Below are 111,274 nucleotides of genomic sequence, written 5' to 3' on the forward strand. Positions count from 1 at the left end.
ACAGCGTATGAACCTGCCTCAATCCTTGGATGGCTTGCGCTTTGCGTCTTGCGCCGCCTGCTCTTCCCGGATCAAGGCATCGAGTTTTTTTAGGTAGTCGGTCTCCGCACGCAGATAGGCGACTTCCTTGAGCAGCTCATCCCGGCTCATTTCCTCAGGTGGCTTGGACGAACGGGTCTTTTTCATCGGCTTTCGGGGCAGCGGCGGAGGCGGTGCCAACGCTTGGGCACCGCCTTGAGCATACAGGCGCCGCCATCGCCCCACTGCGCCGGCATCACCAATCTGGAAGTAGGTGGTGGCCTCCCGCCCGGACATGCCGTCCTGGCTCATCTTTTCTAGGACAGCCAGCTTGAACGGGAGGTCATAGAACTGGGCCTGGCGATGAAATCCGCGCCAACCATGCAGCCGATAGGTCGCCACCCAGCGCCTGACCGTGGAGAACTCAAGGCCGTGGCGACGGGCAATGGCTTTGACCGATGTGGAGGTCTTGCAGGCCTCTTTGGCGACCTGCAGTTTGAAACGTGCGTCATATCTGTTCATGTATCCCTCGGGGTTGGATCTGACGTCCAACTCCCGGGGGTCACTTCACCATGGGGGCTTGGCCGCGGCATCCATGCCGCGGACACTCCCGCAACCGGACCCACCCCGCCTTCGACAATCTCCCGCGATCTGTTGGAATTGCTCTCGGGGTCAGATCCGTTTTCCGGAGGAAAACGGATCTGACCCGATCTTGATTTTCGATATCTGACAGAGTGTGTCGACCAAGGTCGACACCTACCGACAGCCGCAGGAACTGTCAGAGGTGGGGCGGTGTCGGAGTGCGGGGTGTCAGCCGCATGGATGCGGCTGCCAAGCCTCCAGGGACGGATTTACGGCGTCCCCGCACTCCGACACCGCCCCGCCAAACCACGGAATGCCCGCTGTTGCCGTTGCTGTTGCTCTTGCTTCGGCCGTTGCTTCGGCGGGTGCAGGGCGCAGCCCTGCAAAGAGCCCTACCCCCGCGGTCGGCCGCGCGAGGGCACCAGTGCGAACGTATCCACCGCCAGCTTCTCGGCATGGTTCAACCACGCGCGGATCTCCAGATCATCCACCTCGTGGTCCAGCCCGAACGAGAGGTTGATCTTGCCGTTGGCGTCGGGCTGCACCCACTGCTGGGCCAGCACCACCTTGCGCTGCGATGACACCGCCTCGATCCAGAAGCCGCGATCCGGGCGCGTGCTCGCCACCAGCTGCAGCATGTACTGGCCGGCACGGGTGCGGCGGCCTTTCTGCGTGATCATGTGCGCCTGGCGCACGCTCGGGCGCGGGCCCTGGAAGGCGTCCAACGGCGCATCCACGGCAATGCCGCCACGCAGGTCGTTGTCGCGGTACAGCTTGATGCCGTTGTCACGGTTGACCAGCAGGGCGCACCAGTCCCCGTCGGCCGAGCCATCCTCGAACGCGGTGCAGCGATCGACATAGGCCAGGGTGTTGTCCGGGTCGGCATCATCGAACTGGCGCGAGGTGTTCTCCAGATACACCGACTTCAGGCCCCAGTCCTTGTCGTACTCCAGCAGCACCGGCGGTTGCACGTGCTGCAGGCCCACCACCACCTGGTCATCGCCATCGATCTTCAGCTCGCGGGTCGGCTCACCCAGCCACAGCGAGCGGGCGAAGGCGAGGTACTGCGGGTAATCTCGGCCGCCATCACGCTGGGTGGCCACGCTGGCGCTGGGCGCGCGCTGGGTATCGATCAGTGAACGGCCAAAGCCCATCGTCTTCAGGTTCGGGTCCAACAGGCTGAGCAGGGTCGCACCCGAATCCAGGGTGGTGCCGGCGTCGGTGCTGAGCTGCTGCGGCGCAATGCCATCGCCGAGGAACAGCAGCAGGTTCTCGCGCTTCTGCCGGGTCAGGATGTGGGTCAGATCGTTGGGCATCGCCAGGTGGTCGGAGGCGATCACGATCAGCGTGTCCTTGCCGTACGGGCTGGCCTGGATGCGTTCGACCAGCTGCGAGATCAACCGGTCACTGCACTTGAGCGCGTTGAGCATGTTGATGTTGCCGTACTGGCTCTGGTAGCGCTCGCCCTTGCACGACACCGGCAGGTGGCCCGCCGGGTGGTGGGTGTCCATGGTGAGCGTGGTGAGCATGAACGGCGAGCCGGCGCGCGAGAGCTGTTCGAAGCGCTGGTAGGCGGTATCCAGCAGCACGTCGTCGTGCACGCCCCAGGCGGAGTAGTGGATGCGCCCGATCTTTTTCTGCTGCTTGAACCAGGCGAGGTCATGCACTTCGTCAAAGCCGTGGCTGGCGAGGAACTGGCCCTTGCCGGCGAACTGGCCGTTGGCCCCGCCCAGGTAATGGTTGGTATAGCCCTGCTGCTTCAGGTAGTCGCCCAGGCACACCGCCTTGGGCAGGAAGCTGCCCATCCGGTCCATGCTGTTCTCATCGCCCTGCGAGGTGGTCAGCGGCACGCCGCACATCGACGACACCAGGCCGGCGATGGTCCAGCCGCTGCCCTCGGCCGAGGCCAGGTTGCGCACGTCCAGCGACTCGGACGCCAGCCGGTTGAGATTGGGCATCAGGCCCGGGAATACGTTTTCGTCCAGGTAGGTGCGCTCCAGGCTCTCGCCGTAGATCCAGACGATGTTGCGCGGGCGCTGCAGCGGCTGCGTCGGCACCTGGTATTCGGGGGCGATGCGGGCGAAGTCGACCGGGCGCAGCTGCTGGTACAGGCGTTGGCCGTCGCGGGCCAGCGGGCTGATCATGATCGTGGCCACCCACACGGTCGCGAAGCCCGCGAACAGCGCGCCACCGTGGCCGGGCCGGCGCCAGCGCTTCACCCGCGTGGCGAACAGCGGCAGCAGCGAGACCAGCGCCAGCACGATGAAGCCGGCGATGTAGCCCTTGAAGTCGGAGACTCCGGCGCCTTCCATGTCGGCGCCGAGGTGGTACAGCGTGGCGGCGTTGAGCCCATCACCGGACAGCTTGTCGATCAGCCACCATGCGCTGAGCGTGAGCAGCAGCAGCGAGAACGCACTGGCCTTCCACCACACCCATTTGCCGGATGCGAGGAACAACCAGCACAGCAGCAACAACGACAGCAGCAGTATCCAGAGCATAGGCAGCTTCGGCAGTGACGGGGTGGTGGTGATGGACGTCGTACCGACGCGTGTCCATCCGACCGGCGCTGCCGCACGCACATGCATGTGACAGACCGATGACCCGATAGTGCATGCACGAACCTGACTGAAATGTTTGTTGAAATGACGCGCGCGAAATCGCGCTCAGAAGGTAAAACGAGCGTGAAAGGCTTCGTTGGATTGCATTAAAAGTCGCATGAATACGGGTGTTTTCGTAGATTCGCTAGCGATGCCCGCGCTCTTCGCGTGCCCGCGCGCGACGATCGAACAGCAATGCACTGGTCACGATGCCAAGGCCGAGCACTACGCCGATGAACAACAGAATCAGGGCGATGAGCGGGTAGCCGAACAGATGCCAGCCGGTGTCGATCTTCATCATCATCGCGGCGGCCATGATCAATGCCGCGCTGATGATGCCGGCCGCCACGCGGTTGGCGATCTTCTGCAGGTTCTCCATCAGCCGCGATTCTTCCAGGCCCGTCACCTTCATCTGCAGACGGTTCTCGGCCAGCAGCGCCATGATGTCCGACAGCTTGCGCGGCCCATCGCGCAGCAGCTGCTGCAGCTCCATCGCCTCGCTGGCGATGTTGGCTGCCGACAGGGACTTCTTCAGGCGCGCACGCATCACGTGCTGCAGCTGGCGTTCGACGATACGGCGGGTATCCAGGTCCGGTGCCAGCAAGCGGCATACGGTTTCCAGGTTGAGCAGCGCCTTGCCGAGCAGGCTCAGTTCCGGCGGGGTGCGCAGGCCGCAGGCGGTGGCGATGCGCACCATGTCCAGCACCACGCGGCCTTCGGAGAAACTGCCGCTGGCGGCGTAGCGCGCGATCAGCTGGCCGGTCTCGCGCAGGTAGCGCTCTTCGTCGAAGGCCTCCAGCCGCGTGCTGATGCTGATCAGATCGTCGGCTACTTCCTCGCCACGGCCATCGACTGCGGCGAACAGGATCTTCAGCAGCCGTTCGCGCAGGCGCGGCGGCATGTGCGCGACCATGCCCAGGTCGAAGATCGCCAGCCGTCCATCGGGCATCACCCGCAGGTTGCCGGGGTGCGGGTCGGCGTGGATCTCGCCGTGCACGAAGATCTGGTCCAGGTAGCCGCGGATCAGCGCCGCCGCCAGCGGGTCCATCGATTGTTCGGTACGGCGCACATCGGGAATCGCATCCACGCGCACGCCGGTGGCCAGTTCCATGGTCAGCACGCGCTGGCTGCTGTAGTCCCACAGCGGCTGCGGAATCCACAGGCGGCGGAACGGCTTCAGGTGTCGGCCGAAACGGGCCAGGTTCTCGGCCTCGGCGTGGTAGTCCAGCTCCTGCATCAGGGTCTTTGCGAACTCGTTGAGCCAGTCGCGCAGGCGCACGCGGCGGCCCACCTGGGTCAGGTGGTCGGCGGCCAGCGCGAAGCTGCGCAGCGCCTCCAGGTCCGAGCGAAGTTGTGCAGCCACTTCAGGCTTCTGCACTTTCACTGCCACCTGGCGTCCGTCGTGCAGCACCGCGCGATGCACCTGCGCGATCGAGGCACAGCCCAGCGGCTCGGGATCGAATGAGGCGAACAGCTTGTTCACCGGTGCGCCCAGCTCCTGCTCGACGATCGCATGGATGCGCTCGACCGGAATCTCGGCCACCTTTTCCTGCATGCGCTCCAGGGCTGTGGCGAACTCCACCGGCACCATGTCCGGGCGCGTGGACAGCATCTGGCCCAGCTTGACGAAGGTCGGGCCCAGCGCTTCCAGGTCGCTGACGAACTGTTCCGGGTTGCCGTCCGCGGGAACGTCGGCTGGATTGCCTGCGGCATCCAGGTTCATGCCCGAGAACACCCCTGAATGGCGATAGCGCATCAGCAGGCGCAGGATCTGGCTGCGCCGGTTCATGCCTTTGACCAGCGGAGGATTGCCATTGGCGGTGGGCGGATTGCTCAAGCGGAACTCCCATGCGACGAAGACAGGTAGCGCCGGCCACGGGCCGGCGATGTCCGGATTCCGCAGTGTCGCCGGGGGGCGGTGGGCACGCGGTGAATCCGACGTCTTCCGCAGTCCACACCGGATCGGTCAGAATCCGCTCATTCCCTCTCTGGACTTCCCATGGCCGGTGCCAGCCTGTTCGCCCTGCTCGACGATATCGCCACCCTCCTCGACGATGTCTCGGTCCTGACCAAGGTCGCGGCGAAGAAAACCGCCGGCGTGCTGGGCGACGACCTGGCGCTGAACGCGCAGCAGGTCACCGGGGTCAACGCCAACCGCGAACTGCCGGTGGTGTGGGCGGTGGCCAAGGGCTCGCTGGTCAACAAGGTGATCCTGGTGCCGGCAGCATTGGCGATCAGTGCGCTGGAGGCCTGGCTGCACAGCCGCGGCTGGAACGTGCCGCTGATCGTGCCGCTGATGATGATCGGCGGCGCGTTCCTGTGCTTTGAGGGCGTTGAGAAGCTGGCGCACCGGTTCCTGCACTCAGCCGAGGACGACGCCGAGCATCAGGCCGAGCGGCGCAAGGCGCTGGCCGACGCGCAGGTGGACATGGTGGCGTGGGAGAAGGACAAGGTGAAAGGCGCGATCCGCACCGACTTCATCCTGTCGGCCGAGATCATCGTACTGACCCTGGGCGTGGTCGCCACCGCATCGTTCACCAACCAGCTGGTCACGCTGGCCGTGGTTGCACTGGCGATGACGGTCTTCGTCTATGGGCTGGTGGCGGGCATCGTGAAGCTTGATGACGTCGGCCTGTACCTGTCGCGCAAGGGTGGGGCCGTGGCCGCCTTCGGTCGCGGCCTGGTGGCCTCGGCGCCGTGGCTGATGAAGTTCCTGTCGGTGGCCGGCACCATTGCCATGTTCCTGGTGGGCGGAGGCATCCTGGTGCACAACGTGCCGGCGCTGCACCACGCAGTACAGGCGATGGGCGGCGAGGGGCAGTGGGGCTGGCTGGTCAGCGCGGTGGGTAACATGGTGGTCGGCATCATCGCCGGCGCCATCGTGCTGGCGGCCGTGACCGGGTTCCAGAAGCTGCGCGGCAAGTAATCACCGGCGGGTCGCAAGGTAGAGGCCGACCTTGGTCGGCGCTTTGTTTGGCGCTCGTGCCAACCAAGGTTGGCACCTACCAAAGCGGTTCGCGACGGGCCGGACGGTCAGCCCGCCTGCACGCGGTTCTTGCCCTGTCGCTTGGCCGCATACAACGCGTCATCCGCACGGCGCAGCAGGGCCTCGGTATCGTCGCCCGGCTGCCATTGCGCCAGCCCGGCGCTGAAGTGCACCGGCACGCGGCGGTCCTGCACGGTCAGCACACGGTGCGCCAGTGAGCGTTGCAGGCGCTGCACGGTGGCCATGCTGTCGGCACCCTGGGTTTCCGGCAGCACCAGCACGAACTCGTCGCCACCCAGCCGTGCGATGCCGTCGGTAGCGCGCAGCAGCAGCCTGCAAACGGCCACCAGGTGCTGCAGCAACGCATCGCCGCCGGCGTGGCCGTGCGCCTCGTTGGTCAGGTGGAAATCATCCAGGTCGATCACCGCCACGCCCAGCGGTGAGTTGTTGCGCGCAGCACGCGCCAGTTCACGCTGCAGCAGTTCGTCCAGGCCGCGGCGGTTCAGCGCCTGGGTCAGCGGATCGATACGCGCCAGGTCACCGGCGGCACGCAGTTCCTGCTCCAGCTCGGCAATGCGCTGTTCGGCGCGTTCCACTTCCTGCCGCGCATTGGCCAGGTGATCGCGGGCCTGCGCGGCCTGTTGCTGCACCTTGCCGGTGTCGCGCATCACGTCCTGCAGCAGCTGGTTGAGGTCGGCGATGCTACGCGCCTCGCGCAGCTGCAGTGCGTAGCTGCCGATGCGGTCGTGGTATTCGCCGGTGCTGGTGGCCATGCCATCCATGCGCTCGATGAACTCGCCCATCAACCCGCGCATCGCCGCCTTCGAATCGTCGATGCCCTGGCGCAGCAGGCCCTGCTTGTAGATCACTTCGCGCAGTTCGGCACGGGTGCGCTCGACTGCCTCGGCTTCCAGCGGCCCGTCCAGCAGCTGGCGCACCGCCGCGATCTGGCCCTGCAGCCAGCTGCGGTCGTCCAGCAGCTCGCTCACGTTTTCCAACAGCAGCGCGAACAGTTCCAGCAGCAGCGCCTGCTGCTCCTGCCAGCTCTCGGCACGCACGCCGACCTGGTGCCCGAGTTCGCGCACGCCCTGCTCGATCGGCTCCAGTGCGGTACCCGGCTGCCACTGGCGCAGGCGCGTGGCCAGGGCCTGCGCTTGTTCGCGCAGATCCGGGTCGTGCTGCAGCAGGGCCACCACGGCGCCACCCAGCAGCAGCCGCAGCTGCTCGGACAGGCGCAGGCTTTCCGGCTGACCGTCCGGCGAATGCTGTTCGATGGTGCGGATGTACTTGTCGATCAGCTGCCGCATCGCGCGCCCGTAGCGCGGCCAATCGGCACTGGCCTGCGCCGACTGCAGGCGGTCGCCCATGTCACCCAGTTCGCCGGGCAGGGTGGCCATGCCGTTGGCGAAGGCGGCCAGCAGCGGTTCCGGCGCGTCGGCGCCGGCGAACAGCTGCTGCAGCGCCATGCCACCACCGCCCTGCAGTACCACGCGGTCGCCCAGCCCATCGTCCACCACCGCGCGCACGCGTGCCGGCGGCCCAAGGGCGGTACCGGGGGCAGGGCGGTGGTCGGGCTGGTCCGTCATGGAGCGAATCCTGGGGCTGGCAGGGACTGGTTCCAGCATATCGGCGCGGTCGCCGACGGCTTGAACGGCTAGGATGGGCGACAGGATGCCGCAGTGGAGGTGGTGATGCGCGTGATGTTGCTGGGGGCGACCGGCCTGGTCGGCGGGCTGGCCCTGCCCCGGCTGCTGGACGACCCGCGCTGCAGTGGCGTGGTGGCGCCCACCCGCCGCCCGTTGGGCATGACCCACCGGAAGCTGGAGAACCCGGTACTGGCCTTCGACGCGTTGCCCACTTCGCCAGCATGGGCGCGCGTGGACGCGGTCATCTGCGCGCTGGGCAGCACCATTGCCCAGGCCGGCAGCCGCGAGGCTTTCCACCGCATCGATCATGACTACCCGCTGGCGTTCGCGCGGCTCGCACAGGCACAAGGTGCGCAGACTTATGTGCTGAATTCCGCGGCCGGTGCCGACCCGCAGTCGTCGATCTTCTACAGCCGGGTGAAGGGCGAGCTGGAGCGTGACCTGCGCGCGCTGGGCTTCAACGCGTTGACCCTGGTTCGCCCAGGGCTGATCGGGGGCGAGCGCAACGAGGTGCGTCGTGGCGAGCGCCTGGCGCTGATGGTGCTGGGTGCTTTGGGGCCGATGTTGCCACGGGCGTGGCGGATCAACCCGGCGAGCGAGATCGCCAAGGCACTGGTCGAGTCCGCGCTGGCCCCGCAGCCGGGTGAGCACGTGGTTGCATCGAGCGCACTGGTCGGCTGATGTCGCGTGCGCTGCGCCTGACCCAGTTGCTGCAGCTGCTGCGCCGCCATCGGCGGCCGGTGGCCGGGCAGACGCTGGCCGAAGCGTTGGGCATCAGCCTGCGCACGCTGTACCGCGATATCGAGACCCTGCGTGAGCAGGGCGCTGACCTGCGTGGCGAGGCCGGCGTTGGCTACCAGCTGGCGCCGAGCGACACCCTGCCACCGATGACCCTGCCGCCGGCCGAGATCGATGCGCTGGTGCTCGGCCTGCGCTGGGTCGCCGCGCGCACCGAGCCGGCGCTGGCCGAGGCGGCGCGTGATGCACTGGCGCGCATCGCGCATGTGTTGCCTGCAGCGCGACGCGAGGCCTTGCGTGACAGCGGCCTGCGCGTTGGCCCTTCGCGCGCCGCGGCCAAGGTGCCGGCTGGGCGCTTGCAGGCCGTGCGAGAGGCTGTCGGTTCACAGCAGCGCCTGAAGTTCGGCTACGAGGACGCGCACGGTCAGCGCAGCGAGCGGATCGTCTGGCCGTTCGCACTGGGCTACTTCGATGAGGTGCCGATGCTGGCGGCGTGGTGTGAGCGCCGCGAGGACTTCCGGCATTTCAGGCTGGACCGCATCCGCCAGGTGCGCGTGCTGGAGGATCACTACCTCGTGCCACGCGCCACCCTGCTGCGACGCTGGCAGAAGGCGCAGGGCATCGCGCCGGACTGGCTGGATCGTTCATAACCACAGCAACAGCCGGGAACGGGGCGTGTAGAGTCGACTGTTAGTCGACTATCGCGCGCAGCGCGGAGTTTTAGGCAGATTGAGGGAAGAGCAGTCGACTAACAGTCGACTCTACCAACAATCGACTCTACTGACAGAATCTGTCAGCAGGGCCGTACCACCATGAGCGCTCCCAACAACGGAGCTTCCCCATGTTCACGCCCAGCACCCTGCTGCAGTACGTGCGCGACGTCGCCGCCAGCGCCACCTTCTACAGCGGCATCCTCGGCAAGCCGCCGGTCGAGCAGTCGCCCGGCTTTGCCCTGTTCCTGCTCGGCGATGGCGCCGCACTGGGCCTGTGGCAGCGCGATGACGTGCAGCCGCCGGTGTCCGCGCAGGCCGGTGCCGCGGAGCTGGCGATGGTGGTGGCCAACCCGGAGGCTGTGCAGCAGATGCACGATGCGTGGCGCGCTCTTGGTGTGGAGATCCTGCAGGCGCCGGTGACGCTGGAGTTCGGCCATACTTTTGTCGGGGCAGATCCTGATGGCCACCGCCTGCGTGTGTACAGCCGCGCCGAGGGCCTGGTCGCGCGCGATTGATCGCCCGCATTGTGTAGATCCACGCCATGCGTGGATGGAGCGCGACGGAGCAGGCACAAAAAAACGCCGGGCAATGCCCGGCGTTTTCTCCAAGTCATGTGCCAACCAACGGTTGGCACCCACCGATCAGGTGGCCGATCAGCTGGCCAGCGCCAGGTCGTCCATCATTGCGCGCAGGAAGCGCGCCGCTTCGCCGCCGGTGGCCGCGCGGTGGTCGAAGGTGACCGACAGCGGGATCACCTTGTGCGCTTCCACGCCGCCCATCACCGGGGTCATCTGGTGGCGGGCACGGCCGGCACCGACGATGGCCACGCACGGCGGCACCACGACCGGGGTCGCGTAGCGGCCGGCGAACATGCCGAAGTTGGACAGCGAGATGGTGTAGCCGCTCAGTTCCGAGGCGGCGATCGAACGCGATTCCACCTGCTCGCGCAGGCGGTTGACGCCTTCGCGGATGCCACGTGCATCCAGCATGTCGGCATTGCGCAGGGCCGGCACGAACAGGCCGTCGTCGGTGTCCACGGCGATGCCGATGTCCACCTGTGCGTGCAGGGTGCGGGTCAGCGCTTCACCGTCGAACCAGGCGTTCATCGCCGGCACCTTCTGCGCGGCGACCACGATCGAACGCACCAGGCGCGCGGTGACGTCGTTGCCCGGCACCCAGGCGTGGATGTCGGCGTCGTCGTTCAGCGTAGTCGGCACGACCTTGCTGTGCGCATCGGCCATCACGCGGGCCATGTTGCGGCGCACGCCCTTCAGCGGTTCCGGCTGGCCCTTGGCGACCACGCCCGGCGGCTGGGTACGCATCGGCTTGCCGGCGGCGGACAGCGGGGTGCGGGCTTCGCTCTGCACCGGGGCAGACACCTGCGCCGGGGCCGGCGCGGCATAGGCAGCAGCGGCAACCGGTGCCGGAGCAGCGCCGAGCTTGGCGGTGCCGTTGGCGGCGGCCTGCTTGACGTCGGCCATGGTGACCGCGCCATCGGTGCCGGTAGCGGCCACGCGGCTCAGGTCCACGCCCAGCTTGCGCGCCATCGCACGCACGGCCGGCACGGCCTTGACGCCACCGACGGCCAGCGCCTGCTCGGCGTGCACGGCGTTGGAGCTCTGCATGGCGCCGACCACGGTGCCGGCATCATCGCGCTCGGCAGCGGCGGGCTTGGCTTCTTCTGCGGCCACCGGTGCGGCAGCAGTGGGAAGCGGCGGCGGGGTCGGTGCGGCAGCCGGCGCGGCCGGTGCGGCATGACCATGGCTGTGGCCGGTGTCCTGGCCATCGGCACGCTGCGGCAGGTTCGGGTCCAGTTCGAAGCTGGCCAGCACCGAGCCGGTCGGGATGATGTCGCCGGCACCGCCGGACAGCTTCAGCACCTTGCCGGAGAACGGCGAGGGCACTTCCACCACGGCCTTGGCGGTCTCCATCGACACCAGCGGCTCGTCCAGCTTGATCACATCGCCTTCCTTGACGAACCACTCGACGATGGTCGCGTCCGGCAGGCCTTCGCCCAGGTCGGGCAGGTTGAAGTTCTTGGTCTGGCTCATTTGCAGTTCTCTTCCAGCAGTTCCAGTTCGCGGGCCGGCAGCCAACCCGTCGCGCCATTGGCGCGCTCGGACCACCACCACCCGCCGTGTTCGTGATGAAGCTTCACCATCTCGCCGCTTTCCACATCCAGCTCGCGGGCGTCGTAGTCGCACAGCGCTTCGGCGCGACCCTCGTCCAGCAGCTGCAACCAGGCGATGGGCGCCCATCCAGCGCGCCCATCGTTGGTGCGTACCCAGGCAAACGCCGGCCATTCCTCGTCACGTACACCTACTTCGACGATCTGGCCGGTGTGGAACCGGAGCGGGTTGGGATACTGGCTGCGGTAAGCCCCCAGAAGGCGGGCCCGCATGTCAGCCGGCCGCCACCGCGCGCTTGGCCGCAGCCACGATCCGCTCAACGCTCGGCAGGTACTTCATTTCCAGGCGGAACAGCGGGATGTGGGTGTCGTAGCCAGTGACGCGCTCGACCGGGGCCAGCAGGTCGTAGATCGATTCCTCGGCCAGGCGCGCGGCGATCTCGGCGCCGAAGCCCGCGGTCTTCGGGGCCTCCTGCACGATCACGCAGCGGCCGGTCTTGGCCACCGATTCGGCGATGGTGGCAAAGTCCAGCGGACGCAGCGTGGCCACGTCGATGACTTCGGCGCTGATGCCTTCGCCGGCCAGCTTGTCGGCCGCTTCCAGCGCTTCCTTCACCTGCGCGCCCCAGGTCACCAGGGTCACGTCGGTGCCGTCGCGCAGCACGAAGCAGACGTCCAGCGGCAAGGCTTCGCCGTCGTTGACGACCACTTCCTTGTACTGGCGGTAGATGCGCTTGGGCTCCATGTAGATCACCGGATCCGGTTCGCGGATCGCGGCCAGCAGCAGGCCGTAGGCACGCTGCGGCGACGACGGCAGCACCACGCGCAGGCCCGGCACGTTGGTGAAGATCGCCTCGTTGGCTTCGCTGTGGTGTTCCGGCGCGCGGATGCCACCGCCCCACGGCACGCGCAGCACCATCGGGCAGTGCAGGCGGCCACGCGTGCGATAACGCAGGCGGGCGGCGTGGCAGACGATATGGTCGACCATCGGGTACATGAAGCCATCGAACTGGGCTTCGGCGACCGGCTTCATGCCCTGCGCGGCAAGACCAATCGTCAGGCCGGCGATGGTGGTTTCATCCAGCGGGGTGTCGAGGATGCGGTCCGAGCCGAAGCGCTGCTGCAGACCGGCAGTGGCGCGGAACACGCCGCCGTTGACGCCCACGTCTTCGCCCAGCACCAGCACCGACGGGTCGTGTTCCAGCTCCCAGGCCAGCGCCTGGGTGATGGCTTCGATGAGGGTGATCGGGGTGGTGGTCATGCTCTCTTCTCCGCGCGCGACCGCAGCGCTGTCGGCGGCGTTGGTGTGCGCGCCGGGCGCGCCGTTCTTGATCTCATCCATGGCGCTTCTCCAGGGCGATCGCCTGGGCACGCTGGGCCAGCAGGTCCGGCGGCGGATCGGCATACAGGAAGTCGAACATCGCCTCGACCGGCTGCACCGGCGTGTTGAGGTACAGGTTCACTTCCTCGTCCACGCGCGTGCCGCACTCGGCGACCCAGGCGGTTTCCTCTTCTTCGCTCCACACACCGGCATTGATCAGGTACTTGCGCAGGCGCAGCATCGGCTCGCGCTGCCAGGCATCCTTCACTTCGGCGTCGTCGCGGTAGCGGCGCGCGTCATCGGCGGTGGTGTGGTCGGACAGGCGGTAGGTCATCAGTTCCAGCACGCTGCCGCCGTCGCCGGCCAGCGCACGTTCGCGCGCCTGCTCCATGGCCGCCAGCACCGCGATCAGGTCGTTGCCGTCCACCTGCAGGCAGTGCAGGCCACCGGCCAGGCCCTTCTGCGCCAGTGTTTCGGCACCGGTCTGGGCCGAACGCGGAACCGAGATGGCCCAACCGTTGTTGACGATGCACAGGATCAGCGGGAGCTTGTAGGCGCCGGCCGAATTCAGTGCTGCGTAGAAGTCGGTCTTGGAGCTGCCGCCGTCGCCGCACACCGCCACCGCGATCTGCGGTTCCTTGTTGAGCTTGAACTTCAGCGCCGCGCCTGCGGCATGCAGGCACTGGGTGGAAATTGGCACGCAGAACGGGAAGTCCTTGGCCGCGTTGCCGCCGTAATCGTTGCCGCGTTCGTCGCCGCCCCAGTACATCAGCACGTCGTGCGGGCGCACGCCACGCATGAACATCGCGCCATACTCGCGGTACGAAGGCGCGAACACGTCGTCCTTCTGCATCGCCGCGCCGATACCCACGTGTGCGGCTTCGTGGCCCAGGCAGGCGGCATAGGTGCCGAGCTTGCCGGTGCGCTGCAGTGCGATGGATTTGCTGTCGAACGTACGTACGAACAGCATCTGCTTGAACAGCGGTACCAGGACCTTGGGGTCGCGCAGCGACGCAGGCAGGTCATCGCGGACGAGTTTGCCGTCCGTATCCAGGTACTGCAGGTATTCGATCTTGAATTCAGCGGCAACCGTCATTGCGTACTGCACCTTCGACAGAGAAGTTACAAATGATATGAATCGCCATGTTAAGGAACGCGTACGGAATAGCCTTCCTGCGCCGCAACACGGGAATTCCCCGTTTTACCCCTGCCGGCGGGTGGGGGGCCAATAACAACAACGTATTCAGTCGTTGCTGCAAAGCATCAGAATACGCCTCTGGCTGACCGCCAGTACAACGGCCTGGACGGTTCCACGCGCAGGCCCGGGATCGGCCGATGCTCCACGGCCAACCGCACGCCCGGGTATGGACCCGGCGGCTGCCAGCGCGGCGGCAACGCGCTACCCTTGCCGCCCCCGATCTGGTCCCGCCCATGTCCGTCGACAACAACCAACGCGATCTCGAAGCCGGCATCCACACCGACCTGCAGGGACGCCTCACCTACGGCGGCTACCTGCGGCTGGACCAGCTGCTCAGCGCGCAGCAGCCGCTGTCCAGCCCGCCGCACCATGACGAGATGCTCTTCATCATCCAGCACCAGACCTCGGAGCTGTGGCTGAAGCTGCTGGGCCATGAGCTGCGTGCCGCAATCGGCTTCCTGCAGCGCGATGAAGTCTGGCAGTGCCGCAAGGTGCTGGCGCGCAGCAAGCAGGTGCTGCGCCAGCTGACCGAGCAGTGGTCGGTGCTGGAAACACTGACCCCGTCCGAATACATGGGCTTCCGCGACGTGCTGGGCCCGTCGTCGGGCTTCCAGTCGCTGCAGTACCGCTACATCGAGTTCCTGCTGGGCAACAAGAACGCGCAGATGCTGCAGGTGTTCGAGCACGACCCGGCCGGGCAGGCGCAGCTGCGCACCGTGCTGGAGGCGCCCAGCCTGTACGAGGAATTCCTGAAGTACCTGGCCCGCTTCGGCCATGCCGTGCCGGCGGTCTACGAGGCCCACGACTGGACCCAGCCGCACGTAGCCGACGACGCCCTGCAGCCGGTCTTCGAACGCATCTACCAGGACACCGACCGCTACTGGCGCGAGTACGCGCTGTGCGAGGACCTGGTGGATCTGGAGACCGCCTTCCAGCTGTGGCGCTTCCGCCACATGCGCACGGTGATGCGGGTGATCGGCTTCAAGCGCGGCACCGGTGGCTCGTCCGGCGTGGGCTTCCTGGCCAAGGCACTGGAGCTGACCTTCTTCCCCGAGCTGTTCCAGGTGCGCACCAGCCTGCAGGCCGCGCCCCCGGCCGAACAGGCCTGATCCGTATTCAGCTTGGATCCCGGCCGGCGGCTGGATCGTTTCAGATGCAAGTTCAGCGAGCAGGCTGGCACCTGCCTCAAACGGCGTGTATTTGACGTGAACGCCAGAAGTCGGTGATCCTCGCGCGTTGCTCCAACTGCACACCGGACGTGCTCGTCATCCACCGAACCAGGAAATCCGCATGAGCGTAAACGCCACTGCGAACACCCCAGAGCCGGCGCTGCCGGACTTCAAGACCACGCTGGGCCACCCGCGCCCGTTGTGGATGCTGTTCATGACCGAGTTCTGGGAGCGCTTTGCGTTCTATGGCATCCGCTGGGCCTTGGTGCTGTACATCGTCGCCCAGTTCTACAACGGCAGCGCTGCCGGTGAAGGCGACGCCAGCCGCATCTACGGCGCCTACCTGGCCCTGGTGTACGCCGCGGCGATCTTCGGTGGCTACGTGGCCGACCGGGTACTGGGCTACCAGCGCTCGATCCTGACCGGCGCGATCATCATGGCCGCCGGCCTGTTCATGATCTCGCTGCCGCAGGAGCACATCTTCAAGCTCGGCCTGGCCACGATCATCGTCGGCAACGGCCTGTTCAAGCCCAACATCTCGACCATGGTCGGCAAGCTGTATGGCCTGAAGGACGAGCGCCGTGATTCGGGCTTCACCATCTTCTACATGGGCATCAACATCGGCGCGATGATCGCCCCGGTGCTGACCGAGTACCTGGCCCGCAAGGTCTTCGGTACCGACGCGATGCCGTCCTACAAGGTCGTGTTCATTGCCTCCGGCGTGGGCATGCTGATCTCGCTGGTGTGGTTCTACATCGGTCGCGCCGGCCTGAAGGGCATCGGTGCACCGCCGGCCGGCGCTGAAGGTTTCGGCCGCATCATCATGGTGCTGGTCGGTGCCGTGGTCGCCATCCCGGTTGCGTACTTCCTGCTGGCCACCGGCGCCACCGCGCTGGCCTGGATCCTGGGCGCGATGTTCACCGCGCTGGCCATCCTGCTGCTGGTCGAGGGCATCCGCGAGGGCAAGGTGCAGCGCGACCGCGTGATCGCGATGCTGATCATCTTCGCCTTCAACGTGATGTTCTGGATGTTCTTCGAACAGGCCGGCAGCTCGTTCACCTTCCTGGCCGAGAACATCGTCAACCGCCAGTTCGGTGACTGGACCTTCCCGACCGCGTGGTTCCAGTCGGTCAACTCGGTGGCGATCATCACCCTGGCCCCGGTGATCGCCTGGATCTGGGTGGCCATGGGCCGCGCCAATCCGTCCATCCCGCGCAAGTTCGGCCTGGGCCTGCTGTTCAACGGCGCCGCCTTCGCGCTGCTGATGTTCGCCCTGTCGCAGATGGTCGTGGACGGCAAGATCCCGTTCTGGACCCTGTTCATGGTCTACGTCATCCAGTCGGTGGGTGAGCTGTGCCTGTCGCCGATCGGCCTGTCGATGGTGACCAAGCTGGCCCCGGTGCGCTTGGTCGGCTTCGGCATGGGCGGCTGGTTCCTGTCCACCGGCATCGGCAACAACCTGTCGGGCATCTTCGCTGGCGTGGTCAGTGGTGAAGGCGGCATGACGGTCGAGTCGGCCCTGAAGGGGTATACCTTCGGGTTCTGGGCCCTGATCGGCTCCGGCGTGGTGCTGTTCCTGATCGCCCCGCTGATCAACAAGCTGATGCACGGCGTCAAGTAATGATGAGAGGGTAGAAGGCATGCGTAGCAAGCTCGGTACTGCGGCAGTGGTGGTCTGTGCGGCGCTGATCGGCGCCTGTTCCCAACCGCAACCGCCTGCCACCGCCGAGCCCACGCAGCCCCTGGATACCCGACCCACCGAGCCACCGGTCGCCGACCCCAGCGAACCGGTGGCCTCGGGCAACACCCCGGTGGCGGCAGACATTGCCGCCATCGCCGGGCTCGGTGCGCAGTTCGACCCGGCCCGCAACCCCGCCGATGATCTGGCCACCGCCAAGGTGGAAGCCCAGCGGGGCAAGAAGCGCATCCTGCTGGAGGTCGGCAACGCCGCCTGTGAGCGCTGCCGCGCGCTGGACGATGTCGTGGAAGGCAACGGCGACCTGCGTCGCTTCCGCGATGCCCACTACGTGTGGGTGAAGGTCAACGCCAGCGACGAGCAGCCCAACACCGCCTTCTTCGCTCAGTTCCCGGTGATGGAGCGCGACTACCCGCACCTGCTGGTGCTCGATGCCGATGGCGGACTGCTGGTGTCGCAGGCCACCGGCGAACTGCGCAGGGGCGAAGCCTTCCAGCCGGCACGGGTGAGCGCCTTCCTAAAACAATGGGCGCCTGACAAACCGGAATAGGGGTAGTGCCGGCCGCTGGCCGGCAGGGGTGGTGGTGGGTGGGTGCCGACCGCTGACCGCCAACCCCGGTGGACGCCGACCGCTGACCGCCATCCCCGGTGGGTGCCGACCGTTGGTCGGCACAGAAGTGCATCCACGCATCACGTGGATCTACTGTGGTTGCGGTCACATTCCCGGAATCGGCATCTCAATATCGCAACGCGCTCGCCGTTACCGGCAAGGACCTCAGTCGACATCCCGTCGACGCAACCTTCCGGAACGCCCATGCACAGCGACCACGCCGAACGACTGCCCGAACCCGCCAGTGAGTTGGCCGAGGGTGGAGCAGGCGAGGGCGTAACCCTGCCGCCGCAGGAGGCGCTTCTGGATGACACCGGAACCGGCGAGGCCACCGTCGACCTGGCGCCGCCGCGCCATCGCCTGCCGCAGATCGCGCTGCCCGACAACGTGGTGCTGAAGGGGGCGGTGCAGAAGCTGGTCGAGCAGAAGTCCCGGCTTGATGCGCTGGCCGCCGACGGTCAGCTGGCCGGGCTGCTGCCACCGGAGTGGCAGGGGCACGGCGTGCGTGCGATCGAGCTGTCCACCTTCATCCAGGGCGTGCTGCCGTTCCTGCAACCCGGCGAACGTGGCGAAACCGCGCCCGCGCGCCTGCCGGTGCGCCATGTGCTGGGAGACGACAGCCGCTGGGGCCTGGAGGATGTCGCCGAACCGAAATCGCTGGCCTGGTACCTGGCCAGTGACGAACGCGCCACCGCTGGCAGCAAGGACGTGGCCGAGGCCTATCTGGTGGGTGCGCTGGGACTGGCGTGGATGCAGGAAGGGCGCAGCCGCCCCGGCTTCCTGCGCGCGATGGGGCAGGACAGCCTGGCCGCGCGGGTGACCATGCTCGGCTACCCGCCGGCCAACGAACTGGCGCTGTACAGCGTCACCGCGCATGGGCAGCAACAGATCTGGTGCGTGCATGGCCGCCGTCGCATGCGCCCGCTGGTGGCGCCTTGGCTGAGCGTGCCGGTGCTGACCGCGTATGGCGTGCCGGCGCCGGTCGCGTGGCCGTCCAGTTTCCCGCCGGTGGAGGCCGTGGCCGAGCTGCTGGCGACCGCACGGCAGGGGCGCGCGCTGCCGGAAGTGGACCTGGCCAAGGCGGTGGCGAAGATCGCCGAGGACGCTGCCTCGGAAGCCTGGCAACCGGTCAGCCTGCTGCAGCTCAATACCTGGTCACCGCGTTGGCATTTCTTCCTGGGCACCTTCGTCGGCCTGCCGTCGCTGCTGCTGGTGGCGGCAGCGCTGGCGCTGCCAGGGGCGGTCGAAGCAGCCACGGTTGCGGCTTCCCTCGGCTTCGCCGGTGGTGCCATCGCGGCGCTCGCGGTGCCGTGGATCCATGCACGGCGCAAGCATCTGAGCTGAAGCATGGACGCCATCCGCGCGTGGCGTAGATCTACGGGAGGCCGGGCGCCGCGGTCTGCAGCTGCTGCCGCGCCCGCTCCATGGCAGTCTGCAATCTTTGCTTGAGGACCTCCCGGGAGGGCAGCGTGGTCAGGTACTCCGCAACATGGATGCCTGAGCGGTCCAGCTCCAGCAATTCAATCTGGCCCGCCTTCTTCCCTGTGCAGAGGATGATGCCCAACGGCGCCTGCTCGCCGTCCTCACGTTCGTACCGGTCCAGCCAGCGCAGATAGAGTTCCATCTGTCCCTTGTAGGCCGGCTTGAACTCGCCGATCTTCAACTCGATGGCAATTAGTCTGCGCAGGCGCCGGTTGTAGAACAGCAGGTCCAGGTGGAAGTCATCGCCGTCGATCTGGATGCGCTTCTGGCGGGCGACGAAACTGAAGCCCGTGCCAAGTTCAAGCAGGAAGCCCTGCATCTCGCGAAGGATCGCGGTTTCAAGGTCCTGCTCGTCCCAGCTGTCCTTGAGGCCAAGAAAGTCCAGCACGTAGGGATCACGCAGTACCAGCCCTGGAGACAGCTGCTGGTTGCCGCGCAGTGCCGCCAACTCTTCGGCGATGGTCTGCTCTGGCTGACTGGAGAGTGCCGTGCGCTCATACAGCATCGAATCGACGCGCTGGCGCAGCGTACGTACACTCCAGCCCTCGGTGGCGGCCATCTGTGCATAGAAGTCGCGCTTGAGTGGGTCCGCCAGTGGGATCAGCGCGATGAAATGGGTCCAGCTCAATTGTCGTATCAGCGATACGACAATCTGCTCGTCTGCAAATGCGATGGAGAACTGCACCATCCGGCGCAGGCTCTTCTCACCGAAGGATGTGCCGAACTCGGCAGACAACGCCTTGGCGATCCGGGTGAAGAGAACCTCGCCGTAACGCGCACGTGCCCCGCCATCTGGTCAACATGGATGCGACGACCGATTCGCCAGTACAGCAGCGTCAACTCGGCGTTGATGGACCTGTGCATCCTGCTGCGCGCTGCGCAGATCAGCTCTCTGAGATCGGCCAGCAATTCCTGGCCATGCGGCGACGTTGAACGCGAGTCATCCATGAGGGAGCCCGTTCGATGTGGATGGCCGGGCTGTACCCGTTGAACGTGTACCATCCGGCCGCACACGTGAGCAGTCCAATAGGAGAATTCACTGGATCAGCCCGTTTCGATACACCAGCCTGGCGGAAACGGGCCGTATCGGGCCAATGCGGAAATGCCGCTGGGCGAGGGCGACACTTCAGGGCGGGATCTGCGGAAGGTGAATGCGTCCGATGGCATCGTTTGCGGTCGGTCCGCAGTCCGCCAAAGAGCGGGTCCCGTCAGATCAAAGGGAGCGGACGACAATCGCCCAGCCACTGTTCCGCTACCGGCCGGGGTCGGCATCCGCGACTTGGGGCCCCAAAACGACTTAATCCCCTCCGTCCCCTTTTTCTTTCAGACCCCTTCGCCCATCCGTTCCAGACCTTCGCCGGCCAGGCGCAGGATCAGCTTCTCCAGCACCTGCTCTTCCTCTTCGCTCAGCACCGACATCAGCTTGCGGGTGATCTCGATCACCATCGGCGCGATGGTCTCGTACACCTCGAAGCCGGCTGCCGACAGCGCCAGCACCGAGCGGCGGCGGTCGTCGCCGTGGGTCTCGCGCTTGATGAAGCCGCGCTCCAGCAGGCGGGCCACGGCGCGGCTGACCGCCACCTTGTCCATCGCCGTGCGGTCGGAGACCTCGCTGGCCGAGGAGCCCGGGTACAGCGCCAGGATGGTGATCACCCGCCATTCGGGAATCGCCAGACCGTAACGATCGCCGTATAGCTTGGCGATGTTGCCGCTGACCCGGTTGGACAGCACGCTCAGCCGGTACGGCAGGAACTGTTCCAGGTCGAGCAGGACGTGCGAGGAACGCAGGCGGGTCGAAACGGGATCGGCGGGGCTCATGTTGCGGTGCACCTTGCTGGTGGTTTCAAGTGTAACTATAAGGGGTAGGTCCAGACCCTGCATTCTCGCCGGGTCCCTACCTGCCCGCACCTGGTTTGTACCGATGCGGTACCGATTCGGAGCCACGCCATGAATACCGCAGTCCCGACCGCCTCGCATCCCAACCCCGGCATGCAGGTCACCACCTTCGAGAACCCGATGGGCATCGACGGCTTCGAGTTCGTCGAATTCGCCGCCCCGGCCGGCCGTGGCCAGGAGCTGCACGAGTACTTCCGGAAGATGGGCTTCAGCGCGGTGCTCAAGCACAAGCAGCGTCCGATTACCGTCTATCGCCAGGGCGACGTCAACTTCCTGGTCAATGAGGACCCCGATTCGTTCGCCGCCGACTTCGCCGAGAAGCACGGTCCGTGCGCCTGCGGCTTCGCCATCCGCTTCAAGAAGCCGGGCCAGGAGGTCTACCAGACCGCGCTGGGCAACGGCGCCGAAGCCATCGCCTTCAAGCCGGACAGCAAGGCGGTCAGCGCGCCGGTCATCAAGGGCATCGGCGACTGCATGCTGTACCTGGTCGATCGCTACGGCAGCGCCGGCAGCATCTATGACGGCGACTACGAGCCGATCGCCGGTGCCGACCTGCACCCGGTGGGCTTCGGCCTGACCTTCATCGACCACCTGACCCACAACCTGTATTTCGGCAACATGCAGCAGTGGTCGGACTACTACGAGCGCCTGTTCAACTTCCGCGAGATCCGCTACTTCGACATCAAGGGCCTGAAGACCGGCCTGGTGTCCAAGGCGATGACCGCGCCGGATGGCATCGTGCGCATCCCGCTGAACGAATCGTCCGATCCGAAGAGCCAGATCAACGAGTACCTGGACGCGTACAAGGGCGAGGGCATCCAGCACATCGCCTGCTTCACTGAGAACATCTACGAGACCGTCGAAGCGATGCGCGCGCAGGGCGTGGACTTCCTCGATACGCCGGAGACCTACTTCGACGTGATCGACCAGCGCGTGCCGAACCACGGTGAAGACGTGCCGCGCCTGGCGAAGAACAAGATCCTGATCGATGCCGATCCGGAAACCCACCAGCGCAAGCTGCTGCAGATCTTCACCCAGAACTGCATCGGCCCGATCTTCTTCGAGATCATCCAGCGCAAGGGCAACGAAGGCTTCGGCGAAGGCAACTTCACCGCACTGTTCGAGAGCATCGAGCGCGACCAGATCCGCCGCGGCGTGCTGTAAGGTCTGCAGGCAATGTCGGCGTCCCGCCGGCATTGCCTGTCCGAATGGTCGTGCCGGCCGCTGGCCGGCAATCTCTGGAGTTCCCATGTCCCCCGCCATCACCGCCCGCGGCTACCAGTCCGGCTTCGGCAACGAATTCGCCACCGAGGCCGTTGCCGGCGCGCTGCCGGTCGGGCAGAACTCACCGCAGAAGGTGGCCCACGGCCTGTACGCCGAACAGTTGACCGGCACCGCCTTCACCGCGCCGCGTGGCAGCAACCGCCGCAGCTGGCTGTACCGGATCCGCCCGGCGGTGACCCATGGCGAGTTCACCCCGTTCGCGCAGTCGCAGCTGCAGTGTGATTTCGGCGCACAGCCGGCTTCACCGAACCAGCTGCGCTGGAGCCCGCTGCCGCTGCCGGAGCTGCCGACCGATTTTGTCGAAGGCCTGTACACGATGGGTGGCAACGGCTCGCCCGATGCGCATGCCGGCGTGGGCATCCACTTATACGCTGCCAACCGCGACATGGTCGGCCGCTACTTCTACGACGCCGACGGCGAGCTGCTGATCGTGCCGCAGCTGGGCGCGCTGCGCCTGCTGACCGAGCTGGGCGTGATCGAGATCGAGCCGCAGCAGATCGCGGTGATCCCGCGCGGCGTGCGCTTCCGCGTTGAACTGCCCGATGGCCCGAGCCGTGGCTATATCTGCGAGAACTACGGCGCGCTGCTGAAGCTGCCCGACCTCGGCCCGATCGGTTCCAACGGCCTGGCCAATCCGCGCGACTTCGAAACCCCGCACGCGGCGTTCGAGGATGTGGATGGCGATTTCGAGCTTATCGCGAAGTTTGAGGGCCGCCTGTGGCGTGCGCCGATCGACCATTCGCCGCTGGACGTGGTGGCCTGGCACGGCAACTACGCGCCGTACCGCTACGATCTGCGCCGCTTCAACACCATCGGTTCGATCAGCTACGACCACCCGGATCCGTCGATCTTCCTGGTGCTGCATTCGCCCAGCGACACCCCGGGCACCAGCAACATGGACTTTGCGATCTTCCCGCCGCGCTGGCTGGTGGCGCAGAACACGTTCCGTCCGCCGTGGTTCCACCGCAACATCGCCAGCGAGTTCATGGGCCTGGTGCATGGCGCCTACGATGCCAAGGCCGAAGGCTTCGTCCCGGGTGGCGCCTCGCTGCACAACTGCATGAGTGGTCACGGCCCGGACGCGCCGACCTTCGACAAGGCGTCCAATGCCGATCTGTCCAAGGCCGATGTGATCAAGGACACGATGGCCTTCATGTTCGAGACCCGCGCAGTGATCCGCCCGACCGCACAGGCGCTGGCCGCCGGCCACCGCCAGGGCGATTACCAGCAGTGCTGGAACGGCCTGCGCAATAACTTCCGCTGACCCTAAAAAGGGGACGGAGGGGATTAAGCCGCAATCAGCACACGTGTGCCTGAAACGACTTAATCCCCTCCGTCCCCTTTTTCTTCAGGCGACCTCGGCGAACGCGTCGCAATGTTCCAATGGCAACGCCTCCAGCAGGCGCTGCCGTACGCGCTGGCAATAGCCATCCGAAGTGAGCGTGGGCAGCAGCTGCATTGCCGACTGCAGTCGCTGCAGCACCTCGTCCTCCGCACGCGCCTGCTGCAGGTCGCGGAACAGCGCCGCCGCCTGTGGATGCCGCTGCATTTCCAGGATGCCCAGCACGTAGATGCGCGCTGCCACCAGTGAGCGCCGGCGTTCGACCGCGGGTGCAGCAGGTGTCGCTGCCGGCGGCGCGGGCACCGGCGCTACCGCGGCTGCGGTCGACGGTGCTGGGGTCGTGGCGCCCGTGCCGGTGCTCAGGTACCCCGCCTGTACCAGCTGGATGACCATCGCCGGTGCTTCCTGGCCGAGCAGACCGGTCAGGTCGGCGACGGTACGCTGGCCGTCGCACAGGATCAGCAGCCGGCGCTGGCGCATGTCCAGCGGCGCGCGGTGGGCCTGCAGCGCGGTTCGGGCGAGATCGGTCTTGCGCGGTTGCATGGAAGGGACGGCCAGGTCGGTGCTCGCCGAGCCTGAACGAAGGCGATGAAACCGCGATGACAATGCAGCGCCTGCACACCGGATGGGCTAGCGTGCAGCCATCCTTGTGCCAGGGAACCGCACCGATGAAGCACCTTCCGCTTGCTGGTCTGTTGCTCCTTTCGCTCACCGCCTGCAGTGCTGGCCCCGACAAGCAGGGGGCGGCCGGCAGCGGCAGCGACACCCCGGCGGAAACCGCCTCGGCGACCGGACCCGCGCAGTCGACGGATCCCGACCTGGCCGCCCGTCCAGCCAATGACCGTCGCGAGGACAGTCCCGCGCGCCTGGATGGCTTCGCTGGGGCGAAGCTGGGTGCCGGCATAGCCGAGGTCCGTGCCGGCTTCGGCACGCCGCTGCAGGGTCTGGGCACCGATGCGGCCGGCAAGCCGCTGCCGGCTGACGACAGCAACGACGGCTGCTACTTCCTGCGCCCGCAGGATGCCGAAGATCCGCGCCTGATGATCGAGGGCCGCAAGCTGGTGCGCTACGACGTGCGCAGCGCCGCCATCACCGCACCGGGCGGTGGAAAGGTCGGCATGACCCTGGGTGAGCTGCAGGTGCTGTATCCCGAGCGCGCGGACGTCGGCCCCGACAAGTATGACGAGAAGGCCCAGCACCTGCGCGTGCGCCCGGCGCAGGAGGGCGGGGCGGTGATCGACTTCGCACTCGGTGCTGATGGCCGGGTGGGTGCTTGGCGCGTCGGACAGACCCCGCAGATCGATTATGCGGAAGGCTGTGGCTGATCCTTGATCCACGGCCCAGCCGCGCGTACGGGCCAAGCGTAGAATCGCGCCACGACCGCTGGGGGAGTGCTCGATGATCGCCATTGCCATTGCCTGGTTCCTGCTCGGCCTGCTGCTGCTGGCGTTGGGCGGGGACTCCATCGTCAAGGCCGTGTCCGGCCTGGCCCAGCGTTTCGGCGCCAGCCCATTCACTGCCGGGCTGTTGCTGCTCGGAGTGACCACCTCGTTGCCGGAACTGGCAGTCAACGCGCGCGCCCTGGCGGTGGGCCAACCGGAGCTGGCACTGGGCAACGCGGTGGGCAGCAGCATCGTCAACCTGGGCTTGACCCTGGCCGTGGCGGCCATGGCTGCGCCCCTGCTGCTGCGCGCGCGCCTGCAGACGGTGCTGTGGTGGTCGCTGCTGGCGGCGGGTGTGCTGCTGATCCTGTTCGGGCTTGATGGCGGCCTGGCACGTTGGGAAGGCGGCATACTGCTGGCCGGTTTCATCGTGGTGCAGGTGCTGCTGCTGCGCCGTGGTCGCAGCGAGAGCGCGGAGGTGCAGGTGGCCATCGCCGAGTCCGCACTGAGCCGCACCAGCCTGCCGTTGAACGTGCTGCGCGTGCTGATTGCCGCGTTGACGCTGTACTGGGGCGCGCGCCTGGTGGTGGGCGCCGCCGCCGACTTCGGCGCCGCCCTGGGTTGGACGCCGCTGCTGGTCGGCCTGCTGCCGGTGGCGATCGGTACCGCACTGCCGGAGGTGGCCACCGCCATCGCCGCCGCGCGTCGCGGGCATGGCGACATGGTACTGGGCCACGTGCTGGGTTCCAGCGTGGTCAACCTGCTGCTGGTGATCGGTGCGATGGCCGTGCTGCAGCCGCTGGCGCTGCCGGCCTCGTTCGTGCGCCTGGAACTGCCGGCGCTGCTGGCGTTCGCGCTGGTGCTGTACCCGATGCTGCGTGGCGACCTGAAGATCAGCCGCGGCGAAGGTGTGATCCTGCTGGTCGCGTTTGTCGGCTGGTTCGTGCTGGAACTGCTGCTGGTCGGCGCGGCATGAGGTAGTGCCGGCCGCTGGCCGGCAACCTCACTGCCTCTGACGGAACCCTTGCCACTGCCGGCCAGCGGCCGGCACTACCGGTTCTGCGTGGTTTCTTCTTCCCGCACCGGCTCCGGCGGTGGCAGCTGCTCCTCGGCGGCACGTTCGTTGCCCGGCAGGGTGGGGCGGGTCTCCATCAGCAGCGACAGCGCGGCCTTGGCCATCATGTGCGCGCTGATCGGTGCGGTGATGAACAGGAACACGGTGATCAGCAGCTCGCGCGGCTGCGGGTCCTGGCCGAGGAAGATGTGGTAGCAGACCGAGCACACCAGCACGCAGCCCACGCCCAGCGTGCTGGCCTTGGTCGGCGCGTGCAGGCGCTTGAAGAAGGTCGACAGCTTCACCAGGCCCAGTGCGCCGACCAGGATGAAGAAGCAGCCGAACAGCAGCAGGATCGACAGGCCGATCTGGATCGCGGTGATCATTCGACGATGTCCCGGCGCAGCACGAACTTGCTCAGCACCACGGTGCTGCCGAAGCCGAGCATGGCGATGATCAGCGCCGCCTCGAAGTAGATCGGCGAATTGAGGTACATGCCGAACAGCATCAGCTCGGCGATCGCGGTCACCGACAGGGTGTCCAGCGCAAGGATGCGGTCGGGCACGGTCGGCCCGCGCAGCAGACGCCAGGTGGCCAGCAGCATGGCCAGGCCGACCACGTGCATGCACACCACCAGGGTGGTCTGGATGACTTCAAAACCGGTCATGGGAAGATCTCCATCAACGGCGCCTCGTAACGGCGCTTGATCGTATCGATCAGGTCCTGTGGGTCCTCCAGGTGCAGCACATGCACCAGCAGGAACTTGCGGTCGTCGCTGAGCGCGGCCGAGACCGTGCCCGGGGTCAGGGTGATCATGCTGGTCAGCGCGGCGATGCCGTGGATGTTGGCGATGTCCAGCGGCAGCCAGATGAAACCCGGGTGGATGTTCTTTTCCGGGCCCAGCACCTGCAGGGCGACGCGGATGTTGGACATCAGGATGTCCCACAGGGTCACGCACACCAGCCTGGGCAGTGGCCGCAGGGTGCCGATGCGGGCGAACTCGCGGTCCAGGCGCGCGGCGAACAACGGCACCACCACGCCCAGCAGCAGCCCCAGCACGATCTGGCCGAGGGTGAAGCTGTCGGACATCAGCAGCCAAAACGCCACCACCATGATGCTGAGCATCGGCGAGGGAATCAGGCGACGGAACAGGGAGCGCTGAGCGGTCATGGCTGGCGGATCTCCGGCGTGGTCGCACGCAGTTGCTGCACGTACTCGCTGGGTTGCAGTAGCTGTGCGGCGGTGGCGTCGGTGTAGCGCATCAACGGTGCCGCAGCCAGGGTCATGCCGATGCCGTAGGCCAGCAGCAGGCAGGCGGCGTAGAGTTCTACCCGGCGCAGGGGAGCCTTGCGCGGCTTCGGTGCCTCCGGATCGACCGGCGGCACGCGCCAGAACAGGCGGATGCCGCCGCGGGTCAGGCCCATGATCACCAGCAGGCTGCTGACCAGCACGGCGGTCCAGACCGGGCCGGTGTACTGCGCCGGCATGCCGGCCAGCAGCGCGGCCTTGGCCAGGAAGCCGGACAGAGGCGGCAGGCCGGCCACCGACACTGCCCCGATCAGGAACAGCACCGCCGGCGTTTCCTTGCCCGGCATCGGCGCCACCACCTCCTTGCGGTCGCTGGCGCCACCACGGCGGCGGCGGATCAGGTCGGCAACCAGGAACAGCGCAGCGGCCACGAAGCTGCTGTGCGGCAGGTAGTACAGGCCGGCCGAGAGCACCTGCGGCGTGCCCACCGAGAAGGCGATGAACAGCGTGGCTGCCGACACGATGACCAGGTAGGAAATCAGTACGCGCAGGCGGGTCGCGGCCAGGGCGCCGAGCCCGCCCAGCACCAGCGTCGCCACGCCGGCCCACAGCAGCCAGTCGCGGCCATAGCCGGCCATCGCGCCGGCATCGTCGCCGAACCACAGCATCTGGATGCGCAGCACCGAATACAGGCCGACCTTGGTCATGATCGCGAACAGGGCCGCTACTGCAGCCGGCGCGCGCGAATAGGCTTCCGGCAGCCACAGGTACAACGGCATCAGCGCGGCCTTGGCGCAGAACACCAGCAGCAACAGGCCCATCGTGGCCTTCACCAGGGTCAGCTGCGTCGGCGGCACCGCAGCGATGCGCTGCGACAGCTCGGCCATGTTCAGCGAACCCAGCGTGGCGTACAGCAGGCCCAGCGCGATCAGGAACAGGGTCGAGGCGGTGACGTTGAACACCACGTAGTGCAGGCCGATGCGCATGCGCAGGCCGCGGCCACCGCTGAGCAGCAGGCCGTAGGAGGCGATCAGCATCACCTCGAAGAACACGAACAGGTTGAAGATGTCGCCGGTCAGGAACGCACCGTTGAGGCCGACCAGCTGGAACTGGAACAGTGCATGGAAGTGCGGTGCGCGGCGGTCCCAACCCGAGCAGGCGTGCAGCAGGCAGGGAATGGCCAGCAGCAGGGTGGTCAGCAGCATCCATGCCGACAGCCGGTCGGCCACCAGCGCGATGCCCAGCCGCGACGGCCAGTCGCCCAGCAGGTAGACGTTGATGTCACCGCCCGCGGTCGACGCGAACAGCAGGCCCACCGCAAGCGCCAGCGCCGACAGTGCAGTCCAGGCCACCGCGCGCTGCACCCTGGGGCCGTAGCGGCGGTGTTCGACGAACAGCGACAGCGCGGCGCCGAGCAGCGGAATCAGGATCGGCAGGATCACCAGATGGTTCATGCGCGATCCTCGCCCTGGCGCGCCGATGCGCTCTCATCCTGCAGGTCGTCGTCGGGCTCGTGGGCGTCCACATGGTCGCTGTGGTTGTCGCTGCGGCTGCGCATGGCCAGCACGATGCTCACTGCGGTCATCGCGAAGGCGATCACGATCGCGGTCAGCACCAGTGCCTGCGGCAGTGGGTCGGTGTAGTTGCCCAGGTGGCTGTCCACGCCCTCCTGCAGCACCGGCGCCTTGCCCAGCACCACGCGGCCACCGGCGAAGATCAGCAAGTTGGTGGCGTAGGACAGGAAGGTCATGCCGAGGATCACGTCGAAGCTGCGCGCACGCAGCAGCAGGTAGATGCCGATGGCGGTCAGCACGCCGATCGCGGTAGCCAGGGCCAGTTCCATCAGTGCATCTCCCCGGTGCGGGCCGAACGGCGTTGCAGGTCGATCTCACCCTTGCGGGCAGCGCGGGTACGCGAGGGCTTGATCGTGCCCATCATCGACAGCATCAGCATGGCGCCGCCGAACACCACCAGATAGACGCCGATGTCAAAACCGATCGCGCTGGCCAGCGGCACGTCGCCGATCAATGGCAGATGCAGGTCGAGGTGGCCACTGGTCAGGAACGGCACGCCGAACAGCATCGAGGCGCTGCCGCTGAGCAGGGCGATCAGCAGCCCCATGCCGATGCAGCGGATGTAGTCGAAGCCGAAGCGCGATTCCACCGACGCGGTGCCCTGGATCACGTACTGGATCAGCAGCGGCACCGCCAGCACCAGGCCGGCGATGAAGCCACCACCGGGCGCGTTGTGGCCGCGCAGGAACAGGAAGATCGACACGGTCAGCGTCAGCGGGAACATGATCTGCGCCAGGTCGGCCGGCACCGGCAGCTTGATCGGCGGGCCGGGCATGATCTGTTCCGGTGCCATCCGCGTGCGCCGCAGCAGTGCGTGCACCACCAGCGCGGCGATGCCGAACACGGTGATCTCGCCGAAGGTATCGAAGCCGCGGAAGTCGACCAGGATCACGTTGACCACGTTCTGGCCGTAGGCCTCGGGCAACGCACGGGCGAGCAGTTCGCCGGCCATGGTGTTCGGCGGCAGGGTCATCGCCGAATAGGCCAGCGCACCCAGGCCGGCGCCGGCGATGATCGCGATCACCGCATCGCGGCGCTTGCGCCAGCGCGGACGTTCCGGCCCGGACTGCGCGGGCAGGTAGTTCATGCCCAGCAGCATCAGCACCAGGGTCACCATCTCCACGAGCAGCTGGGTCAGGGCCAGGTCGGGTGCGGACAGGAACACGAAGGTCAGCGCCACCATCAGGCCGACGCCGCCGACCAGCAGCACCGCCAGCAGGCGCTGCTTGTAGATGCGCAGGGTGGCCACCGCGCAGGCCATCATCACCAGCCACAGCGCCCAGCCCAGCAGCGGCATCGGCTGCGGCGCGGTCCAGTTTGGCGACGCCGGATTTGCCACGAATGGCGCGGCGGCAACTGCGATCGCCACCAGCACCAGGCCCAGCAGCATGCGCTGCAGGCTGCCGTTGGCGATGCCGTTGGTCAGGCGCATGGCCAGTGCGGACACGGCATCCAGCTGTGCATGGAACACATTGCGGCCAGTGCTGACGTTGGTCACGGCATGCAGGTTGATCAGCTTGCGCAGGCCGAAGTACAGCGCCACGCCGCCGATCACGCCGATCGCGCTCATCGCCAGCGGCAGGTTGAAGCCGTGCCATACCGCCAGGCTGTACTCGGGCATGGCGCTGCCGAGGATCGACGCCGCAGCGGCATGCAGCACCGGTGCCACGGTCAGTGCCGGGGCGATGCCCACTGCCACGCAGATCACCACCAGCAGTTCCACCGGTACCTTCATCCAGCGCGGCGGCTCATGCGGCACGCGATCCAGGTCGTGCGGGCCGGGGCCAAAGAAGGTGTCGTGCACGAAGCGCAGGCTGTAGGCCACCCCGAACACGCCAGCCAGCAATGCGGCGATCGACACCGCCGTGCGCATGATTCCCGGGCCTCCGGCCGTGATCGCCTCGGCAAACAGCATTTCCTTGGACAGGAAGCCGTTGAGCAGCGGGATGCCGGCCATCGCCAGCGAGGCGATGATCGCCAGCGCGCTGGTGAACGGCATCAGCCTGCGCAGGCCGCCCAGCTTGCGCATGTCGCGGGTGCCGGTCTCATGGTCGATGATGCCGGCGGCCATGAACAGCGAGGCCTTGAAGGTGGCGTGGTTGAGGATGTGGAATACACCGGCCACCACCGCCATCGGCGTGGACAGGCCGAACAGCAGGGTGATCAGGCCCAGATGGGAAATGGTCGAATAAGCCAGCAGGCCTTTCAGATCGTGCTGGAAGATCGCGTTCCAGGCGCCGATCAACAGCGTGATCGCACCGATGCCGCTGACCGTGTAGAAGAACAGGTCGCTGCCGGCCAGCGCTGGATGCAGGCGCGCCAGCAGGAATACACCGGCCTTCACCATGGTGGCCGAGTGCAGGTAGGCAGAGACCGGAGTGGGCGCGGCCATCGCGTGCGGCAGCCAGAAATGGAACGGGAACTGCGCGCTCTTGGTGAAGATGCCCGCCAGCACCAGGAACAGCGCGTACGGGTACAGCGCGCTGGCGCGGATCTGCTCGCCGGCGGCCAGCACCACGTCCAGGTCGAAGCTGCCGACGATGCGCCCGATCAGCAGTACGCCACCGAGCAGCGCAAGGCCGCCGCCGCCGGTGATCACCAGCGCCATCCGCGCGCCCTCGCGGGCGTCCTGGCGGTGCGACCAGAAACCGATCAGCAGGAACGAGCTGATGCTGGTCATTTCCCAGAAGATCATCAGCAACAGCAGGTTGCCCGACAGCACCATGCCCAGCATGGCGCCCATGAACAGCAGCAGGTAGCAGTAGAAGCGGTGCGCGTTGTCCTGCTGGCTCAGGTAGTAGCGCGCGTACAGCACCACCAGCGCGCCGATGCCCAGCACCAGCCCGGCGAACATCCACGCCAGCCCGTCCAGGCGCAGGGTGAAGTCCAGGCCGATCTGCGGCAGCCAAGGGACCATCGTCCGCACCACCTGGCCGTCGAGTACGGACGGGGTCAGCCAGCCGAGGATGGCCAGTCCGCCCAACGGCGCCAGCGCCGCCAGCCAGGCAGCAGTCGAGCGCGAACTACGGGGGAAGGCCGCAACAGCCGCTGCCATCAGGAACGGCAGGGCCAGCAGCAGGGGCAGGCTGGAGAGCATGCAGGGAATCCATGATTCACGAGCAGGTCAGGGAGGATAACAGGCTGCGAAATGTCGCTGAAACCCATCGAACAGCGATCAATTGCATGTAACGTCCGCTGATTCATATTTTCTGCGACGCAACATCGCGTTCCTGCAGTCCCTCCCCGGTTGCCCTCGGGGGACGCCCTACGCCCACGCAGGGAGACCGCAGGCCCTGTCGCACAGGGGCTGCCGTCGACGGGCGGGAAGTGGGGAGCGGATCACCGGCGCAGGCTGGCAGGGCCGTCGTGGAGTGCGGGTGATGGAATCTGCCCGTTCAGGAAACGAGGGGCGCCGTCGGCCCTGGGCAGGTCAGTAGCGCCAGTCGAGCTTGCGGTAGAACTTGGCCATCACCCAGGCCGGGCCGATCAGCAGGTAGGTCAGGTCGGTCAGGAAGCTGGGCTTGCGGCCCTCGAACTTGTGGCCGACGAACTGCGCGATCCAGGCCACCACGAACACGCCCACCGCCAGCCAGAACAGGTTGTGCAGGCCGATTTCGGCCTCCAGCAGGCGGCACAGGCAGCCGAACACGAAGAACTGGATGAGCATGCCGATGCCCAGCGGGCGCGACAGTTTGTTGTAGAAGCACCAGGCGCTGAACATCGCGAACGCCGACCAGATGCCGTACTGGAACCAGGTGATCAGCGGCGGCAGGCACCAGAGCAGGGCCACCACCGACCACAGGATCGCCGGGACCGCCACCACGTGGATGCGCTGGTTGATCACATTGCGGTGGTCGTCGGAGTAGCTGGCGAAATAGCGGTCGATCGGCCGCGCAAGCTCGGTGGATGTCTGCATGCTGCGTTGCTTCCTCGGACAACGGTAGTGCCGGCCGCTGGCCGGCACTCCAGAGCATAGCCGAGTTCATGAGGTTGCCGGCCAGCGGCCGGCACTACCAGAGCCAGGCCATGCCTGGCTGCAGGTGTTCGCGAGGTTGCCGGCCAGCGGCCGGCACTACCGAACGGGCCCCCCGCCTTTCCGGCCGGGGGCGCAGGCGCATCAGTCGACGCTGATCCCGGCCAGGCGCTGCAGTGCCTCGGCATACTTGGCGCGGGTGCGCTCGATGATCTCGGCCGGGATGGTCGGGCCCGGGGCGGTCTTGCCCCAGTCCAGCGTCTCCAGGTAATCGCGCACGAACTGCTTGTCGTAGCTCGGCGGGCTGGTGCCCACTTCGTACTCGTCGGCCGGCCAGTAACGCGAGGAATCCGGCGTCAGCATCTCGTCCATGATGTACAGGCGGCCATCGGCGTCGGTACCGAACTCGAACTTGGTATCGGCCAGGATGATGCCGCGCTCGCGGGCGTAATCGGCCGCGAACTTGTAGATGCGCAGGGTGGCGTCGCGCACGCGCTCGGCCAGTTCCGCACCGACCTGCTTCACCATCGCATCGAAATCGATGTTCTCGTCGTGATCGCCCACGGCGGCCTTGGTCGAGGGGGTGAAGATCGGCTCGGGCAGCTGCTCGGCCTGGCGCAGGCCGTCGGGCAGGTCGATGCCGCTGACCTTGCCGGTGCGCTGGTAATCCTTCCAGCCGCTGCCGATCAGGTAGCCGCGGGCGATCGCTTCCACCGGCACCGGCTTCAGCTTGCGGGTGACCACCGCGCGCCTGGCATACAGGGCCGGGTCCACGCCTTCGGGCAGCACGCTGGCCACGTCGATGCCGGTCAGGTGGTTGGGCATCAGGTGCGCGGTCTTGGCGAACCAGAAGTTGGAGACCTGACAGAGCATCTCGCCCTTGCCCGGAATCGGGTCGGGCAGGACCACGTCGAACGCCGACAGGCGATCGGTGGCCACCATCAGCAGGTACTCGCCCGGCGGGGTTCCGGCTGGCAGCCGTTCGCGCGGGATATCGAACACATCACGCACCTTGCCGCGATGGCGCAAGGGCAGGCCGGGGAGATCGGATTGCAACAGCGTGGTTGGCACGGGCACTCCTGGGGCGTTGTCGATACGGCTGCTGCCCAACGGACCCGGCGGGCCCGCTGACCAGCGGGCGGCCTAGTGTAAAGCCGTCCGGGCCCGCTGTGACGTAAAATGAGCGTCCATTTCGTCGGTCGACCCCGGAGCGCCATGCGCTGGTACGGAAAACTGCTCGGATTCATCGCCGGCGCCCTGCTGTTCCGGCCCAATCCGCTGTTCGGGGCGGTGGTCGGCCTGCTGATCGGCCATGCCTTTGATTCGGACTGGTTCCGCCTGAACAAGGAGAACCCGTACCGGGAGCTGGGGCTGACCTCCGAGGCCACCGATGCCGAGGTCGAGCGCGCCTACCGCAAGCTGATCTCGCAGTACCACCCCGACAAGCTTGGCGGCGCCGCCCCCGAGCTGCAGCAGCAGGCCGAGCAGAAGTCGCGGCGCATCAACGCCGCCTACGACCGCATCAAGACCCTGCGCAAGCGCTGACCCCTTTCCCCTCGTTGCAAGGCCCGGCCATGTCCCACTGCCTCATCGCCCCCTCCATCCTGTCCGCCAACTTCGCCCGCCTCGGCGAGGAAGTCGACAACGTCCTCGCCGCTGGCGCGGACTGGGTCCACTTCGACGTGATGGACAACCACTACGTGCCGAACCTGACCATCGGCCCGATGGTCTGCCAGGCGCTGCGCAAGCACGGCGTGACCGCGCCGATCGACGTGCACCTGATGGTCGAGCCGGTGGACCGCATCATCCCGGACTTCGCCGAGGCCGGTGCCACCTACATCAGCTTCCACCCGGAGGCGAGCCGCCACGTGCACCGCACCATCCAGCTGATCCGCTCGCTGGGCTGCAAGCCGGGCATCGTGCTGAACCCGGCCACGCCGGTGGACATCCTCGACTGGGTGTTGGAGGACCTGGACCTGGTGCTGCTGATGTCGGTCAACCCGGGCTTTGGTGGCCAGGCCTTCATCCCCTCGGCGCTGGACAAGCTGAAGGTGGTGCGCAAGATGATCGATGCCAGCGGCAAGGACATCCGCTTGGAGATCGACGGCGGCGTGAAGGCCGACAACATCGGCGAGATCGCGGCTGCCGGTGCCGACACCTTTGTCGCCGGCTCGGCCATCTTCAACGCCAAGACCAGCTACCAGGACGTGATCGCGCAGATGCGCGCCAACGTCGCCGCCGCCCGCTGACAAAAAGGGGACGGAGGGGATTAATCTCGTTTAATTCCCTCCGTCCCCTTTATCTGCGCATGGCACTGTTGAACATCCGTCCGGCCACCGTGGCCGATGCTGGCCTGATCCTGCATTTCATCCACGAACTGGCCATCTACGAGAAGGCCGAGCATTCGGTACAGACCGATGAGATCGGCATCGCCGAGAGCCTGTTCGGCGCCGATGCCACGGCGCGCGCGTTGATCTGCGAAGCCGACGGCGAGGCCATCGGCTATGCGGTGTACTTCTACAACTACTCCACCTGGCTGGGCCGCAAGGGCATCTACCTGGAAGACCTCTACGTCAGCCAGGAAAAGCGCGGCGTGGGCGCCGGCAAGGCACTGCTGAAGTACATCGCACGCCAGGCCGTAGCCGAGGGCTGCGGTCGCTTCGAATGGTCGGTGCTGGACTGGAACACCCCGGCCATCGAGTTCTACACCGCTGCCGGTGCGAAGCCGCAGGACGAGTGGACCGTGTACCGGCTGCAGGGCCAGGCGCTGCACGATTTCGCCAACGGGTGAAGCGAAGTGCATCCACGCATGGTGTGGATCTACCAACCGGGTGGGTGCGAACCGCAACCCGGGGGGGGAGCGAACCGCAACTTGGGGGGGGGGGGAGCGAACCGCAACCTGGTGGGTGCGAACCTTGGTTCGCACTCCCTGCACATCCCAAAAAAAAGCCACGCCAATTACTGGCGTGGCCTCGCTGCATGCGTGGGAGGCTGATCCTGCCTCCATCCGTCGTCCCTGCTATGGACTCCCATTCTCCGGTAGCTGAATGACATCTGCGTGACATTCACCGCAGGCAAACAGCGCATTGCTAGCCTGTGCCACCGCATCCCTGGAAGCTCTGCATGACCACCCCGCGCTGGCGCCTGATCCTCAACGGCAAATCCGCCGGCAATGATGAGTTGCGCGACGCCGTCGGCCATTGGCGCGGACAGGGCGTGCAGCTGGAAGTGCGGGTGACCTGGGAGGACGGTGACGCCGAGCGCTATGTCGCCGAGGCGATCGACCATGGCGTGGATGTGATCGTGGCCGCCGGTGGCGATGGCACGCTCAGTGCAGTGGCCGAGACACTGGCGCATCGTGAGGAGCTGGCAGATGCGCTGCCCTCGCTGGCGCTGATCCCGATGGGGACCGCCAACGATTTCGCGACTGCGGCCGGCATACCGACCGAACCGAAGGAGGCCTTCGCCTTGATCGGGCAGGCGACGCCGCACGCCATTGACCTGTTGCGCGTGGACGCCGATGGCACCCAATGGTGGTGCGCCAATCTCGCCAGCGGTGGCTTCGGCACGCAGGTGACGGTGGAGACTGATGCGGGCTTGAAGAAGATGCTGGGCGGGCTGGCCTATGTGATCACCGGCATCGCCAAGCTGGGCCGCATCGAGCCGATCACCGCGCGCCTGTCCGGCCCGGATTTCGCGTGGGAAGGCGACTTCATTGCGCTCGGCATCGGCAATGGTCGCCAGGCCGGTGGCGGCCAGCAGTTGTGCACGCAGGCACTGATCGATGATGGGTTGCTGGATGTGACGGTGCTTCCGGAGCTGGAAGGGGAGGTCACCGCCACCCTTGGCCAGATGCTGAAGTCAGGCACCCAGGCTGCGCTGGAACAGCTGGCCACGCGTGCGCGGCTGCCGTGGCTGGAGGTCGCATCCGAGCGCCCGCTGACCCTCAATCTGGATGGCGAGCCGGTACAGGCCCGCCAGTTCCGCATCGAGTGCGTGCCGGGCAGGGTACGGATGCATCTTCCGGCCGGCTGCCCGTTGCTGGGTGGGTAGGGAGGTAGAGTCGACTGTTAGTCGACTGCTCTTCGTTCCGACGGCGTAAAACCCCGCGCTACGCGCGCAAGTCGACCAACAGTCGACTCTACCGGTCCGCGTCGTCGGTTCCCGTGGCTGGCCCCGCCCGTCCCGTGGTTCAGTTTTCCAGGGTTCCCCTGCCGTCCAAGCTGCGATACAGTCAAGGGGTGTCCAGCCTGACGACCCCGCATACCCTTTCTTCCGCACGCCGTTGGTGGCGATGGTGGCCCGTTGCCGTCGTCCGCCCCCATAACGCTGTGTCCCGGAAGGAAAGTCGTCTTGAACTCGCACGCTCAGTTTCAGCAGCAGGCCGCTGAAGGCCACACCCATATTCCCGTCGTCCGCGAAGTGCTGTCCGACCTGGACACACCGCTTTCGGTCTATCTGAAGCTCGCCGACGGCCCCAATACCTACCTGTTTGAATCCGTCGAAGGCGGCGAGCGCTTTGGTCGTTACTCGATCATCGGCCTGCCGGCGCGCCGCGTGTACGCCTTCCACGGCCACACGCTGACCGTGCGCGAAGACGGCCAGGTGGTGGACACCCGCGAGGTGGCCGACCCGTTCGCCGAAGTCGAGGCGCTGCGCAGCGCCCACTCGGTGCCGAAGCTGGAAGGCCTGCCGGGCTTCACCGGTGGCCTGGTCGGCTGGTTCGGCTTCGAGTGCATCGGCTACATCGAACCACGCCTGGCCCCGCCGGCCGGCCGCGATGAGCTGGGCACGCCGGACATCCTGCTGCTGGATTCCAACGAGCTGGCCGTGTTCGACAACCTCAAGGGCCGCCTGTACCTGATCGTGCACGCCGACCCCCGGGTCGAGGGCGCCTTCGAGCAGGCCCAGGCGCGCCTGGATGCGCTGACTGCCAAGCTGCGTGCACCGGGCGCCGGTTATCCCGCACCGCTCAACAGCGATGTGCTGGACGAATCCGATTTCGTTTCCGGGTTCACACGCGAAGGGTTCGTCGATGCGGTCCAGCGCAGCAAGGAATACATCCGCGCCGGTGACATCTTCCAGGTGGTGCTGAGCCAGCGCCTGAGCGTGCCGTTCAAGGCGCGGCCGGTGGATGTGTACCGCGCGCTGCGTGCACTGAACCCGTCGCCGTACATGTATTTCCTGGATGTCGGCGACCTGCAGGTGGTCGGCTCCTCGCCGGAAATCCTGGTGCGCCTTCAGGATGGCGAAGTCACCGTGCGCCCGATCGCCGGCACCCGCCCGCGTGGCGCCACGCCCGAGCAGGACCTGGCGCTGGAAGCCGAGCTGCTGGCCGACCCGAAGGAACGCGCCGAGCACCTGATGCTGATCGACCTCGGCCGCAACGATGCCGGTCGTGTGTCCAAGGCCGGCACCGTGGAAGTGGGCGAGCAGTTCGTGATCGAGCGCTACAGCCACGTCATGCACATCGTCAGCGAAGTGACCGGGCAGCTGCAGCCGGGCCTGAGCTATGCCGACGTGCTGCGTGCCACGTTCCCGGCCGGCACGGTCAGCGGTGCGCCGAAGATCCGCGCGCTGGAAGTGATCCGCGAGCTGGAACCGATCAAGCGCAACGTCTACGCCGGCAGCATCGGCTACATCGGCTGGCACGGCGATGCCGATACCGCGATCGCGATCCGCACCGCGGTGATCAAGGATGGCCGCCTGTACGTGCAGGCTGGCGCCGGCATCGTCTACGACTCGGACCCGGACAAGGAATGGGACGAGACGATGAACAAGGGCCGCGCGCTGTTCCGCGCCGTTGCCCAGGCTGCCAAGGGCCTGTAAGCCTGCCTCGCCACGGCCGCCGCGCCGTGGTCGTTCCGCTGTTCCCTTTCAAGACAAGGAGTACCGCATGAAGCTGCTGAGCGCATTGCTGTGGTCGTCACTGCTGGCCACGATGGCCCCGTCTGCGTGGGCGCAGGCCAATACCATTCCGTCGCAGCCGCACCTGCTGGTGAAGGGCGAGGCGCGTCGCGTGGTGATGCCGGACCGGTTCGGCCTGCAGTTGAACATCGAAGAGACCGACATGGACGCCGACGCCGCGCGCCGCCGCGTGCAGGACAACGTTGCCCGCGTGCTGGCACTGTTCAAGCAGCACAAGGCGGTGGAAGGCAGCGTGCGCGCGGACAACCTGCGGATTGGTCCTGCGACGCGCTATGAGCAGAATCGGCAGGTTTTCATCGGCACCCGCGTGTCACGCCAACTGCGCGCCAGCTTCGCCAGCGTCCAGCAGATGCAGGACGTGCTGGGGGCGCTGAAGGCCAACGAGAACGTGCAGGTCAGCAGCGTGGCCCCGACCTACTCGGGCGAAGTGGCGCTGCGCCGCGAACTCAAGGGCGAGGCGGCGGCCCAGACCCGCGAGTCTGCGCAGGGCCTGGCCAAGGCCTACGGCACCCAGCTGCGCGGGCTGTACAGCATCTCCGATGTGGCGCCGAACTTCGCCTATGGCGTGCAGGCGGGCAATTGGCCCAGCAGTGGGGATCTGGTGACGCCGCCCTCGCCGCCCGCGCCCGAGGCACCGATGAACAGCATCGAGACCACGGGCTCGCGCCTGCGCGAGTCGGTGGAAGCCGGCCCCATCACCTACACCGAAAACGTGTACGCCATTTTCCTGATAAGCGACGGAACCTGACCATGTTGTGGATGATCGACAACTACGACAGCTTCACCTACAACCTCGTGCAGTACCTGCAGACACTGGGCGCCGAGGTGAAGGTGGTGCGCAACGATGCAATGAGCGTGGACGAGATCGCCGCGCAGAAGCCGGAGCGCATCGTCATCTCGCCCGGCCCGTGCACGCCCAACGAAGCGGGCGTGTCGCTGGAACTGATCGAGCGCCTGGGCCCGACCACGCCGATCCTCGGCGTGTGCCTGGGCCACCAGGGCATCGGCCAGGTCTACGGCGGCACGGTCATCCGTGCCGGCAACATCATGCACGGCAAGACCTCGCCGATCCGCCATGAAGGCAAGGGCGTGTTCGCTGGCCTGCCGGACCGCTACCAGGCCACCCGCTACCACTCGCTGGTGGTGGACAAGAACAGCCTGCCCGATGTGCTGGAAGTGACTGCCTGGACCGAGAACGACGACGGCTCGATCGAAGAGATCATGGGCCTGCGCCACCGCCAGTTCCCGGTGGAAGGCGTGCAGTTCCATCCCGAATCCATCCTCACCGAACACGGCCACGCCCTGCTGCGCAATTTCCTGCAGCGCCCGGCGGCCTGATCCAAGGAGCATTCCCATGAGCTTCTCCCCCCAGGAAGCCCTGCATCGCACCATCGAACACCGCGAAATCTTCTTCGACGAAATGGTCGACCTGATGCGGCAGATCATGCGCGGCGATGTCTCGCCGATGATGACCGCCGCCATCCTCACCGGGCTGCGCGTGAAGAAGGAGACCGTGGACGAAATCGCCGCGGCGGCCACCGTGATGCGTGAATTCGCCCGGCCAGTGCCGGTGGCCGATACCTCCAACCTGGTTGACATCGTTGGCACCGGTGGCGATGGCTCGCACACCTTCAACATCTCCACCTGCGCGATGTTCGTCGCTGCTGCTGCAGGCGCGCGCGTGGCCAAGCATGGCAACCGCAGCGTGTCGTCCAAGTCCGGCAGTGCCGATGCGCTGGAAGCGCTGGGCGCGGTGATCGAGCTGCAGCCTGACCAGGTGGCCGCGGCCATCGACCGGACCGGCATCGGCTTCATGTTCGCGCCGATCCATCACCCGTCGATGAAGGTCGTCGCGCCGGTGCGCCGCGAGATGGGCGTGCGCACCATCTTCAACATCCTCGGTCCGCTGACCAACCCGGCCAGCGCACCGTCGGTACTGATGGGCGTGTTCCATCCCGATCTGGTCGGCATCCAGGCGCGCGTGCTGCGCGAACTGGGTACCGAGCGCGCGATGGTGGTCTGGGGCCGCGACAACATGGACGAGATCTCGCTGGGCGCCGGCACTCTGGTCGGCGAACTGCGCGATGGCAAGGTGCGCGAGTACGAGATCCACCCGGAGGACTTCGGCATCGCCATGTCGGCCAGCCGCAACCTGCGCGTGGACGGCCCGGAACAGTCCATCCAGATGCTGCGCGCCGTGCTCGACAACGAGCCGGGCCCGGCGCTGGACATCGTTGCGCTGAATGCCGGTGCCGCCCTGTACGTGGCCGGTGTGGCCAGCGACATCGGCGATGGCCTGGCCCGCGCCCGTGCCGCCATCGCCAACGGCAGCGCCCGCCAGCGCCTGCAGCAGTATGTGGAGACCACCCGCGCGCTGGTTGCCTGAGCGCGCGGTTCAGCCTGACCCTCTCGATGGCCGATAATGGCCGTCCTCACCGCCCCCCGCACCGACCCGAAGACGATGAGCGACATCCTGCAGACGATCCTGGCCCGCAAGGCCGAAGAAGTGGCCCAGCGCCGCGCCCAGCGCCCGCTTGAGGAGCTGCAGGCCGCCGTGGCCAGCGCCCCGCCGGTACGTGGCTTCGTGCGCGCGCTGCAGGCGGCGGTGGCCAATGGCGACCCGGCGGTGATTGCCGAGGTGAAGAAGGCCAGCCCTTCCAAGGGCGTGATCCGCCCGGATTTCCGCCCGGCCGACATCGCCGTCAGCTACGAGTTCGGTGGCGCCAGCTGCCTGTCGGTGCTGACCGACGTGGACTTCTTCCAGGGCGCCGACGCCTATCTGCAGCAGGCCCGCGAAGCCTGCACGCTGCCGGTGCTGCGCAAGGATTTCGTCATCGACGCCTACCAGGTGTACGAGGCGCGCGTGCTGGGCGCCGACTGCATCCTGCTGATCGTCGCCGCGCTGGACGATACCCAGCTGGCCACGTTGTCCGAGCTGGCGCTGTCGCTGGGCATGGACGTGCTGGTGGAAGTGCATGACATCGACGAACTGGAGCGTGCGCTGCAGGTGCCGGCGCCGATGATCGGCATCAACAACCGCAACCTGCGCACCTTCGAGGTGTCGCTGCAGACCACGCTGGACATGCAGCAGGCGGTGCCGCGTGACCGCCTGCTGGTCACCGAGAGTGGCATCCTCGGCCCGCAGGACGTCGCGCTGATGCGCGATGCCGGCATCCATGCATTCCTGGTCGGCGAGGCCTTCATGCGCGTGGAAGAGCCGGGCGAGGGCCTGCGTCAGCTATTCTTCGCGGCATGACAACGCACTATCCGACGCCGCGCGACGATGCGCCGCTGGTGGTCTTCGATTTCGACCACACCCTCTACGACGGCGATTCGGGCACCCATCTGTTCGCCTCGCTGATCAAGCGCAACCCGCTGCGCATGCTGGCCGCGCTGCTGGTCACGCCGATCGCCGGGCCGTTGGTGGCGATGCTGCCGACCCGCCGAACGGGTATTTCGGTCTACGTGTGGATCGGCAGCTTCGGCCTGCACCGTGCGCGCGATTTCAACAAGGTGATCGATGCCTACGTGCTGCGCAACGAGGCGCAGATGCGCGCCAAGCTGCTGCCGCAGGCGCTGGAGGTGTTCGCCGCGCACCGCGCCAAGGGCGACCGTGTAGTGGTCGCCACCGGCGCGCCGCCGGAACTGGCCCGCGCCATCCTGGCGTTCGTTGCCCACCAGGACGTGCCGGTGATCGGCACCGAGGTCGGCCCGCGACTGGGCGGCGTCGGCCCGACCCGCCACTGCCACAACGAAGAAAAGATGCGCATGCTGCGCGAGCGCGGCTACGGCAATATCGACATCGCCTACTCCGACAGCACCGCCGACCTGCCGTTGCTGCTGGCCGCCAAGGCGCCGGTGGTGGTGAACCCGAAGCGATCCAGGGTGGACTTCTTCCGCCGCGTGCTGCCGGCCGGCACCCGCATCCTCAACTGGGGCTGCGTGGACCGCGGCGGCGACAAGGCGTAGCCCGGGGCCGGATCCCGTCCGGGGCCTGACCCCATCGCACGATGACGGATCTGCCGGCCAGCGGCCGGCACTACCCTCCTCCGTCCCGGTAGTGCCGGCCGCTGGCCGGCAAACGCTCAATGCCCCAGGTACCCGTACACCGCATGGCCGATCTGGAACAGGCTGATCCCCAGCACCAGCACGCCAACGGCCACCAGCACCCAGCGCTCCTTCACCCGCTTGACCAGGATCGCCGCCACCGGCGCGGCCATCATGCCGCCGATCAGCAGGCCGGCGACGATCTGCAGGTGCTGCACGCCCATCGACAACAGGAAGGTCGCTGACACCGTCAACGTGACCACGAACTCGGCCGCGTTGACCGTACCGATGGTGGTGCGCGCCTGGCCGCCACGGGCGAGCAGGGTGGACGTGGCGATCGGTCCCCAGCCGCCACCGCCGCTGGCGTCGAGCAGGCCCGCGAAGAAGCCCAGTACCGGCACCCGGCGGATCTCGCCCTTGGGCATCCAGCGCCCCGCGGCGCGCGCCAGGATGATGATCGCCAGCACCAGCAGGTACAGATAGATGAGGGGGCGGATGATGTCGCCGGGGATCTGGGTGAGCACGTACGCGCCCAGAGCGCCGCCCACCGCACCGGGCAGGGCCAGCCGCAGGAACAGGCGTTTATCGACATTCCCGGCGGCGAGGTGCGACACGCCCGAGGCACCGGTGGTGAACACTTCAGCGGTGTGGATGCTGGCGCTGACCTGCGCCGGTGGCAGGCCCATGCTCAGCATCACCGACGAGGACACCAGGCCGAAGGCCATGCCCAGTGCGCCGTCAACCAGCTGCGCGCCAAGGCCGATGAGGATGAACCACCAGAATTCGCTGCTCAGTTCCATGCACCGAGCCTAGCGCGCGAAGGAGTGCGGACCAAGGTCCGCACCCACCGGGTGCTCAACGGTCAACGGGTGCCGTACAGCACCACGGTCTTGCCGCGGGCATGCAGCAGGCCGTCGGTCTGCAGCTTCTTCAGCACGCGGCCGGCCATTTCGCGCGAGCAGCCGACCAGGCGCGCCAGTTCCTGGCGTGACACGCGCAGCTGGCTGCCCTGCGGATGGCTCATCGCTTCTGGTTCCTGCGCCAGATCGTGCAGTGTGCGCACGATCCGATCGGTAACATCCAGGAATGCCAGGCGACTGGCCTTGCGGCTGGTATCGAGCAGGCGCTTGGAGATCTGCTGGCCCAGCGCATACAGCAGGCGCGGGGCGTCGGCCGACAGCGGGCCGAGGAACAGCTGGTGCAGGCGCTCGTAGCTGATTTCGGCCAGTTCGCAGGCGGTACGGGTCCGCAGGATCACCTCGCGGCGGTCCGATTCGACGAACAGGCCCATTTCGCCAACGAACTCGCCGGCACCGAAGTAGCCCAGCACAAGCTCTCGATCGTCATCTTCCTCGGCCATGATTGAAACCGAGCCGCTGACAACGTAATACAGGGTTCCCGCCGGGTCACCGGGTCGGAAGACGTCGGTACGGGTGGGATATCGCCGCCGGTGGCTGTGCGCCAGGAAACGATCGATGGTGGCGATATCCAAGGCCAGTGGACTGCTAGCTAGGCGCACGGTTGACACGATAGGGGCGCTCCCTCTGCGCATGAACGGATTCACGGGGTCGATAGCGGAGCTTAACCAGCGCAATTGTTAAGGGCAAACAGTGTGCCAGAACTCTTGCGTCTTCACGTTCCCCCCGGGGGCAGTTTGCCCCATAATTCCCCCTTTCCCTTCTTACACAGGAATCGACCGCCGTGGTCAAGCCGTTGCCTCGCCTGAGGCTGCAGGGTTTCAACAACCTCACCAAGGCGCTGAGCTTCAACATCTATGACGTGTGTTACGCGCGCACCGAAGAGGAGCGTCAGCGTTACATTGAATACATCGATGAAGAGTACAACGCCGACAGGCTGACTCAAATCTTGACCGATGTCGCCGAGATCATCGGCGCCAACATCCTGAACGTGGCCCGCCAGGACTACGACCCGCAGGGTGCCTCGGTGACCATCCTGATCTCCGAAGAGCCGGTGATCGACAAGAAGCTGGCCGGCAAGGAGCTGATCTCCGACGCCGTGGTCGCGCACATGGACAAGAGCCACATCACTGTCCACACCTACCCGGAAACCCATCCGCAGGAAGGTATCGCGACGTTCCGCGCGGACATCGACGTGGCCACCTGTGGCGTCATTTCCCCGCTGAAGGCCCTGAACTACCTGATCGAGAGCCTTGAGTCGGACATCGTGATCATGGACTACCGCGTCCGTGGCTTCACCCGCGATGTGAAGGGCAAGAAGCACTTCATCGACCACAAGATCAACTCGATCCAGAACTTCCTGGCCAAGAACATCAAGTCGCGTTACGAGATGTTCGACGTCAACGTCTACCAGGAAAACATCTTCCACACGAAGATGCACCTGAAGGACTTCGACCTGGACCAGTACCTGTTCGAGGAAAAGGCCAAGAACCTGTCGTTCAAGGAACGCATGAAGATCGAAGCGCTGCTCAAGCGCGAGATCGAAGAGCTGTTCCACGGCCGCAACCTGTCCGAGTAAGCCCATGTGCGATGCCCGCAGGCATCGCCACCCAGGCGGGACGACCCGCCCCGTGGAACCAGTGCCCCCGCACGCGTTACAGTTCCACGGTGATGTACCGACCCACGGCCCGGTGTGAAAACACCGGGCCGTTTCGTTTTTTTCAAAAAAGGTAAGGAGCCCCCACCCATGCCCTGGATCTACCTGCTGCTGGCCGGCCTGTTCGAGATCGGTTTCGCCCTCGGAATGAAGTACTCCGAAGGCTTCAGCAAACCCCTGCCCACCGCTGCCACGGTGGTATCCGCGCTGATAAGCCTGTACCTGATGAGCCAGGCGATGAAGAGCATCCCGGTCGGCACGGCCTACGCGATCTGGACCGGTATCGGTGCCATGGGCGTGGCGGTGCTGGGCATCTACCTGTTCAACGACAGCGCATCGCCGGCCCGCCTGGCCTGCGTGGGCCTGATCGTGGCTGGTGTGATCGGCCTGAAGCTGGTCTCGCCGAACTGATTGATGGCCCGACCAACGGTCGGGCCCCACCGTCGCCCCCCCGCATCTCCTGGTAGGCCCGCACCGTTGGTGCGGGCGACCCTTCAAATGCGGTAGGCGATGGTCTTCATCACCCTGGAGGCCAGTGCCATCACGCCCGGGATCGGGAACGGCAGGCGGCGAGCGCCGGCCTGCTCGGCGTGGTCCGCATGGCGGGCCTCGTCTTCCTTCATCACCGCGATGACCGCGCGGCTGCGCAGGTCGCCGGCCGGCAGGTCGACCAGGTGCTCGTCCAGGTGGGCCTCCACCTGGCGCTCGGTCTCGACCACGAAGCCCAGGTTCCAGCCGTCGCCGCGCAGCCCGGCCAGGGTGCCGATGGTGTAGCTGCCGGCGTACCAGAGCGGGTTGAACAGGCTCGGACGGCTGTCCAGTTCGGCCAGCCGGGTGGCGCACCAGGCCAGGTGGTCGGTTTCTTCCTGCGCCGCTTCCAGCAGGTGTTCCCGCGTGGCCGGGTCGCGCGCCACGGCGGCCTGGCCGAAGTACAGGCCCTGCGCGCAGACCTCGCCGACGTGGTTGATCCGCATCAGGCCTGCGGCATGGCGCCGCTCGGCGCTGTCCATGCCGGGCTCGCCGGTGTCCGTGGCGGGGTAGGGGCGGGCCGCCGGCGGATTGCCGAACACTGTGTCCAGGGCGCGCTGCGCCTCGGTCAGCAGGTGGTCCAGCGGAGTGGTCTGGCGGAGCACGGTCATGGCAGTACGCGGTGGGGCGGAAGACCCCCCGATTCTCGCCCGGCCCCGCGCCCCTGCCAACCCGGCCCAGGGGACGGGTTGCGCTCCCGCGGCAGGATGAGTACAATCCCGCCTCTTACGCTTCACCTTTTCACAACGCGTGGCAGAGTTCCGGCGAGCCTTTCGCCGCAATGAGCCCGACCTAACCTAGAGTTCTTCATGAGCACTTTCACTGCCAAGAACGAGACCGTCCAGCGCGACTGGTACCTCGTCGACGCCGAGGGCAAGACCCTGGGCCGTCTCGCCACCGAGCTGGCCCGCCGTCTGCGTGGCAAGCACAAGCCGGTCTACACCCCGCACGTTGATACCGGCGACTACCTGGTCGTCATCAATGCAGAAAAGATTGCCGTCACCGGCAAGAAGCTGCAGGACAAGATGTATCACCGTTTCACCGGTTACATCGGCAACCTGAAGACCGAATCCCTGGCACAGGCGCTGGAGCGCCACCCGGAGCGCGTGATCGAGATCGCCGTGAAGGGCATGCTGCCGAAGGGCCCGCTGGGTCGCCAGATGTACCGCAAGCTCAAGGTCTACGCTGGCACTGAGCATCCGCACGCCGCACAGCAGCCGCAGGTTCTGGATATCTAATCATGGCTATCACTCAAAACTACGGCACTGGCCGCCGCAAGTCCTCCACCGCTCGCGTGTTCCTGCGCAAGGGTTCGGGCAACATCACCGTCAATGGCCGTCCGCTGGACGAGTTCTTCGGTCGTGAGACCGCGCGCATGATCGTGCGCCAGCCGCTCGAGCTGACCAAGAACACCGAAAGCTTCGACATCCTGGTCACCGCCGCTGGCGGCGGCACCACCGGCCAGGCCGGTGCGATCCGTCTGGGCATCGCCCGTGCTCTGGTCGAGTATGACGAAACCCTGAAGTCCGAGCTGCGCAAGGCTGGCTTCATGACCCGTGACGCCCGTGAAGTCGAGCGTAAGAAGGTCGGTCTGCACAAGGCCCGTCGCGCCACCCAGTTCTCCAAGCGCTGATTTACCGCGCCTGGTTGGGCTCCTTCGGGAGCCCGCTGGATGGAAAAGCAAAAGCCCGGCTTCGGCCGGGCTTTTGTCGTTCCGGGGTCATGGATTTCCTGGTTGCCGGCCAGCGGCCGGCACTACCCGTGGTTTCGCGTGCCGGGAGGGTGGGGTCAGGGCCTTTCCCTGCGGAAAAGGATCCGACCCCCGGGGTTCTCTCTGGGGAAGAGTCCCCTTGTTGTTCAAGGGGGTGTGCCGACAGGCGCGGGGACAAGGTGGAATGCGCGACCAGATTAAAAACAAAAGGCCAGATCTTTCGATCTGGCCTTTTGTTTTTAATCTGGCTGCCCCGGATGGATTCGAACCACCGAATGCCTGAGTCAGAGTCAGGTGCCTTACCGCTTGGCGACGGGGCAAAACGTGCAACTATTTTCTCACTTTTCACGCTGAAAAACAACTTGATTTTCAGTGTGGTGGCTATGGGTGGACTCGAACCACCGACCCCAGCATTATGAGTGCTGTGCTCTAACCGGCTGAGCTACATAGCCTTGGTGAGCCCGCTATTCTGCGGATGTGTACCGCCCCTGTCAACACTTTTGTGTCGTGCTTGTGGGCCGACAGAGGGCATGGGATAGTCCCGGCCAGTAGATTTTCTTAGGAGTCCGCATCGTGATCGATCCGGACGGCTATCGACCGAACGTCGGCATCGTGCTGATGCGGCAGGACGGCCAGGTGTTCTGGGCACGACGCGTGCGCCGGGACGGCTGGCAGTTCCCGCAGGGTGGCATGAACACCGACGAGACGCCTGTCGAGGCCATGTATCGTGAACTGCAGGAAGAGACCGGCCTGCTGCCCGAGCATGTGGAAGTGCTCGGGGCGACGCCCGGCTGGCTGCGCTACAAGCTGCCGGCGCGGGCCATCCGCCGCAATGAGCGGCAGGTCTGCATCGGCCAGAAGCAGGTCTGGTTCCTGCTGCGCCTGACCGGCGACGAATCCCACGTGAAGCTGGACCACACCGACTCGCCCGAGTTCGACCACTGGCGCTGGGTGGACTTCTGGTACCCGGTGGAGCATGTGGTGATGTTCAAGCGTGGCGTCTATGCGCGTGCGTTGCGACATCTGGCGCCGCTGGCCCGCGGGGTGGCCGGGCAGGGGGTTACCGCCATGCCCAAGAGCGCCGCCGAAGCCTGGATGCCTGGCCATACCGCCGGGCACGACCGCCCACGCAAGCGCCCTCGGACCCGCGGCTACTGGCCGAAGAAGGCCACGGGCGATGGCCCGGCCAGCTGACGGGCTGAACGGTATCGAGAATGGTTCAGGTCTCTGATTGACAACCATTCTCGTTTCCATTGGAATAGCCAACAGGCCGCTTCTGGCCTGCCAGCCCGGTTCACGCCTGTGTACGTCTGCATCTGCAACGGAGTCACCGACCACCAGATCCGCGAAGCCGCCAGCCATGGCGTCAGTACGGTGGCCGAACTGACCATGCGTACCGGCTGTGGCGCTACCTGCGGTTCCTGCCTGGACATGGCCGGCGATCTGCTGGCCAAGGCGCGTGCCACCCACGATCTGCCGCTGCCGGTATTGGGTCTGGCCCAGGTCGCCTGATCGTCTCTTGGCGGCGCGTTGACGGCGCGCTTTCGCATTCTTCACGTGCGGCCGCACAGGCCAATGCGCACGATTCGCGTTCCTTCACGGCTGCAGGCAAGGCGTTAAAGTGCCTGCGTTTTCAGCGTGCAGGAGCATCCCCATGAAGGGCGACACCAAGGTCATCGAATTCCTCAACAAGGTCCTCTACAACGAGCTGACCGCGATCAACCAGTACTTCCTGCATGCCAAGATGCTGAAGAACTGGGGCATCAAGGAACTGGCCGAACACGAGTACAAGGAATCGATCGACGAGATGAAGCATGCCGACATGCTCGCCGACCGCATCCTGTTCCTCGAAGGCCTGCCGAACTTCCAGGCGCTGGGCAAGCTGCGCATTGGTGAGAACCCGACCGAGATCCTGCAGTGCGACCTGTCGCTGGAACGCGATGGCGTGGTCACCCTGCGCGAGGCCGTGGCGTATGCCGATTCGGTCGGCGACTACGTCAGCCGCCAGCTGTTCGTGAAGATCCTCGATTCGGAAGAAGAGCACATCGACTGGCTGGAAACCCAGCTCGACCTGATCGAGCGCATCGGCGAACCGAAGTACCTGCTGAGCAAGCTGGAAGAGTGAGTCAGCCGGCCTGGCCGGCGCGATGCTGTGCCAGGTAGCCCGTCAGTGCCACGCGTGCTCGGGCGAATTCCGCAACCAGCAGCGCCACCGCTACTGCGGGGCGCTGCAGGCTGCCGCTGCGGGCTTCGTGCTCGATGCGCTGCGCGACTGACGACAGCGACAGTGCGCCCACGTTCGCGCTGGATGACTTGAGGCTGTGCGCGACGGCCTGCAGGCGAGGCTCGTCGCCGTTCTGCGCGGCCTGCTGCAGCTGCTGCACCATTGCCGGCGCATCCTCCAGGAACACCGAGACGATCTGGATGGCGCTCTCCCCGATCACTGCATGCAGTTCGTCCAGCACGTCGCGGTCCAGCACCGGCTGCGGCTTGGAGCCGACTCGGCTGTCATCGTCCTGTAGAGCCGAGCCATGCTCGGCTGATGGAGCGCGACGGCTATCGGCCGTCAGCCGGGCATGGCTCGGCTCTATCGAAGGCCGTGCAGGTGATGCGGTTTTGCCGCCGCCCCAGCGCTGCAGCAGCGCATGCAGGGTGGCGCGTGCAATCGGCTTGGACAGATAGTCGTCCATGCCGGCCTGCAGGCAGCGCTCGCGGTCACCGGCCATGGCATTGGCGGTCATCGCGATGATCGGCAGGCGCGGGCGCCCGTTTTCCACTTCCTCGGCGCGCCAGCGGCGGGTGGCGGCATAGCCGTCCAGCACCGGCATCTGGCAATCCATCAGCACCACATCCACGTCGTCTTCGCGCAGGGCAAGCAACGCCTGCTCGCCATCGGCGGCGTTGCGCACTTCGCACTGGAACACGCGCAGCAGCTGCTCGGCCACCATGCGGTTGACCGTGTTGTCCTCCACCAGCAGCACGCGCAGGTGCAGCGGCGGCAGCGTGGGCGTGGGCTGGCCCTGTCCGGCGTTGGCCAGCAGCGCGGCAGGGCGCGCATGCGCAACCGGTGCAGCCAGCAGTGCATGCAGCCCAGCGTCGTCGAAATGCGAGGGTAGCTGCCGCTGGCGTGGGCGTGGCGGAAGGGCATCGTCCTGCAGCCACAGCACCTGCAGCCCGTCGTCTTCGCCACGTTCGGCCAACGCCTGTTGCAGCGTCGCTTCACCGATGCGGCGCGCACGTGCATCGACCAGCAGCCACGCCGGTGCCGGTTGCCCCGGCCTCGGCACCGCGCGCAGGCGCTCGACCACGGCATCGAACTGCGCCAGGGCGTGCACCAGCAGTCCATGATGGGCCGCGATGCGCTCGATGCGTGCCTGCAGGATGGCATCGCTACTGAACAGCAGCACCGCGTCTGGCGTGCGCGCCATGGCCGGCAGGTCGCCGGGCACCTTCAACAACGGGATCTCGAACCAGAACGTGGCGCCTTGGCCGGGCGTGGACAGCACGCCGATGCGCCCGTGCATCAGGTCGATGATGCGCTTGCAGATCGCCAGGCCCAGGCCGGTGCCACCGTAGATGCGGGTCGTTGAGGCATCGGCCTGGCTGAAGGACTGGAACAGGCGCGCCTGCAGTGCGTCGTCGATGCCGATGCCGGTGTCGATGATCTCGAAGCGCAGCTGGTGCTGTGCGGGACCTTCGCCCAGGCGCTGCACGCGCAGCTGTACCTGGCCGCGCGCGGTGAACTTGATCGCGTTGGCCAGCAGGTTGCTCAACACCTGGCGCAGGCGTACCGGGTCGCCACGCACCGGCAGGCGCACCGACGGGTCCAGCTGCAGCCCCAGCGACAGGCCCTTGGCGTCGGCGGCGCGCTGCATCAGCTGCACCACGCCATCGAGCAGGTCGCGCAGGTTGAAGCTGGTGATCTCCAGTTCCAGCGCCTGTGCTTCCAGCCGCGAGTAGTCGAGGATGTCGTCGACGATGCGCAGCAGCTGCTGCGAGCTGGCCGAGGCGGTGGCCAGCATCTGCCGCTGGTCCTCGCCCAGCGGGCCGCGTGCGATCAGCTCCAGCATCGGCAAGATGCCGTTGAGCGGCGTACGGATCTCGTGGCTCATCGTGGCCAGGAACTCACCCTTGGCCAGCACCGCCGCCTCGGCGGCCTGCTTGGCCTGCAGCAGCTGCTGTTCCAGCTGCCCCTGTCGTTCGGTGGTGCGGCGCAGCTGGTCACGTTCGGCGGCCAGCAGGCTGCGCTCGCGTTGCAGCTGGGCCAGTGCCCGGTTGCGCGCGCGCAGCCGCAGGCCCAACAGCAGCGCGCTGATGGAGGCCGCAGCAAGGGCAACCAGCAGCGCGACCCACATCGGCACGTCAGAGCACCGCGTTGTGGAAGTCGAAGTTCAGATCGCTGCCGGCCGACTGCACCATGTTGCCCTGGATGTAGTCGACACCGCCCACCCACATCGCGGCGGCGGCCTGCGGATCTTCGATCTGCTGGCCGATGATCTGCTGCCCGGCGGCGTGCGCCCGCTCGATTGCCCGGCGCAGCTCTTCGCGCGTGGCCGGATTGGAATGACTGCTGGAGAAGCGCGCGGCCATGCGCACGAACGACAACGGCAGCTGGGTCAGCAGCGCATCGGCTTCGCCCCCGGGTTCGAACTGGCTCAGGCAGAAGCGCACGCCGGCGCCGGCCATGCGCTGGCAGAACTGCTGTAGCGGCACGGTATGGATCAGCGCGTCGGGCAGGCGGACGTCGATCACCAGCGCGCTGCCGGGCAGGTCGCGCTGCTGCAGCGATTCCAGCAGCCAATCCGCGAACGCATCGCGTTGCAGGGTGCGCAGCGACTGCGAAACGAACAGGTTCAGTGGTTGCGTCGCGTGCCGGTAAAGGTCGAGAAGGCCCAGTGCATGGTCCATCACCTGCTGGTCGAGATCGGCGATGCGCCCGGCAGCCTCTGCGGCCGGAATCACCTGGCCTGCCGCCAGCAGCGTACCGTCGGCCTGGCGAAGGCGCAGCAGCAGCTGGTACTGCGCGGTGTTGCCGCCGGCGACGGCGACGATCGGCTGGTAGGCCAGCTCAAGCTGGCCTTCCAGCAGTGCCAGGTGTTCCTGCTCGCTGGTCACGTCGCGGTGCACGTGGCCGGCCACGCCGGCGCTGAGCAGCCGTGCCTGCAGGGTGGTGCGCTCGACTGCCTCCAGCGCGCTGTTGGCATCGTCGAAGCCCGGCGACAGCGGTGCATAGCCGACCACGCCCCGCAGATGCACCGATTCGTCATCGCGGATCACGAAGGCCCGCGCCGACAACTGCTCGCGCAGCGCAGCGGCAATGCCTTCCAGGCTGTCCTCGCTGACATTGCGCGCAAGCAGCAGGAAGCTGTTGTCGTTCAGGCGCGCCAGCAGGTGCGGGTGGCCGGCTTCTGCCAGGCGTTGCCCGGCCTGCACCATCAGGCGCTCGAAGGCGGCATAGCCATAGCGCTCGCGCAGGCCCAGTGCGCTGGATATCTCGACGAACAGCACGCCGCCCTGGTCACGGTGGGCGAGCGCGGCGTTGAGCTGCTGCAGCACGTGATGCCGCGTCGGCAGCCCGGTTTCCGGATTGCTGGTGGCCGGGGTGCCGGATACGCCGGGCAGGGTTGCGGCCTGCGCCCGCGCGCGGCGGATGCGGTTGGCCACGGCGGCGATCAGGTGGCGCGGTCGGATCGGCTTGCTCAGGTAGTCGTCGGCGCCACTGTCGAGCACCTCGAACTGGCGTTCCGGGTCCGGGTCGCCGCTGAGGAACACGATGGGCAGCAGCTGCAGGCCGGGCTGCTGGCGGATCAGCGCGGTCAGGCGCATGCCGTCCAGACCGGGCAGGTGCAGGTCCATCAGGATCAGGTCGGGGCGATGTTCCTTGATCGCCTGCAGCGCACCGTCGGCATCGCTGTGCACGATCGCCTGCATGCCGGCGCCATGCAGCACGCTCTGTGCGAACAGTGCCTGGGCGCGATCATCCTCGACGATCAGCACGCGGTAGGGCGAATCGGAGTGCAGCGGTGCCGGGTCATTGCCGCCGGCCTCGGCCAGCAGGGATGGGCCGGGCAGCGGCGGCGGTGCGCTGCCGATCGATGCGGGTGCGTCGGAGGCGGCCAGCGGCGGAACCGCTGCCGGCGCTGCGGCGACGGCGCTCGCCGGTTCAGCGGTCCAGCGTTGCCAATGATCGGCCGGAGGGGTTTCAGCGCGTCCCGGGCGGGCGCCCGCGGGGGATTCGTTTGCGGCCATCGGTGCTCCTGGTGTTCGCGTCCATTATGCGACAAGCCCGGCGATCAACCGGTGCCGGGCTGGCGTGGGCTGTCGGGCGACGCACTGCGTGCCAGCCAGCGCACGCCTCTCCACAGGGTGCGCCAGACCAGCCACACCAGCAGTGCGCCCGCCAGGCTGCAGGCCAGCACCACGATCAGCGCGATCCACGGGTGTGCCAGGGCCAGGGCCAGGCCACCGACCACCACGGTGTCCTCGGCGGCGGAGGCCACCCAGTTGCTGGCAGGCTCGGGCGAGGTATTGAGCAGGGCGCGGGTGCCTGCCTTCAGGCCGTGGCTGGCCAGCGCGACACCTGCACCGGCAGCAAGTGCGCCGGTGCCCAGCTGCCCATCCGGCGACAGCGTGGCTGCGGCAAGGAAGGCACCTGCGGGTACACGTGCCAGGGTCTGCACCAGATCCCACGCCGAGTCGACGCCGGGAATCTTGTCGGCGAAGAATTCGGTCACCGCCAGCGCCGCCGAGGTGCCCAGCACCCACCACGATTCAGTGGCCTGCAGGGCCGGTGGCAGGTCGACCCAACCGAGCAGGCCGGCCAGGCCGACACCGAACACGGTGAGGTAGACGCGGATGCCGGCCAGCCAGGCCAGCAGGATGCCGATCACGAACAGGTGGGCTTCGGTCATGGCGATGCTCCGGCGACGGAACTGTGCAGGGGACCACACTATCGACGATGGCATGCCTGAACGCCACAGACCGTGGCTCGCCACTGCGCAGGAAACCCACCCGTCCTGTCATACACTAGCCCGTCGTTTGCCACAGGGGCCGTACCGGTGTCGCCCTCGCGATGCCCCGGAATCCACCCATGACCAACCGTCCTCCCATGCGCGTGCAGGTCCGCCTGCCCGGCGCGCCGCAACCGCCGGCCGACCGCCGCCGCCTGCTGGTGATCGGCGGCATCTGGCTGCTCAGCCTGGTGCTGGCGGTGCTCGGCGGCTGCTGGATGGCCACCCCGCGCGATGCGCAGGGCCAGCGCCTGCAGGCCGCCGAGAAGCGTGCCGAGACGCTGCAGGCGCAGCTGACCGAACTGCGCCAGAAGCAGGCCACGCTGGAAGCCTCCGACCGCATCAGCCGCGCCGCCAACACCGAGGTGCAGTCTTCGCTGGCCGAGCGCGATGAGGAAATCGCCGGCCTGCGTGCCGACGTTGCCTTCTATGAGCGCCTGGTGGGTTCGACCAGCCAGCGCAAGGGCCTGAACACCCATTCGATCGAGTTCAGCCCGGAAGCGGCCGGCACCTGGCAGTACACCGCGGTGCTGACCCAGAACCTCAACCGCGGCGCCATCAGCCAGGGGCAGATGCGCTTCACCGTGGAAGGCGTCAAGAACGGCAAGCTGGCCACGATCAGCTGGGATGATCTGCACCAGCGCAGCAAGGTACCGGGACAGGATTACTCGTTCCGGTACTTCCAGCAGCTCACCGGCAGCGTGATGCTGCCGGCTGACTTCACCCCGCAACGCGTGCGGGTGACATTGGGGAGTGGTACGGGGGGTACCACCCAGGTATTCGACTGGAAACAGGCCGGTGCGCCGGCCAGCAAAGGGGAGTAGGCAGATGTTCGGAAGCAGCAAATCCAACCGTGAAGGCCAGCTGGTGGTGGATGCCCTGATCGGCAACCAGGTGGTGATCCGCGGTGATGTGGAATTCAGTGGTGGCCTGTACGTGGAAGGCCGCATCCATGGCAAGGTGATCGCCGCCGAAGGCGCCAGTGGCGCGACCCTGACGGTCGCCGAGCATGGCGTGATCGAGGGCGAGATCCGTGCCCAGGTGGTGGTCATCAGTGGCCGCCTGGACGGCGACGTGCACGCCAGCGAGAAAGTCGAACTGACCCCGAGCGCGCGGGTCAACGGCAACGTCCATTACCAGGTGGTGGAGATGAATGCGGGCGCCCAGCTGAACGGTCGCCTGATCCACGCCAGCGCCCCGATGGCCGCCCTGCCGGCCCCGGAAGCTGATGAGGCCACTGGCGGCAAGGGTGACACCGCCGCGCGCCGCAAGCTGGCCGAGGCGATGGCTTGAAAGCCATCGTCGGCACCCCCATGCTGACACCATGAGCACGCTAGTCTCCCTGCCCGGCGCCACCCCGGCCGCCGCGCCCGATTACCAGTCGCTGGAGCGCCCGCTGAACTTCACCGAGTCGGCGGCCGCCAAGGTCAAATCCCTGATCCAGGAAGAGGGCAACCCCGACCTGGCCCTGCGCGTGTACATCGAAGGTGGTGGCTGTTCGGGCTTCCAGTACGGGTTCGAGTTCGACGAGAACCGTGCCGAGGACGATCTGGCGGTACAGACCAGCGGGGTGACCCTGCTGGTCGACCCGTTGAGCCTGCAGTACCTGATGGGCGCCGAGGTGGACTACACCGAGAGCCTGACCGGTGCACAGTTCGTGATCCGCAACCCGAACGCAAAGACCACCTGCGGCTGCGGCAGCAGTTTCAGCATGTAGGCGGGGCGCGGGGCCTGCGTCCCGCGCGACAAGGTGTGTGGAGCAAGCTCCACACCCACAGACGGCTTCGGCAAAGCCCGCGGCTTGCCACCCGCATCGATTGGCGGCACGCTTGCAGGATGCCCAATACTCCTTCGCCGCTTTCCGGTTTCGCCTTCGTGGGCGAACCGCTGGAGCGCGCCGATGCCCTGCGCGAAGATGCCGATGCACTGGCGCGCCTGTGGCCGGGCGCGCACATTCTGGTGCTCGATCAGGACGGCAGCGCCTTCACCGGCGATGACGACCAGCCGCTGGCGCTGACCGGCGCCGACATCGGCGGCGGTCCCGGCTCCGCGATCTTCCTCGGCCTGCGCGGGGAACAAGCGTGGTTCTCGGTTGAAGCCGCCAGCGTCACCGTCACCGCACCACGTCGCCTCGACCTGCGCCAGGCCGCCCTGCTGTGGTCGGTGGCTGATGCGACCGCTTTCAGCTACGCACGTGGCATGTCCTACTGGCACTCGCGCACCCGTTTCTGTGGAGTATGCGGTGGTGCCGTGGCGTTTGCCCGTGGCGGCTTCGTGGGGCGTTGCGCGCAGTGTTCCACCGAGCACTATCCGCGTGTCGACCCCGCTGTGATCGTGGCGGTTGAAAACCAGGGCCGCCTGCTGCTCGGCCGCCAGTCAAACTGGGCGCCACGTCGCTACTCTGTGCTGGCCGGCTTCGTCGAACCGGGCGAGACCTTCGAGCAGACCGTGGTGCGCGAAGTCCACGAGGAGAGCAAAGTGCGGGTGACGGCCTGCCAGTACCTCGGTTCGCAGCCGTGGCCATTCCCGGGTGCGCTGATGGTTGGCTTTCGCGCACAGGCGCAGGATGACCTGCCGACCGTGGACGGTGAGCTGGAAGACGCGCGCTGGTTCAGTGCCGACGAGGTCGGCGCAGCGCTGGCGCGCGATGTGGAGGACGATGGCCAGGGCATCCGCCTGTCGCCGCCGATCTCGATTTCGCGCGGCCTGATCGAGCATTGGTACCGGCAGCAGAAGGGCTGAGGCGGGCCGGCTGGGGTGATTGCATTGCCGCCACCTGAACACGGCACGGGTTACAGTCCGGTTCACCGCTGAGGGCGCCGCTGCGACAGGTAAGGTAGCGGCGCCGAGCGTTCTGTTTCGTAGGGAGACCTGCCATGTTCACCACTCTGGCCGCCGTGCTGGTGGCACTGGCCCTGGGCCATGTTGCTCCGGCCGCTGCTGCCTCGCTGCGCCGTTTCGACGGTTTCCGGCGTTGGCTGGGCTGGCTGGATGCGCGTGGTGGCAAGGCCTGGCAGGGACCGGCCGGCGTTGCCTTGGCCCTGCTGCCGCCGCTGTTGCTGATGGCGCTGCTGGCGTGGCTGTTGCGCGGGGTGCTGTTCGGCCTGCCGTCGCTGCTGCTGGGCGTGGCGGTGCTGGCCTGGTGCTGGGGCCCGCGTGACCTGGACCGCGATATCGAGGCCATCATCGATGCCGATGATGCGGCGACGCGGCAGGCTGCAGTGCGCAACCTGCAGTCGGCCGGCGGCAGCCTGCGCGAGGACATTCCGTCACTGGTCGAGGCGACGGTGCTCAACGCACTGCGGCGCTGGTTCGCGGTGCTGTTCTGGTTCCTGTTGCTGGGCCCGGCTGGCGCGCTCGGTTACCGGTTGCTGGCGCTGATGGCGGAAAGCCCGATGCGTGCCCGCGTGCCGGTGGAGCCGCTGGCGCTGGCGCAGCGGCTGCTGGGCTGGATTGAGTGGCCGGTGGCACAGCTGATGGCGTTCTCGATGGCGCTGGTGGGCAATTTCGATACGGCGTGGAAGGCGTGGCGCCAGGCCCATGGCGAGCGCCTGACCGGCAACACCGGGTTCCTGGGTGCGGTGGCGCGGGCCAGCGTCAACGCCGAACTGCGCGAGGATGCGCACGACTACACCGAGGCGGGGCTGTTGCCGGTGTGGCAGCGGTTGCCGGACCTGCGTGATGCGATGAGCCTGGTGTGGCGGATGCTGCTGCTGTGGCTGGCGATCCTCGCCCTGCTGGTGATTGCAGGCTGGGTGACGTAGTTGCTGTTGCAGGGCTTGCAGCCCTGCACCTGCAGAGGCAACAGAGCAACAGCTGGATTGCTGCGGGTTGGCGGGGTGGGTCGGATGGCGGGGGACGCCGTGAATCCATCCATGGAGGCTTGGTCGCCGCTTGCTCGTGTGCGCTGTCCTGCGCACACGGCAAGACCCGGGTTGGGCGTCCTGCCCAACCCGCCCGAGGCATGCCTCGGGCCCATGCGGCTCACACCCCCGCCATCCGACCCACCCCGCCTTCGACAGTTTTCCGCGCACGGACGTTCTCCAGAGCCGAGCCATGCTTGGCTCCGAGCGAGCGTAGCGAAGCGATCCGCTTCTGCTTTTGATCTTTTCTTTCTTTTCCGTGGTGGACGCGCACGGAAACTGTCCGTGGCCGGGCGGGATGGGTTTGCGGGGGTGTCCGCGGCATGGATGCCGCGGCCAAGCCTCCACGGACGGATTCACGGCGTCCCCCGCAAACCCATCCCGCCCGGCCAACCCCAAGGCTTCTGCCTTCAAACGCCGCCCACCACGAGGGGCTGCGCCGTTGGCTGGAAACCTAGATCGGTGCCAGTGCAGTGAACGGTGCCCAAGGCAGGTTGCGCAGCAGCGCATACCCGGGCAGCACCCAGAGCCAGAACACAGGATTGGCCAGCACCCGCATCAGCGGGTCGAGCACGCGTGGGCGGATGCCGGCGATGTTCAGCAGCATCAGCAACAGGAACGGCAGGCTGATGACCAGCAGCGGGTTCATCGCCATCGCGCCGGGCAGGTCGAAGTGGACCAGGGAATACAGGCAGCGCGTGCTGCCACAGCCCGGGCAGTACAGGCCGGTCAGGGCGTACAGCGGGCAGCTTGGCAGTGGATTGCCGGGGACGTAGGGATTGACGTTGCGCAGCACCACCGTGGCACCCACGGCCAGGCCGGCGGAAGCCAGCAGCGGCGCCCAGCGGGCGAGTCGGGAACGAGCGGGAAGCGCGGACATGCAACAACGGATCCGGCGCAGGCGCCGGATCCGTCCAGGCATATCAGTAGCCGCTGTTGCTCATCGCGCCCATGCCGCCGAGCACGACGAAGAACAGCACGTACAGCACGACCAGCACGGCCCAGGCAATGGCCGACCAGATGGCCCACTTCTTGGCCTTGGCGGCGGAGTCCTGGGCGCCGGCGATGTCGCCAGCGGCCAGCTTGCCGTTGACCTGCGCGGCGTAGACGATCGACACGATGCCGGCCGGCAGGCAGCAGAACAGGGTGGTCAGGATGGCCCAGACCAGGTTGTTCGGGACCTGCGGAGTAGCGGTATTCATGGGTTCAAGCTCCTTGATGGGTGGTGGTGGTGAATCATTGGTCGGAAAGAGCGCCCAGTACGGCCAAGCCGCCGAACAGCCCGAGCCACAACAGCAACAGGACCGGCAGGGCCACGGCCGAAGCCACTGCCCACCAGCCCGCCTTGCGCGACGCGCTGTAGGCCCCCGGCAGATCGCCAGCCGCGCGGCGGCCATCGACCTGGGAGGCATAGACGATCGACACCACGCCCAACGGCAGGCAGCAGAACAGCGTCGTCAGGATCGCCCAGACCAGATGGTTGGGGATGTAGACCGGACGGCTGAGCGGTGGTGGTTGATTCAAAGCGAGACTCCATTCCTTGGTGGCCGGCCTTGGTGAATCGGCCGAACCTCCCCCCTGTGGGTGCGTAATCTACCGCAACCGGCGTTGCATGTATGCGTTTACACGCACGGCATGTCGTGTTCGCCACTGGACGGTGGCGTATGCGGGGGAGGTTGCCGGGCCTGCCTGTCAGTCCGATTCTGTCAGGCGTGATCGCCGCGCAGGGCCCGCACCTGGGCTTCCAGCGCCTGGGCGTTGGTGGTGTGGCCGTCCATGGACGGTGCCGCCACCACCTCGACGGTGGCTCGGAAACGGCGCGGCACCCGCATGCGGCCGAGGCGGCTGTCGCGCCGGCTCCACATGCTCGACCACATGCCGCGCAGGGCCATCGGCACCACCGGCACCGGCCGCCGTTCGAGGATCTTCTCGACGCCGGACTTGAACGGGGCGATTGCACCATCCCTGGTCAGTGCGCCTTCCGGGAAGATGCAGACCAGCTCGCCTTCGGCCAACGCGGCGTCGATGTCATCGAACGCGCGCTGCATCAGCGCCGGGTCTTCGCGCGCACCGGCGATCGGGATCGCCTTGGCGGTACGGAAGATCCAGCGCATCACCGGGATGTTGAAGATCCTGTAGTACATGACGAAGCGCACCGGACGCGGAATCGTCGCCGACAGGATCAGTGCGTCCATGTAGCTGACATGGTTGCAGACCAGCAGCGCGGCGCCTTCGTCGGGCACGTTGGCTTCGATGCCGTGCGGGCGCAGCCGGTACAGGGTGCGCACCATCAGCCAGCTGAGGAAGCGCATCAGGAATTCGGGGACGATGGTGAAGATGTAGATCGCCACCAGCGCGTTGGCGATGGCCAGCGCCAGGAACTGCTGCGGGATGCTCCAGTGCAGCAGCTTGTGCGCGGCCAGCGACAACAGGGCTGCGCCGACGATGAAGCCGGAATTCTGGATGTTCAGTGCGGCGAACACGCGCGACATCTGCGCCTTCGGCGTGCGGCTCTGGATCAGCGCGAACAATGGCACCACGAAGATACCGGTGAACAGGCCGATGCCGATCAGGTCGATGACGATGCGGATGCTGCCCGGCTGCTGCAGGAAGGTGCCGATGGTCAACCCGTGCACCGTCGCCTCGCCGCTGCGCGCGAAGTACAGGTCGAGCAGGAACGCGGTCATGCCGAACGCGCCCAACGGCACCAGGCCGATTTCCACCGTGCGTGCCGACAGCTTTTCGCACAGCAGCGAGCCGACGCCGGTGCCGACCGAGAACAGGGCCAGCGCAAAGATGTACAGGGTCGGTTCGCCGCCGAGGTTGGTCACCGCATAGGCCGGCAGCTGCGAGGTCAGCACGGTGCCGACGAACCAGAACCAGGACACGCCCAGGATTGAATTGCGCACCGCCTTCTGCTGGCGCGCCATGCGCAGCACCGCCAGCGATTCCGGCAGCGGGTTCCAGTTGATCTTCAGGTCCGGGTCGCCGGCATCGACCTTGGGAATCAGGCGGGCGGCGATGTTGCCGCAGATCGCCAGCGCGATGATCGCGCACGCGGCCACCACCGTGCCATGGCTGCCGGCCACGGTGAACACCAGGCCGCCGACGATCATGCCGGACAGGATCGACATCGAGGTGCCCATCTCGACCAGGCCGTTGCCGCCGGTCAGCTCTTCGGGCTTGAGCACCGAGGGCAGCACCGAGTACTTCACCGGGCCGAACAGGGTTGACTGCATGCCGGTGCAGAACAAGGCGACCAGCAGCACCGGCAGGCTCTGGGTGAGGAAGCCGGTGGCCGCCAGCGACATGATCACGATCTCCATGGTGGTGGTGATCACGATCAGTCGCGATTTTTCCAGCTTGTCGGCGATCTGCCCGGCCAGTGCCGAGAACAGGAAGTACGGCAGGATGAAGATGGCCGGTGCCAGCGTGGCGTACAGCCCCAGTTCTTCCTCCGGCACGGCCATGAACAGCAACATGCTGATGATCGCCTGCCGGTACACGTTGTCGTTGAACGCACCCAGCGCCTGGACGACGAAGAACGGCAGGAAACGGCGCTGGCGCAGCAGGGCGAACTGGTTGTGACCGGACATGGAACCTCCTTGACCGGCGCAGCCTAGCATTCCTGCCTATCCGCTGTGGGTGCGGACCTGTGGGTGCGGATCGTTGGTCCGCACACCTGTCGATGGTCTCAGACGATATCGTCGACCACGCCGCCGTCCACGCGCAGTGCTGCACCGGAGGTGGCCGAAGCCTGCGGCGAGGCCAGGTACACCACCATGTTGGCTACTTCCTCGACCGTGGCGGTGCGCTGGATCACCGAAGACGGCCGGTGTGCCATCACGAACTCGCGGCCGATCTGCTCCAGCGGCTTGCCGCTGCGCTGGCGTTCATCTTCGAACATCGCCGCGAAACCGTCGGACAGGGTCGGGCCGGGCAGCACCGCGTTGACGGTGACGCCACTGCCGGCCACGCGCTTGGCCAGGCCGCGCGACAGCGACAGCTGCGCGGTCTTGCTGACACCGTAATGGATCATGTCGGCGGGAATGTTGCGTGCCGATTCGGAGGAGATGAACAGCACGCGGCCCCAGCCGGCGTCGACCATCGCCGGCAGCAGTGCCCGCGACAGACGCACGCCAGACATCACGTTGGTCTGCCAGTAGCGCTCCCAGGTGGCGTCTTCGGTCTCGAAGAAGTCCTCGGGGCCGAAGATGCCGGCGTTGTTGACCAGGATGTCGACCTTGGGCAGGCCGGCCAGCAGCACATCGACACCGGCTGCATCGGAAAGGTCGGCGGCGACGCCGATCACCTCGGCACCCGGAACGGTGGCGAGCAGGCGCTGGCGGGCGCGTTCGACACTGTCGGTGCTGCGGCCGTTGAGAATGACCCGCGCACCCGCCGCGGCAAGACCCTGGGCGATCGCCAGGCCGATGCCGGCGGTGGAAGCGGTAACGAGCGCGGTGCGGCCGGCGAGTTCGATCTTCATGGGGGGAGTCCAGGAGCAGGGGATCACGCAGTATCCGCGCAGGACCGTGATCGGGATGCAGCGCCAGGCGCAACACACGGTTGCACACGGTGCAGTCCATCCACGCCATGCGTGGATGGACTGCGGGTCGCGCCAGGCCATGCCCGGCGCCGGCCTTCAGGTGAGCGTGCGCACCGCCTCATTGGCCGCCGCCCGCACCTTCGGCAGCATCCGCAGCACCAGCGCCATCTGCGTGCGGATCAACTGCAGCTTCGCCGGCATCGCCTCGTCGATCTGCTCCAGCTCGGCCGCCACCGCGCGATCAGCGTCGTTGTCGTCCTCGTTGACCGGCTGCCGTGCGGTCAGGGCCGAGGCCAGCTGCTGCAGCGCTTTCCGCACGCGGTCACCGGCGGCCAAGGCCAGCGGATCGCCGGCGTAGCTGTCCACCTGGTCGCGGTGTGCACCCAGCGCCGACAAGTGCCCAAGCAGCGTGTTGGAGAGCGCCAGGAAGTGGAAGCCGGCATCCAGGTTGCGGCGCACATGACCGGGTTCGCGCAGCATGTTCGACAGCGCGGTGGACAGCGCGGCGTCGGCGTTGTGCATGTCGCGGCGGGCGATGCGATAGGCCAGGTCATCGCGCATGCCGCTGCGGTACTGGCCCAGCACCGAATCCAGGTAGCGCGCGGCGGTATCCAGCACCCGCGCCAGCACAAGGTGCAGCTGGCGGCCCTGCCAGTCGGGCAGGATCAGGAACGCGGCGGCAGCGGCAATCGCGCAGCCCAGCAGCGTGTCGACCATGCGCGGCACGATCAGCACGAAGCCATCGCCGATCAGGTTGAAGCAGGTCAGGGCCATCACCGTGATCGCCGCCGATGCCACCAGGTAGCGGTCGGTGCGGGTGAAGAAGAACAGCAGCGCCGACAGCAGCGCGATCAGCAGTTGCACGTGCAGTTGCGGGAACAACTGCAGCAGCGCCCAGGTGAGCACGAGGCCGGCCACGGTGCCGACGATGCGCTGCGCCAGGCGTTGGCGGGTGGCGCCGAAGTTGGGCCGGCACACGAATACGATGGTCAGCAGCACCCACGAGCCGTTCTGCGCATTGAACAGACGGATCGCGGCGAAACCGGCGATCAGCGCCAATGCCATGCGCAGGCCGTGGCGGAACAGGACCGAGCCGGGCGTGAGCTGCTGGCGCACGCGCACGCCCATCTCGCGCAGGGTATGCGGGTTGCTGTCGCGCAGGCGCGTATCGACATTGTCGAGGCTGGCCTCGGAGCGTTCGGCGTCCAGCAGGCGGCGTTCGATGCTGCGCAGGTTGTGCACCAGCAGGTCCAGCGAACCCAGCAGTCGCTGCCACTGCGGGCGCTGCTGGTCGCGCAGGTAGGCCAGCGCATCGGCCAGGTCGCGCCCGGCCTGCTGGTTGGTTTCGCCATACACGAACGGGCGGCGCAGGCGGATCGCCTCGCCCAGGCGCGCGCAGGCCTGGCCCTGAAGATCGAGCAGGCGCTGGCAGCGGTACAGCACGTCGCTGTGGAAGAACGCATCGACCAGGGCGCCGTAAGGGTAGTGCGAGGAACTGGCGCGCTCGTGGAAATCCTGTGCCATGTAATAGAGGCGCAGGTACAGGCCGGAGTTCACGCCCGGCCGCCCGGAACGGCCGAAGCGGGCGAGAATCGCGGTCTTGGCCTCGTTCAACGCGCCGACCACGCGCCGGTTCTGCTCGGCCAGGTCGAGCTGGCGGCGTTGCAGGTCGGCCTCACGTACCGGTTCGAACAGGGCGGCCTTCAGCTGCAGGTAGCGGCCCAGCTCGATGTAAAGCCGCGCCACGCGCTCGCGCACCGGTCGGTTGGCGAACAGTGCGGTCCACAGGATCGACAGCAGTCCGTACCAGACGGCGCCCGCCAGCAGGTGGCTGACCGCTTGCAGCGCGGTATGCAGGTCGCTGGCACCGTGCTGCTCCAGCCCGATCATGGTGTAGATCGCCAGCGTTACCGTGGCCTGGGCGATGGATGCGTAGCGCTCGCCGAGCGCGCCCAGCAGGGTCAGGCCGAAGGTGGACAGTGCCAGCGCGCCGATGAAGATCCACGGCCAGGGGAACAGCCAGATCACCGACGCCGCAGCGATGCAGAAACACAGCAGCGACAGCGCCACCGCCTTGGTCCGGCCCCACCAGTTGTCGTCGGTCTCGGCGATGGCGCTGGCGATGATGCCGAGGAAAACGCCGGGCAGGGCGGTCAGCGCATCCAGCTGCCAGCACACGGCAAGCGCTGCGGTCAGGGCGATGAACACGCGCAGGCCGTAACTGGCCTTCTCGTGGGCCCACAGGCGGCTGAGGCGGGATTGGCGGGCGGGCATGCAGGCTCGGCGGAAGGATCTCCCACCATTATTGCGGGGTGCGCGTGAAATATGGAGGGCGGACCACCGCGGTAGTGCCGGCCGCTGGCCGGCAGATTTGCCGTACCGAGAAAGCCGGCCAGCGGCCGGCTCTACCCGTAGATCCACGCCATGCGTGGATGGGCCGTTCTACGCACGCTGCGCGCGCTTGAGCAGCTTCGCTTCGCGCTTGCGCGCGCGACGGGCCCGCCAGCGTTCGGCCAGGCACGAGAAGATCACGTACAGCGCTGGCGTGCTGAGCAGGGTCAGGCTCTGCGAGAACAGCAGGCCGCCGATCATCGCGATGCCCAGCGGGCGGCGCAGTTCGGAGCCTTCGCCCAGGCCGATCGCCAGCGGCACCGCCGCCAGGATCGCCACCATCGTGGTCATCATGATCGGGCGGAAGCGCACGATGCTGGCCTCGCGCGCGGCATCGCGCGGTGCCAGGCCATGCTCGCGCTGCGCCACCAGCGCGAAGTCGATCATCATGATCGCGTTCTTCTTGACGATGCCGATCAACAGCACCAGCGCGATCATCGAGATCACCGACAACTCGGTGTTGGTGCCGAACAACGCGAGCAGTGCACCCACGCCCGCCGCCGGCAGCGTGGACAGGATGGTGACCGGATGGATCAGGCTCTCGTAGAGCATGCCCAGCACCAGGTACACGGCCAGGATCGCGGCGAACACCAGGATCAGCATGTCGCTGGGGTCGGAGTTGAAGCCGAAGCCCGCATCATCGGCCAGGCGGATGTCACCAGGCATGCGCATGCCGGCCACGGTCGCGTCGATGATCGCCTTGGCCTCACCCATGCTCACGTTCGGAGCCAGGTTGTAGCTGAGGTCCATCGTCGTGTACTGGTTCTCGTGGGTGATCTGCGACGGGGCCAGGCCGGGCATCTGCGTGGCCACCGCGGTGATCGGCACCATGTCGCCATTGCGCGCACGTACGTACACCTCGTCCAGCGCGGCGGGGGTGGCGGTCTGCGAGGGCAGGGCGTTGACCACCACGCTGTACTGGTTGATGTCCGAATAGATGGTGGAGATCTGGCGCTGGCCGAACGCACCGTACAGCGCACCGTCGATGGCACCCACGGTGATACCCAGGCGTGCGGCCTTGGCGCGGTCGATCTGGATGTTCTGGCGCAGGCCGGCGTTGTCCACGTCGGTACCGACATCGCGCAGCTTGGGGTTCTTCTTCAGCTCCGCCTGCAGCTTGGGCAGCCATTCCTGCAGCGATGCCAGGTCGTTGCCCTGCAGCGAGATGCGGTACTGCGCGCCCTGGCTGGAACCGCCGCCATCGTTGCTGGGCAGATCCTGGATCGCGCGCAGGCGCAGCTGCAGGTCGGGGTAGCGGTCGGCCTTGGCACTCAGCCGTGCGAGTGCGTGCGCCGTGGTTTCGCGACGGCCATCGCTGCGCGACTTCAGCTCGATGTTGAACTGTGCGCTGGAGCCCTGGCGGCCGCTGCCCAGGCGCACGCCCACGGTCTTCACCGCGGGGTCGGCCATCAGCATGTCGGTGATGCGGCGCTGGCGGGCGACCATGTCCTCGAAGGACACCGTGGCGCTGGAATTGGCGCGGCCCCAGATCAGGCCGGTGTCCTGCGGCGGGAACGCGCCCTTTTTCACCGCGCCGAACAGGAAGACGGTGGCGCCGATCAGGATCAGCGGGGTCAGCGACAGCAGCAGCGCGTGGCGCAGCGAGAAGTCGAGGAACACGGTGTAGACGCGAAGCATGCGCTCATGGCCGGCATCCAGCCAGCGGCCGAAGCGCGACGGCGGCGCGCTGTGGTCGTGCGCGCTGAGGAACCGGCTGCACAGCGCCGGAGTCAGCGTCAGCGAGACGATCATCGAGACCACGATGGCCGCCACCAGGGTGACGGTGAATTCGCGGAAGAACGCACCCATCATGCCGCTGGCGAACAGGAGCGGGATGAACACCGCCACCAGCGAGGCGGTGATCGAGACGATGGTAAAGCCGATCTCGCGCGCGCCGGTGAGCGCCGCCTGCATCCGCGGCATGCCTTCGTCGAGGTGGCGCATGATGTTCTCGATCACCACGATCGCATCGTCGACCACGAAGCCGATGGCGATCACCAGCGCCAGCAGGCTCAGGTTGTTCAGGGTGAAGCCCATCACGTACATCACCAGCGCGGCACCGGCCAGCGACAGCGGCACGGTCACCGCAGCGATCAGCGTGGGTGCCAGCCGGCGCAGGAACAGCGCCATGGTCAGCACCACCATCGCCAGGCTGATCAGCAGGGTGATCTGCACTTCATGCAGCGACGAGCGGATGGTCGGCGTACGGTCGAAGTACGGCGTCATCGTGGTGCCGGGCTGCAGGTAATCGCGCAGGGTCGGGATCTGCGCCTTGACCCGGTCCACGGTCTCCACAATGTTGGCGCCGGCACGGGTGAACACGTACATCACCACCGCCGGTTTGTGGTCGAACCACGCGGCCTGGTAGGCATCCTGCTGGCCGTCGTAGACGTTGGCGATGTCCTTCAGGCGGATCACCCGGCCATCGCCCTGGGTCTTGACCACCAGGTCGGCGAAGTCGGCGGCACGCGCCACCGAGTCGTTGGCGATGATCGCGGTAGTGGTGTTGCCGTCGCTGAGGAAACCGGTGGGCGAGGTCACGTTGGCCGCGCGCACGGCGTTGCGCAGGTCATCGGCGGTCAGGCCGAGCGCGTTCATCAGGCGCAGGTTGACGTCCACACGCACCGCCGGCGTCGAAGCGCCAGCGATGTCGACCGAAGCAACGCCGCTGATCTGGCGGATGCGCTGGGCCAGCAGCGAGTCGGCGACGTTGTACAGCTCGTCGGCCGACTGCGTCTGCGAGGTCAGCGCGATGGCGATGACCGGGTCGTCGTTCGGATTCGCCTTCTGGTACATCGGCGAGCCCATGCCCGAAGGCAGGTCGGCCTGCGCCGAGTTGATCGCGGTCTGCACGTCCAGCGCGGCCGAATCGATGTTGTGGCCGCTCTGGAAGATCATGAACACCAGCGAGCTGCCTTCCGAGCTCGACGAGCGCATGCGGTCGATGCCCGGCAGCTGGCCGAGGTGGCGCTCCAGCGGCGCGGTGACTGTCGAGGCCATGGTCGCCGCATCCGCGCCGGACTGGCTGGCGTGCACGAAGATCACCGGGATCTCGATGTTCGGCAGTGCCGATACGCCCAGGCGCAGGTAGCAGATCAGGCCGACCATGAACAGGCCGATGGCCAGCAGCGCGGTGCCGATCGGGCGGCGGATGAAGGGGCCGGACAGGTTCATCGTGCGGCCCACCGCAGCAGCGGGGCGTGGATCATGCCTGCGGCTCCTGCAGCGAACCGTTGCGCAGCGCGCGCTGTTCGCGGCGGCGCGCCAGCCACTCGGAGAAGCGTTCCATGTACAGGTAGATCACCGGCGTCGTGTACAGCGTGACCAGCTGCGACAGCAGCAGGCCACCGACGATGGCGATGCCCAGCGGGCGCCGCAGCTCCGAGCCGATGCCGGTGCCCAGCGCCAGCGGCAGCGCGCCGAGCATTGCCGCGGCGGTGGTCATCATGATCGGGCGGAAGCGCAGCAGGCAGGCGCGGCGGATCGCTTCATGCGCGTTGGCACCGGCGCGACGCGCCTCGATCGCGAAGTCCACCATCATGATGCCGTTCTTCTTGACGATGCCGATCAGCAGCACGATGCCGACGATGCCGTCCACCGACAGGCTCAGCCCGCACAGCATCAGCGCCAGCAGCGCGCCGACGCCGGCCGGTGGCAGCGTGGAGATGATCGTGATCGGGTGGATGTAGCTCTCGTAGAGCACGCCGAGCACGATGTAGATCACCACCAGCGAGGCCAGCAGCAGCCACACCACATCGGTCTGGCTGCCGGTGAATTCGGCGGCCTTGCCGATGAACTCGGCATGCAGGTGTGCCGGCATGTCCAGGCTGTCCTTGGTCTCCTGGATCGCACGCACCGCTTCGGACAGCGAATAGCCCGGCGCCACGTTGAACGAGACCGTCACTGCCGGCAGCTGCTGCTGGTGGCTGACCACCAGCGGCGCACTGCTGACCTTGCCTTCGGCCAGCGCCGACAGCGGAATGATGTTGCCGGCGCCGACCGTGATGCCGGTGTTCTGCGCGCCGATGCCGGTGGCGGTGGACGAGTTGGACGAGGTGACCTGGCCGAAGCTGGTGGCATTGGTGCCGGTCAGCGCGCCGGCGCCGTTGGAAGCCACGGCCAGCTGTTCCATCAGCGCGGTGCTGGTACGGAACTCCGGCGCCACTTCCAGCACAACCCGATACTGGTTGAGTTCGGTGAAGATGGTCGAGATCTGGCGCTGGCCGAACGCATCGTAGAGCGTGTCGTCGATGGTCTGCATCGGCACGCCCAGCACACTGGCCTTGTCGCGGTCGATGTTCAGTTCAAGCGCGCGGCCCTGGTTGGACAGGTTGTTGTCCACGTCGGCCAGTTCCGGGCGCTTGCGCAGCGCTTCGGTCAGGCGCGTGGCCTGCGTGGCCACTTCGGCGCTGTCCACGTCCGACAGCGAGTACTGGTATTCGGTGGCGGCCACGCGGGTATCGAGGGTCACGTCCTGCACCGGTTTCAGGTACAGGGCCACGCCCGGAATACCGGCTACCGCCTTCTGCAGGCGCGGCAGGATCTCATCCAGGCCATCACGCTGGCTGCGCTCCTTCAGCACGATCGACAGCTGGCCCTGGTTGAGCGTGGGGTTCATGCTGCCGGCACCGATGAACGCCGACACGCCGGTCACGTCCGGATCCTGGCGCAGCGCTTCGGCAACCTGCCTTGTGCGCTGTTCCATCTGCGGGAAAGCGATGTTCTGGTCGGCCTGCACCACGCCGGTGATCAGGCCGGTGTCCTGCTCGGGCAGCAGCCCCTTGGGAATCAACACGTACAGCAGCACGGTCAATACCAGCGCGCCACCGGCCACGGCCAGGGTCAGGCGCTGGTGGCCCAGCACCCAGTCCAGGCTGTGCTCGTACAGGCCGACGGTGCGCGTCCACAGGTTCTGTTTGCCGGCCGCCGCTGCGCGCTCATGCGCATCCTCGCCCTCGGGCAGGGCATCGGGCTTGAGCAGGTAGGCGCACATCATCGGGGTCAGCGTCAGCGAGATCAGCATCGACAGCACCACGGCGATGCTCAGCACCCAGGCGAACTCGTGGAACAGGCGGCCGGTGACGCCAGGCATCAGCAGCAGCGGCAGGAACACCGCCACCAGCGAGACCGTCAGCGACAGCACGGTGAAGCCGATCTGGCGCGCGCCGATCTCGGCCGCTTCCTTGCCACTCTTGCCCTGCTCGATGTAACGCACGATGTTCTCGATCATCACGATCGCATCGTCGACCACGAAGCCGGTGGCCACCACCAGCGCCATCAGCGACAGGTTGTCCAGCGACATGCCGGCAAAGGCCATCACCGCGAAGGTGCCGGCCAGCGACAGCGGCACCGCCACCGAGGGAATGATCGTGGCCCACAGCCGGCGCAGGAACACGAAGATCACCGCCACCACCAGGCCGATGGTGAGGATCAGGGTGAACTGCACTTCGTGCACCGAGGCGCGGATGGTCTCGGTGCGGTCGTTGAAGATCTCCAGGTGCACGTCGGCCGGCAGCACGCCCTGCAGCTGCGGCAGGATCGCGCGGATGCGCTCGACGGTCTGCACGATGTTGGCGCCCGGCTGGCGGCGCACTTCCAGCAGCACCGCCGGCTTGCCATCGGCCCAGGCCGCCAGCTGGTCGTTCTCCACGCCGTCGACCACCTCGGCCACGTCGGACAGCCGCACCGGGCGGCCGTTCTTGTAGCTGATGATGGTGTCGCGGTACTCGGCGGCGCTGGCCAGCTGGTCGTTGGTGCCGATGCTGTAGGACTGGGTCTTGCCGTTCAACGAGCCCTTGGGCGCATTGACGTTGGCCTGGGTGAGCGCGCTGCGCAGCTGTTCCAGGGTCAGGCCCATGTTCGACAGCTGCGCCGGATTGACCTGGATGCGCACGGCCGGGCGCACGTTGCCGGCAATCGAGACCAGGCCGACGCCCTGCACCTGCGACAGGCGCTGGGCCAGGATCGAGTCGGCGTAATTGTTGACGTCGCGCAGCGGGCGCGTGTCAGAGGTCAGTTTCAGGGTGACGATGGCCGCGTCGGCCGGGTTCACCCGGTTGTAGACCGGCTGGTAGGGCAGCGACGAGGGCAGGGTGGCCTGGCGGATCGCCGCCTGCACGTCCTGCGCGGCGATGTCGATGTCGCGGTCCATCGAGAACTGCAGGATGATCGTGGACAAGCCAGCCGACGAGTCGGAGGTCATCAGCTCCAGCCCGGAAATCTGGCCGAACTGGCGCTCCAGTGGCGTGGTGACCAGCGAGGCCATGGTGGTGGCGTTTGCGCCTGGGTACTGGGTGGTGACCACCAGGCTGGGCGCATCGATTTCCGGCAGCGCCGACACCGGCAGCTTGCGGTAACCGAGGATGCCCAGCAGCAACAGGCCCGCCATCAACAGCGAGGTAGCGATCGGGCGGCGGATGAAGATCGTCGAAAAGCCCACGGACTGATCCTTGCTGGCACTTCAATGTCGGCGCCGGCGGGTCCGCCGGCGCGAGGGAGAACCGTGGCCTGCGCTCAGCGCGGACCGCCACCGCGACGGCCACCGCCGCCACCGTTCTTCTGTTCGGCCGCCTTCAGCTCGGCCTCGGTCGGTGCGGCCGGGGTTTCGCCCGGCTTCAGCGCGGTGACCTTGCTGCCCGGCTTCAGGCGGAACTGGCCTTCACTGACCACCCGCTCGCCGCCCTTCAGGCCTTCGGCGATCTGCACCTGGCTGTCGCCCACTTCCACGCCGCTGCGCACGGTCTGCATCTTCACCGTGTTGTCGCCCTGCACGACGTAGACGTACTCGCCATCCGGCCCACGCAGCACGGCCTGGGTCGGAATGACCACGCCGCCGGCAATCGTGCGCAGCTGCATGCGCACGTTGACGAACTGGCCCGGCCACAGGCCGTTGTCGGTGTTGTCGAACAGCGCGCGCGCCTTGAAGGTGCCGCTGTCGGCACTGATCAGGTTGTCGACCACGTCCAGCTTGCCGTCGCCGGACAGCACGTGCGAGTCGGCGCGGTCCAGTGCCGCCACCGGCACCGCGCCGGTGGCCTGCGCCTGGCGCACGTCGCCGAGCTGGCGTTCGGGCAGGTTGAACAGGACGTGGATCGGGTGGATCTGGGTCAGGGTGACCAGCGCGGTGCCGGCGTTGACCACGTTGCCCGCGTCGACCGCGCGGATGCCGGCGATGCCGGTGATCGGTGCGGTGACCCTGGTGTACTGCAGCTGCACCTGTGCCGAGCGCATGCTGGCCTCGTTCGCCGCGACTGCGCTTTCGTACTGTGCCACTTGGTTTCGCTGTGTATCCAGATCGGTCTTGGCGACGAACTGGCGGTACTCCGGCGCATTGGAGCGCTGGTAGTTGGAGCGCGCGGTGGCCAGCAGCGCCTCGTTCTGGCGCTTGGCTGCCGCGGCCTGGTCATAGCTGGCCTGGGCGGTGCGTGGATCGATCACTGCCAGCACGTCGCCCTTCTTCACTTCCTGGCCTTCGCGGAAGTTCAGGCTCATCAGCTGGCCACCGACCTGCGGGCTGACGGTGACGGTGTTCATTGCCGTCACGGTACCCAGTGCGCTGGCATACACCGGTACGTCCTGGTGCGTGGCCTCGACCACGGTCACCGGCACCGGGCCGGCATCCGGGTCTTCGCCACCCTGGCGCGCTCCCGCTGCCGGCTTTCCAGCCTTGTCCTTGCCCCCGCCGATGACGCGCAGGCCGACCACGGCCAGCACCAGAACCGCCACGACCAGCAGCACGATCTTCCAAACACGTGACATTACGAGGACTCCAAGAGGGCTGGACGGGGCGCGGCCCCGGTTGGCAATGCGCAAAGCATACCTGTGCCACATCACGTTTCCTGCATGACGGATGGGACGGGCGCTAAGACCGGATCCGGCCGCGGAGGTTCCCGTGGCGGCGGTGTTGCCCTACATTCAGCTGGACCCCTCTTGCTGTGGAGATTGCGATGCGCCGTTCGCTGCTGCTGTCCGCCCTGCTGCTGGCCCTGCCGGCCGTTGCCCACGCCCAGGACGGGCAACGCCCCGAAGTGACCGCCGCTGCCCAGCGCCTGCAGGCCAAGGTGGTTGAATGGCGCCGCGACTTCCATCAGCACCCGGAACTGTCCAACCGCGAGGTGCGCACCTCGGCCGAGGTCGCCAAGCGCCTGCGTGCGATGGGCTTGAAGCCGAAGACCGGCATCGCCCACCACGGCGTGGTGGCGATCATCGAAGGCGGCAAGCCCGGCCCGAAGATCGCGCTGCGTGCGGACATGGACGCGCTGCCGGTGACCGAGCAGACCGGGCTGCCGTTCGCCTCCAAGGCCACCGACCAGTACCGCGGCCAGACCGTGGGCGTGATGCATGCCTGCGGCCATGACGCGCACACCGCTACCCTGCTGGGCGTGGCCGAAGCGCTGGTGTCGATGAAGAAGGACCTGCCGGGCCAGGTGATGCTGATCTTCCAGCCGGCCGAGGAAGGCGCACCGCCGCCGGAAGAGGGCGGTGCCGCGCTGATGCTGAAGGAAGGCCTGTTCGCCGACTTCAAGCCGGAGGCGGTGTTTGGACTGCATGTGTTCTCCAGCGTGCAGGCCGGCCAGATCGCGGTGCGCGGTGGCCCATTGATGGCCGCCTCGGATCGTTTCGGGATCAAGGTGATCGGTCGCCAGACGCACGGCTCGGCACCGTGGAACGGTGTCGACCCGATCGTGGCCACCGCCGATCTGGTCGGCACCGCGCAGACCATCGTCAGCCGCCGCGCCAACCTGTCCAAGCAACCGGCGGTGCTGACCTTCGGTGCGATCAACGGCGGCATCCGCTACAACATCATTCCGGACGAGGTGGAGATGGTCGGCACCATCCGCACCTTCGACGAGGGCATGCGCCAGCAGATCTTCGCCGACCTGCGCAACGTCGCCGAGCACACCGCCGCCGCGCACGGTGCGAAGGCGGTGACCGACATCTACGAATCGGAAGGCAACCCGGCCACGGTGAACGACCCGGCGCTGACCGCGAAGATGCTGCCGAGCCTGCAGGCGGTGGTGGGCAAGGACAACGTGTACGAGCCACCGCTGCAGATGGGCGCGGAGGATTTCTCGCTGTACGCGAAGGAAGTGCCGGGGATGTTCTTCTTCGTTGGTTCCACCAGCGTGGGCATCGACCCGGCGACGGCGCCCGCCAATCATTCGCCGAAGTTCCTGCTGGATGAGAAGGCGCTGGATGTCGGACTGCGCGCGCTGCTGCAGGTGAGCCTGGATTACCTGCACGGTGCCGGCACTCCGGCGGGGTGAGGGTTTCCGGCAGGGCTTGCAGCCCTGCACCCGCTTGGATCAACGGCAACGTCAACGTCAAAAGCGGGCATTCCGTGGGATGGCGGGGTGGGTCCGGTTGAGGGGGACGCCGTAAACCCGTCCATGGGGGCTTGGCCGCGGCATCCATGCCGCGGACACCCCCTCAACCGGACCCACCCCGCCTTCGACAGTTTCCCGCGGCTGTTGGTGCCCGCTGCTGTTGGTGGGTGCCGACCGTTGGTCGGCACGGCAGGCGTCATGAATGTCTGAAGGATCGGCTTCTGATTTTGATTTTCCTGATCTTTCCCGTGGTGGTGGTGGCGCGCAAGGAACTGTCGGGGGCCGGGTGGGTGGGGGGGGCGGGGGTGTCCGCGGCATGGATGCCGCGGCCAAGCCCCCAAGGACGGGTTTACGGCGTCCCCCGACCCGCCTACCCACCCGGCCAAGCCGATAGACCGCCTTCCACGACCAACCAACAAAACCACCACGGAGGGGCTCCGCCGTTGGCCGGCCCGGCCGAAGGCACGCCGTCCGCGCGATACAATGACCCCCATGAACACCCCACAGGATTCCAGCCTCGGTCGCGAGGTCAGTTACCCGTCGCAGTACGATCCCGGCCTGCTGTTTCCCATCCCCCGCAGCGGCGCCCGCGCCGAGATCGGCCTCGATGACGCCGCGCTGCCGTTCGTCGGCCATGACCGCTGGCACGCCTTCGAGCTGAGCTGGCTCGACCCGCGTGGCAAGCCGCAGGTGGCCGTGGCCACCGTGCAGGTGCCGTGCACCTCGCCGCGGCTGATCGAATCGAAGTCGTTCAAGCTGTACCTCAACTCCCTCAACAGCACCCGCATCGACAGCGCCGAGGCACTGCGCGCGCGCATCGTGGCGGATCTGTCGGATTGTGCCGGTGCGCCGGTCCAGGTCGAGTTCGGGCTGCCGGGCCTGCGCGAGACGCCGCTCGGTGAATCCATCGACGGGCTGGAGCTGGAGATCGACTGCTACGGCCCGCCGCAGGCGGACTTTCTCTCGGCCAATGCCGGTGAGGTGGTGGAGGAGACCCTGGTCTCGGCACTGCTGAAGTCCAACTGCCCGGTCACCGGCCAGCCGGACTGGGCGACGGTCAGCCTGCGTTACCGCGGGCCGAAGATCGATCGTGCCGGCCTGCTGCGCTATCTGGTGAGCTACCGCGAGCACGCCGAGTTCCACGAGCAGTGCGTTGAGCGGATCTTCAGCGAGGTGTCTGCGCGCTGCCAGCCGCAATGGCTGGAAGTGGAGGCGCGCTATACCCGCCGTGGTGGCCTGGACATCAACCCGTGGCGCGCCAGTCCCGGCATTGCCGCCCCGGCCGCGACCTACCGCGAACTGCGCCAGTAACCGCCGCAGGCGGTTGCCCGTTGTGCCGGGCCATGCCCGGCGAACACCGGCCAGCGGCCGGCACTACCATGATTCGCAGGCGGTTACGGGTAGTGCCGGCCGCTGGCCGGCAATCGGCCAAGGCCGGATCCCCCTGGCACAGCCGGCCAGCGGCCGGCACTACCGGGCACCGTCTCTCCCGATTGTTCAGCCGCCCCCCGGGGCGGCTTCACATCTGCACCATCCCCATTTAACAACCGCCATGGCACCGTGCGAGCCACGTAGTCATGCAGACGGGAGTTGTGGATGAGTACCGAGAAGAAAGCCGATTTCTCCGGCGTCAGCGCCAGCGTCGACAGTACCGCCGAGCAGGTGCCGAAGGCGGACTTCTCCGGCGTGAGCGCTTCGGTGGACAGCACCGCCGAGATCGTCAGCGGCGGCACCTATACCGTGCAGAAGGGTGACTCGCTGTCGAAGATCGCCAAGCAGCATCTGGGCGACGCCAACGCCTGGAAGAAGATCTTCGAAGCCAATCGCGATGTGCTTGACGACCCGGACAAGATCTTCCCGGGCCAGACCCTGAAACTGCCGCCGAAGTAAGCCGGCGATCAAACGCCGTCCGACAATCCCTGGGAGGAACCCCGAATGATCAAGACCACCCCGCTCCAGACCGCCCTGATCGCCGCCCTGTTGGGCAGCGTTGCCTTGGTCGGTTGCAAGAAGAAGGAAGAGTCGACCGACACCAACGCCGCTCCGGCCGCCACGGCTCCGGCCGAGCCGGCAGCGCCGGCACCGATGACCGGTGCACCGCCGCCGATGGCGGAAGCTGCCGCGGTCAGCGTTTCCACCGTCACCGTGGGCAAGACCGCTGCCGCCGACAAATCGGTCGCCCCGGCTGCACTGTTCTCGCCGAAGGATGATGTCATCGTCTCGGTCAAGACCGATGGCGCCGCCAACAACGTCAATGTCGGTGCCAAGCTGACCTTCCAGGACGGCCAGGTGGCCGGCGAACAGACCGCGACCCTGAATGCCAGCGGCGCGGAGACCACCAACGTCACGTTCAAGAATGCAAAGGGCTGGCCGGCCGGCAAGTACCGCGCCGAGGTCACGGTCGATGGCAAGGCGGCTGGAACGCCGCAGGAGTTCGAGGTCAAGTAAGTCCTGCCGACTCTCTCCCGGCAGGACTCACGATGGACGCAGCCGCAAGGCTGCGTCCTTTTTTATTGGCCGGTGGCTGGCTTCATCCATGCATGGCGTGGATCCACTGACGGCGGCGTTCGCGCAGATCCACGCCGTGCGTGGATGGATCACAGCGTTGCCGCCGTGCAGTACCGCCGCGTATGGCGCCGCTTTGCCCCGCGCGGCTGAAAACGCGACAATGCAGGGGTTTCCCCGCCGCGCGCCCACCCTGACGGCGACGGGGGAAAGCGACACGGTTGCACGTGGCCCGGCGCTGGCGCCGGCCTTCCCCTGAGCATTGCTACAGAGTCCAAGTCCCCCATGTCCAAGATCCTCTACACGCTGACCGACGAAGCACCGTTCCTGGCGACCCAGTCGCTGCTGCCGATCGTCGACGCCTACACCGCCACTGCCGGCATCGTGGTGGAAACCCGTGACATCTCGCTGTCCGGCCGCATCCTGTCGCAGTTCCCGGAACTGCTGTCCGACGCGCAGAAGGTCAGCGACGACCTGGCCGAGCTGGGCCAGCTGGCGACCACCCCGGACGCCAACATCATCAAGCTGCCGAACATCTCCGCCTCGGTGCCGCAGTTGAAGGCGGCCATCAAGGAACTGCAGGACCAGGGCTATCCGCTGCCGGATTACCCGGAAACCCCGGCCGACGACCAGCAGCGCGACTACAAGGCGCGCTACGACAAGGTCAAGGGCAGTGCGGTGAACCCGGTTCTGCGCGAAGGCAACTCCGACCGTCGTGCACCGCTGTCGGTGAAGAACTACGCGCGCAAGCACCCACACCGCATGGGCGCCTGGGCGTCGGATTCGAAGTCGCACGTCGCGCACATGGCCGCCGGCGATTTCTACGGCAGCGAGAAGTCGGCCACCCTGGCCAACGCCGGTGCGCTGAAGATCACCTTCCACGGCAAGGACGGCAGCGCCGTCGTGCTGAAGGAAAAGACCACGGTCAAGGCCGGCGAGATCGTCGATGCCGCCGTCATGAGCCGCAAGGCGCTGGCCGCGTTCATCGGTGAGCAGATCGCCGATGCCAAGGCCCAGGGCGTGCTGTTCTCGCTGCACCTGAAGGCGACCATGATGAAGGTCTCCGACCCGATCATGTTCGGCGTGGCGGTCAACGAGTTCTACAAGGACGTGCTGGCCAAGCACGCCGACGTGCTCAAGCAGGCCGGTTTCGATGCCAACAACGGCATCGGTGACCTGGCCGCGCGCCTGCCGTCGCTGCCGGAAGCCACCCGCGCCGCGATCGAAGCGGACCTGGCCGCCGAGTACGCGCAGCGTCCGGGCGTGGCCATGGTCAATTCGGACAAGGGCATCACCAACCTGCACGTGCCGAGCGACGTGATCGTCGACGCCTCGATGCCGGCGATGATCCGCGACTCGGGCAAGATGTGGAACGCCGAAGGCAAGCTGCAGGACACCAAGGCGGTCATTCCGGACCGCTGCTACGCCGGCGTGTACCAGGCCGTCATCGACGACTGCAAGGCGCACGGCGCCTTCGACCCGGCCACCATGGGCTCGGTGCCGAACGTCGGCCTGATGGCGCAGAAGGCCGAAGAGTACGGTTCGCACGACAAGACCTTCCAGATTGCTGCCGACGGCGTGGTCAAGGTCACCGACGATGCCGGCAACGTGGTGTTCGAACACGCCGTGGAAGCCGGTGACATCTGGCGCATGTGCCAGACCAAGGACGCGCCGATCCAGGACTGGGTCAAGCTGGCCGTCGAACGCGCCCGCCTGAGCAGCACCCCGGCCGTGTTCTGGCTGGATGCCGCCCGCGCCCACGACGCGCAGGTCATCGCCAAGGTCGAGCAGTACCTGAAGAACCACGACACCACCGGCCTGGACATCCGCATCCTGCCGCCGGTGGAAGCCACCGCGTTCTCGCTGGACCGCATCCGCAAGGGCGAGGACACCATCTCGGTGACCGGCAACGTGCTGCGCGACTACCTGACCGACCTGTTCCCGATCATGGAGCTGGGCACCAGCGCCAAGATGCTGTCGATCGTGCCGCTGATGGCCGGTGGCGGCCTGTTCGAGACCGGCGCCGGTGGTTCGGCCCCGAAGCACGTGCAGCAGTTCGTCGAAGAGGACTACCTGCGCTGGGATTCGCTGGGTGAGTTCCTGGCCCTGGCCGCGTCGCTGGAACACCTGGGCAACCGCTACGACAACGCCGCCGCCCGCGTGCTGGCCAAGGCGCTGGACGAAGCCAACGGCCAGTTCCTGGACAACGACAAGTCGCCGTCGCGCAAGCTGGGTGGCATCGACAACCGTGGCAGCCACTTCTACATCGCGCTGTACTGGGCGCAGGCGCTGGCCGCACAGGACGAAGATGCGGCACTGAAGGCACGCTTCGCACCGCTGGCCAAGGCACTGACCGACAACGAGCAGAAGATCGTCGAAGAGCTGATCGCGGTGCAGGGCAAGGCCGTGGACATCGGCGGCTACTACCGCCCGGACGTCGCCAAGGCGAGCAAGGCGATGCGCCCGAGCGCGACCTTCAACGCCGCGCTGGAGCAGCTGCGCGGCTGATCCATCGCCGTTCGGTCGTGACACCGGAACCCGCGCTTCGGCGCGGGTTTCTTTTGGGCTCCGGGTCAGAACCCTTTTGCCATGCAAAAGGGATCTCACCCCATTCGACCCGCGTCCAGAACCGTGATTCCCGTCGGCTGTCGGAATGTCGTCAACGAGGCATGAAACTTGCCCGCGATGGCCGTCGCAGAACTGATCGGACACCGTCTGCAACCGCCCTCGATCTGAGCAGTCGATCACGACGGCTGCCGCTGGCGATGCCCTAGCCTTGGCGACGCGAGGCCACCGGGGAGGTGGCCGCACGGGGAACACGGATGGCACGCGTGCTGGTAGTGGGAACCGACATCCAGGGTGAGCAGGCCCTGCTGCAGCGGCTGCGCGTGGCATCGGCCCTGCCGGACGGCCAGATCCGCCGCAGCCAGGACCTGGATGATTGCGACCTGCTGGTCATCCGCGATACGCCGGCGCTGCGCAACGCGGCCCTGCGCATGCGCCAGCAGCGTCCGCGACTGCAGTGCTGGATCGAAGACATCGGCGGCCAGCTGCGTGATGGCGACGGGCACCAGGACGTGCTTGACGATGGTGCCATCGGCCGCGCGCTGCGCCGCATGCAGTTGGCAGTGGAGCCCTTGGCCATGCACGCACCCGCACCGATCCGCCTGGCTGATGGTGCGCATGCCATCACCCGTCTGCTGCGCGAGCGGCTGCCGCTGCGACAGGGCCAGGCCCTGTTGAGTGATGCGGGCGAGCCTCTGCTGCTGATGGACCTGGAGCATGACCAGGCCGTGCTGCTGCAGGAACCGGCTACGGCCCTGGTGGAGCGTTTGGCCGATGCCTTCGAACGCCTGCAGCTGGATGCGCTGACACCCGCACGCCTGCATGGCCTGGCCGGCGAGCGGCCACGCCAGCCACTGCGGCCGCTGCTGTGGCAATGGGCGCAACGCAGCCGCCATTGGCAGGCACTGGACGAACGCCTGCGCGGTGCTTCGGTAAAGCTGCTGCGCTGGCCCGATTTCCGTGTGCTGGGCCATGACCATGATGGCTTCCGCCTGTGCTCGCTGCTGCTCAAGCGCGCGTGCACGGTGGACGAGTGCGCGATGTTGCTTGATCTGCCGCCTGCGGCCGTGCGCGATTTCATCCATGCCGCTTACCTGTGCGGTTACGCGCAGCTGCAGGCAGCACCGGCGGTACCGCTGCCGGAACGCGCTGCCGGCGCTGACAACGGCCTGCTCGCCCGCCTGTGGCGTCACCTGCGTGGGAGCGAACGCAATGCGTGAGCACAAGGTGGTGGTGCTGGGTGGCATGGGCAGTGGCAAGTCGACCCTGGTGCGCAGCATCGCGGCCGGCGCGGTGGTCGACACCGACGTGGCCAACAGCGACCGCCTCGGTGCCGACAAGGCCTCCACCACCGTCGCCCTGGACTATGCAGATATCGACCTGCCCAATGGCGAGCGGCTGCGCCTGTATGGCACGCCGGGACAGCAGCGTTTCGATTTCCTCTGGCCGATCCTGCTGCAGGGCGCCCGCGGCGCCGTGCTGCTGCTGGATGCGCGGCGCGCGGGCGTGGTTGCCGAACTGGAGGATTATCTGCAGGTGTTGCGGCCGTTCGCATCGTCATTGGCGCTGGTGGTGGCCGTCACCCATCTCGACCAGGCACCGCACGCCGCGCTGGATGACTGGGCCGCCCTTGCCTGCCTTGATGACCAGCCGCTGCCGCTACTGGCCGTGGATACCCGCGACCGCGAACAGGGATTGCTGCTGATGGATGTATTGATGGGCGAGATGGAAGCGCACGCACTGGTGGCCGCGCATGGCTGACGGACAGGTGGCGCTACTGCCCGACGCCGGCCAGCGTGAGCGCCTGCAGCCCTTGCTGCGAGACCTGCAGCAGCGGGTGGAAGGCATACGCACGGTGGTGCTGGCCAGTGTGGATGGCTTCGCCCTGGTCAGTGCCGGTGCCGAAGGGCGCGGTGAACGCCTGGCAGCGATGACCAGCGCGATGCTGGCGCTGGCTGCAGCAGTGGGGCGCGAACTGGTGCTTGGGGATCTGCAGACGCTGATGCTGGAAGCCGCGGGCGGCAAGGTGCTGATGCTGGCGATCCAGGCCGAGGGGCGCGTGCCGTTGCTGCTGATGGCGGCCTGCGACCAGCGAAGCGTGATCGGCCAGGTGCTGTGGCAGAGCAGGGAATGTGGCCAGGCGATCCTGGCCGAACTCGGCGGATCGTGAGCCCGGCCGCAGGGGAACGAGGGGCTCGAACCAACACCGACAAGGGGTGCGACGTGGCTGGACTGAATGAATCGTTGAACGCACTGATGGGCATCGACGGCGCGCAGGCAGTGGCGCTGGTCGACTATGAAAGCGGCATGCTGCTGGGCGAAGCCGGTGCCGGCATGGACATGGAAGTGGCCGCCGCCGGCAACACCGAAGTGATCCGTGCCAAGATGAAGACCGCCGCATCGCTGAACCTCAACGACAGCATCGAGGACATCCTGATCTCGCTGGGCAAGGCGTACCACATCATGCGCCCGGTGGCGAAGAAGAAGGGCCTGTTCTTCTACATCGTGCTGGACCGTACCAGGTCCAACCTGGCATTGGCACGGCGCAAGGTGCAGGACGTGGAAGCCGAACTGGCGATCTGAGCCAGTAGTGCCGGCTGCTGGCCGGCATCTGCATCGATCCCTCGACGGTCCAGGTGCTGCCGGCCAGCGGCCGGCACTACCTTCGCGCTCGACGGCATCGCACACGCCAGCGTATGGTGAAGCCGGTCCTCCCGGGTGAGCCATGCATGTCCAGGCCTGACATCGCTGCCGAGCTGGCACCGCGCATCGCGGTAGCCATCCGCGACGGTTTCGAGCAGTACCACGCCCGCTTTGCGGCGATCACCGCGCGGGCGCGGCAGCGCTTCGAGCAGCGCGACTGGGCCGGTGCGCGACAGGATGCGGTCGAGCGCATCGCCCTGTACGACCTGTGCATCGCCGAGCAGATGGATGCGCTGCGCCGCCTCGCCGGTGACGCGATCGGCGAGCGCGCGCTGTGGTTGCGGGTGCACGCCCGCTACAGCGCGCTGCTGCAGGGCCTGATCGACGCCGAGCTGTACAAGACCTTCTACAACACGTTGTCGCGGCGCCTGTTTGCCATCCGGGGCGTGGACCCGGCGCTGGAGTTCATCGCCTTCGATGTCGAACCCTCCGATGCCATCACCCACCCGGTGGCGCGGCATACCTACGCGGTTTCGCCGACGCGGCCGGTGGAGGCGCTGCAGCGGGTGCTGGCCGACTATCGCTTCGATATCCCCTATGCGCACCAGCTGCGCTGCGCCGCGGCCATCGCGGTGCGCCTGCAGGATGACCTGGCCCACTGGGGCGATACGCCGGTACGCAGCATCGAGCTGCTCGACACGGTGTTCTACCGCGAGCGCCGCGCTTACCTGGTTGGCCGCGTGTTCGGCGAGCACCGGTTCTCGCCGTGCGTGATTGCCCTGGTGAACGACGAGCGTGGCCTGCGCGCCGATGCGGTGCTGACCCGGCGCCGGGACGTGGCCCACCTGTTCGGCGTGTCGCGCAGTTACTTCCAGGCCAACCTGGCCACGGTAGGTGATGCGGTGGTGTTCCTGCGCAGTCTGCTGCCGGGCAAGCCCATCGATGAGATCTACACCGTGCTGGGCCGCGCCAAGCAGGGCAAGACCGAGCGCTACCGCACCTTCTTCCGTCATTTCAACGAGCACCCGCAGGAGCGGCTGGTGCATGCAGAGGGCACGCCGGGCATGGTCATGGCGGTGTTCACCCTGCCCAGTTACCCGCTGGTGTTCAAGCTGATCCGCGACCGTTTCGCGTGGCCCAAGGCGATGTCGCGGCAGCAGGTGGAAGAGAAGTACGCACTGGTGTTCAACCTCGATCGTGTCGGCCGTCTGCTCGACGCACAGCCCTATCGCCACCTGCGCTTTCCGCGCGACCGCTTCGCGCCGGCCCTGCTGGGTGAACTGCTGCAGCAGTGCGCGCAGAGCGTACGCATCGATGGCGACGAGGTCGAAGTCGCACTGTGCTATGTGCAGCGTCGTTTTCGTCCCTTGAATCTGTACCTGCGCGAGCAGGGCGCGGAGGCGGTGCGGGCGGCGGTGCTCGACTATGCGCAGGCGATCACCGACATGGCACGCAACAACATCTTCCCCGGTGACATGCTGCCGAAGAATTTCGGTGTGTCGCGGCACGGCCGGGCCGTGTTCTACGACTACGACGAACTGTGCCTGGTCAGCGACTGCGTGTTCCGCGCCTGGCCGCAGCCGCGTACGCCGGAGGAAGCGATGTCCGACGAGCCATGGTTCCATGTGGGTCCGCGCGACGTGTTTCCCGAGCGCTTCGGCCCGTTCATGGGCCTGCCCGCTGCAGAGCTGGCAGCGGTGCGCGAGCACTACCGGCACCTGTTCGACCCGGGCTGGTGGCAGGGCCTGCAGGAACGCTTCGCCCGAGGTGACTATCCGGACACGCCGCCCTATGCTGGCGCGCACCGGTTGGCGTGAGCCAGCTGTCATGGGTGTTGGGACTGAGGTACTCTCGCCCTTCATCACCAAGGATCCGGCAATGATGCGTTCCCCATTGTTCCTCGCTCTCGCGTTGGCCGTTGGTGCCGGCGCTCCGCTGTTCGCCGGCGATGCCAACGCGCAGACCACGCGCGCGGTTCGTGCCACCACCGAATTGAGCATGACACTGACCGGAAAGATCGAGGTCACGGCAGAAGGCGCAGTCAGCGCTCTGGTGCTCGATCAGAAGGCAAACATCAGCCCGGGTGTTGCCGCGTTTGTTGAACGCACCATTCGCCCTTGGCGTTTCGAGCCGACGCGGGTCGATGGCAAGGCCGTCGCCGCACAGGCACCGTTTCGGGTGCGTCTGCGTGGCAAGTCCACGGGCAAGGGCGACTACGAAGTCAGCATGACCAGCGTGGATTTCAGCGAGTACGATCCAAAGGCCACCGATTCGGTGACCGCAGAGCGCCTGGCGCCGCCGCGCTATCCGGACGAGGCAATGAGGATCGGTGGTCAGGGCGATGTGATCCTGATCATCAAGGTCGCCCGTGATGGCACGGTGGCCGACGTCATCGCCGAGCAGGTCAACATGACCGTGGCGGGGCCGGAGCGGACCATGGCCAAGCTGCGCGATGTGCTGGCCAAGGCCAGCATCAATACCGCCCGCAAGTGGACCTTCATTCCTCCAAGCAGCGGGAAGGACGTCACACGGGAATTCTGGTCGGTACGCGTGCCGGTCAACTATGCGCTCTCGGATGATCGCAATGCCGCTGCCGAGCGCTATGGCCGCTGGCGCGCCTTCATTCCAGGACCGAAGCAGCGCGCACCGTGGGTGACCGGTGACGCGGCGGAAAACGGCAGCGACCTGCTGCCCGAGGGCGGCATCTACATGGTCGACGGCGCCAAGCGCGGCCTGCGCCTGCTGACGCCGCTGGAGCAGGGCTGACGATCACTGCGGAGCCGGCCCGCCCGGCTCCGCGTCAATCGGCGTAGGGGTAGACCACCACCCGGTTGCGGCCCTGTTCCTTGGCCAGGTACAGCGCCTTGTCGGCCAGCCGCAGTGCCTGCTCGGCATCGACATGGAAACTGGGGAAGTGGGCCACGCCCAGCGAGACGGTGATGGTGCCGACCGGTTCAAACGGATGGTCGGCAATGTACTGGCGCAGACGCTCGCCAGCCTGTCGCGCTGACTCGGCGCTGATGCCCGGCAACAGCAGCAGGAACTCCTCGCCACCGGCGCGGCAGAGGATGTCGCTGTCGCGCGAGTAGCGGCGCATCTGGTTGGCGATGTGGACGATGGCAGCGTCGCCGACGTCATGGCCGTGGTTGTCATTGATCGATTTGAAGCGATCGATGTCCAGCGCCAGGATCGCGAACGGGATGCCCTGTACCTGCAGGGCATCCAGCGCCTGCTGCAGGCCGCGGCGGTTGAGAAGACTGGTCAGCGGATCGGTGCGGCTGGCGCGGTTGAGCGTGCCGATGCGGTCCTGCAGCGCATTGAAGCTGTGCAGTACCGCCTGCTTGAGCTGGGCGACCTCGAAGTACCACGCGCGGATGCCGCTGACGTGGCTGATCGCATTGCCAGTGTCTTCGCCGCCCTGCACGTTGCGTGCGAGCTGCCACAGCGGCATCGAGATGCGACGGGCGAACCACCAGGTGATCAGCAGCGACAGCAGGCCCAGCGGGATTGCGTTCCAGATTACCGCAGTCATCAACCGCGACAGCGGCTGCAGCGTGGCCTCGGTCGGGCGCTGGGCGATGATGCCCCAGCCGGTGGCCGCCACCGGCGCATAGCCGGCCAGCATCGACACGCCCAGGTTGTTGCGCACCTGCTGCGCGCCACGCTCGCCGCGCACCACGGCCTTTACTGCGGGGTTGCCGACCACGTAGTCGCCCACCCGCTTGCCATCGGCGTGGTACAGCAGGCGGCCATGGCGATCGACCACGTACAGGTAGGAACCATCACGGTAGTAGTGCTTGCCCAGCAGCGTGTGCAGTGCGCTGCGCTGGCGCAGGTACAGGGTGCCGCTGACGTAACCACGGTAGTGGCCCTGGCGATCGAAGATCGGGTGCGACAGCGAGACCAGCAGCTTGCCGGTGGCCGACTGGTACGGGTCGCTGATCATCGGCTGGCGCGCGGCCAGCGCGGCATTGTTGCCGACGCTGTGCAGTACTTCGCCCTGCAGCTGCAGGGTCTGCGGCGAGGTGGCGATCACCAGGCCGTCGGCATCCACCACCAGCGAAGAGTTGAAGCTGTTGGTCTGCAGCTGCAGGCGGCTGGCTTCGTCCTGGGCCTGTGCCGGGTCGAGGTTGCCCTGGCCGAGCCGCGTGGCGGCGTAGGCCAGTTCCTGCTGGGCAGCCAGCAGGAAGTTCTGGGTCGTTTCGGCCAGTTTGGTGGCGTAGACGCGGTTGGCCTCCAGGGTGTTGCCGACCAGCTGGTCGCGCTGCACCCGGTAGCTGGCCAGCAGGGTGTTGGCCAGCGCGATGATGGCGCTGAGCAGGGCCAGGGCGAGGATCAGCTTGCCCAGGTTGAGGCGGGGAGACAGCGTTCGCATGCGTCGACGGATCCGGCAGGAGGCTGGACCCGACCGGTTCTCCGGAAGGGGCGACAGCGGGAATCGGTGGCCAGGCCCTCGGGGCCGGGCAGGGCATCGGGCGGATTATCGCCAAAACCGGGCGGCGGTGAAGTGAAGTGGGTCGCCCTGCAGGTAAAAAAAAACCTGCCGCAGCGAGCGGCAGGTTCTTTTCGATGCAATGCCGTGGATCAGCGCTTCATCGAACCGAAGAACTCGTCGTTGGACTTGGTGTTCTTCATCTTGTCCAGCAGGAACTCCATCGCGGCCATTTCATCCATCGGATGTAGCAGCTTGCGCAGGATCCAGATCTTCTGCAGCAGTTCCGGTTCGATCAGCAGGTCTTCGCGGCGGGTGCCGGAACGGTTGATGTCGATGGCCGGGAACACGCGCTTTTCAGCGATGCGACGGCTCAGGTGCACTTCGCTGTTGCCGGTGCCCTTGAACTCTTCGTAGATCACCTCGTCCATCTTCGAGCCGGTGTCGACCAGCGCGGTGGCGATGATGGTCAGGCTGCCGCCTTCTTCCACGTTGCGCGCGGCACCGAAGAAGCGCTTCGGGCGGTGCAGGGCGTTGGCGTCCACGCCACCGGTCAGCACCTTGCCCGAGCTCGGCACCACGTTGTTGTAGGCGCGGGCCAGGCGGGTGATCGAGTCGAGCAGGATCACCACGTCCTTCTTGTGCTCGACCAGGCGCTTGGCGCGCTCGATGACCATTTCGGCCACCTGCACGTGGCGCGCGGCCGGTTCGTCGAAGGTCGAGCTGATGACCTCGCCGCGCACGGTGCGCTGCATTTCGGTCACTTCTTCCGGGCGCTCGTCGATCAGCAGCACGATCAGGTGCACGTCCGGGTGGTTGGTGGTGATGGCGGTGGCGACCTGCTGCATCATCATGGTCTTGCCGGCCTTCGGCTGCGACACGATGAGCGAGCGCTGGCCCTTGCCCTGCGGCGCCATCAGGTCGAGGATGCGGCCGGTGATGTCTTCCGACGAACCGTTGCCGCGCTCCAGGGTGAAGCGGCGGCGCGGGAACAGGGCGGTCAGGTTCTCGAACAGCACCTTGTTCTTCGACGCTTCGATCGGCTCGCCGTTGATGGTGTCGACGATGTTCAGCGCGAAGTAGCGCTCGCCGTCCTTCGGGAAGCGGATGCGGCCGGAGATGTGGTCGCCGGTGCGCAGGTTGAAGCGGCGGATCTGGCTGGGCGAGATATAGGTGTCGTCCGGGCCGGCCAGGTAGCTGGCTTCGGCCGCGCGCAGGAAGCCGAAGCCGTCCGGCAGGATTTCCAGCACGCCGTCGGCGGCGACGCCGTCACCATGGCGGGTCAGCACCTTCAGCAGGGCGAAGATCACATCCTGCTTGCGGGCGCGTGCCACGCCTTCGGAGATCTGCAGCTGCTCGGCGATTTCCAGCAGCTTCTGTGCCGGCATGCGCTTGAGGTCGCTCAGCGAATAGACCGGGAAGCCTTCCGGCACGTTGGCGTGCGGACGCGGCACGAAGGGCTGCTGCTCGCCGCCGTCGTTGGGCATGCCGTCGTCGCGGAAGCGGTTGTTGTTGCGGTCACGGTCGCGGCGGTTGCGGAAGCGGTCACGGCGGTTGCCCTGGCCTTGCCCCTGGCCCTGCTGGCCGTTCTGGTTGTACGGGTTCTGGCCCTGGTTCTGGCCACCGCCCTGGTGGTTCTGCTGCCGCGGCTGGCCGGATTCGCGACCCTCACCACCTTCGCCACCGCCACTGCTGGCAGGGGCCTCGGCGGCGGGCGCGCTCGGTGCGGGGGCCGGGGCCGGTGCCTCGGGCGCGGCGGCCAGCGGCAGGGTCGGCTGCGCCGGAGCGGCGCTGGTTTCGGCGGCTGCCGGGGCGGCGGCCTTGCTCACGCGGGGCTTGCGCACGCGCTTTTCGGCGGGCGCATCGGCGCTGCCGGTTTCGGAAGTGTTATCGGACAAGAGCGTTATTCCTCGCTTGAAGGTGCGAGCGCCCGGCTGGGGCGGCGAACGTTGGGAATGGGTCTGGAAGAAACTGCGTCCAGAGGGTGCGGCACGCGAACGCGGCCGGATGTGCCGACACTATCATCGGCCTGCGGCGCCGTGCAAGGGCTGCCGGGAACAGCATTCATCATGGACGCTGGGCGTCCGCCGGCAGCCGCGGGTGGCGGCTGCCGGAAAACAGCAGGATCAGGCCAGGGCCTTGTCCAGAAGGCCGGCCAGCTGGGCCTTGCCCACCGCACCGATCTGCTCGCCGACCTTCTCGCCGTCCTTGAACACGACCAGGTACGGGATCGAACGCACGTGGTACTTGGCGGCCAGCGCACGATTGTGGTCGACGTTGACCTTGGCGATCTTGGCGCGGCCCTGGTAGGCATCGGCCAGTTCGTCCAGCGCCGGGGCGATCATCTTGCACGGGCCACACCATTCGGCCCAGAAATCGACCAGCACCGGTTCCTTGGAATTCAGCACTGCGCTATCAAAGTCGGCGTCGCCGACATGTACAACCTTGTCGCTCATCTTGGTTTCTCGTCTTGGATTGCACCCGGCCATGCCGGAGGTGGGTGAACTGGGCCATGCCCGGTGGCGCGACCCTCGTCGTTGCCTCGCGGCGCACTGCCGCGGTGCGTTCGGCGGGATGCCTGGACGCTCACGGCCGGCAGTGTACCCCTATCGCAGGGCGGGGACAGGCGCCGGCTGGAACCCAGCGTATCGTGATCGCTTCGAAGCCCGGTATGTGTCGGATTTCACTGTCTTCCCGAAGATGGGGGTGGCAGCGGGCGACACCAGCGGGACCGGCGGGGTCGTTCAAGTCCCGTGTGGCTGGATGAAGGCGCGCCGTCTCTTCAGCTGGTGAGACAGGGCATTCCGGTTTGCCGGCCCGAGTGCGTTAAACTGGGCCATTGTGCGGCGCGCGGACCGGGTGGTCCCAGCCTGCCAACCCGCCGCAGGGGCCGCAGTTTGCGACGGTGCCCCTAGACGATGAAGTGCCAGCCGCCCCACGGGCCGGCGGCCATACCAAGACGGACTCATGAGCGACAAACCGCTGACCGATTTGACCTTTTCCTCCTTCGAGCTGCACCCGGCCCTGCAGGCCGGCCTTGAAGGAGCCGGATTCACCCGCTGCACCCCGATCCAGGCGCTGACCCTGCCGGTCGCGCTGCCCGGCGGTGATGTCGCCGGCCAGGCCCAGACCGGCACCGGCAAGACCCTGGCCTTCCTGGTCGCTGTCGTGAACCGCCTGCTGACGCGTCCGGCGCTGGCCGATCGCAAGCCGGAAGATCCGCGTGCGCTGATCCTCGCCCCGACCCGCGAGCTGGCCATCCAGATCCACAAAGATGCGGTGAAGTTCGGTTCCGACCTGGGCCTGCGCTTCGCCCTGGTCTACGGCGGCGTGGATTACGACAAGCAGCGCGAGCTGCTGCAGCAGGGCGTGGACGTGATCATCGCCACCCCGGGCCGCCTGATCGACTACGTCAAGCAGCACAAGGTGGTGTCGCTGCACGCCTGCGAGATCTGCGTGCTGGACGAAGCCGACCGCATGTTCGACCTGGGCTTCATCAAGGACATCCGCTTCCTGCTGCGCCGCATGCCGGAGCGCACCACCCGCCAGACCCTGCTGTTCAGTGCCACCCTCAGCCACCGCGTGCTGGAGCTGGCCTACGAGCACATGAACGAGCCGCAGAAGCTGGTGGTCGAAGCCGAGACCATCACCGCCGCGCGCGTGCGCCAGCGCATCTACTTCCCGGCCGACGACGAGAAGATCCCGCTGCTGCTGGGCCTGCTGTCGCGCAGCGAAGGCGCGCGCACCATGGTCTTCGTCAACACCAAGGTGTTCGTCGAGCGCGTGGCGCGTTCGCTGGAAAAGGCCGGCTACCGTGTCGGCGTGCTGTCCGGCGACGTGCCGCAGAAGAAGCGCGAGAGCCTGCTCAACCGCTTCCAGAAGGGCCAGCTGGAAATCCTGGTGGCCACCGACGTGGCTGCGCGCGGCCTGCACATCGACGGCATCAAGTACGTCTACAACTACGACCTGCCGTTCGACGCCGAAGACTACGTGCATCGCATCGGCCGCACCGCGCGCCTGGGTGAAGAGGGCGACGCGATCAGCTTCGCCTGCGAGCGCTACGCCATGGGCCTGCCGGACATCGAGGCCTATATCGAGCAGAAGATTCCGTCCGAGCCGGTCACCAAGGAACTGCTGACCCCGCTGCCGCGCCCGGAACGCCCGGCTCCGGCTGCAGGCGAGGAAGGCGAGGACAACGAAAGCGTCGGCCAGATCTTCCGCGAAGCGCGCGAAGCCCGCGCCGCCGAGGAAGAGCGTCGGGGCGGTGGCCGCAGTGGCGGCCGTTCCGGCGGTGGTGGTGGTGGCCGTGGTGGCCGTGACGGTGAGCGCAGCGGCGAACGCCGTTCGCGTGGCCCGCGCAAGCCACGCGCGGTAGGCGAGCAGGGCGCTGCCGCGCCGGCCGCCGGTGCCGAAGGCGCCGCTGCCCAGGCCCCGCGTCCGCCGCGTCCCCCGCGTGCCGAAGGCGCACCGGAAGGTGCGGTGGACGGCGAGCACAAGCCGCGCAAGCGCCGCCGCCGTCGCCACGGTCGTCCGGTCGAGGGTGCCGAGGGCGTGCAGAACGCCGCCGGCAATGGCGCCAGCCCGGTCACGCCGGTGCAGGTGGTGGCCAAGCCGGTGCGCACGGCTGCTGATACCGGCGATTCGTTCCTGACCCGCATCGGCCGCAAGATCCGCCGGATGCTGTCGGGCAGCTGATCGGCGCTGCCGATCAGCGGGTAGCACCCGACCGTTGGTCGGGTGGCTTCAAGGGCGTGCCGGCCAACGGTCGGCACCCACCCTGGCCAGCAGCTGTGTGGGTTGCCGGCCAGCGGCCGGCACTACCGATCGTGTGACCGTCTCCACGACGTCGCGCCGGTCCTGCATAATCGGGGCATGAGTGTCCTGCGCTTCGACAATGTCAGCAAACAGTACGCCGGTGGCCACGAGGCACTGACCGATGTCAGCTTCGAGGTCGCGCCGGGCGAGATGCTGTTCGTCACCGGCCATTCCGGTGCGGGCAAAAGCACCCTGCTCAAGTTGATCCATCTGGACGAGCGGCCCAGCCGTGGCGCGGTGGTGTTCGACGAGCGCAACCTGCTGAAGGTGCGTGGCGGCGATGTGCCCCGCCACCGTCGCGCGGTGGGTGCGGTCTACCAGGACCACCGCCTGCTGATGGACCGCTCGATCGCCGAGAACGTGGCGCTGCCGCTGATCCTGCGCGGCACCCGCCGTGGCGACATCAGCAAGCGCGTGCGCTCGGTGCTGGAACGGATGGGCCTGGGCCACCGCGAGAAGGCGCTGCCCTCGCAGCTGTCGGCCGGTGAGCAGCAGCGCGTCGGCATCGCCCGTGCCATCGTCGGCGAACCCAAGCTGCTGGTGGCCGATGAGCCGACCGGCAACCTCGACCCGACCCTGGCGGCGGAGATCATGGCCCTGTTCGCCGAGCTGCCCGCGCGCGGCACCAGCGTGCTGGTGGTCAGCCACGACCTGCCGCTGCTGCGCCGCATGCGCAAGCGCGTGCTGATCCTCGACCACGGCCGGCTGGTGGATGACATCTCGCCGCAGGATCTGGCGGAGTAACGCATGGCGAAGAACGAAAACAGCGAAGCCGCCGCCCCCTCGCGCGTGGGCGTCTGGTTCCAGCACCACGCGCACAGCGTGGTGTTCAGCCTCGGCCGTGCCTGCCGCAAGCCGTGGGCGACCCTGCTGACGGTGATGGTCATGGCGCTGGCGCTGGCCCTGCCGCTGGGCCTGTCGATCGCGCTGGACAACCTCAAGCAGTTCGCCGGCAGCGTGCAGCAGTCGCGCGACATCAATGTGTTCCTGAAGGGCAACGTCGATGGCCCCGGCGCGCTGCGCCTGGCCGGCCAGCTGCGCGACCGCGACGACGTGGCCGAAGTGAACGTGCGCACGCCCGAGCAGGGCCTGCAGGAACTGCGCGACGCCGGCCTCGGCGAGGCGATCGACACACTCAATGACAACCCGCTGCCCTCGCTGCTGGTGATCACCCCCGGCCAGGGCAAGGACGACGCGCGCCTGGCACGCGCGCTGGAGAGCCTGCCCGAGGCCGACCTGGTGCAGCACGATGCACTGTGGCGCCAGCGCCTGGATGCCTGGCTGGCGTTCGGCGCGCGGCTGGTGCAGGTGCTGTCGGTCCTGCTCGGCGTCGGTGCCGCGCTGGTGGTCGGCAACACCGTGCGCCTGGACATCCAGGCCCGCCGCGAAGAGATCGGCGTGCTGCAGCTGCTCGGCGCCAGTGATGGCTTCATCCGCCGCCCGTTCCTGTACCTGGGTGCGTGGTATGGCCTGGGCGCCGGCGCGGTTGCGCTGGCCCTGATCGGCGCCGCCGGTGCCGCGCTGCGCGTGCCGCTGGCCGAACTCTCGCGCAGCTACGGCAGCCCGTTCGTGCTGCACGGCCTGGACCTGCTGCACGGTGGCCTGGTCCTGCTCGGCACGCTGCTGCTGGGCTGGCTGGGTGCGTGGCTGGTCACCGGCCACTTCCTGCGCCAGACCCGACCAACCGACACCTGAGACCGGCATGCAACCGCAAGCGCTGAAGCACCTTGAAGGGCCCGCGACGCGGGTGATGGTGGTCGATGGCTCGAAGCTGGTCCGCAAGCTGATCGCCGACGTCCTGCAGCGCGACCTGCCAGGCGTGGAGGTGATCGGCTGCGACAGCATCGAGGATGCGCAGCAGGCGCTGGCGCAGGGCCCGGTGGACCTGGTGACCACCTCGCTGACCCTGCGTGATGGCGACGGCCTGGCACTGGCGCGGATGGTGCGCGAAGCCGCCGGCCAGGCCTACGTGCCGGTGATCGTGGTGTCCGGCGATGCCCAGCAGCACCTGGAGCAGCGCCGCTTCACCGAGTACGTCACCGACTATTTTGACAAATCGCTCGGCCATGAAGCACTGGCGACCTTCATCCGCGGCTATGTGCAGCCGCAGACCATTCCCGGCGCGACCATCCTCTACATCGAGGACAGCCGCGTGGTGGCCGAGGCCACCAAGCGCATGCTCGAACGCCAGCAGTTGAACGTGCTGCACGTGGTCAGCGCCGAAGAGGCGTTCACCCTGCTCACCGCCGAGTCGCTGGGCCGCAGCCGCCACCGCATCGACCTGGTGCTGACCGACGTCACCCTGAAGGGCGAACTGAGCGGCCGCGACGTGGTGCAGCGCGTGCGCGTGGACTTCGGCTACGGCAAGCGCCGCCTGCCGGTGCTGGTGATGACCGGCGACGGCAACCCGCACAACCAGACCGGGCTGCTGCAGTCCGGCGCCAACGACCTGGTACTCAAGCCGATCGAAGAACGGCTGCTGGTCACCAAGGTGCTGTTCCAGCTGCGCCTGGCCCGGTTGAACGATGGACCCCTGATTCGATGAAGTGGTGCAATGATTGATGAAGTAGCGGACACCCCGACGATCCAGCTGGAACCGAGCTGGAAGCAGCATGTCGGCGATTACCTCCTGCAGCCGCAGATGCGCGAGCTGTCCAGCTTTCTGCGCCAGCGCAAGGCCAGTGGCGCGGCGGTATTCCCGCCCGGCCCGCAGATCTTCGCCGCATTCGACGCCACGCCATTCGAGCAGGTGAAGGTGGTGATCCTCGGCCAGGACCCGTACCACGGCCGTGGCCAGGCGCATGGCCTGAGTTTCTCGGTGCCGCCGGGCGTGCCGGTGCCGCCGTCGCTGCTGAACATCTACAAGGAGATCGAGAGCGATCTCGGTATCCCGCGCCCGGACCACGGCTGCCTGATCCCATGGGCGCAGCGCGGCGTGCTGCTGCTCAATGCCGTGCTGACGGTGGAGGAGGGCAAGGCCGGCGCACACCAGGGCCGCGGCTGGGAAGGCTTCACCGATCACGTGGTGGACGTGCTCAACCGCGAACGCGAAGGCTTGGTGTTCATGCTCTGGGGTGCCTACGCGCAGCAGAAGGGCAAGGTCATTGATACCCGTCGCCATCGCGTTCTGAAGGCCCCGCATCCGTCGCCGCTGTCGGCCCATCGTGGCTTCCTCGGCTGCCGCCATTTCTCGATGGCCAACGAGTACCTGCAGCGTCGCGGCCAGGCCCCGATCGACTGGTCGCTGCCGCCGCGCTCGGTGCTCTGAGCGCCGGCTGGCGGCCGGGCCTGAACGCCGGACAACGTTCCCTGGCCTGAATGGGCCTCCAGAACGGCCCGTTCAGCTCCGCTTGACCGGAATCGGCCGGCTTCCGGCAGGTAATTGCTTGAATTCCAAGGGATTGTGAATCCCGAAAAGCGCGCTCGCCACTGTCATCAAATCGCGTTACGGTAGGGCTCTGTTTGGGACCAGTGTTGCATCAATAGGATGCTGGAACTTTTTCCTCCTTTAGCAGTCCAAATCCCGGACTGCTAAGATGGGTGCCTATGAGCCAGAACACCTCTACTGCCCTTGTGGCAAACAATCTCCCGATTCCCAGTGCGCTCGGTTCGCTGGACGCCTACATCGGTGCCGTGCACCAGATCCCGGTGCTGTCGGTCGATGACGAACAGGACCTGGCCCGTCGCTTCCGCGACGGCAACGATCTGGACGCCGCCCGCGAGCTGGTGCACTCGCACCTGCGCTTCGTGGTGCATGTGGCCCGCGGTTACAACGGCTACGGCCTTGCCCTGGGCGATCTGATCCAGGAAGGCAACATCGGCCTGATGAAGGCGGTCAAGCGCTTCGACCCGGACATGGGCGTGCGCCTGGTCTCCTTCGCCGTGCACTGGATCCGTGCAGAGATGCACGAGTTCATCCTGAAGAACTGGCGCATCGTGAAGGTGGCCACCACCAAGGCGCAGCGCAAGCTGTTCTTCAACCTGCGCAAGTCGAAGACGCGCCTGGGCTGGATGAACGCGGCGGAAGTGAGCGCGGTGGCCAAGGACCTGAACGTGTCCGAGCGCGAAGTCATGGAAATGGAGTCGCGCCTGTCCGGCCGCGATATCGGTTTCGATGCGCCGACCGACGAGGACAACGAACACGCACCGCCGTCGCCGGCTGCGTTCCTGGTTGCCGATGACGAAGATCCGTCGATGGCCTACGAGCGCGAGGACAGCGAAGACAACCAGATGCAGCTGCTGCGCGAAGGCCTGGCGGAACTGGATGCCCGCTCGCGCGACATCATCCGCCGTCGCTGGCTGGACGCCGACAGCAAGGTGACGCTGCAGGAACTGGCCGACGAGTACGGCGTGTCGGCCGAGCGCATCCGCCAGGTTGAGGCGAACGCGCTGAAGAAGATGAAGGCGCTGTTCACCGCGTAAGCGGGAAGGCGTTGGAATGAAGAAAGGCCCGGCGGTGATGCCGGGCCTTTTTGTTTTTGGAGCGCATCCACGCATGGCGTGGATCAATCCTGACGCCAGGGCGGTAACCGCGCCGACCGCAGCATGCGCTGGACGCTGATTTTCACGCCGTACCACTCGGTGGCACGGTATGATCATGTCACGTGTCTTCCGCACTCGAAGCTTCAACCGCAGTACACGACGTTCTTCACTGACCGATAGAGCCTTGTGCCGCGCGGTGGTGGAAATGCGTCAAGGACTGATTGATGCAGACATAGGGGGCGGCCTTCTCAAAAAGCGAGTTGCGCTGCCGGGCCGCGGAAAGCGCGGTAGCGCCCGCGTTATTGTCGCAACCAAGGTGGGGCGCTACTGGTTCTTTCTCTTCTGCTACGAGAAGAACGCGCGCGCGACCATCAGTAGTGCGGAACGGGATGCCCTTCAGCTGTATGCGTCTGAGTTCTTGAGAATGAGCCCTGCACAGTTGGACAGGGCAGTTATCTGCGGAGAACTGCAGGAGATTTGCCATGACAAAGACGGTTGAACATAGACGCGCAAAGAGTGCGATCCTCGATGCGGTGCATGAAGGCGCGGCGGGCCTTTACGCCAGCGGCTTCATCGACAAGCGGCGCATGAGCATGTACGAGGCGCTTTGTCTGGAGCCTGTGCCCGAATACAGCAGCGCCCAGATCCGTGCACTTCGCACGTCGTTGGAACTTAGCCAGCCGGTGTTCGCAGGTGTGCTCAACACCAGCGTTTCGACGGTCCGTAGCTGGGAACAGGGCGAGAAGAAGCCGAGCGGGCCGTCGCTGAAGCTTTTGAACCTGATTGATCGGAAGGGTCTCGAAGCAGTCCTGTAAAGCAAAGGCCCGGCAATGCCGGGCCTTTGCTTTACCGTGGTATTCAATCCGCGCCATGCATGGAAGCGGGGGTGTGCCTCACCCCTCGCGTGCGATCGCGCGCCAGCCGATGTCGTTGCGGTGGAACTCGTTGGCCCAGGTCACCTTGGCCACGCCGGCATAGGCATTGGCCTGCGCGTCGCGCACGCTGTCGCCCATTGCGGCCACGCACAGCACGCGACCGCCGGCACTGACCACGTGGCCCTGCGCGTCCAATGCAGTCCCCGCATGGAACACCTTGGCACTGGCCGGCACGTCGTCCAGGCCGGAAATCACGTCACCGGTGATCGGCGCTTCCGGGTACGGCCTGGCCGCCAGCACCACGCCCAGCGACGGGCGCACGTCCCACTGCGCTTCGACCTGGTCCAGGCGGCCATCGATGGCCGCTTCCACCAGCTCGACCAGGTCCGACTGCAGGCGCAGCATCACCGGCTGCGTTTCCGGGTCGCCAAAGCGCACGTTGAATTCGATCACCTTCGGCGCGCCGCTGGCGTCGATCATCAGGCCCGCGTAGAGGAAGCCGGTGAACGGGATGCCGTCGGCGATCATGCCCTGCACGGTGGGGTTCACCACCTCGCGCATCACCCGCGCATGCACCTCCGGCGTCACCACCGGGGCCGGCGAATAGGCGCCCATGCCGCCGGTGTTCGGGCCGGTGTCGCCGTCGCCGACGCGCTTGTGGTCCTGCGAGGTGGCCATCGGCAGCGCGTGTACGCCGTCCACCATGGAAATGAAGCTGGCTTCCTCGCCATCGAGGAACTCTTCGATCACCACGCGGGCGCCGGCATCGCCGAACGCGTTGCCCGAGAGCATGTCACGCACCGCGTCTTCGGCTTCGGCCAACGTCATCGCCACGATCACGCCCTTGCCGGCGGCCAGGCCATCGGCCTTGACCACGATCGGTGCGCCCTTCTCGCGGATGTACGCCAGCGCGGCGTCCACGTCGGTGTGCACTGCGTAGAACGCGGTGGGGATGTTGTGGCGGGCCAGGAAGTCCTTGGCGTAGGCCTTGCTGCCTTCCAGCTGCGCGGCGGCTGCGGTCGGTCCGAAGATGCGCAGGCCGGCGGCGCGGAAGCGGTCGACCACGCCGGCCACCAGCGGCACTTCCGGGCCGACCACGGTCAGTGCCACGCCTTCAGCCTGGGCCAGCGCCAGCAGACCGTCGATATCGGTGACTTTCATCGCGACGTTGCGGCACTTGTCTTCGCTGGCGGTGCCGGCGTTGCCGGGTGCCACGATCACTTCGGTGACACGGGAGGACTGGGCCAGCTTCCATGCCAGGGCGTGTTCGCGGCCGCCAGAGCCGATGACGAGGATCTTCATGGGACAGGGTTCTCGGGTACGGAAGAGAAAAGCCGGGCAGGGCCCGGCTTCGTGATGCGGATCAGTGGCGGAAGTGGCGCACGCCGGTGAACACCATCGCCAGGCCATGTTCGTCGGCGGCGGCGATCACTTCGGCATCGCGCATCGAACCGCCCGGCTGGATGACCGCCTTGATGCCGGCGGCAGCAGCGGCGTCGATGCCATCGCGGAACGGGAAGAACGCATCGGAAGCCATCACCGAACCCTCGACCACCAGGTTCGCATCGGCCGCCTTGATGCCGGCGATGCGGGCCGAGTACACGCGGCTCATCTGGCCGGCGCCCACGCCAATCGTGCGGTTGTCCTTGGCGTACACAATCGCGTTGGACTTCACGAACTTGGCCACCTTCCAGGCGAACAGCAGGTCGGTGAACTGCTTGTCGGTCGGCGCCAGCTTGCTGACCACCTTCAGCTCGTCGCGGGTCATGCCGCGGTTGTCCGAGGACTGCAGCAGCAGGCCCGAGCCCACGCGCTTGCTGTCGAAGTTGTTCAGGCCATCACCATGCGGGATGCGCAGCACGCGCACGTTGGCCTTCTTCTGCGCGTATTCCAGCGCGGCCGGCTCGTAGTCTGGGGCAATCAGCACTTCCACGAACTGGCGGTCCAGGATCACCTTGGCAGTGGCGGCGTCCAGCGGCTTGTTGAAGGCGATGATGCCGCCGAAGGCGCTGGTCGGGTCGGTGGCGTAGGCCAGCTCGTAGGCATCGCCGTTGCCGGCACCGACGGCCACGCCACACGGGTTGGCGTGCTTGACGATGACGCAGGCCGGTGCATCGAACTGGCGCACGCATTCCCACGCCGCGTCGGCATCGGCCAGGTTGTTGTAGCTCAGTTCCTTGCCCTGCAGCTGCTGGAAGGTGGCCAGCGTGCCCGGCACCGGGTACAGGTCGCGGTAGAACGCGCCGCTCTGGTGCGGGTTCTCGCCGTAGCGCAGGTCCATCACCTTCACGAAGGTGGAGTTCATCTGCGCCGGGTACTCGGCACGTGCCGGTACGGCGGCGTCGGTGGCGGTGACCGCCGACAGGTAGTTGCTGATCGCCGCGTCGTATTGGGCGACGCGGTTGAACGCGGCCACCGAGAACGCGAAGCGGGTGGCGGCCGTCAGCTGGCCGTTGTTGGCCGCCAGCGAGGCCAGCAGTTCGGCGTACTGCGACGGGTCGGTGGCCACTGCCACGCGGGCGAAGTTCTTGGCCGCCGAACGCAGCATGGCCGGGCCGCCGATGTCGATGTTCTCGACCGCGTCGGCCAGCGTGCAGTCGGCCTTGGCGGTGACCGATTCGAACGGGTACAGGTTCAGCACCAGCAGGTCGATGGCACCGATGCCGTGCTCAGCCATCACCGCATCATCCAGGCCCGAACGGCCCAGCAGGCCGCCGTGCACCATCGGGTGCAGGGTCTTGACCCGGCCGTCCATCATTTCGGGGAAGCCGGTGACGTCGGCCACGTCCTTCACGGCCAGGCCCGCATCGCGGATCGCCTTGGCGGTGCCGCCGGTGGACAGCAGCTCCACGCCGCGTGCCGCCAGCGCAGTGGCCAGCTCGACCAGACCGGTCTTGTCGGAAACGGAGAGGAGGGCCCGGCGGACGGGCAACAGATCAGCAGTCATGGGACAAAATCGGCAGCGGAGCGGGGCCGATATTGTAGGCGGTGGGGGCCGGTGGCGGGCGCTGGAAGGGGTAATTTGCCGTGGCGATCGACGCAAGGCCGGGTCGGGCACACCGATCCGGCCCGATCCGTGGGCTGGCCTGCGGACCAGAGCAGGGTTGTCGGAATCTGCCAACGATGGGGTAGGCTGTGCCCGCACTGCCAAGGATCAGCGGGTACGGATCATGTCGATCTATGCACTGAAAGGACGTTTCCAGGACCTGTTGCGTCCGGCCGTACGCGGCCTGTACCGCAGGGGAATCACCGCCAATACGGTGACCGTGGCCGCCGCCGTGGTCTCGCTGCTGGTGGCCGCCGCCGTGTGGTGCTGCGCGCCGGCGCAGCCCCTGCTGTACCTGCTGCTGCCACTGTGGATGCTGCTGCGCATGGCGCTCAACGCCGTGGACGGCATGCTGGCCCGCGAGTTCGGCCAGCAGTCGCGGCTGGGCGCCTATCTGAACGAGCTGTGCGATGTGGTTGCCGATGCGGCGCTGTACCTGAGCGTGCTCAGCGTGCCGGGCGTGCGCCCCGAGACGCTGTGGCTGCTGGCCTGGACCGCGGCCCTGAGCGAGTACGCCGGGGTGCTGGGGCTGATGGTCGGTGCCAGCCGCCGCTACGACGGCCCGATGGGCAAGAGCGACCGCGCATTCGTGATTGGTGCGCTTGGCCTGCTGCTGGCGTTTGAGTGGGTTGGCGCGATGACGGTCACTGGCGTGGCCGCGGTCATGGCGGTGCTGTGCGTGCTGACGATGGTCAACCGCGTCCGTCGGGGACTGCGGGAAGCAGCGGTTTCGCCGAATTAACCAAGCAGATACAAGAAGACAATCAGGAGATTGCATGCGTCAGGCGCAGGAACGGGAATTCCACAGCTTCGACCAGGTACCGCTGTTCTACCGGTACTGGGCGGGCACCACCGCAACGCCGGCCACCAAGGCCATCGTGCTGCTGCACCGCGGCCATGAGCACTCCGGCCGGGTCACCCACCTGGTCGATGAGCTGGACCTGCCCGACACCGCCTTCTTCGCCTGGGACGCGCGCGGCAATGGCCGTTCGCCGGGCGCACGGGGCGATGCACCGGGCTTCCCGGCGCTGGTGCGTGATCTGGACAGTTTCATCGCCCACATCGGCGCCGAGCACGGCATTGCGGTGGAAGACATCGTGGTGATCGCGCAGAGCGTAGGGGCGGTGGTCGCCGCCACCTGGGTGCACGACTACGCCCCACGCCTGCGCGCGCTGGTGATGGCTTCGCCGGCGTTCAAGGTGAAGCTGTACGTGCCGTTCGCACGCCCGGGCCTGGCGCTGATGCAGAAGCTGCGCGGCAATTTCTTCGTCAACAGCTACGTCAAGCCGCAGTGGCTGACCCATGACCCGGCGCGGGTGGAAAGCTATCGCACCGACCCGCTGATCACCCGGCCGATTTCGGTGCGCGTGCTGCTGGGCCTGTACGAGGCGGCCGACCGCATCGTGGCCGATGCGCAGGCGATCAGCGTACCGGTGCAGCTGCTGGTGTCCGGCTCGGATTTCGTCGTGCACCGTGGCCCGCAGGACCGCTTCTACGAGCGCCTGTCCAGCCCGATCAAGGAGCGTGTGCATCTGCCGGGCTTCTTCCACGACACGCTGGGCGAGCGCGATCGTGCACCAGCACTGGCGCGCATCCGCAGCTTCATCCAGGCGCGTTTTGCCGAGCCGCTGCGCGAGCTGTCACGGCGCGACGCGCACCGTCACGGGCCAACCTTCGAAGAATCCGAGATCCTGGCCTGGCCACCGGAGCGCAACAGCCTGGCCGACCTGCGCTGGCGCGTGGTGCGTGGCGGCCTGCGCTTCGGCGGCACGCTGTCCGAAGGCATCGCGCTGGGCCTGCGGACCGGTTTCGATTCCGGTAGCACGCTGGACTACATCTACCGGAATGAGGCGCGCGGCAAGGGCCCATTGGGGCGGATGGTCGACCGCAACTACCTGGATGCAATCGGCTGGCGTGGCATCCGCGTGCGCGGCCAGCACCTGCAGGAACTGCTGCGCGACGCTGCCCAGCGCCTGCGCGGGCAGGGCACGCCGGTGCGTGTGCTGGACGTGGCCGCCGGCCATGGCCGGTATGTGCTGGAAGCGCTGGGCCAGGGCGAACAGCGCGCCGACCGTATCGTGCTGCGTGATTTCAGCGATCTGAACGTGACCCAGGGCCAAGCGTTGATCGAGCGCCTCGGTGCGGCCGACATCGCCCGCTTCGAGCAGGGCGATGCGTTCGATCCGGCGCAACTGGCCAAGGTCGATCCAGCACCGACACTGGCGGTGGTCTCGGGCCTGTACGAGCTGTTCCCCGACAACGACGCCGTGCTGCGCTCGCTGCAGGGTATCGCCGCAACGGTGCCGGTGGGCGGCTACCTGGCTTACACCGGCCAACCCTGGCACCCGCAGCTGGAATTCATCGCCCGCGCGCTGACCAGCCATCGCGGTGGCGCGGCGTGGGTGATGCGCCGCCGTACCCAGCAGGAGATGGATGAGCTGGTGCGCCTGGCCGGTTTCGAGAAGGTGGCGCAGCGCATCGACGACTTCGGCATCTTCACCGTGTCGCTGGCGCGCCGGACCGCGTGATGGCGACGCTCGCCGCAACCCCGCTGGCCGCGGAAGGGCGCCCCTGGCGGCGCGCCCTGCTGTGGCTGGCCCTGCTGGGTCCGTTCTTCTTCGCAAGCTACGGCTTCGCCAACTGGATGGCCGGCCGCCACGCCACCCTGCCGGTGATGGCGTTCGCGTGGGAGACACGCATCCCGTTCGTGCCGTGGACGATCGTGCCGTACTGGTCGATCGACCTGTTCTACGCGATCTCGTTCTTCCTGTGCCGGCAACGGCTGGAGCTGGACCGGCACGCGCTGCGGCTGTTCAGTGCGCAGGTCATCGCGGTGGCCTGCTTCCTGCTGTGGCCGCTGCGTTTCAGCTTCGAGCGTCCGGAGATCGGCGGTGTGTTCGGCTGGCTGTTCGATGTGCTGCTGAGCTTCGACAAGCCGTTCAACCAGGCGCCGTCGCTGCACATCGTGTTGTTGATCGTGCTGTGGGTGAAGTTCGCGCAGTACCTGCATGGCGCGTGGCGCGGGCTACTGCATGTGTGGGCACTGCTGATCGGCGTCTCGGTGCTGACCACGTTCCAGCACCATTTCATCGATATCCCGACCGGCCTGCTGGCCGGTTGGCTGTGCGTCTGGCTGTGGCCGGAGCAGGGCACGCCACCATTGCGGGCCTGGCACACCGCGCGTGATGCGAGGCGTTGGCGATTGGCAGCGTTGTACCTGCTGGGGGCCGCCGTATTGCTGGTGCCGGTGGTGCTTCTGCGTGGCGCCGCATTGTGGCTGCTGTGGCCGGTGGCGTCGTTGCTGCTGGTGGCGCTGGCCTATGCCGGGCTGGGTACAGCGGTGTTCCAGAAGCGCGCCGATGGCCGCCTGACGATGGCCGCGCGATGGCTGCTGGCACCGTACCTGGGCGCTGCCTGGATCAACTCGCGGCTGTGGACGCGGCGTGCGCCGCAGCCGGTGCCGGTGCTGGACGGCGTGTGGCTGGGCCGCATTCCCAACGGCGCGTTGCCGCCGCCACTGGGGGGCGTGGTGGATGCCTGCGCCGAGCTGTCCTGTCGCGCGCAGGGCGCCGCGTATGCCAGCGTGCCGATGCTGGACCTGGTGGTCCCTGCACCGGAACAGCTGCGCGAAGCGGCCGAGGCCATCGAGCGCCTGCATGCGCACGGCCCGTTGCTGGTGTGCTGCGCGCTGGGCTATTCGCGCAGCGCCGCCAGCGTGGCCACCTGGCTGCTGCGCAGTGGTCGTGCGGCCGATGCGGACGCGGCGGTGGCGATCGTGCGTGCTGCGCGCCCTGGCATCGTGCTGGGTACGGCCCATCTGCGTGCCATCACCGACGCGGCAGGAGTGCGCGCATGAGCACGGTTCCCGATCTGGCGACCATGCAGCTGCTGCTGCGGCAGGGGCGTTGGCCGGCATGCCTGTCGCTGGGGCTGCTGCTGGTGGCATTGCTGCTGCTCGGCACCGAGCCGGGCCTGGCGATGATCGCTGCAGGGTTGCTGCTGGCCAGCATGTCTGCAGGGGTGGCCCAGACGTACCACGCGTGGCGGGTTGCGCTGGACGCCAGCCTGCTGCAGCTGCTGCGCGATGAGCGTATGGACGGCGATGCCGCCGCGCGCCGCACTGATCAGCTGCTGCAGGACAGCGGCCTGCGCCGCCCGTCGCCCGATGCGCCCCTGCGGGGCTGGGACGCGCGCTGGGCCGGCATGCGTCGCCTGCTGCTGCGCCAGTACCTGCTGACAGCGGTGCAGTTCGCACTGCTGGTGCTGGCCGTGTTGTGGCCGCAGACGTGAACGGGAGGGACCAATGTTCGCCGAACTGATTGCCCGCGCCTGCAGTGGTGCGATCCATGTAGTAACCGGTGCCCGCGCGCTGTGGATCGGTTGCGCGCCGTCCAGCGAGCGCCGTGTGTACTACGGCAACCACGCCAGCCATGGCGACTTCGTGCTGATCTGGTCGTCGATGCCGCCTGCGTTGCGGCGCCAGGTGCGGCCAGTTGCCGCGGCCGAATACTGGCAGCGCGACGGCCTGCGTCGCTACCTGATCGATGCGGTGTTCAACGGCGTGCTGGTCGAGCGCGAGGCCGGCCATCGCCAGCAGGATCCGCTGCAGGCCCTGCGTGACGCGGTGGACGAAGACTGCTCGCTGATCCTGTTTCCGGAAGGTACCCGCAACGTGGGCGATGAGCCGCTGCTGCCGTTCAAGAGCGGCATCTATCACCTGGCACGGCAACGGCCGGAGCTGGAATTCGTGCCGGTGTGGATCGACAACCTGAAGCGGGTGATGCCCAAGGGCCGGTTCCTGCCGCTGCCGCTGCTGTGCACGGCCACCTTCGGTACGCCGCTGCGGCTGCAGGCCGACGAGGACAAGGCGGCCTTCCTGGCCCGCAGCCGGCAGGCGCTGCTGGACCTGGCGCCGAACGGGGGGCGCGCATGAGTTTCCTGATCGATGTGTCCGGCGACCTGGCAGCGCAGAGCGTGGGCCAGCAGACCGGCCTGCTGTTCGCTGGCGTCGGTGCGGTGCTGGTACTGGCCACGTTGGTGGCCGAAACGCTGCGATGGCGCCAGCGCGGCCGGCCCAGCGCGGTCATCGCCAACCTGGTGTCGCGCATCCGCGCGTGGTGGGTAATGGCGATCGTGGTCGGGCTGGCGCTGTTCTTCGGCCGCGCCGGGGTGATCGTGCTGTTCGCGATCATCTCGCTGTTCGCACTGCGCGAGTTCATCACCCTGGCGCCGACCCGCTCAGGCGATTACTACGCGCTGCTGGCCGCGTTCTACATCGTGCTGCCGTGGCAGTACTACCTGGTGTGGATCGACTGGTACGGCATGTACACGCTGCTGATTCCGGTCTACGCGTTCCTGTTCCTGCCGATCCTGTCGACCATCGGCGGCGACACCACGCACTACCTGGAGCGGACCGCTAAGGTGCAGTGGGGGCTGATGATCTGCGTGTTCTGCATTTCGCATGTGCCGCTGCTGCTGAACCTGCACGTGCCGGGCCATGACCCCTCGCGCAACGTGCTGCTGTTTGCTTTCCTGGTGATCGTGGTGCAGTCCTCGGACGTGCTGCAGTACATCTGGGGCAAGTTGTTGGGCAAGCACCTGATCGCGCCGAAGCTGTCGCCGTCGAAGACGGTGGAGGGCTTCGTCGGCGGCGTGCTGAGTGCCAGCGCACTGGGCGCGGCGCTGTGGTGGATCACCCCGTTCACGCCGCTGCAGGCGTTCGGCCTGTCGCTGCTGATCAACCTGATGGGGTTCTGGGGCGGCCTGGTGATGTCGGCGATCAAGCGTGACCGGGGCATCAAGGACTGGGGCCACATGATCGAGGGCCATGGCGGCATGCTCGACCGGCTGGATTCGGTGTGCTTCGCCGCGCCGGTGTTCTTCCACGTGGTGCGGTATTACTGGAAGGCGGGCGGCGGCGGTTGATTCTGCCGGGCTTCCATCCACGCATGGGGCGGATCTACCGGTAGTGCCGGCCGCTGGCCGGCAACTGCAACATCCTGCCACCGTTCGTGGGGTTGCCGGCCAGCGGCCGGCACTACCCGTGCGCGTTTACGCGCTGATGCCGTATTCCTTCAGCTTCTTGCGCAGGGTGGCACGGTGGATGCCCAGCATCGCGGCGGCGCGGCTCTGGTTGCCTTCGCAGTGGTTGAGCACTTCCACGAACAGCGGGATCTCCATCTCGCGCAGCACGATCTCGTAGACATCGTCCGCGTCGCAGCCATCGAGGTCACGCAGGTAACGGCGCACGGATTGGGCGACATGTTCACGCAGCGGTGGCCGGGGAGCGCCACGACTGTTGTCAGGACGAGAGAGGACAGCGTTCAAGGGGGTTCCCGATTCGGTGGGCCCGTGCGCGCGGTGCGCGCGGCCGGACGAGGTGGTGGCGGCCAGTCTAGCGCGAGCGTGCCCGGCCTGCCACGGCCGGTCGCCTTTTCACGTTCAGAGGAAGTCGAAGGTGAATGCGACGGTGGATGCGGCGGGCTCCTGCACACGGAAGGCGACGCGCGCGCTCTGGCCCGGTTCCAGCAGGGCGGCGCCGGGGTTCTCGCCAAGGTACTGCGCAGGCGTGAACACACCGCTGCCGATCACCCGGCCATCAGCATCGGACAGTGACAGGCGCAGGTCCGGCCAGGCCTGTGCCCAGCGTGCGTCGTTGCGGATGCTGGCCTGCACCTGCAGCACGCCGGCCTGCCCGGGCAGCGGCCGGATCTCGCGGCTGGTCATGGTGAAGGCGGTGGGTTCATGCCAGGCCGGCAGGCTGCAGCGCAGGAGGCCGCAGAGCGTGCCCAGCCAAGCACGGTTGCCAGCGTCGGCGGCCAGCCGCGCACGGTCGGCCAGCACGCTCTGCAGCACCAGCAGCAGCGCCAGCCCTGCAACCAGCAGCCAGTGCCAGCGCGGTGCCGGCAGGCCGCGGGGGCGCGCACTGCCAAGGAAACTCGGCGCGTCAACGGCGGCCGTCGTCGCCGGCACTGCAACCGGTGCCGACGCGATGGCCGCAATGTCATCAACGATGACAGGCGCATCGTCGTGTTGCATCTCCGCCGCCACATGCGCCGCTTCGGCGGGCCCGGCTGGCACCTGCATGGCAGGCGACGCGTGTTCTTCCGGGGCCTGCGTGCGCGCATCGGTCGCAGGCACGGGCGAACCTTCCGGGGCGGTGCGCAGGAAGGTTGCCAGAGGGCGTCGCGGTGGGTTCGGCTCGGACATGCTCAGGGTGCGGGCTCGGATCCAGCAGTCATTCAACCACGATCAGGCGCGGCGCACGCCGGTGATGCGCATCCAGTCGCCATCCTGGGTCGCCTGCAGGTCGTCGAACCATTCGGCATAGCGCTGCAGCAGTTCACCTTCCTGGCCGTGCAGGATGCCGGACAGGGCAATACGGCCGCCGGCAGCCACGCGCGCGGCCAGCAGCTCGGCCAACGCGTCCAGTGCCGAGGCGAGGATGTTGGCGACCACGATCGGGTAGGTGGCGACCGGTTCGTCCGGCGGCAGGTACACGTGCATGCGCGCCTGCTCGCCGTTGCGCTCGGCATTGTCGGCGGTGGCGACCAGGGCCTGCGGATCGTTGTCCACGCCGATGGCCTCAGCGGCGCCCAGCTTCAGCGCGGCAAGCGCAAGGATGCCGGAGCCGCAGCCGAAGTCGAGCACGCGCTGGCCCTGCAGCAGGCCATCCACGGCCAGCTGGTCCAGCCAGCGCAGGCAGAGCGCGGTGGTCGGGTGGGTGCCCGAGCCGAACGCCAGGCCCGGGTCCAGCCGCACCACGGCGGCGTCGGCAGCCTGTGCGGCCTCCGGCAGTTCATGGTTCCACGGCACGATCCAGGTGCGGCTGCCGAAAGCCATCGGCTGGAACTGGTCCAGCCAGGCGCGTTCCCAGTCCTCGTCCTCGACCGCGCGGAAACTGCCGCTGCTCCAGTCCAGTTCCGGGTCGAACGCCTCCAGCGCGGCCAGCAGCAGCAATGCGTTGCTGTCGGCGGGAAACAGCGCGCTCAGCACCAGGGTGTCCCATAGCGGGGTCTCGCCCACGCCCGGCTCGAGAATGGCCTGTTCGTTGCTGGTATCGGCCTCGGCATCAAGCAGCGTGACGGCCAGTGCGCCGACATCCTCCAGCGCATTCTCATAGCGGGGCTGGGTAGCTTCGGTGCAACGCAGGGTCAGTTCCAGGAACGGCATGGCGGTGGGAGGCAATCGCGGGAAAGGGGGCCATGCTAGACCATCGGAGCGTCTCCGTATTGCCTGAGATGCCGTTCGGAGATGAACGGAACCGATTCAGACAGGCCTGGCGGGCCTTGCTAAACTTGCTGCTTTCCTGTGCGCCATGAACGCTCACTGCCGCCAATGGCCTTTGCTCCGACCCTTAAAACCTGGTTGCTCGTGCTGCCGGCGGTGGCCGTGCTGGGCGTGGCCGGGTATCGGGCCAGCGGCCATGCCGGGTCGGTACCGGTGACCGCAGGCGAACTGCCGACGGCGCAGGTTGCGGCGGACGATGCGGCGCCCCTGCCGGTCGTGCCGGAAGCGTTGGCGCGTCGCCTGGCGGCGTTCGAGCGCGGCAACGCGCTGCCTTCGGGCCTGCCGCTGGACCTGCGCGCGGACATCGAGGATGCCACCGATCTGTACGCCTATGCGCAGCGCCTGCGCGTGCAGGCCGACGACGGCAATCACGAGGCGCGCTGGATGCTCAGCCGGGTCTACGACTACTGCGCGCAGTACGCCATCGATCCAGGCGGTTATCGGTTGGACAACAATGTGCTGGCCGGGCTGGGCCTGACCGCTGCACCGGCGATGGTGCAGGCGCGCGAGCGCGTGGCGCAGCGCTGTGGCGGCTTCGTGCCGGGCGACAAGCTGGGGTCCGCGCTGGTGCTGGCCGAGCGCCGCAAGGCAGCCACGCAGGGCAACCTCGCAGCGGAAGCATCGCTGTTTGCCGAAGGCGAGCCGCTGAATGACAGCCCCGAGTACCGCCGTGACCTGGTCGAGCGGGTGCGCACATCGCGCGATCCGGAGGCCTTCATGGCCATTGCACCGGGCATGGGCGTGCGCGCGGCGGGCGACCAGGCGCTCACTGGCCTGGTGGCGGGAGAACAGCTCAGTGAACTGGCGTGGCGGGTTGCGGCCTGCGAGCTCGGTCTACCGTGTGGTGCCGACAGCGTGCTGGTCAACAGTTTTTGCGCGAATGGAGGGATCTGTTCGCAGGATGGGACGCAGGATTTCCGGGATTTCGTGTATGACGCTGCGGTTTCGCGGCAAGGTGCGGGGAAAATGAAGCAGTGGATCAAGCGATTGGTTGGAAAGAGGGGCGGGCAATGAACTACCGTCGATTCCTGCATGGGGCCAAGTTCTGGTTCTGGGTGGCACTGTTCGTGGCCTATTCGGCCGGCGCGGTCGGGCTGTTGATGATCGACACCTATGAAGATCGTTACCGGCATCTGTCGAAAGTGGAACTGACCACGGTGAAGTCGCAGGAAGATGTGCGCCGCGTGGGTGCCAGCCAGGTCGCTGCGGTCTATCGCGCGCAGAGCGGCATGCCGTTCGCATCGTTGCCGGCAGGCAGTACCTTCCAGGTGGTGTGGCCCGATGGGTCCACCGAGACGATGGTGATCGTCGACCCGAGCTCGCCCAATGGTGTACGCCCGCTGGCGAATTCGCAGATCCCGGCCGAAGCTGCCGACAAGCGCTGATGCACCTGCCGTAGAGCCGAGCCCACGCTCGGCTCTACGGCAATGGAAAAAGGGCGGGGATATCCCCGCCCTTTTCATGTCCAGTACCTGCTGCCGATCAGGTCAGTGCGATCGGCTTGTTCTTGCGCTCGGCAAGACGCTTTTCCAGGTAGTGGATGTTCTGGCCACCGGCCTGGAAGCCCTTGTCGCGCATGATCCGCTGCTGCAGGGCGATGTTGGTCTTGATGCCGTCGACCACCATCTCGCTCAGCGCCACCCGCATGCGGGCGATGGCGGTTTCGCGGTCCGGGCCGTGCACGATCAGCTTGCCGATCATCGAGTCGTAGTTCGACGGCACGCGGTAGCCACTGTAGATGTGGGTATCCACGCGCACGCCGGGGCCACCCGGCGGATGGAAGCCGGTGATGGTGCCCGGGCTCGGCACGAAGGTTTCGGCGTCTTCGGCGTTGATGCGGCACTCGATCGCGTGGCCGGTCAGCACCACGTCGCTCTGCTTGATCGACAGCTTCTGGCCGGCGGCGATCTTCAGCTGCTCGGCCACCAGGTCGATGCCGGTGACCATTTCGGTGACCGGATGTTCCACCTGGATGCGGGTGTTCATCTCGATGAAGTAGAAGCGGCCGTCTTCGTACAGGAACTCGAAGGTGCCGGCGCCGCGGTAGCCGATGCGCACGCAGGCTTCGGTGCAGACCTTGCCGATCTGCTCGCGCTGTTCGGCGGTGATGCCCGGTGCCGGTGCTTCTTCCACCACCTTCTGGTGGCGGCGCTGCATCGAGCAGTCGCGCTCACCCAGGTGGATGGCGTTGCCCTGGCCGTCGGCCAGCACCTGGATTTCCACGTGGCGCGGGTTCTCCAGGAACTTCTCCATGTAGACCTCGCCATTGCCGAACGCGGCCTTGGCCTCGCTCTTGGTGGTTTCGATCGAGGTCTTCAACGAGGCCTCGGCATGCACCACGCGCATGCCGCGACCGCCACCGCCACCGGCCGCCTTGATGATGACCGGGTAGCCGATCTCACGGGCGATCTTGGTGTTGGCGACGATGTCATCGCCCAGCGGGCCGCCCGAACCGGGCACGCACGGCACGCCGGCCGACTTCATCGCGCGGATGGCTTCGACCTTGTCGCCCATCATGCGGATGGTGTCAGCCTTGGGGCCGATGAAGATGAAGCCGGATTCTTCCACGCGCTCGGCGAAGTCGGCGTTCTCCGACAGGAAGCCGTAACCGGGATGGATCGCCTGCGCGTCGGTGACTTCAGCGGCGGCGATCAGCGCCGGAATGTTGAGGTAGCTCTGCGGCGACGGCGCCGGGCCGATGCAGACCGACTCGTCGGCCATGGCCACATGCTTGAGGTTGCGGTCGACCGTGGAATGCACGGCCACCGTGCGGATGCCGAGGGTGTGGCACGCGCGCAGGATGCGCAGCGCGATCTCCCCTCGGTTGGCGATGACGACTTTGTCGAGCATGGCGTGCCCCTCAGCCGATCACGAACAGCGGCTGGTCGAATTCCACCGGCTGGCCGTTCTCGCCGAGGATGGCGACGATGGTGCCGGACGTGTCGGCTTCGATCGGGTTGAACATCTTCATTGCTTCGATGATGGCCAGGGTCTCGCCTTCCTTGACCTGCTGCCCAACGGTGACGAAGGCCGGCTTGTCCGGTGCGGACGACGCGTA

103 protein-coding genes, 2 tRNA genes and 2 pseudogenes (1 of these 107 cut by a window edge) are annotated in these 111,274 nt (G+C 67.0%); 61 read left to right on the top strand and 46 right to left on the bottom strand.

Annotation, left to right across the window (positions count from 1 at the left end):
* The 3 genes and pseudogenes from AC5P7E_RS04730 to AC5P7E_RS04740 form a co-directional block, all read right to left on the bottom strand.
* A pseudogene (locus tag AC5P7E_RS04730) lies at positions 1–540 on the bottom strand (transposase); the annotation flags it as partial.
* Positions 541–992: 452 nt separating this feature from the next.
* Positions 993–3,098: a phosphoglycerol transferase I gene (locus AC5P7E_RS04735; RefSeq protein WP_114618308.1), complete on the bottom strand. Its 2,106-nt coding sequence runs from the start codon at positions 3,096–3,098 to the stop codon at positions 993–995.
* A 244-nt stretch (positions 3,099–3,342) separates the two neighbouring features.
* Positions 3,343–4,989 (bottom strand): annotated as a pseudogene (locus AC5P7E_RS04740) (ABC1 kinase family protein); the annotation flags it as partial.
* A 207-nt stretch (positions 4,990–5,196) separates the two neighbouring features.
* On the opposite strand from AC5P7E_RS04740, the gene AC5P7E_RS04745 reads away from it, so the two are divergent.
* A complete protein-coding gene (locus tag AC5P7E_RS04745; protein WP_005411357.1) occupies positions 5,197–6,123 on the top strand; it encodes a DUF808 domain-containing protein in 927 nt (308 codons plus the stop codon).
* A 107-nt stretch (positions 6,124–6,230) separates the two neighbouring features.
* Here the strand turns inward: AC5P7E_RS04745 and AC5P7E_RS04750 are convergent, their stop codons facing one another.
* On the bottom strand, positions 6,231–7,769 hold the full coding sequence (locus AC5P7E_RS04750) for a GGDEF domain-containing protein (RefSeq protein WP_049460386.1): 1,539 nt from the start codon (positions 7,767–7,769) through the stop codon (positions 6,231–6,233).
* Between the two features lie 105 nt (positions 7,770–7,874).
* Here AC5P7E_RS04750 and AC5P7E_RS04755 point away from each other — a divergent pair, with 105 nt between their 5' ends.
* The 3 genes from AC5P7E_RS04755 to AC5P7E_RS04765 all read left to right on the top strand — a co-directional run bounded on the left by AC5P7E_RS04755 (position 7,875) and on the right by AC5P7E_RS04765 (position 9,795).
* Entirely contained in the window at positions 7,875–8,510 is a 636-nt protein-coding gene (locus tag AC5P7E_RS04755; RefSeq protein ID WP_062605846.1) for a Rossmann-fold NAD(P)-binding domain-containing protein, read from the top strand.
* Positions 8,510–9,217, top strand: coding sequence for a helix-turn-helix transcriptional regulator (locus AC5P7E_RS04760; protein ID WP_062605498.1), 708 nt, complete (start codon positions 8,510–8,512; stop codon positions 9,215–9,217). The genes AC5P7E_RS04755 and AC5P7E_RS04760 overlap by 1 nt, the downstream gene beginning before the upstream one ends.
* A gap of 191 nt (positions 9,218–9,408) precedes the next feature.
* Positions 9,409–9,795, top strand: a complete 387-nt coding sequence (locus AC5P7E_RS04765) for a VOC family protein (RefSeq protein WP_062605500.1) — start codon at positions 9,409–9,411, stop codon at positions 9,793–9,795.
* Positions 9,796–9,933: 138 nt separating this feature from the next.
* Here AC5P7E_RS04765 and AC5P7E_RS04770 read toward each other — a convergent pair whose 3' ends face one another.
* From AC5P7E_RS04770 to pdhA, 4 genes are read right to left on the bottom strand one after another with little or no spacing between them, the layout of a single operon-like run.
* Complete coding sequence (locus tag AC5P7E_RS04770; RefSeq protein WP_062605502.1) at positions 9,934–11,331, bottom strand: dihydrolipoamide acetyltransferase family protein; 1,398 nt, start codon at positions 11,329–11,331, stop codon at positions 9,934–9,936.
* Entirely contained in the window at positions 11,328–11,681 is a 354-nt protein-coding gene (locus tag AC5P7E_RS04775; RefSeq protein ID WP_005411349.1) for an SH3 domain-containing protein, read from the bottom strand. The genes AC5P7E_RS04770 and AC5P7E_RS04775 overlap by 4 nt, the downstream gene beginning before the upstream one ends.
* 1 nt (position 11,682) lies before the next feature.
* Positions 11,683–12,750 carry an alpha-ketoacid dehydrogenase subunit beta gene (locus AC5P7E_RS04780; protein ID WP_005414714.1) on the bottom strand — a complete coding sequence of 356 codons (1,068 nt, stop codon included), beginning with the start codon at positions 12,748–12,750 and terminating at the stop codon, positions 11,683–11,685.
* The gene (gene pdhA, locus AC5P7E_RS04785) at positions 12,743–13,825 is read right to left on the bottom strand and encodes a pyruvate dehydrogenase (acetyl-transferring) E1 component subunit alpha (RefSeq protein ID WP_005414713.1); all 1,083 of its coding nucleotides are present in this window, start codon (positions 13,823–13,825) and stop codon (positions 12,743–12,745) included. Before pdhA ends, AC5P7E_RS04780 begins: the two co-directional genes overlap by 8 nt.
* 335 nt (positions 13,826–14,160) lie before the next feature.
* Between pdhA and AC5P7E_RS04790 the strand changes: the two genes are divergently transcribed.
* The 4 genes from AC5P7E_RS04790 (at position 14,161) to AC5P7E_RS04805 (ending at position 18,746) form a co-directional block, all read left to right on the top strand.
* Positions 14,161–15,036: a tryptophan 2,3-dioxygenase gene (locus AC5P7E_RS04790; protein WP_005414712.1), complete on the top strand. Its 876-nt coding sequence runs from the start codon at positions 14,161–14,163 to the stop codon at positions 15,034–15,036.
* A 181-nt stretch (positions 15,037–15,217) separates the two neighbouring features.
* Positions 15,218–16,717, top strand: a complete 1,500-nt coding sequence (locus tag AC5P7E_RS04795; protein ID WP_049417472.1) for a peptide MFS transporter — start codon at positions 15,218–15,220, stop codon at positions 16,715–16,717.
* 19 nt (positions 16,718–16,736) lie between these two features.
* Positions 16,737–17,342, top strand: coding sequence for a thioredoxin family protein (locus tag AC5P7E_RS04800; protein ID WP_005411344.1), 606 nt, complete (start codon positions 16,737–16,739; stop codon positions 17,340–17,342).
* A gap of 264 nt (positions 17,343–17,606) precedes the next feature.
* Positions 17,607–18,746: a hypothetical protein gene (locus tag AC5P7E_RS04805; RefSeq protein WP_049395603.1), complete on the top strand. Its 1,140-nt coding sequence runs from the start codon at positions 17,607–17,609 to the stop codon at positions 18,744–18,746.
* Between the two features lie 31 nt (positions 18,747–18,777).
* On the opposite strand, the gene AC5P7E_RS04810 is transcribed toward AC5P7E_RS04805, so the two are convergent.
* Positions 18,778–19,620, bottom strand: coding sequence for a PDDEXK nuclease domain-containing protein (locus AC5P7E_RS04810; protein ID WP_425519723.1), 843 nt, complete (start codon positions 19,618–19,620; stop codon positions 18,778–18,780).
* A 587-nt stretch (positions 19,621–20,207) separates the two neighbouring features.
* Positions 20,208–20,765: a MarR family winged helix-turn-helix transcriptional regulator gene (locus tag AC5P7E_RS04815; RefSeq protein ID WP_005411341.1), complete on the bottom strand. Its 558-nt coding sequence runs from the start codon at positions 20,763–20,765 to the stop codon at positions 20,208–20,210.
* 66 nt (positions 20,766–20,831) lie between these two features.
* Between AC5P7E_RS04815 and hppD the strand changes: the two genes are divergently transcribed.
* Both hppD and hmgA read left to right on the top strand, forming a co-directional pair.
* Complete coding sequence (hppD, locus tag AC5P7E_RS04820; protein ID WP_005411340.1) at positions 20,832–21,944, top strand: 4-hydroxyphenylpyruvate dioxygenase; 1,113 nt, start codon at positions 20,832–20,834, stop codon at positions 21,942–21,944.
* A gap of 85 nt (positions 21,945–22,029) precedes the next feature.
* On the top strand, positions 22,030–23,328 hold the full coding sequence (gene hmgA, locus AC5P7E_RS04825) for a homogentisate 1,2-dioxygenase (protein ID WP_005411339.1): 1,299 nt from the start codon (positions 22,030–22,032) through the stop codon (positions 23,326–23,328).
* Between the two features lie 84 nt (positions 23,329–23,412).
* Here the strand turns inward: hmgA and AC5P7E_RS04830 are convergent, their stop codons facing one another.
* Complete coding sequence (locus AC5P7E_RS04830) at positions 23,413–23,949, bottom strand: hypothetical protein (protein WP_033833880.1); 537 nt, start codon at positions 23,947–23,949, stop codon at positions 23,413–23,415.
* Between the two features lie 125 nt (positions 23,950–24,074).
* Between AC5P7E_RS04830 and AC5P7E_RS04835 the strand changes: the two genes are divergently transcribed.
* Both AC5P7E_RS04835 and AC5P7E_RS04840 read left to right on the top strand, forming a co-directional pair.
* A complete protein-coding gene (locus AC5P7E_RS04835) occupies positions 24,075–24,731 on the top strand; it encodes a hypothetical protein (protein ID WP_114618296.1) in 657 nt (218 codons plus the stop codon).
* Positions 24,732–24,804: 73 nt separating this feature from the next.
* Positions 24,805–25,764, top strand: a complete 960-nt coding sequence (locus AC5P7E_RS04840) for a sodium:calcium antiporter (RefSeq protein WP_043034283.1) — start codon at positions 24,805–24,807, stop codon at positions 25,762–25,764.
* 74 nt (positions 25,765–25,838) lie between these two features.
* On the opposite strand, the gene AC5P7E_RS04845 is transcribed toward AC5P7E_RS04840, so the two are convergent.
* The 8 genes from AC5P7E_RS04845 to AC5P7E_RS04880 form a co-directional block, all read right to left on the bottom strand.
* Positions 25,839–26,228 carry a Na+/H+ antiporter subunit G gene (locus tag AC5P7E_RS04845; RefSeq protein ID WP_012481450.1) on the bottom strand — a complete coding sequence of 130 codons (390 nt, stop codon included), beginning with the start codon at positions 26,226–26,228 and terminating at the stop codon, positions 25,839–25,841.
* The gene (locus AC5P7E_RS04850) at positions 26,225–26,509 is read right to left on the bottom strand and encodes a K+/H+ antiporter subunit F (protein WP_005411334.1); all 285 of its coding nucleotides are present in this window, start codon (positions 26,507–26,509) and stop codon (positions 26,225–26,227) included. The genes AC5P7E_RS04845 and AC5P7E_RS04850 overlap by 4 nt, the downstream gene beginning before the upstream one ends.
* Positions 26,506–27,012, bottom strand: a complete 507-nt coding sequence (locus AC5P7E_RS04855; RefSeq protein ID WP_005411333.1) for a Na+/H+ antiporter subunit E — start codon at positions 27,010–27,012, stop codon at positions 26,506–26,508. Before AC5P7E_RS04855 ends, AC5P7E_RS04850 begins: the two co-directional genes overlap by 4 nt.
* Positions 27,009–28,544, bottom strand: a complete 1,536-nt coding sequence (locus tag AC5P7E_RS04860) for a monovalent cation/H+ antiporter subunit D (RefSeq protein ID WP_005411332.1) — start codon at positions 28,542–28,544, stop codon at positions 27,009–27,011. The genes AC5P7E_RS04855 and AC5P7E_RS04860 overlap by 4 nt, the downstream gene beginning before the upstream one ends.
* Positions 28,541–28,933, bottom strand: a complete 393-nt coding sequence (locus AC5P7E_RS04865; protein ID WP_012481447.1) for a Na+/H+ antiporter subunit C — start codon at positions 28,931–28,933, stop codon at positions 28,541–28,543. The genes AC5P7E_RS04860 and AC5P7E_RS04865 overlap by 4 nt, the downstream gene beginning before the upstream one ends.
* On the bottom strand, positions 28,933–31,761 hold the full coding sequence (locus AC5P7E_RS04870; protein WP_114618295.1) for a monovalent cation/H+ antiporter subunit A: 2,829 nt from the start codon (positions 31,759–31,761) through the stop codon (positions 28,933–28,935). The genes AC5P7E_RS04865 and AC5P7E_RS04870 overlap by 1 nt, the downstream gene beginning before the upstream one ends.
* 333 nt (positions 31,762–32,094) lie before the next feature.
* Positions 32,095–32,580 carry an Mpo1 family 2-hydroxy fatty acid dioxygenase gene (locus tag AC5P7E_RS04875; RefSeq protein WP_114618294.1) on the bottom strand — a complete coding sequence of 162 codons (486 nt, stop codon included), beginning with the start codon at positions 32,578–32,580 and terminating at the stop codon, positions 32,095–32,097.
* 201 nt (positions 32,581–32,781) lie between these two features.
* Positions 32,782–33,708, bottom strand: a complete 927-nt coding sequence (locus tag AC5P7E_RS04880; RefSeq protein WP_043034284.1) for a phosphoribosylaminoimidazolesuccinocarboxamide synthase — start codon at positions 33,706–33,708, stop codon at positions 32,782–32,784.
* A gap of 144 nt (positions 33,709–33,852) precedes the next feature.
* Here AC5P7E_RS04880 and AC5P7E_RS04885 point away from each other — a divergent pair, with 144 nt between their 5' ends.
* From AC5P7E_RS04885 to AC5P7E_RS04930, 10 genes are all read left to right on the top strand, one after another.
* Entirely contained in the window at positions 33,853–34,182 is a 330-nt protein-coding gene (locus AC5P7E_RS04885; RefSeq protein ID WP_005411327.1) for a J domain-containing protein, read from the top strand.
* A gap of 29 nt (positions 34,183–34,211) precedes the next feature.
* The gene (gene rpe / locus AC5P7E_RS04890) at positions 34,212–34,886 is read left to right on the top strand and encodes a ribulose-phosphate 3-epimerase (RefSeq protein WP_005411326.1); all 675 of its coding nucleotides are present in this window, start codon (positions 34,212–34,214) and stop codon (positions 34,884–34,886) included.
* Positions 34,887–34,945: 59 nt separating this feature from the next.
* Positions 34,946–35,428 (top strand): GNAT family N-acetyltransferase, encoded by a 483-nt coding sequence (locus AC5P7E_RS04895; RefSeq protein WP_062605509.1) that lies wholly within the window; start codon positions 34,946–34,948, stop codon positions 35,426–35,428.
* A gap of 332 nt (positions 35,429–35,760) precedes the next feature.
* Complete coding sequence (gene yegS, locus AC5P7E_RS04900; RefSeq protein ID WP_114618293.1) at positions 35,761–36,690, top strand: lipid kinase YegS; 930 nt, start codon at positions 35,761–35,763, stop codon at positions 36,688–36,690.
* 300 nt (positions 36,691–36,990) lie between these two features.
* A complete protein-coding gene (trpE, locus tag AC5P7E_RS04905; protein ID WP_005411323.1) occupies positions 36,991–38,466 on the top strand; it encodes an anthranilate synthase component I in 1,476 nt (491 codons plus the stop codon).
* A gap of 67 nt (positions 38,467–38,533) precedes the next feature.
* Positions 38,534–39,313 carry an SIMPL domain-containing protein gene (locus tag AC5P7E_RS04910; RefSeq protein WP_005414698.1) on the top strand — a complete coding sequence of 260 codons (780 nt, stop codon included), beginning with the start codon at positions 38,534–38,536 and terminating at the stop codon, positions 39,311–39,313.
* Between the two features lie 2 nt (positions 39,314–39,315).
* On the top strand, positions 39,316–39,903 hold the full coding sequence (locus tag AC5P7E_RS04915; protein ID WP_005414697.1) for an anthranilate synthase component II: 588 nt from the start codon (positions 39,316–39,318) through the stop codon (positions 39,901–39,903).
* A 16-nt stretch (positions 39,904–39,919) separates the two neighbouring features.
* The gene (trpD, locus tag AC5P7E_RS04920; protein WP_005411320.1) at positions 39,920–40,951 is read left to right on the top strand and encodes an anthranilate phosphoribosyltransferase; all 1,032 of its coding nucleotides are present in this window, start codon (positions 39,920–39,922) and stop codon (positions 40,949–40,951) included.
* 75 nt (positions 40,952–41,026) lie between these two features.
* The gene (gene trpC, locus AC5P7E_RS04925) at positions 41,027–41,821 is read left to right on the top strand and encodes an indole-3-glycerol phosphate synthase TrpC (protein ID WP_005414695.1); all 795 of its coding nucleotides are present in this window, start codon (positions 41,027–41,029) and stop codon (positions 41,819–41,821) included.
* Positions 41,818–42,534, top strand: coding sequence for a haloacid dehalogenase-like hydrolase (locus tag AC5P7E_RS04930; RefSeq protein ID WP_005411318.1), 717 nt, complete (start codon positions 41,818–41,820; stop codon positions 42,532–42,534). The genes trpC and AC5P7E_RS04930 overlap by 4 nt, the downstream gene beginning before the upstream one ends.
* 116 nt (positions 42,535–42,650) lie before the next feature.
* Here AC5P7E_RS04930 and AC5P7E_RS04935 read toward each other — a convergent pair whose 3' ends face one another.
* Together AC5P7E_RS04935 and crp are read right to left on the bottom strand one after the other, a co-directional pair.
* Positions 42,651–43,412, bottom strand: coding sequence for a sulfite exporter TauE/SafE family protein (locus AC5P7E_RS04935; RefSeq protein ID WP_005411317.1), 762 nt, complete (start codon positions 43,410–43,412; stop codon positions 42,651–42,653).
* Between the two features lie 62 nt (positions 43,413–43,474).
* A complete protein-coding gene (gene crp / locus AC5P7E_RS04940) occupies positions 43,475–44,164 on the bottom strand; it encodes a cAMP-activated global transcriptional regulator CRP (protein ID WP_012481435.1) in 690 nt (229 codons plus the stop codon).
* A gap of 149 nt (positions 44,165–44,313) precedes the next feature.
* Here crp and speD point away from each other — a divergent pair, with 149 nt between their 5' ends.
* On the top strand, positions 44,314–45,108 hold the full coding sequence (gene speD / locus AC5P7E_RS04945; RefSeq protein ID WP_005411315.1) for an adenosylmethionine decarboxylase: 795 nt from the start codon (positions 44,314–44,316) through the stop codon (positions 45,106–45,108).
* A 168-nt stretch (positions 45,109–45,276) separates the two neighbouring features.
* Positions 45,277–45,597, top strand: a complete 321-nt coding sequence (locus tag AC5P7E_RS04950) for a DMT family transporter (protein WP_005411314.1) — start codon at positions 45,277–45,279, stop codon at positions 45,595–45,597.
* 83 nt (positions 45,598–45,680) lie between these two features.
* Here the strand turns inward: AC5P7E_RS04950 and coq7 are convergent, their stop codons facing one another.
* Positions 45,681–46,325 (bottom strand): 2-polyprenyl-3-methyl-6-methoxy-1,4-benzoquinone monooxygenase, encoded by a 645-nt coding sequence (gene coq7, locus AC5P7E_RS04955; protein ID WP_005411313.1) that lies wholly within the window; start codon positions 46,323–46,325, stop codon positions 45,681–45,683.
* 198 nt (positions 46,326–46,523) lie between these two features.
* Between coq7 and rplM the strand changes: the two genes are divergently transcribed.
* Both rplM and rpsI read left to right on the top strand, forming a co-directional pair.
* The gene (rplM, locus tag AC5P7E_RS04960; RefSeq protein ID WP_005414692.1) at positions 46,524–46,952 is read left to right on the top strand and encodes a 50S ribosomal protein L13; all 429 of its coding nucleotides are present in this window, start codon (positions 46,524–46,526) and stop codon (positions 46,950–46,952) included.
* Positions 46,953–46,954: 2 nt separating this feature from the next.
* Positions 46,955–47,347 (top strand): 30S ribosomal protein S9, encoded by a 393-nt coding sequence (gene rpsI / locus AC5P7E_RS04965; RefSeq protein ID WP_005411311.1) that lies wholly within the window; start codon positions 46,955–46,957, stop codon positions 47,345–47,347.
* A 323-nt stretch (positions 47,348–47,670) separates the two neighbouring features.
* Here rpsI and AC5P7E_RS04970 read toward each other — a convergent pair.
* Positions 47,671–47,745: transfer RNA gene (locus AC5P7E_RS04970), tRNA-Gln, on the bottom strand.
* 55 nt (positions 47,746–47,800) lie between these two features.
* Positions 47,801–47,877: transfer RNA gene (locus tag AC5P7E_RS04975), tRNA-Met, on the bottom strand.
* 121 nt (positions 47,878–47,998) lie between these two features.
* On the opposite strand from AC5P7E_RS04975, the gene AC5P7E_RS04980 reads away from it, so the two are divergent.
* The 3 genes from AC5P7E_RS04980 to bfr all read left to right on the top strand — a co-directional run bounded on the left by AC5P7E_RS04980 (position 47,999) and on the right by bfr (position 49,550).
* Positions 47,999–48,619: an RNA pyrophosphohydrolase gene (locus AC5P7E_RS04980; protein WP_005411310.1), complete on the top strand. Its 621-nt coding sequence runs from the start codon at positions 47,999–48,001 to the stop codon at positions 48,617–48,619.
* Positions 48,620–48,727: 108 nt separating this feature from the next.
* On the top strand, positions 48,728–48,937 hold the full coding sequence (locus tag AC5P7E_RS04985; protein WP_005411309.1) for a (2Fe-2S)-binding protein: 210 nt from the start codon (positions 48,728–48,730) through the stop codon (positions 48,935–48,937).
* Positions 48,938–49,079: 142 nt separating this feature from the next.
* The gene (gene bfr / locus AC5P7E_RS04990) at positions 49,080–49,550 is read left to right on the top strand and encodes a bacterioferritin (protein WP_005414691.1); all 471 of its coding nucleotides are present in this window, start codon (positions 49,080–49,082) and stop codon (positions 49,548–49,550) included.
* A 1-nt stretch (position 49,551) separates the two neighbouring features.
* Here bfr and AC5P7E_RS04995 read toward each other — a convergent pair whose 3' ends face one another.
* From AC5P7E_RS04995 to AC5P7E_RS05005, 3 genes are read right to left on the bottom strand one after another with little or no spacing between them, the layout of a single operon-like run.
* Positions 49,552–51,786 (bottom strand): ATP-binding protein, encoded by a 2,235-nt coding sequence (locus AC5P7E_RS04995; protein WP_044570976.1) that lies wholly within the window; start codon positions 51,784–51,786, stop codon positions 49,552–49,554.
* A gap of 1 nt (position 51,787) precedes the next feature.
* Positions 51,788–53,674, bottom strand: a complete 1,887-nt coding sequence (locus AC5P7E_RS05000; RefSeq protein ID WP_005411306.1) for an EAL domain-containing protein — start codon at positions 53,672–53,674, stop codon at positions 51,788–51,790.
* A gap of 44 nt (positions 53,675–53,718) precedes the next feature.
* Positions 53,719–54,336: a DUF4126 domain-containing protein gene (locus AC5P7E_RS05005; protein ID WP_087802564.1), complete on the bottom strand. Its 618-nt coding sequence runs from the start codon at positions 54,334–54,336 to the stop codon at positions 53,719–53,721.
* A gap of 179 nt (positions 54,337–54,515) precedes the next feature.
* On the opposite strand from AC5P7E_RS05005, the gene AC5P7E_RS05010 reads away from it, so the two are divergent.
* The 5 genes from AC5P7E_RS05010 (at position 54,516) to ampE (ending at position 58,199) form a co-directional block, all read left to right on the top strand.
* Complete coding sequence (locus AC5P7E_RS05010; protein WP_005411304.1) at positions 54,516–55,259, top strand: DUF6776 family protein; 744 nt, start codon at positions 54,516–54,518, stop codon at positions 55,257–55,259.
* 4 nt (positions 55,260–55,263) lie between these two features.
* Positions 55,264–55,728, top strand: a complete 465-nt coding sequence (locus tag AC5P7E_RS05015; RefSeq protein WP_005411303.1) for a bactofilin family protein — start codon at positions 55,264–55,266, stop codon at positions 55,726–55,728.
* A gap of 31 nt (positions 55,729–55,759) precedes the next feature.
* Positions 55,760–56,152: an iron-sulfur cluster insertion protein ErpA gene (erpA, locus tag AC5P7E_RS05020; RefSeq protein ID WP_005411302.1), complete on the top strand. Its 393-nt coding sequence runs from the start codon at positions 55,760–55,762 to the stop codon at positions 56,150–56,152.
* Between the two features lie 119 nt (positions 56,153–56,271).
* The gene (gene nudC / locus AC5P7E_RS05025) at positions 56,272–57,177 is read left to right on the top strand and encodes an NAD(+) diphosphatase (protein ID WP_005414687.1); all 906 of its coding nucleotides are present in this window, start codon (positions 56,272–56,274) and stop codon (positions 57,175–57,177) included.
* Positions 57,178–57,311: 134 nt separating this feature from the next.
* Entirely contained in the window at positions 57,312–58,199 is an 888-nt protein-coding gene (gene ampE / locus AC5P7E_RS05030) for a regulatory signaling modulator protein AmpE (RefSeq protein WP_005414686.1), read from the top strand.
* 553 nt (positions 58,200–58,752) lie between these two features.
* Here the strand turns inward: ampE and AC5P7E_RS05035 are convergent.
* The 9 genes from AC5P7E_RS05035 to AC5P7E_RS05075 all read right to left on the bottom strand — a co-directional run bounded on the left by AC5P7E_RS05035 (position 58,753) and on the right by AC5P7E_RS05075 (position 72,996).
* A complete protein-coding gene (locus AC5P7E_RS05035; RefSeq protein ID WP_099484738.1) occupies positions 58,753–59,178 on the bottom strand; it encodes a DUF2752 domain-containing protein in 426 nt (141 codons plus the stop codon).
* Positions 59,179–59,221: 43 nt separating this feature from the next.
* Complete coding sequence (locus AC5P7E_RS05040) at positions 59,222–59,500, bottom strand: CD225/dispanin family protein (protein ID WP_005411298.1); 279 nt, start codon at positions 59,498–59,500, stop codon at positions 59,222–59,224.
* 34 nt (positions 59,501–59,534) lie between these two features.
* Positions 59,535–59,822: a CD225/dispanin family protein gene (locus AC5P7E_RS05045; protein WP_005411297.1), complete on the bottom strand. Its 288-nt coding sequence runs from the start codon at positions 59,820–59,822 to the stop codon at positions 59,535–59,537.
* A 182-nt stretch (positions 59,823–60,004) separates the two neighbouring features.
* Positions 60,005–61,894: an MFS transporter gene (locus AC5P7E_RS05050; RefSeq protein WP_114618292.1), complete on the bottom strand. Its 1,890-nt coding sequence runs from the start codon at positions 61,892–61,894 to the stop codon at positions 60,005–60,007.
* A gap of 98 nt (positions 61,895–61,992) precedes the next feature.
* Positions 61,993–62,787: an SDR family NAD(P)-dependent oxidoreductase gene (locus AC5P7E_RS05055; protein ID WP_024958118.1), complete on the bottom strand. Its 795-nt coding sequence runs from the start codon at positions 62,785–62,787 to the stop codon at positions 61,993–61,995.
* A 156-nt stretch (positions 62,788–62,943) separates the two neighbouring features.
* A complete protein-coding gene (yccS, locus tag AC5P7E_RS05060) occupies positions 62,944–65,121 on the bottom strand; it encodes a YccS family putative transporter (protein ID WP_043034292.1) in 2,178 nt (725 codons plus the stop codon).
* A gap of 168 nt (positions 65,122–65,289) precedes the next feature.
* Positions 65,290–68,412 carry an efflux RND transporter permease subunit gene (locus AC5P7E_RS05065; protein WP_114618291.1) on the bottom strand — a complete coding sequence of 1,041 codons (3,123 nt, stop codon included), beginning with the start codon at positions 68,410–68,412 and terminating at the stop codon, positions 65,290–65,292.
* Between the two features lie 31 nt (positions 68,413–68,443).
* Entirely contained in the window at positions 68,444–71,677 is a 3,234-nt protein-coding gene (locus tag AC5P7E_RS05070) for an efflux RND transporter permease subunit (RefSeq protein WP_005414680.1), read from the bottom strand.
* A gap of 74 nt (positions 71,678–71,751) precedes the next feature.
* Positions 71,752–72,996, bottom strand: a complete 1,245-nt coding sequence (locus AC5P7E_RS05075) for an efflux RND transporter periplasmic adaptor subunit (protein WP_005414679.1) — start codon at positions 72,994–72,996, stop codon at positions 71,752–71,754.
* Between the two features lie 188 nt (positions 72,997–73,184).
* Between AC5P7E_RS05075 and AC5P7E_RS05080 the strand changes: the two genes are divergently transcribed.
* The 11 genes from AC5P7E_RS05080 (at position 73,185) to AC5P7E_RS05130 (ending at position 85,043) form a co-directional block, all read left to right on the top strand.
* Positions 73,185–74,504 carry a M20 family metallopeptidase gene (locus AC5P7E_RS05080; protein ID WP_005414678.1) on the top strand — a complete coding sequence of 440 codons (1,320 nt, stop codon included), beginning with the start codon at positions 73,185–73,187 and terminating at the stop codon, positions 74,502–74,504.
* 552 nt (positions 74,505–75,056) lie between these two features.
* A complete protein-coding gene (gene queF / locus AC5P7E_RS05085) occupies positions 75,057–75,875 on the top strand; it encodes an NADPH-dependent 7-cyano-7-deazaguanine reductase QueF (RefSeq protein ID WP_012481425.1) in 819 nt (272 codons plus the stop codon).
* A gap of 285 nt (positions 75,876–76,160) precedes the next feature.
* Positions 76,161–76,454 (top strand): LysM peptidoglycan-binding domain-containing protein, encoded by a 294-nt coding sequence (locus AC5P7E_RS05090; protein WP_005411287.1) that lies wholly within the window; start codon positions 76,161–76,163, stop codon positions 76,452–76,454.
* Between the two features lie 45 nt (positions 76,455–76,499).
* Positions 76,500–77,012: a hypothetical protein gene (locus AC5P7E_RS05095; RefSeq protein WP_005411286.1), complete on the top strand. Its 513-nt coding sequence runs from the start codon at positions 76,500–76,502 to the stop codon at positions 77,010–77,012.
* A gap of 342 nt (positions 77,013–77,354) precedes the next feature.
* Positions 77,355–79,577, top strand: a complete 2,223-nt coding sequence (locus AC5P7E_RS05100) for an NADP-dependent isocitrate dehydrogenase (RefSeq protein ID WP_005414674.1) — start codon at positions 77,355–77,357, stop codon at positions 79,575–79,577.
* Positions 79,578–79,891: 314 nt separating this feature from the next.
* On the top strand, positions 79,892–80,854 hold the full coding sequence (locus AC5P7E_RS05105; protein ID WP_049418055.1) for a hypothetical protein: 963 nt from the start codon (positions 79,892–79,894) through the stop codon (positions 80,852–80,854).
* On the top strand, positions 80,847–81,395 hold the full coding sequence (locus tag AC5P7E_RS05110; RefSeq protein ID WP_049418054.1) for a GTP-binding protein: 549 nt from the start codon (positions 80,847–80,849) through the stop codon (positions 81,393–81,395). Before AC5P7E_RS05105 ends, AC5P7E_RS05110 begins: the two co-directional genes overlap by 8 nt.
* Complete coding sequence (locus AC5P7E_RS05115) at positions 81,388–81,804, top strand: roadblock/LC7 domain-containing protein (protein WP_005411281.1); 417 nt, start codon at positions 81,388–81,390, stop codon at positions 81,802–81,804. Before AC5P7E_RS05110 ends, AC5P7E_RS05115 begins: the two co-directional genes overlap by 8 nt.
* Positions 81,805–81,857: 53 nt before the next feature.
* Complete coding sequence (locus AC5P7E_RS05120; RefSeq protein ID WP_005411280.1) at positions 81,858–82,217, top strand: hypothetical protein; 360 nt, start codon at positions 81,858–81,860, stop codon at positions 82,215–82,217.
* A gap of 146 nt (positions 82,218–82,363) precedes the next feature.
* Positions 82,364–84,094, top strand: coding sequence for a bifunctional isocitrate dehydrogenase kinase/phosphatase (gene aceK, locus AC5P7E_RS05125; RefSeq protein WP_012481420.1), 1,731 nt, complete (start codon positions 82,364–82,366; stop codon positions 84,092–84,094).
* A gap of 61 nt (positions 84,095–84,155) precedes the next feature.
* Positions 84,156–85,043 (top strand): energy transducer TonB, encoded by an 888-nt coding sequence (locus AC5P7E_RS05130; RefSeq protein WP_114618290.1) that lies wholly within the window; start codon positions 84,156–84,158, stop codon positions 85,041–85,043.
* Between the two features lie 34 nt (positions 85,044–85,077).
* Here the strand turns inward: AC5P7E_RS05130 and AC5P7E_RS05135 are convergent, their stop codons facing one another.
* The 3 genes from AC5P7E_RS05135 to trxA form a co-directional block, all read right to left on the bottom strand.
* The gene (locus AC5P7E_RS05135) at positions 85,078–86,652 is read right to left on the bottom strand and encodes a sensor domain-containing diguanylate cyclase (protein ID WP_049459119.1); all 1,575 of its coding nucleotides are present in this window, start codon (positions 86,650–86,652) and stop codon (positions 85,078–85,080) included.
* A gap of 209 nt (positions 86,653–86,861) precedes the next feature.
* The gene (rho, locus tag AC5P7E_RS05140; RefSeq protein ID WP_005414668.1) at positions 86,862–88,607 is read right to left on the bottom strand and encodes a transcription termination factor Rho; all 1,746 of its coding nucleotides are present in this window, start codon (positions 88,605–88,607) and stop codon (positions 86,862–86,864) included.
* A gap of 228 nt (positions 88,608–88,835) precedes the next feature.
* Positions 88,836–89,165 (bottom strand): thioredoxin, encoded by a 330-nt coding sequence (gene trxA / locus AC5P7E_RS05145; protein ID WP_005411275.1) that lies wholly within the window; start codon positions 89,163–89,165, stop codon positions 88,836–88,838.
* A gap of 511 nt (positions 89,166–89,676) precedes the next feature.
* Here trxA and rhlB point away from each other — a divergent pair.
* From rhlB to AC5P7E_RS05185, 8 genes are all read left to right on the top strand, one after another.
* Positions 89,677–91,404: an ATP-dependent RNA helicase RhlB gene (gene rhlB / locus AC5P7E_RS05150; protein WP_065183232.1), complete on the top strand. Its 1,728-nt coding sequence runs from the start codon at positions 89,677–89,679 to the stop codon at positions 91,402–91,404.
* 177 nt (positions 91,405–91,581) lie between these two features.
* A complete protein-coding gene (gene ftsE, locus AC5P7E_RS05155) occupies positions 91,582–92,268 on the top strand; it encodes a cell division ATP-binding protein FtsE (RefSeq protein ID WP_005411273.1) in 687 nt (228 codons plus the stop codon).
* Between the two features lie 3 nt (positions 92,269–92,271).
* Positions 92,272–93,219: a permease-like cell division protein FtsX gene (gene ftsX, locus AC5P7E_RS05160; protein WP_005411272.1), complete on the top strand. Its 948-nt coding sequence runs from the start codon at positions 92,272–92,274 to the stop codon at positions 93,217–93,219.
* A 7-nt stretch (positions 93,220–93,226) separates the two neighbouring features.
* A complete protein-coding gene (locus AC5P7E_RS05165) occupies positions 93,227–94,069 on the top strand; it encodes a response regulator (protein WP_005414663.1) in 843 nt (280 codons plus the stop codon).
* 9 nt (positions 94,070–94,078) lie between these two features.
* Positions 94,079–94,792 (top strand): uracil-DNA glycosylase, encoded by a 714-nt coding sequence (gene ung / locus AC5P7E_RS05170; protein WP_005411270.1) that lies wholly within the window; start codon positions 94,079–94,081, stop codon positions 94,790–94,792.
* A gap of 278 nt (positions 94,793–95,070) precedes the next feature.
* The gene (gene rpoH / locus AC5P7E_RS05175) at positions 95,071–95,946 is read left to right on the top strand and encodes an RNA polymerase sigma factor RpoH (RefSeq protein WP_005411269.1); all 876 of its coding nucleotides are present in this window, start codon (positions 95,071–95,073) and stop codon (positions 95,944–95,946) included.
* 175 nt (positions 95,947–96,121) lie between these two features.
* Positions 96,122–96,505: a type II toxin-antitoxin system RelE/ParE family toxin gene (locus AC5P7E_RS05180; RefSeq protein ID WP_033834072.1), complete on the top strand. Its 384-nt coding sequence runs from the start codon at positions 96,122–96,124 to the stop codon at positions 96,503–96,505.
* The gene (locus AC5P7E_RS05185; protein WP_005414661.1) at positions 96,489–96,821 is read left to right on the top strand and encodes a helix-turn-helix domain-containing protein; all 333 of its coding nucleotides are present in this window, start codon (positions 96,489–96,491) and stop codon (positions 96,819–96,821) included. Before AC5P7E_RS05180 ends, AC5P7E_RS05185 begins: the two co-directional genes overlap by 17 nt.
* Positions 96,822–96,899: 78 nt before the next feature.
* Here AC5P7E_RS05185 and purD read toward each other — a convergent pair whose 3' ends face one another.
* Positions 96,900–98,183 (bottom strand): phosphoribosylamine--glycine ligase, encoded by a 1,284-nt coding sequence (purD, locus tag AC5P7E_RS05190; RefSeq protein WP_049418045.1) that lies wholly within the window; start codon positions 98,181–98,183, stop codon positions 96,900–96,902.
* Between the two features lie 61 nt (positions 98,184–98,244).
* The gene (gene purH / locus AC5P7E_RS05195; protein ID WP_049459116.1) at positions 98,245–99,828 is read right to left on the bottom strand and encodes a bifunctional phosphoribosylaminoimidazolecarboxamide formyltransferase/IMP cyclohydrolase; all 1,584 of its coding nucleotides are present in this window, start codon (positions 99,826–99,828) and stop codon (positions 98,245–98,247) included.
* 223 nt (positions 99,829–100,051) lie between these two features.
* Here purH and AC5P7E_RS05200 point away from each other — a divergent pair, with 223 nt between their 5' ends.
* The 6 genes from AC5P7E_RS05200 to AC5P7E_RS05225 are packed head-to-tail and all read left to right on the top strand — an operon-like array spanning position 100,052 to position 105,852.
* Entirely contained in the window at positions 100,052–100,669 is a 618-nt protein-coding gene (locus tag AC5P7E_RS05200; RefSeq protein ID WP_114618289.1) for a CDP-alcohol phosphatidyltransferase family protein, read from the top strand.
* Positions 100,670–100,703: 34 nt separating this feature from the next.
* The gene (locus tag AC5P7E_RS05205; protein ID WP_114618288.1) at positions 100,704–102,455 is read left to right on the top strand and encodes a bifunctional alpha/beta hydrolase/class I SAM-dependent methyltransferase; all 1,752 of its coding nucleotides are present in this window, start codon (positions 100,704–100,706) and stop codon (positions 102,453–102,455) included.
* Positions 102,455–103,783, top strand: a complete 1,329-nt coding sequence (locus AC5P7E_RS05210) for a phosphatase PAP2/dual specificity phosphatase family protein (RefSeq protein ID WP_114618287.1) — start codon at positions 102,455–102,457, stop codon at positions 103,781–103,783. Before AC5P7E_RS05205 ends, AC5P7E_RS05210 begins: the two co-directional genes overlap by 1 nt.
* Positions 103,780–104,217 carry a hypothetical protein gene (locus AC5P7E_RS05215; protein WP_114618286.1) on the top strand — a complete coding sequence of 146 codons (438 nt, stop codon included), beginning with the start codon at positions 103,780–103,782 and terminating at the stop codon, positions 104,215–104,217. The genes AC5P7E_RS05210 and AC5P7E_RS05215 overlap by 4 nt, the downstream gene beginning before the upstream one ends.
* Positions 104,218–104,230: 13 nt before the next feature.
* Entirely contained in the window at positions 104,231–104,860 is a 630-nt protein-coding gene (locus tag AC5P7E_RS05220; RefSeq protein ID WP_005411260.1) for a lysophospholipid acyltransferase family protein, read from the top strand.
* The gene (locus tag AC5P7E_RS05225) at positions 104,857–105,852 is read left to right on the top strand and encodes a phosphatidate cytidylyltransferase (protein ID WP_005414654.1); all 996 of its coding nucleotides are present in this window, start codon (positions 104,857–104,859) and stop codon (positions 105,850–105,852) included. The genes AC5P7E_RS05220 and AC5P7E_RS05225 overlap by 4 nt, the downstream gene beginning before the upstream one ends.
* A 126-nt stretch (positions 105,853–105,978) precedes the next feature.
* Here the strand turns inward: AC5P7E_RS05225 and fis are convergent, their stop codons facing one another.
* The 3 genes from fis to prmA form a co-directional block, all read right to left on the bottom strand.
* On the bottom strand, positions 105,979–106,254 hold the full coding sequence (gene fis, locus AC5P7E_RS05230) for a DNA-binding transcriptional regulator Fis (protein WP_005419706.1): 276 nt from the start codon (positions 106,252–106,254) through the stop codon (positions 105,979–105,981).
* Positions 106,255–106,368: 114 nt separating this feature from the next.
* Complete coding sequence (locus AC5P7E_RS05235; RefSeq protein ID WP_114618285.1) at positions 106,369–107,136, bottom strand: DUF3426 domain-containing protein; 768 nt, start codon at positions 107,134–107,136, stop codon at positions 106,369–106,371.
* A gap of 42 nt (positions 107,137–107,178) precedes the next feature.
* The gene (prmA, locus tag AC5P7E_RS05240; RefSeq protein ID WP_012481409.1) at positions 107,179–108,099 is read right to left on the bottom strand and encodes a 50S ribosomal protein L11 methyltransferase; all 921 of its coding nucleotides are present in this window, start codon (positions 108,097–108,099) and stop codon (positions 107,179–107,181) included.
* 165 nt (positions 108,100–108,264) lie between these two features.
* On the opposite strand from prmA, the gene AC5P7E_RS05245 reads away from it, so the two are divergent.
* Complete coding sequence (locus AC5P7E_RS05245) at positions 108,265–109,230, top strand: hypothetical protein (protein ID WP_032967023.1); 966 nt, start codon at positions 108,265–108,267, stop codon at positions 109,228–109,230.
* The gene (locus tag AC5P7E_RS05250) at positions 109,227–109,601 is read left to right on the top strand and encodes a hypothetical protein (protein ID WP_114618284.1); all 375 of its coding nucleotides are present in this window, start codon (positions 109,227–109,229) and stop codon (positions 109,599–109,601) included. The genes AC5P7E_RS05245 and AC5P7E_RS05250 overlap by 4 nt, the downstream gene beginning before the upstream one ends.
* Positions 109,602–109,698: 97 nt before the next feature.
* Here the strand turns inward: AC5P7E_RS05250 and accC are convergent, their stop codons facing one another.
* Entirely contained in the window at positions 109,699–111,066 is a 1,368-nt protein-coding gene (gene accC / locus AC5P7E_RS05255) for an acetyl-CoA carboxylase biotin carboxylase subunit (protein WP_005411253.1), read from the bottom strand.
* A 10-nt stretch (positions 111,067–111,076) separates the two neighbouring features.
* On the bottom strand, positions 111,077–111,274 hold the final stretch of the coding sequence (accB, locus tag AC5P7E_RS05260; protein ID WP_005411252.1) for an acetyl-CoA carboxylase biotin carboxyl carrier protein. Its footprint extends 282 nt past the window's final position; only the last 198 of its 480 coding nucleotides appear in the window; the start codon falls outside the window, past its right edge; the stop codon is at positions 111,077–111,079.

The organism is Stenotrophomonas sp. YJH_SMC_25 (assembly GCF_059369595.1).

What these genes read in the sequence shown, in the direction of transcription:
- AC5P7E_RS04735 (WP_114618308.1), bottom strand. Translation starts at nt 3,098, where the DNA reads ATGCTCTGGATACTGCTGCTGTCGTTGTTGCTGCTGTGCTGGTTGTTC.
- AC5P7E_RS04745 (WP_005411357.1), top strand. Translation starts at nt 5,197, where the DNA reads ATGGCCGGTGCCAGCCTGTTCGCCCTGCTCGACGATATCGCCACCCTC.
- AC5P7E_RS04750 (WP_049460386.1), bottom strand. Translation starts at nt 7,769, where the DNA reads ATGACGGACCAGCCCGACCACCGCCCTGCCCCCGGTACCGCCCTTGGG.
- AC5P7E_RS04755 (WP_062605846.1), top strand. Translation starts at nt 7,875, where the DNA reads ATGCGCGTGATGTTGCTGGGGGCGACCGGCCTGGTCGGCGGGCTGGCC.
- AC5P7E_RS04760 (WP_062605498.1), top strand. Translation starts at nt 8,510, where the DNA reads ATGTCGCGTGCGCTGCGCCTGACCCAGTTGCTGCAGCTGCTGCGCCGC.
- AC5P7E_RS04765 (WP_062605500.1), top strand. Translation starts at nt 9,409, where the DNA reads ATGTTCACGCCCAGCACCCTGCTGCAGTACGTGCGCGACGTCGCCGCC.
- AC5P7E_RS04770 (WP_062605502.1), bottom strand. Translation starts at nt 11,331, where the DNA reads ATGAGCCAGACCAAGAACTTCAACCTGCCCGACCTGGGCGAAGGCCTG.
- AC5P7E_RS04775 (WP_005411349.1), bottom strand. Translation starts at nt 11,681, where the DNA reads ATGCGGGCCCGCCTTCTGGGGGCTTACCGCAGCCAGTATCCCAACCCG.
- AC5P7E_RS04780 (WP_005414714.1), bottom strand. Translation starts at nt 12,750, where the DNA reads ATGGATGAGATCAAGAACGGCGCGCCCGGCGCGCACACCAACGCCGCC.
- pdhA (WP_005414713.1), bottom strand. Translation starts at nt 13,825, where the DNA reads ATGACGGTTGCCGCTGAATTCAAGATCGAATACCTGCAGTACCTGGAT.
- AC5P7E_RS04790 (WP_005414712.1), top strand. Translation starts at nt 14,161, where the DNA reads ATGTCCGTCGACAACAACCAACGCGATCTCGAAGCCGGCATCCACACC.
- AC5P7E_RS04795 (WP_049417472.1), top strand. Translation starts at nt 15,218, where the DNA reads ATGAGCGTAAACGCCACTGCGAACACCCCAGAGCCGGCGCTGCCGGAC.
- AC5P7E_RS04800 (WP_005411344.1), top strand. Translation starts at nt 16,737, where the DNA reads ATGCGTAGCAAGCTCGGTACTGCGGCAGTGGTGGTCTGTGCGGCGCTG.
- AC5P7E_RS04805 (WP_049395603.1), top strand. Translation starts at nt 17,607, where the DNA reads ATGCACAGCGACCACGCCGAACGACTGCCCGAACCCGCCAGTGAGTTG.
- AC5P7E_RS04815 (WP_005411341.1), bottom strand. Translation starts at nt 20,765, where the DNA reads ATGCAGGGTCTGGACCTACCCCTTATAGTTACACTTGAAACCACCAGC.
- hppD (WP_005411340.1), top strand. Translation starts at nt 20,832, where the DNA reads ATGAATACCGCAGTCCCGACCGCCTCGCATCCCAACCCCGGCATGCAG.
- hmgA (WP_005411339.1), top strand. Translation starts at nt 22,030, where the DNA reads ATGTCCCCCGCCATCACCGCCCGCGGCTACCAGTCCGGCTTCGGCAAC.
- AC5P7E_RS04830 (WP_033833880.1), bottom strand. Translation starts at nt 23,949, where the DNA reads ATGCAACCGCGCAAGACCGATCTCGCCCGAACCGCGCTGCAGGCCCAC.
- AC5P7E_RS04835 (WP_114618296.1), top strand. Translation starts at nt 24,075, where the DNA reads ATGAAGCACCTTCCGCTTGCTGGTCTGTTGCTCCTTTCGCTCACCGCC.
- AC5P7E_RS04840 (WP_043034283.1), top strand. Translation starts at nt 24,805, where the DNA reads ATGATCGCCATTGCCATTGCCTGGTTCCTGCTCGGCCTGCTGCTGCTG.
- AC5P7E_RS04845 (WP_012481450.1), bottom strand. Translation starts at nt 26,228, where the DNA reads ATGATCACCGCGATCCAGATCGGCCTGTCGATCCTGCTGCTGTTCGGC.
- AC5P7E_RS04850 (WP_005411334.1), bottom strand. Translation starts at nt 26,509, where the DNA reads ATGACCGGTTTTGAAGTCATCCAGACCACCCTGGTGGTGTGCATGCAC.
- AC5P7E_RS04855 (WP_005411333.1), bottom strand. Translation starts at nt 27,012, where the DNA reads ATGACCGCTCAGCGCTCCCTGTTCCGTCGCCTGATTCCCTCGCCGATG.
- AC5P7E_RS04860 (WP_005411332.1), bottom strand. Translation starts at nt 28,544, where the DNA reads ATGAACCATCTGGTGATCCTGCCGATCCTGATTCCGCTGCTCGGCGCC.
- AC5P7E_RS04865 (WP_012481447.1), bottom strand. Translation starts at nt 28,933, where the DNA reads ATGGAACTGGCCCTGGCTACCGCGATCGGCGTGCTGACCGCCATCGGC.
- AC5P7E_RS04870 (WP_114618295.1), bottom strand. Translation starts at nt 31,761, where the DNA reads ATGCTCTCCAGCCTGCCCCTGCTGCTGGCCCTGCCGTTCCTGATGGCA.
- AC5P7E_RS04875 (WP_114618294.1), bottom strand. Translation starts at nt 32,580, where the DNA reads ATGCAGACATCCACCGAGCTTGCGCGGCCGATCGACCGCTATTTCGCC.
- AC5P7E_RS04885 (WP_005411327.1), top strand. Translation starts at nt 33,853, where the DNA reads ATGCGCTGGTACGGAAAACTGCTCGGATTCATCGCCGGCGCCCTGCTG.
- rpe (WP_005411326.1), top strand. Translation starts at nt 34,212, where the DNA reads ATGTCCCACTGCCTCATCGCCCCCTCCATCCTGTCCGCCAACTTCGCC.
- AC5P7E_RS04895 (WP_062605509.1), top strand. Translation starts at nt 34,946, where the DNA reads ATGGCACTGTTGAACATCCGTCCGGCCACCGTGGCCGATGCTGGCCTG.
- yegS (WP_114618293.1), top strand. Translation starts at nt 35,761, where the DNA reads ATGACCACCCCGCGCTGGCGCCTGATCCTCAACGGCAAATCCGCCGGC.
- AC5P7E_RS04910 (WP_005414698.1), top strand. Translation starts at nt 38,534, where the DNA reads ATGAAGCTGCTGAGCGCATTGCTGTGGTCGTCACTGCTGGCCACGATG.
- AC5P7E_RS04915 (WP_005414697.1), top strand. Translation starts at nt 39,316, where the DNA reads ATGTTGTGGATGATCGACAACTACGACAGCTTCACCTACAACCTCGTG.
- trpD (WP_005411320.1), top strand. Translation starts at nt 39,920, where the DNA reads ATGAGCTTCTCCCCCCAGGAAGCCCTGCATCGCACCATCGAACACCGC.
- trpC (WP_005414695.1), top strand. Translation starts at nt 41,027, where the DNA reads ATGAGCGACATCCTGCAGACGATCCTGGCCCGCAAGGCCGAAGAAGTG.
- AC5P7E_RS04930 (WP_005411318.1), top strand. Translation starts at nt 41,818, where the DNA reads ATGACAACGCACTATCCGACGCCGCGCGACGATGCGCCGCTGGTGGTC.
- AC5P7E_RS04935 (WP_005411317.1), bottom strand. Translation starts at nt 43,412, where the DNA reads ATGGAACTGAGCAGCGAATTCTGGTGGTTCATCCTCATCGGCCTTGGC.
- crp (WP_012481435.1), bottom strand. Translation starts at nt 44,164, where the DNA reads ATGCGCAGAGGGAGCGCCCCTATCGTGTCAACCGTGCGCCTAGCTAGC.
- AC5P7E_RS04950 (WP_005411314.1), top strand. Translation starts at nt 45,277, where the DNA reads ATGCCCTGGATCTACCTGCTGCTGGCCGGCCTGTTCGAGATCGGTTTC.
- coq7 (WP_005411313.1), bottom strand. Translation starts at nt 46,325, where the DNA reads ATGACCGTGCTCCGCCAGACCACTCCGCTGGACCACCTGCTGACCGAG.
- rplM (WP_005414692.1), top strand. Translation starts at nt 46,524, where the DNA reads ATGAGCACTTTCACTGCCAAGAACGAGACCGTCCAGCGCGACTGGTAC.
- rpsI (WP_005411311.1), top strand. Translation starts at nt 46,955, where the DNA reads ATGGCTATCACTCAAAACTACGGCACTGGCCGCCGCAAGTCCTCCACC.
- bfr (WP_005414691.1), top strand. Translation starts at nt 49,080, where the DNA reads ATGAAGGGCGACACCAAGGTCATCGAATTCCTCAACAAGGTCCTCTAC.
- AC5P7E_RS05000 (WP_005411306.1), bottom strand. Translation starts at nt 53,674, where the DNA reads ATGGCCGCAAACGAATCCCCCGCGGGCGCCCGCCCGGGACGCGCTGAA.
- AC5P7E_RS05005 (WP_087802564.1), bottom strand. Translation starts at nt 54,336, where the DNA reads ATGACCGAAGCCCACCTGTTCGTGATCGGCATCCTGCTGGCCTGGCTG.
- AC5P7E_RS05010 (WP_005411304.1), top strand. Translation starts at nt 54,516, where the DNA reads ATGACCAACCGTCCTCCCATGCGCGTGCAGGTCCGCCTGCCCGGCGCG.
- AC5P7E_RS05015 (WP_005411303.1), top strand. Translation starts at nt 55,264, where the DNA reads ATGTTCGGAAGCAGCAAATCCAACCGTGAAGGCCAGCTGGTGGTGGAT.
- erpA (WP_005411302.1), top strand. Translation starts at nt 55,760, where the DNA reads ATGAGCACGCTAGTCTCCCTGCCCGGCGCCACCCCGGCCGCCGCGCCC.
- nudC (WP_005414687.1), top strand. Translation starts at nt 56,272, where the DNA reads ATGCCCAATACTCCTTCGCCGCTTTCCGGTTTCGCCTTCGTGGGCGAA.
- ampE (WP_005414686.1), top strand. Translation starts at nt 57,312, where the DNA reads ATGTTCACCACTCTGGCCGCCGTGCTGGTGGCACTGGCCCTGGGCCAT.
- AC5P7E_RS05035 (WP_099484738.1), bottom strand. Translation starts at nt 59,178, where the DNA reads ATGTCCGCGCTTCCCGCTCGTTCCCGACTCGCCCGCTGGGCGCCGCTG.
- AC5P7E_RS05040 (WP_005411298.1), bottom strand. Translation starts at nt 59,500, where the DNA reads ATGAATACCGCTACTCCGCAGGTCCCGAACAACCTGGTCTGGGCCATC.
- AC5P7E_RS05050 (WP_114618292.1), bottom strand. Translation starts at nt 61,894, where the DNA reads ATGTCCGGTCACAACCAGTTCGCCCTGCTGCGCCAGCGCCGTTTCCTG.
- AC5P7E_RS05055 (WP_024958118.1), bottom strand. Translation starts at nt 62,787, where the DNA reads ATGAAGATCGAACTCGCCGGCCGCACCGCGCTCGTTACCGCTTCCACC.
- yccS (WP_043034292.1), bottom strand. Translation starts at nt 65,121, where the DNA reads ATGCCCGCCCGCCAATCCCGCCTCAGCCGCCTGTGGGCCCACGAGAAG.
- AC5P7E_RS05065 (WP_114618291.1), bottom strand. Translation starts at nt 68,412, where the DNA reads ATGAACCTGTCCGGCCCCTTCATCCGCCGCCCGATCGGCACCGCGCTG.
- AC5P7E_RS05075 (WP_005414679.1), bottom strand. Translation starts at nt 72,996, where the DNA reads ATGTCACGTGTTTGGAAGATCGTGCTGCTGGTCGTGGCGGTTCTGGTG.
- AC5P7E_RS05080 (WP_005414678.1), top strand. Translation starts at nt 73,185, where the DNA reads ATGCGCCGTTCGCTGCTGCTGTCCGCCCTGCTGCTGGCCCTGCCGGCC.
- queF (WP_012481425.1), top strand. Translation starts at nt 75,057, where the DNA reads ATGAACACCCCACAGGATTCCAGCCTCGGTCGCGAGGTCAGTTACCCG.
- AC5P7E_RS05090 (WP_005411287.1), top strand. Translation starts at nt 76,161, where the DNA reads ATGAGTACCGAGAAGAAAGCCGATTTCTCCGGCGTCAGCGCCAGCGTC.
- AC5P7E_RS05095 (WP_005411286.1), top strand. Translation starts at nt 76,500, where the DNA reads ATGATCAAGACCACCCCGCTCCAGACCGCCCTGATCGCCGCCCTGTTG.
- AC5P7E_RS05100 (WP_005414674.1), top strand. Translation starts at nt 77,355, where the DNA reads ATGTCCAAGATCCTCTACACGCTGACCGACGAAGCACCGTTCCTGGCG.
- AC5P7E_RS05105 (WP_049418055.1), top strand. Translation starts at nt 79,892, where the DNA reads ATGGCACGCGTGCTGGTAGTGGGAACCGACATCCAGGGTGAGCAGGCC.
- AC5P7E_RS05110 (WP_049418054.1), top strand. Translation starts at nt 80,847, where the DNA reads ATGCGTGAGCACAAGGTGGTGGTGCTGGGTGGCATGGGCAGTGGCAAG.
- AC5P7E_RS05115 (WP_005411281.1), top strand. Translation starts at nt 81,388, where the DNA reads ATGGCTGACGGACAGGTGGCGCTACTGCCCGACGCCGGCCAGCGTGAG.
- aceK (WP_012481420.1), top strand. Translation starts at nt 82,364, where the DNA reads ATGTCCAGGCCTGACATCGCTGCCGAGCTGGCACCGCGCATCGCGGTA.
- AC5P7E_RS05130 (WP_114618290.1), top strand. Translation starts at nt 84,156, where the DNA reads ATGATGCGTTCCCCATTGTTCCTCGCTCTCGCGTTGGCCGTTGGTGCC.
- AC5P7E_RS05135 (WP_049459119.1), bottom strand. Translation starts at nt 86,652, where the DNA reads ATGCGAACGCTGTCTCCCCGCCTCAACCTGGGCAAGCTGATCCTCGCC.
- trxA (WP_005411275.1), bottom strand. Translation starts at nt 89,165, where the DNA reads ATGAGCGACAAGGTTGTACATGTCGGCGACGCCGACTTTGATAGCGCA.
- rhlB (WP_065183232.1), top strand. Translation starts at nt 89,677, where the DNA reads ATGAGCGACAAACCGCTGACCGATTTGACCTTTTCCTCCTTCGAGCTG.
- ftsE (WP_005411273.1), top strand. Translation starts at nt 91,582, where the DNA reads ATGAGTGTCCTGCGCTTCGACAATGTCAGCAAACAGTACGCCGGTGGC.
- ftsX (WP_005411272.1), top strand. Translation starts at nt 92,272, where the DNA reads ATGGCGAAGAACGAAAACAGCGAAGCCGCCGCCCCCTCGCGCGTGGGC.
- AC5P7E_RS05165 (WP_005414663.1), top strand. Translation starts at nt 93,227, where the DNA reads ATGCAACCGCAAGCGCTGAAGCACCTTGAAGGGCCCGCGACGCGGGTG.
- ung (WP_005411270.1), top strand. Translation starts at nt 94,079, where the DNA reads ATGATTGATGAAGTAGCGGACACCCCGACGATCCAGCTGGAACCGAGC.
- rpoH (WP_005411269.1), top strand. Translation starts at nt 95,071, where the DNA reads ATGAGCCAGAACACCTCTACTGCCCTTGTGGCAAACAATCTCCCGATT.
- AC5P7E_RS05180 (WP_033834072.1), top strand. Translation starts at nt 96,122, where the DNA reads ATGTCACGTGTCTTCCGCACTCGAAGCTTCAACCGCAGTACACGACGT.
- AC5P7E_RS05185 (WP_005414661.1), top strand. Translation starts at nt 96,489, where the DNA reads ATGACAAAGACGGTTGAACATAGACGCGCAAAGAGTGCGATCCTCGAT.
- purD (WP_049418045.1), bottom strand. Translation starts at nt 98,183, where the DNA reads ATGAAGATCCTCGTCATCGGCTCTGGCGGCCGCGAACACGCCCTGGCA.
- purH (WP_049459116.1), bottom strand. Translation starts at nt 99,828, where the DNA reads ATGACTGCTGATCTGTTGCCCGTCCGCCGGGCCCTCCTCTCCGTTTCC.
- AC5P7E_RS05200 (WP_114618289.1), top strand. Translation starts at nt 100,052, where the DNA reads ATGTCGATCTATGCACTGAAAGGACGTTTCCAGGACCTGTTGCGTCCG.
- AC5P7E_RS05205 (WP_114618288.1), top strand. Translation starts at nt 100,704, where the DNA reads ATGCGTCAGGCGCAGGAACGGGAATTCCACAGCTTCGACCAGGTACCG.
- AC5P7E_RS05210 (WP_114618287.1), top strand. Translation starts at nt 102,455, where the DNA reads ATGGCGACGCTCGCCGCAACCCCGCTGGCCGCGGAAGGGCGCCCCTGG.
- AC5P7E_RS05215 (WP_114618286.1), top strand. Translation starts at nt 103,780, where the DNA reads ATGAGCACGGTTCCCGATCTGGCGACCATGCAGCTGCTGCTGCGGCAG.
- AC5P7E_RS05220 (WP_005411260.1), top strand. Translation starts at nt 104,231, where the DNA reads ATGTTCGCCGAACTGATTGCCCGCGCCTGCAGTGGTGCGATCCATGTA.
- AC5P7E_RS05225 (WP_005414654.1), top strand. Translation starts at nt 104,857, where the DNA reads ATGAGTTTCCTGATCGATGTGTCCGGCGACCTGGCAGCGCAGAGCGTG.
- AC5P7E_RS05235 (WP_114618285.1), bottom strand. Translation starts at nt 107,136, where the DNA reads ATGTCCGAGCCGAACCCACCGCGACGCCCTCTGGCAACCTTCCTGCGC.
- prmA (WP_012481409.1), bottom strand. Translation starts at nt 108,099, where the DNA reads ATGCCGTTCCTGGAACTGACCCTGCGTTGCACCGAAGCTACCCAGCCC.
- AC5P7E_RS05245 (WP_032967023.1), top strand. Translation starts at nt 108,265, where the DNA reads ATGGCCTTTGCTCCGACCCTTAAAACCTGGTTGCTCGTGCTGCCGGCG.
- AC5P7E_RS05250 (WP_114618284.1), top strand. Translation starts at nt 109,227, where the DNA reads ATGAACTACCGTCGATTCCTGCATGGGGCCAAGTTCTGGTTCTGGGTG.
- accC (WP_005411253.1), bottom strand. Translation starts at nt 111,066, where the DNA reads ATGCTCGACAAAGTCGTCATCGCCAACCGAGGGGAGATCGCGCTGCGC.